The 88,474-nt window shown below is 51.5% G+C and carries 78 protein-coding genes (1 of these 78 only partly in view); 36 read left to right on the top strand and 42 right to left on the bottom strand.

Annotated elements, in window-relative coordinates; genetic code table 11:
• Window positions 1-674: 674 nt before the first annotated feature.
• The 9 genes from AC812_RS14555 (at window position 675) to AC812_RS14510 (ending at window position 8,674) form a co-directional block, all read left to right on the top strand.
• The gene (locus AC812_RS14555; RefSeq protein WP_061917926.1) at window positions 675-1,292 is read left to right on the top strand and encodes an Lrp/AsnC family transcriptional regulator; all 618 of its coding nucleotides are present in this window, start codon (window positions 675-677) and stop codon (window positions 1,290-1,292) included.
• A gap of 616 nt (window positions 1,293-1,908) precedes the next feature.
• Window positions 1,909-3,624 carry a DUF3854 domain-containing protein gene (locus tag AC812_RS14545; RefSeq protein ID WP_061917920.1) on the top strand — a complete coding sequence of 572 codons (1,716 nt, stop codon included), beginning with the start codon at window positions 1,909-1,911 and terminating at the stop codon, window positions 3,622-3,624.
• Window positions 3,625-3,634: 10 nt separating this feature from the next.
• Window positions 3,635-4,567, top strand: a complete 933-nt coding sequence (locus AC812_RS14540; RefSeq protein ID WP_061917917.1) for a hypothetical protein — start codon at window positions 3,635-3,637, stop codon at window positions 4,565-4,567.
• Entirely contained in the window at window positions 4,560-4,787 is a 228-nt protein-coding gene (locus AC812_RS14535; protein WP_061917914.1) for a hypothetical protein, read from the top strand. The genes AC812_RS14540 and AC812_RS14535 overlap by 8 nt, the downstream gene beginning before the upstream one ends.
• Before the next feature lie 272 nt (window positions 4,788-5,059).
• Complete coding sequence (locus tag AC812_RS14530) at window positions 5,060-5,269, top strand: hypothetical protein (RefSeq protein ID WP_061917910.1); 210 nt, start codon at window positions 5,060-5,062, stop codon at window positions 5,267-5,269.
• Between the two features lie 69 nt (window positions 5,270-5,338).
• Window positions 5,339-5,842, top strand: coding sequence for a winged helix-turn-helix transcriptional regulator (locus AC812_RS14525; protein WP_061917906.1), 504 nt, complete (start codon window positions 5,339-5,341; stop codon window positions 5,840-5,842).
• Between the two features lie 9 nt (window positions 5,843-5,851).
• Window positions 5,852-7,450, top strand: coding sequence for a recombinase family protein (locus AC812_RS14520; RefSeq protein ID WP_061917902.1), 1,599 nt, complete (start codon window positions 5,852-5,854; stop codon window positions 7,448-7,450).
• Window positions 7,451-7,625: 175 nt separating this feature from the next.
• Window positions 7,626-8,159: a PH domain-containing protein gene (locus AC812_RS14515; RefSeq protein WP_061917899.1), complete on the top strand. Its 534-nt coding sequence runs from the start codon at window positions 7,626-7,628 to the stop codon at window positions 8,157-8,159.
• Between the two features lie 158 nt (window positions 8,160-8,317).
• On the top strand, window positions 8,318-8,674 hold the full coding sequence (locus AC812_RS14510) for an RNA-binding regulator (RefSeq protein WP_061917896.1): 357 nt from the start codon (window positions 8,318-8,320) through the stop codon (window positions 8,672-8,674).
• A gap of 59 nt (window positions 8,675-8,733) precedes the next feature.
• Here AC812_RS14510 and AC812_RS14505 read toward each other — a convergent pair whose 3' ends face one another.
• Together AC812_RS14505 and AC812_RS14500 are read right to left on the bottom strand one after the other, a co-directional pair.
• Complete coding sequence (locus tag AC812_RS14505) at window positions 8,734-9,264, bottom strand: GrpB family protein (RefSeq protein ID WP_061917893.1); 531 nt, start codon at window positions 9,262-9,264, stop codon at window positions 8,734-8,736.
• A 32-nt stretch (window positions 9,265-9,296) separates the two neighbouring features.
• Window positions 9,297-9,932: a deoxynucleoside kinase gene (locus AC812_RS14500; RefSeq protein ID WP_061917890.1), complete on the bottom strand. Its 636-nt coding sequence runs from the start codon at window positions 9,930-9,932 to the stop codon at window positions 9,297-9,299.
• Between the two features lie 308 nt (window positions 9,933-10,240).
• Between AC812_RS14500 and AC812_RS14495 the strand changes: the two genes are divergently transcribed.
• Window positions 10,241-11,593, top strand: a complete 1,353-nt coding sequence (locus tag AC812_RS14495; protein ID WP_061917887.1) for an MFS transporter — start codon at window positions 10,241-10,243, stop codon at window positions 11,591-11,593.
• A gap of 14 nt (window positions 11,594-11,607) precedes the next feature.
• On the top strand, window positions 11,608-12,342 hold the full coding sequence (locus AC812_RS14490; RefSeq protein ID WP_169787318.1) for a lysophospholipid acyltransferase family protein: 735 nt from the start codon (window positions 11,608-11,610) through the stop codon (window positions 12,340-12,342).
• A 7-nt stretch (window positions 12,343-12,349) separates the two neighbouring features.
• Here the strand turns inward: AC812_RS14490 and AC812_RS14485 are convergent, their stop codons facing one another.
• The 7 genes from AC812_RS14485 to AC812_RS14455 form a co-directional block, all read right to left on the bottom strand.
• Entirely contained in the window at window positions 12,350-12,649 is a 300-nt protein-coding gene (locus AC812_RS14485; RefSeq protein ID WP_061917960.1) for an acylphosphatase, read from the bottom strand.
• Entirely contained in the window at window positions 12,636-13,838 is a 1,203-nt protein-coding gene (locus tag AC812_RS14480; RefSeq protein WP_061917881.1) for a peptidase MA family metallohydrolase, read from the bottom strand. The genes AC812_RS14485 and AC812_RS14480 overlap by 14 nt, the downstream gene beginning before the upstream one ends.
• A gap of 19 nt (window positions 13,839-13,857) precedes the next feature.
• Window positions 13,858-14,913 (bottom strand): HEAT repeat domain-containing protein, encoded by a 1,056-nt coding sequence (locus AC812_RS14475; RefSeq protein WP_061917878.1) that lies wholly within the window; start codon window positions 14,911-14,913, stop codon window positions 13,858-13,860.
• 24 nt (window positions 14,914-14,937) lie between these two features.
• The gene (locus AC812_RS14470; protein WP_061917875.1) at window positions 14,938-16,011 is read right to left on the bottom strand and encodes a M50 family metallopeptidase; all 1,074 of its coding nucleotides are present in this window, start codon (window positions 16,009-16,011) and stop codon (window positions 14,938-14,940) included.
• A 98-nt stretch (window positions 16,012-16,109) separates the two neighbouring features.
• The gene (gene mvaD, locus AC812_RS14465) at window positions 16,110-17,102 is read right to left on the bottom strand and encodes a diphosphomevalonate decarboxylase (RefSeq protein ID WP_061917873.1); all 993 of its coding nucleotides are present in this window, start codon (window positions 17,100-17,102) and stop codon (window positions 16,110-16,112) included.
• A 119-nt stretch (window positions 17,103-17,221) separates the two neighbouring features.
• Entirely contained in the window at window positions 17,222-17,467 is a 246-nt protein-coding gene (locus AC812_RS14460) for a hypothetical protein (RefSeq protein ID WP_061917870.1), read from the bottom strand.
• A gap of 129 nt (window positions 17,468-17,596) precedes the next feature.
• A complete protein-coding gene (locus AC812_RS14455) occupies window positions 17,597-18,235 on the bottom strand; it encodes a hypothetical protein (RefSeq protein WP_201797720.1) in 639 nt (212 codons plus the stop codon).
• A 355-nt stretch (window positions 18,236-18,590) separates the two neighbouring features.
• Between AC812_RS14455 and AC812_RS14450 the strand changes: the two genes are divergently transcribed.
• Window positions 18,591-27,146, top strand: coding sequence for a type I polyketide synthase (locus AC812_RS14450; protein ID WP_061917867.1), 8,556 nt, complete (start codon window positions 18,591-18,593; stop codon window positions 27,144-27,146).
• Window positions 27,133-27,891, top strand: a complete 759-nt coding sequence (locus tag AC812_RS14445; protein WP_169787317.1) for a 4'-phosphopantetheinyl transferase family protein — start codon at window positions 27,133-27,135, stop codon at window positions 27,889-27,891. Before AC812_RS14450 ends, AC812_RS14445 begins: the two co-directional genes overlap by 14 nt.
• A gap of 39 nt (window positions 27,892-27,930) precedes the next feature.
• On the opposite strand, the gene AC812_RS14440 is transcribed toward AC812_RS14445, so the two are convergent.
• From AC812_RS14440 to hpt (AC812_RS14425), 4 genes are all read right to left on the bottom strand, one after another.
• Entirely contained in the window at window positions 27,931-29,592 is a 1,662-nt protein-coding gene (locus AC812_RS14440) for a PfaD family polyunsaturated fatty acid/polyketide biosynthesis protein (protein ID WP_061917861.1), read from the bottom strand.
• Window positions 29,593-29,680: 88 nt separating this feature from the next.
• Window positions 29,681-30,463 carry a carbon-nitrogen hydrolase family protein gene (locus tag AC812_RS14435; protein ID WP_061917857.1) on the bottom strand — a complete coding sequence of 261 codons (783 nt, stop codon included), beginning with the start codon at window positions 30,461-30,463 and terminating at the stop codon, window positions 29,681-29,683.
• 57 nt (window positions 30,464-30,520) lie between these two features.
• Complete coding sequence (locus AC812_RS14430; protein WP_061917853.1) at window positions 30,521-31,642, bottom strand: 6-phosphofructokinase; 1,122 nt, start codon at window positions 31,640-31,642, stop codon at window positions 30,521-30,523.
• A gap of 6 nt (window positions 31,643-31,648) precedes the next feature.
• Window positions 31,649-32,236: a hypoxanthine phosphoribosyltransferase gene (hpt, locus tag AC812_RS14425; RefSeq protein ID WP_061917850.1), complete on the bottom strand. Its 588-nt coding sequence runs from the start codon at window positions 32,234-32,236 to the stop codon at window positions 31,649-31,651.
• A gap of 85 nt (window positions 32,237-32,321) precedes the next feature.
• Between hpt (AC812_RS14425) and AC812_RS14420 the strand changes: the two genes are divergently transcribed.
• Genes AC812_RS14420 through hpt (AC812_RS14410) form a run of 3 tightly spaced genes read left to right on the top strand, consistent with a single transcriptional unit; the run spans window position 32,322 to window position 33,883 of the window.
• Entirely contained in the window at window positions 32,322-32,897 is a 576-nt protein-coding gene (locus AC812_RS14420; protein ID WP_062158955.1) for a cytidylate kinase-like family protein, read from the top strand.
• 25 nt (window positions 32,898-32,922) lie between these two features.
• On the top strand, window positions 32,923-33,312 hold the full coding sequence (locus AC812_RS14415) for a PDDEXK family nuclease (RefSeq protein ID WP_061917844.1): 390 nt from the start codon (window positions 32,923-32,925) through the stop codon (window positions 33,310-33,312).
• Window positions 33,302-33,883: a hypoxanthine phosphoribosyltransferase gene (gene hpt / locus AC812_RS14410; protein WP_061917841.1), complete on the top strand. Its 582-nt coding sequence runs from the start codon at window positions 33,302-33,304 to the stop codon at window positions 33,881-33,883. Before AC812_RS14415 ends, hpt (AC812_RS14410) begins: the two co-directional genes overlap by 11 nt.
• Before the next feature lie 414 nt (window positions 33,884-34,297).
• Here hpt (AC812_RS14410) and AC812_RS14405 read toward each other — a convergent pair whose 3' ends face one another.
• On the bottom strand, window positions 34,298-34,639 hold the full coding sequence (locus AC812_RS14405) for a (2Fe-2S) ferredoxin domain-containing protein (protein WP_061917838.1): 342 nt from the start codon (window positions 34,637-34,639) through the stop codon (window positions 34,298-34,300).
• Between the two features lie 3 nt (window positions 34,640-34,642).
• A complete protein-coding gene (locus AC812_RS14400) occupies window positions 34,643-35,698 on the bottom strand; it encodes an alpha/beta hydrolase-fold protein (RefSeq protein ID WP_061917836.1) in 1,056 nt (351 codons plus the stop codon).
• Window positions 35,699-35,898: 200 nt separating this feature from the next.
• On the opposite strand from AC812_RS14400, the gene AC812_RS14395 reads away from it, so the two are divergent.
• Entirely contained in the window at window positions 35,899-36,900 is a 1,002-nt protein-coding gene (locus AC812_RS14395; protein ID WP_061917832.1) for a D-alanine--D-alanine ligase family protein, read from the top strand.
• A gap of 71 nt (window positions 36,901-36,971) precedes the next feature.
• On the opposite strand, the gene AC812_RS14390 is transcribed toward AC812_RS14395, so the two are convergent.
• From AC812_RS14390 to AC812_RS14360, 7 genes are all read right to left on the bottom strand, one after another.
• Window positions 36,972-37,508 carry an FKBP-type peptidyl-prolyl cis-trans isomerase gene (locus AC812_RS14390; protein WP_061917829.1) on the bottom strand — a complete coding sequence of 179 codons (537 nt, stop codon included), beginning with the start codon at window positions 37,506-37,508 and terminating at the stop codon, window positions 36,972-36,974.
• Between the two features lie 73 nt (window positions 37,509-37,581).
• Complete coding sequence (locus AC812_RS14385) at window positions 37,582-38,256, bottom strand: hypothetical protein (RefSeq protein WP_061917826.1); 675 nt, start codon at window positions 38,254-38,256, stop codon at window positions 37,582-37,584.
• 5 nt (window positions 38,257-38,261) lie between these two features.
• Complete coding sequence (locus AC812_RS14380) at window positions 38,262-39,380, bottom strand: hypothetical protein (RefSeq protein ID WP_061917823.1); 1,119 nt, start codon at window positions 39,378-39,380, stop codon at window positions 38,262-38,264.
• A gap of 5 nt (window positions 39,381-39,385) precedes the next feature.
• Complete coding sequence (locus AC812_RS14375) at window positions 39,386-39,604, bottom strand: hypothetical protein (protein WP_061917820.1); 219 nt, start codon at window positions 39,602-39,604, stop codon at window positions 39,386-39,388.
• Window positions 39,605-39,618: 14 nt separating this feature from the next.
• The gene (locus AC812_RS14370; protein ID WP_061917817.1) at window positions 39,619-39,837 is read right to left on the bottom strand and encodes a hypothetical protein; all 219 of its coding nucleotides are present in this window, start codon (window positions 39,835-39,837) and stop codon (window positions 39,619-39,621) included.
• 20 nt (window positions 39,838-39,857) lie between these two features.
• Window positions 39,858-41,024: a cell division protein FtsZ gene (gene ftsZ, locus AC812_RS14365; protein ID WP_062158953.1), complete on the bottom strand. Its 1,167-nt coding sequence runs from the start codon at window positions 41,022-41,024 to the stop codon at window positions 39,858-39,860.
• A gap of 46 nt (window positions 41,025-41,070) precedes the next feature.
• Window positions 41,071-42,384, bottom strand: coding sequence for a hypothetical protein (locus AC812_RS14360; protein WP_061917811.1), 1,314 nt, complete (start codon window positions 42,382-42,384; stop codon window positions 41,071-41,073).
• Window positions 42,385-42,520: 136 nt separating this feature from the next.
• Between AC812_RS14360 and AC812_RS14355 the strand changes: the two genes are divergently transcribed.
• Together AC812_RS14355 and AC812_RS14350 are read left to right on the top strand one after the other, a co-directional pair.
• Window positions 42,521-43,447, top strand: a complete 927-nt coding sequence (locus AC812_RS14355; RefSeq protein WP_061917806.1) for an SDR family oxidoreductase — start codon at window positions 42,521-42,523, stop codon at window positions 43,445-43,447.
• On the top strand, window positions 43,448-44,899 hold the full coding sequence (locus AC812_RS14350; RefSeq protein WP_061917803.1) for a DUF3536 domain-containing protein: 1,452 nt from the start codon (window positions 43,448-43,450) through the stop codon (window positions 44,897-44,899).
• A 1-nt stretch (window position 44,900) separates the two neighbouring features.
• Here the strand turns inward: AC812_RS14350 and mutS are convergent, their stop codons facing one another.
• Window positions 44,901-47,474: a DNA mismatch repair protein MutS gene (gene mutS, locus AC812_RS14345; RefSeq protein ID WP_061917800.1), complete on the bottom strand. Its 2,574-nt coding sequence runs from the start codon at window positions 47,472-47,474 to the stop codon at window positions 44,901-44,903.
• A gap of 173 nt (window positions 47,475-47,647) precedes the next feature.
• Between mutS and AC812_RS14340 the strand changes: the two genes are divergently transcribed.
• The 3 genes from AC812_RS14340 to AC812_RS14330 are packed head-to-tail and all read left to right on the top strand — an operon-like array spanning window position 47,648 to window position 51,408.
• On the top strand, window positions 47,648-49,846 hold the full coding sequence (locus AC812_RS14340) for a choice-of-anchor X domain-containing protein (RefSeq protein WP_061917797.1): 2,199 nt from the start codon (window positions 47,648-47,650) through the stop codon (window positions 49,844-49,846).
• 26 nt (window positions 49,847-49,872) lie between these two features.
• A complete protein-coding gene (locus AC812_RS14335) occupies window positions 49,873-50,820 on the top strand; it encodes an aldo/keto reductase (protein WP_201797719.1) in 948 nt (315 codons plus the stop codon).
• A 30-nt stretch (window positions 50,821-50,850) separates the two neighbouring features.
• Window positions 50,851-51,408, top strand: a complete 558-nt coding sequence (locus AC812_RS14330; protein WP_061917794.1) for a hypothetical protein — start codon at window positions 50,851-50,853, stop codon at window positions 51,406-51,408.
• 10 nt (window positions 51,409-51,418) lie between these two features.
• Here AC812_RS14330 and AC812_RS14325 read toward each other — a convergent pair whose 3' ends face one another.
• The gene (locus AC812_RS14325; RefSeq protein WP_061917791.1) at window positions 51,419-52,225 is read right to left on the bottom strand and encodes a segregation and condensation protein A; all 807 of its coding nucleotides are present in this window, start codon (window positions 52,223-52,225) and stop codon (window positions 51,419-51,421) included.
• A gap of 67 nt (window positions 52,226-52,292) precedes the next feature.
• On the opposite strand from AC812_RS14325, the gene moaC reads away from it, so the two are divergent.
• The 5 genes from moaC (at window position 52,293) to smc (ending at window position 59,041) form a co-directional block, all read left to right on the top strand.
• Complete coding sequence (gene moaC, locus AC812_RS14320; protein WP_061917953.1) at window positions 52,293-52,775, top strand: cyclic pyranopterin monophosphate synthase MoaC; 483 nt, start codon at window positions 52,293-52,295, stop codon at window positions 52,773-52,775.
• A complete protein-coding gene (moaD, locus tag AC812_RS14315; protein WP_061917788.1) occupies window positions 52,768-53,478 on the top strand; it encodes a molybdopterin converting factor subunit 1 in 711 nt (236 codons plus the stop codon). The genes moaC and moaD overlap by 8 nt, the downstream gene beginning before the upstream one ends.
• 2 nt (window positions 53,479-53,480) lie before the next feature.
• Entirely contained in the window at window positions 53,481-54,593 is a 1,113-nt protein-coding gene (locus tag AC812_RS14310) for a threonine synthase (protein ID WP_061917785.1), read from the top strand.
• An 87-nt stretch (window positions 54,594-54,680) separates the two neighbouring features.
• Complete coding sequence (gene rnc, locus AC812_RS14305; RefSeq protein WP_082149135.1) at window positions 54,681-55,400, top strand: ribonuclease III; 720 nt, start codon at window positions 54,681-54,683, stop codon at window positions 55,398-55,400.
• 35 nt (window positions 55,401-55,435) lie between these two features.
• Window positions 55,436-59,041, top strand: a complete 3,606-nt coding sequence (gene smc, locus AC812_RS14300) for a chromosome segregation protein SMC (protein ID WP_061917782.1) — start codon at window positions 55,436-55,438, stop codon at window positions 59,039-59,041.
• 52 nt (window positions 59,042-59,093) lie between these two features.
• Here smc and AC812_RS18190 read toward each other — a convergent pair whose 3' ends face one another.
• The 4 genes from AC812_RS18190 to rpsF all read right to left on the bottom strand — a co-directional run bounded on the left by AC812_RS18190 (window position 59,094) and on the right by rpsF (window position 61,509).
• Complete coding sequence (locus AC812_RS18190; RefSeq protein WP_061917780.1) at window positions 59,094-60,398, bottom strand: peptidylprolyl isomerase; 1,305 nt, start codon at window positions 60,396-60,398, stop codon at window positions 59,094-59,096.
• An 87-nt stretch (window positions 60,399-60,485) separates the two neighbouring features.
• On the bottom strand, window positions 60,486-60,770 hold the full coding sequence (gene rpsR / locus AC812_RS14290) for a 30S ribosomal protein S18 (protein WP_061917779.1): 285 nt from the start codon (window positions 60,768-60,770) through the stop codon (window positions 60,486-60,488).
• A gap of 12 nt (window positions 60,771-60,782) precedes the next feature.
• On the bottom strand, window positions 60,783-61,196 hold the full coding sequence (locus AC812_RS14285) for a single-stranded DNA-binding protein (protein ID WP_061917777.1): 414 nt from the start codon (window positions 61,194-61,196) through the stop codon (window positions 60,783-60,785).
• Between the two features lie 28 nt (window positions 61,197-61,224).
• The gene (rpsF, locus tag AC812_RS14280; protein WP_061917775.1) at window positions 61,225-61,509 is read right to left on the bottom strand and encodes a 30S ribosomal protein S6; all 285 of its coding nucleotides are present in this window, start codon (window positions 61,507-61,509) and stop codon (window positions 61,225-61,227) included.
• A 226-nt stretch (window positions 61,510-61,735) separates the two neighbouring features.
• Between rpsF and AC812_RS14275 the strand changes: the two genes are divergently transcribed.
• Window positions 61,736-62,416, top strand: a complete 681-nt coding sequence (locus AC812_RS14275; RefSeq protein ID WP_061917772.1) for a TIGR00266 family protein — start codon at window positions 61,736-61,738, stop codon at window positions 62,414-62,416.
• Here the strand turns inward: AC812_RS14275 and recJ are convergent.
• The 6 genes from recJ to AC812_RS14245 are packed head-to-tail and all read right to left on the bottom strand — an operon-like array spanning window position 62,413 to window position 71,392.
• Entirely contained in the window at window positions 62,413-64,749 is a 2,337-nt protein-coding gene (recJ, locus tag AC812_RS14270; RefSeq protein WP_061917769.1) for a single-stranded-DNA-specific exonuclease RecJ, read from the bottom strand. The two genes, AC812_RS14275 and recJ, sit on opposite strands and share 4 nt — an antisense overlap.
• Window positions 64,750-65,574, bottom strand: a complete 825-nt coding sequence (locus tag AC812_RS14265) for a PD-(D/E)XK nuclease family protein (protein ID WP_061917766.1) — start codon at window positions 65,572-65,574, stop codon at window positions 64,750-64,752. It abuts the gene before it with no gap.
• Window positions 65,558-67,825 carry an ATP-dependent helicase gene (locus AC812_RS14260; RefSeq protein ID WP_061917763.1) on the bottom strand — a complete coding sequence of 756 codons (2,268 nt, stop codon included), beginning with the start codon at window positions 67,823-67,825 and terminating at the stop codon, window positions 65,558-65,560. The genes AC812_RS14265 and AC812_RS14260 overlap by 17 nt, the downstream gene beginning before the upstream one ends.
• A complete protein-coding gene (locus AC812_RS17715) occupies window positions 67,818-69,938 on the bottom strand; it encodes a DEAD/DEAH box helicase family protein (RefSeq protein ID WP_061917761.1) in 2,121 nt (706 codons plus the stop codon). The genes AC812_RS14260 and AC812_RS17715 overlap by 8 nt, the downstream gene beginning before the upstream one ends.
• Before the next feature lie 14 nt (window positions 69,939-69,952).
• On the bottom strand, window positions 69,953-70,525 hold the full coding sequence (locus tag AC812_RS14250; protein WP_061917758.1) for a 3'-5' exonuclease: 573 nt from the start codon (window positions 70,523-70,525) through the stop codon (window positions 69,953-69,955).
• Window positions 70,526-70,534: 9 nt separating this feature from the next.
• On the bottom strand, window positions 70,535-71,392 hold the full coding sequence (locus tag AC812_RS14245) for a family 16 glycoside hydrolase (protein ID WP_114676113.1): 858 nt from the start codon (window positions 71,390-71,392) through the stop codon (window positions 70,535-70,537).
• 102 nt (window positions 71,393-71,494) lie between these two features.
• On the opposite strand from AC812_RS14245, the gene AC812_RS14240 reads away from it, so the two are divergent.
• Genes AC812_RS14240 through ppgK form a run of 5 tightly spaced genes read left to right on the top strand, consistent with a single transcriptional unit; the run spans window position 71,495 to window position 75,960 of the window.
• On the top strand, window positions 71,495-72,073 hold the full coding sequence (locus AC812_RS14240; protein WP_061917752.1) for a pseudouridine synthase: 579 nt from the start codon (window positions 71,495-71,497) through the stop codon (window positions 72,071-72,073).
• A 36-nt stretch (window positions 72,074-72,109) separates the two neighbouring features.
• Entirely contained in the window at window positions 72,110-73,606 is a 1,497-nt protein-coding gene (locus AC812_RS14235; RefSeq protein ID WP_062158950.1) for a baseplate J/gp47 family protein, read from the top strand.
• Complete coding sequence (ruvX, locus tag AC812_RS14230) at window positions 73,603-74,052, top strand: Holliday junction resolvase RuvX (RefSeq protein ID WP_061917747.1); 450 nt, start codon at window positions 73,603-73,605, stop codon at window positions 74,050-74,052. Before AC812_RS14235 ends, ruvX begins: the two co-directional genes overlap by 4 nt.
• Before the next feature lie 2 nt (window positions 74,053-74,054).
• The gene (mltG, locus tag AC812_RS14225) at window positions 74,055-75,197 is read left to right on the top strand and encodes an endolytic transglycosylase MltG (protein WP_061917743.1); all 1,143 of its coding nucleotides are present in this window, start codon (window positions 74,055-74,057) and stop codon (window positions 75,195-75,197) included.
• 22 nt (window positions 75,198-75,219) lie between these two features.
• Window positions 75,220-75,960 carry a polyphosphate--glucose phosphotransferase gene (gene ppgK / locus AC812_RS14220; RefSeq protein WP_061917740.1) on the top strand — a complete coding sequence of 247 codons (741 nt, stop codon included), beginning with the start codon at window positions 75,220-75,222 and terminating at the stop codon, window positions 75,958-75,960.
• Between the two features lies 1 nt (window position 75,961).
• Here ppgK and AC812_RS14215 read toward each other — a convergent pair whose 3' ends face one another.
• Window positions 75,962-77,416: an aspartate ammonia-lyase gene (locus AC812_RS14215; RefSeq protein ID WP_061917738.1), complete on the bottom strand. Its 1,455-nt coding sequence runs from the start codon at window positions 77,414-77,416 to the stop codon at window positions 75,962-75,964.
• 161 nt (window positions 77,417-77,577) lie between these two features.
• The gene (locus AC812_RS18475; RefSeq protein WP_082149129.1) at window positions 77,578-77,988 is read right to left on the bottom strand and encodes a 4Fe-4S dicluster domain-containing protein; all 411 of its coding nucleotides are present in this window, start codon (window positions 77,986-77,988) and stop codon (window positions 77,578-77,580) included.
• 236 nt (window positions 77,989-78,224) lie between these two features.
• Between AC812_RS18475 and AC812_RS14205 the strand changes: the two genes are divergently transcribed.
• Window positions 78,225-79,163: a DMT family transporter gene (locus tag AC812_RS14205; RefSeq protein ID WP_061917735.1), complete on the top strand. Its 939-nt coding sequence runs from the start codon at window positions 78,225-78,227 to the stop codon at window positions 79,161-79,163.
• A 4-nt stretch (window positions 79,164-79,167) separates the two neighbouring features.
• Here AC812_RS14205 and malQ read toward each other — a convergent pair whose 3' ends face one another.
• Genes malQ through AC812_RS14180 form a run of 5 tightly spaced genes read right to left on the bottom strand, consistent with a single transcriptional unit; the run spans window position 79,168 to window position 86,612 of the window.
• Window positions 79,168-80,706, bottom strand: a complete 1,539-nt coding sequence (malQ, locus tag AC812_RS14200; protein ID WP_061917732.1) for a 4-alpha-glucanotransferase — start codon at window positions 80,704-80,706, stop codon at window positions 79,168-79,170.
• On the bottom strand, window positions 80,696-81,952 hold the full coding sequence (glgC, locus tag AC812_RS14195) for a glucose-1-phosphate adenylyltransferase (protein WP_061917729.1): 1,257 nt from the start codon (window positions 81,950-81,952) through the stop codon (window positions 80,696-80,698). The genes malQ and glgC overlap by 11 nt, the downstream gene beginning before the upstream one ends.
• The gene (locus AC812_RS14190) at window positions 81,949-83,430 is read right to left on the bottom strand and encodes a glycogen synthase (RefSeq protein WP_061917726.1); all 1,482 of its coding nucleotides are present in this window, start codon (window positions 83,428-83,430) and stop codon (window positions 81,949-81,951) included. The genes glgC and AC812_RS14190 overlap by 4 nt, the downstream gene beginning before the upstream one ends.
• A 33-nt stretch (window positions 83,431-83,463) precedes the next feature.
• The gene (locus AC812_RS14185) at window positions 83,464-85,443 is read right to left on the bottom strand and encodes an amidohydrolase family protein (protein WP_061917723.1); all 1,980 of its coding nucleotides are present in this window, start codon (window positions 85,441-85,443) and stop codon (window positions 83,464-83,466) included.
• Window positions 85,440-86,612 carry a competence/damage-inducible protein A gene (locus AC812_RS14180; RefSeq protein WP_061917721.1) on the bottom strand — a complete coding sequence of 391 codons (1,173 nt, stop codon included), beginning with the start codon at window positions 86,610-86,612 and terminating at the stop codon, window positions 85,440-85,442. The genes AC812_RS14185 and AC812_RS14180 overlap by 4 nt, the downstream gene beginning before the upstream one ends.
• Window positions 86,613-86,753: 141 nt before the next feature.
• Between AC812_RS14180 and AC812_RS14175 the strand changes: the two genes are divergently transcribed.
• Window positions 86,754-87,119 (top strand): YraN family protein, encoded by a 366-nt coding sequence (locus AC812_RS14175; RefSeq protein WP_061917718.1) that lies wholly within the window; start codon window positions 86,754-86,756, stop codon window positions 87,117-87,119.
• A complete protein-coding gene (gene miaA, locus AC812_RS14170; RefSeq protein ID WP_061917715.1) occupies window positions 87,106-88,044 on the top strand; it encodes a tRNA (adenosine(37)-N6)-dimethylallyltransferase MiaA in 939 nt (312 codons plus the stop codon). Before AC812_RS14175 ends, miaA begins: the two co-directional genes overlap by 14 nt.
• 6 nt (window positions 88,045-88,050) lie before the next feature.
• Here miaA and ftsH read toward each other — a convergent pair whose 3' ends face one another.
• Window positions 88,051-88,474 carry the 3' end of an ATP-dependent zinc metalloprotease FtsH gene (gene ftsH, locus AC812_RS14165; RefSeq protein WP_061917712.1) on the bottom strand. Its footprint extends 1,436 nt past the window's final position, so only the last 424 of its 1,860 coding nucleotides appear in the window; its start codon lies beyond the right edge, outside the window; the stop codon is at window positions 88,051-88,053.

The following is an 88,474-nucleotide window of genomic DNA, read 5'->3' as shown; positions in this document are numbered from 1 at the left end:
AGCCCTCTTGATGGAGATCTCAGAAGAGTGGCAGATCGGCAAACATTATTGCTCTGGCAAGTCATTTGATTGTTAAAGAACGATGGATATTTCTGACTCGAATTTACAGAAAAAAGGTTGCGTAATCCCAATTAGGTACATAGAAAAACTGAAATTCAGAACGTTCGTGTTTTCTGTCTTATAATATTGAGATATCGTAATTCTTTTATCAAAGGTTAAATAAAATTCGTTCGTTTATGGTGCCTGTTCATTATACAAACGCACATCCTTCGCGTGTGATGTCAACCGTCCTGGCCTGCTTTCAACCAATCTTCATACAGGAAGTATATTCTTGTGCGTTGTCAGATGGCCACATGTTAGAAATCCAATGTCAGAAATGGGGAGATATTGGGAAGATAAGCTGTCTTGAAAAGTCGTCAGGTCGAACAGAGTTACGTTTTGACCCACCACAACCCATCACCCCGAATGAGCTTCCAAAGTATGAAAACCTGCTCAGTGTAGAGGTCCTTGGCCTCAGAGGACGACTTGCCGATTTGTATGGCCAGAAAGATGTTTTCCGGGCCATTCTCTCTGATTAACTTTATGAGAAGCGCGTCCAGCGACAGCAGGAATTCAAAGTCTGGCTTTCCAGCAGATTACAAATCTTTGGTTATCACGATCTGCCTTTTGGAGCTGTGGGAAACGGCTCAGAGAAAATCGATGAGCAGTTCGATTTCTCCATCAAAGGCACGCCGGCGCAGTTCGGGGTCATGCTGCGTCAATTCGCCCTGGCCTTACGGAGCAAAGCAAACTACCAATGGCTAGCGTGCCAAATTCTACTTCCGGGCGGACGCAAAGATGCTGGCAGCATTCCACAGGATGCCAACCCAATTGAAGTAAAGTTGTCAATCGGAAGGAATCTCCTGTCCATTCACGCTCATGTTCTACCCCTAGACGGGACCCTTTTACGAATTCGCATGACTGGTGAAAGAACCCTCTGGGACCTGTGGGATGCGATCCGCGACGAACTGGAAAAGTTGGGCTGGTTTTCCTTGCCAGAAATCCCCGAAGTCACTGCTTCTACTACTCCACAATCTGTAACCAGTACCGAAGCGCAATCTCAACCAGCAAATCCAACTGCGGAGATCTGGATGACCCTTCCGAATGTCGGACCCAACCGCGAGATCTTGCGCCACTGGCACAGAGGCCTGACCTGTGAGCAAATCGCGGTTCGGGTAAGCCTTTCGAGAAAAACAGTCCTCAACCGGATCAATAAGCTGCGAAAAGATTATGGGGCTGAAGTAGTACCCTAAGGAAAGTCGAATTACATCAAGGATTCCAAGAAGAAGCCCTCTTGAACCAATAACCTTCGAAAAAAGGATATGGAAGGGATAAAGAGGGATATTGCGGGTACTTGAGCAAGGGATATCCCTGGCGGCAGAATGGCGGCCTTGAACGATAACGCCGTCATTTTATTTTGCCGAAAGGAGATCTATGCTCAACCGTTTGAAAATCTTCTTAGAACAGCCTTAATACTCTGCCCTGATCCATCTGGCGGAGCAGGAACTGCGTACGCCGGCGGACCAGGCCAGACTCATCGTTCGCCTCGACTTGATCCGGCGCGGTATGTTATTACCCTCAGAAAGCCCATCCGCAGAACCACAGGAGAATTGTGTTCGCCATGATTCAACCTGCTGAAACCCTCCAACTTTCACCGGAGGAGCAGGAGAGGTTGTTGGTGCGCGTCTACGCATACATCCTCAGTGATCAATTTACAGGTACGAAACCCGAAGGCCCCCGCACGCAGTGCAGGGGGAGAGAGCCAGGCAAGAAATCGGACCAACCCTCCACAAAGAAACGCAAGGTATGAACCACAGGAGACACAGCTGTTTTAGACGCAGAAACCACCAATAGCCAGGAGCCCAAAGTATGAGCCTCACCGACCTGTCCCTTTCAGACAAACACTTGAAGATGCTTACCGAAGAATCGGGCATCTCGGAACAGGTGATTCGAGAGCGTGGCTACCGCACGATTACCAGCGAGGGCGACCTGGTTCAATATGGCTTTTCGCCCGCCCAGCGGCGTGTGCCCGGGCTGCTGATCCCCTTACACCCCACGGACGGCAAGGTTGGCTTGCATGTCTACCGTCCGGACGACCCACGCACCTATGAAAATCGCGGCAAACGTGATTCGGACAGATTACGACCGGTCAAGGTCCTCAAGTACGAGATTCCCAAGGATACCGGTGTGCGGGTGGACTGCCCATCCTCCTGCATGAAGAAGCTCAAAAATCCGAGCATTCCGCTGTACATCACCGAGGGGCAGAAGAAAGCCGATTCTTTAACCACGGCAGGAGCTTGCACCATTGATTTACTCGGCGTCTGGAACTTCAAAGGACGCAATGAATTTGGCGCGACAACCATCCTGGCGGATTTCGACTTCGTTGCCTGGGAGAACCGCTCGGTGCGCATCGTTTTCGACTCGGACGTAATGTACAAACCTTCGGTGCGCCAGGCAATGGAACGCCGAACGGAAATCCTCCAGCGCAAGAGAGCCACGGTTTCGGCGATCTATCTACCCAACCATCCCAGCGGGGCCAAATGGGGTGTGGATGACTGGTTGGCCAGCGGGCATGATCTGAAGGACCTGGAAGTGCTGGCACAATTCCCCCGCCCCATCCCCCATGTTGCCCTGCCGACCATCAAGTTGTTGGATGAACCTTCGCCCAATATCAAGCGTCCCCTCTGCCTGATTGGGAAATATGCATTCGCTGCGACCTGGCTGCCGGTGCGCACCACCCAGCGCGAAGTGTTGGACAAGGATGGCAACCTGATCGTCCACAACCCGCCCCTGGTCGAAGAAAAGACCTGTTTGTTTATCGTTCGCAGCGACCGGCGTGTTTTCACTGAAGTCAGCGACGGCCAAAGCACACGCCCTCTGAGTGAACTGGGGATGAAAGCCATCCTCCCCGAAATCATCCCAATTGAGAAACGCTGGTCTACGCGCGGCGTACGCGCCTTCGTTCAGGGCAAGATCCCCGACCCGATCTACACCTTCCAGCAAGTCGTGGATGTGGTCAATCGCTTCCTGGATTTCGACCATTCGTTGGGTGACCAGCAGGCCATGGCGGAACTGGTTGCCTGCTTCATCATGGCAACCAACTTGCTGGATGCATTCAATGTGATCGGGTTTCTCTGGCCAAACGGGGGAGCCGGATCAGGAAAGACTAACCTGCTAATCGTGGTGACCGAAATGGCTTATCTAGGGCAGCTCATCCTGGCCGGCGGCAGCTTTGCCAGCCTGCGCGACCTGGCGGATTATAGCGCGACCCTGGCTTTCGACGACGCCGAGAACCTGGCTGACCCGAAAAAGACCGACCCGGATAAACGCGCATTGCTGCTGGCCGGCAACCGGCGCGGTTTGACCATACCATTGAAAGAACCGGACGGACCTGGAAAATGGAAGCTGCGCCACGTGAACGCCTACAGCCCGCGCTTGTTTTCCGGGATCAACATACCCGATCCCGTTCTGGCATCGCGCACCATCGTCATTCCCCTCATCCGCACCGCCGACCGTGACAAGGCCAATTTCGATCCCCTAGATCACACCTTCTGGCCACACGACCCCCCGCGCACTGGTCGATGATCTGTGGGCCGTGGGTCTGGCAAATTTGCCCTTGCTGCATGATTTTGAAACTCATGTCGCCCAAAATGCCCGCTTGAGTGGGCGCAACCTTCAGCCGTGGAAAGCGATCCTATCCGTCGCCGCCTGGTGGGACAGTCTTGATCAGCAGCACCGATTGCAGCACTCTTACACAGTTCGCAATCAAGGTCAGGACCAGGTGGTAATAGGCGGCCTCTGGCAGCGATTGGAGGAGATGTCCTGGCGCTACCAGCAGGAGGAGAGCGCCGACCAGCAATCGGGAGACATCTTTTTACTGGTGCTGGAGGGGCTGTGTAAGCTGGCAGATGAAAAGAGTGACATTAAAGACAACAGTGACATCCATTCAGCCGGATGGACATTTACGACATCTCAGATCAGCGAAGCCGCCCAGCACATCGCCGAGCAAACCGAAGCCGATATCGACCCGGAGAAAATAACTTCACGGAAGGTGGGACGGCTGCTGGGAAAACTCAGGCTGCGCAAGGCGTGTGAAGCCGGCAAAGGTACGCGCATGTGGCAGATCACCCTCGCAGATCTGACACGCTGGGCAGCCGTTTATAACATCCAACTGCCGAACGAGCTGGGGCAAGAAAATAATGTCACTCATGTCACTGATGGCCAAATGTCACAAGAGACTGAAGCACTCTGGTTGAATTGTGAAATCGTCATCCGCCTGCCCGCGGACAGTAAAATGCCCACGATTGGCGGCTGCTGGCGCCGGCTGCCGGATGGCAGGATCGAGGCCGGTTACAACCCAGAGCTGCTGGCTATGGCACTGTCGATCTTCCTGGATAAGGATGTGGAGGCCGAGAAAATCAGCGGCTCGCCCATACCACAGTTGAGAGAACGATTGACGGCGGTTACAGATGGGGAGGTCATCCATATCTATCTTCCGGAGAAATCCGAGGAAAGCAAAGATGGATGACGTGATTATCCATGACCCGTATATAGACCTGGCCCTGGCCATGATCTACCATCCCGTGCTGGATCTGGAGAGCGATAACCCGGCCTGCGTGACCGAGGCTCGAACATGGTTTCAGTTTGTCGGGCTGAATTGGTGCGAACTGCTGGGCGTTTCCGAGGAGGAGTTAGAGGCATGGGTGGCTGGCGGTTTTACGCTGCCGCCCAGCACCCATCGTAACTAGCGCTATTGACTTTTGTTCCGGTTGGCTCGCTACTTCCGGATAGCCCGAATTCGATTACTCGCATATTTGTTCTATGAGATATAATAGATAGAACAAAACCATAGGATGGTTCGTGCAGGTGTAGCGAGCACCTACACGAACCTGACCCCAACCACCGGTACTAGCGGAGGTAGGGGCTGATCTCATTATAGCTGATCAGCCAGGATTCGCCCTCGGTGGGGACCATTTACCGGGGGCTTTTTGTTGCCCCCTACATGTATAGGAGGCTCATCTTGGCTGATCAATCTTTTCTTTTTCGATTCCGGGAGACTCTCTCGGAAATTGAGACCAACCTGACCGATGGCATTGCCGCCATCGGTCTCTGGATCATGCCCATTCCCAGTGCGGTTTTGGTGGCCAATCCCACAGTCAAAGACTTGCATTGGAGCGCTGAGTTAGCTTGGGTCGCCGCTGAGATCATCGAGAGCCTGGGCCTACCGTAAGTACCAGCCTGCTGCTTTGGGAGTACAACGCCGGCAAAAGGAAAAACGAATCCAGACGCACCGTTTTTATTGGCAGCTTCTTTAGTCGGCGTTTACCTGGTTTCCACCATTGGTTTGACCGTGCTGCTGGATATTTACCCAGATCTGGCCCGTTACGCGCCGGCGCTCTTTCCAATTCTGGCGCTGGTCGGTGCCGTCAATCTGGCCTTGTGTTCTGGTCATCGCCGGCGTCTGGCAGGTATTGCCCAGGATCGTGCTGAGCGTAAAGCGGAACGTCAAGCTGTTCGTCCAACAACGGGGAGTCTGACTGAACTGTTAGCGTCCAATGCAGCGTCTAATACTGTCACTCCAGACAGCTCGTTAGTCAAAGCGCGTCAAGCCAGGGCGGTCATTCAAGGTAACCGAATGGACAATCTTTTGACACTGTTCCGTGACAATCCAACGATTGGGGTGACAGATGCTGCGCGTACACTGAACATGTCCAGGCAGATGGTTTACTCCTACCTGGAACGTCTCGAAACTGAAGGGCGCATTCGGCGCAATGGACATGGCGTTAAGATCATTAAGGGTTAGGTGATAATTATGGCTACCAAACGTGCGATTATTTACTCTCGGGTTTCTACGAACGATCAGCGATCCAACTTCAGAATTCCCACCCAAATTGCGGAATGCGTCAAGTATTGTCAAAATAACGGTTATACCCTAGTGGGCAATGCGTTCGTGGACAAACAAAGCGGCCTGGATGTTGAGAAAAATCCCAATTCAATTCCCGCTTACGTTGATGATTATTCCTCCCGTGAAATGAACCGTCCCAGTCTGGATGCTGCGCTGACCAATCTCGAAGATTATGGCTTTGATGTTGTTGTGGTCCATTCGATCGATCGGTTAGCCCGCGACCCATACATCCGCCAAACCTTGGAGAAGGAATTCTTCCGGCGCGGAGCTAAAGTCGAATTTGCGCTCGGAAATTATGACGACTTCCCTGAAGGAGAGGTGCGCAAAGATATGGACGCCACGTTTGCCAAGTGGGAGAACGCCAAACGGGTTGAGCGTTGTAATCGTGGGAAACGTGGTAAAGCCGAAAAGGGTCTGTATGTTGGTGGACGGACACCGTATGGTTACATATTGGATGCGAAGGGAATGGGGGGACTGCCTATTCATCCTGAGCAAGCCGAGGTCGTTCGATTGATCTTCTCGCTTTATGGCGAGGAGAACTACTCTATGCACAGGATTCGTGTTGAGCTAGAAAACTGTAGTATTCCTTCCTACACGGGTAAACCAAACTGGCACTTATCCGCCATTCGAAACATCCTGACCAATACCACTTATAAAGGGTATGTCCATTACAACAAATCGGTATGCCGGAGTAATTCGGATCTAAAACCACGTGAAAAACGTGAATGGATTAAGATTGAAATTGCCCCTCTGATAGACGTGCAATTATTTAACCTCGTTCAAATGAGGATAAAGGACCATCGTGAAGCGCTCCGCCGCCAACCTCAACACTTTTATCTATTATCCGGGATGATCCGTTGTATGGAATGTGAGAAACCTTACAGAGCCAATTTCCAAAAGGATCGTCCAAAGGAGCATCGAAAAGCCCATCGATCCTATCGCCATCGCAGAATTGAAGGCCAGTGTATGGATCGGGAAATAACAGCAGTAAGTCTGGAAGAACGTGTTTGGGAAGCCGTAAAGGAAATGCTGGTCGATACAGAGGTTTTGAGACAGGCTTATTACCAGGCTCAACAATTGGATGTGGAAAATCGCTCGCGTTCGCGCATCCTACTGGAAGGGTATTATCGGTCAGCCGGCAAACTAGAGCAAAAGTTAACCAATTTGACCCGCGCTTACACCGATCCAGACATCCAGATGACAAAAACCGAATATCTCGCCCAAAGGGTGCAGTTAGACCGGGATCTTACCGAAGTCCGCGCGAGAATAGAGGAGATTGAGTCCGTACCCACAGCAGTACCAACTCAGAGGCAGTTTGAAGATTTAGAAGGTTTTGCCCAGAAAGTAAGGGAACGGATTGCAAATGAGGATTGGGACCCTACACCAGAGAGCAAGCGTCAGGTGCTGGAGCTGTTGCACGCCAAGGTTATTCTCTCAAAAGACGGCTCCGGGAAGGTGACCGGGTGGTTTGGGGAGACGTCAGGGTTTTCGTACACACGCCGTTGACATTCTGTCCACCGGGGCCGGAAGCACGGATAAAATCGAACTCGATTTCATCTTTGGGGATTTCAATTCGAGGTAATTGATTGGGCATACAATATAAGTATAACAGGATGAATTTGCTTTCAGATATAATTTCATCAGAAAGTCAAAATTGAATTGTAAAATGAGGAGGCTGGCGATGGAATTGGAACAGGTACGCAGTAAAATTAAAGCGGCTGCCTGGCAGGCAATTGCCCAAAGCGGGGTCAATCTGGCTGCCCTTTCGAGCGATGATCAAAATAAACTGGTGGATGCAGTTACCGCACAGATGCTGGTGGTGATGGATGAAGTGATTGGGTCGGATGCGGATGATCAACTTACCCGACTTGCTGAATCTGGTGACGGAGAGCAAGTATTGTGGAAGGGCAGACCGCTGCTTTCGCTGGTTGAATATTATGTGATCACCAACGAGAGGATTAAAGTGGTCAAAGGGCTGTTGGGAAAGGACTACGAAAATTACGAGTTGATCCGGGTTCAGGATATTGACTTTGCTCAATCGGTCGGTGAACGGCTTCTGGACATTGGAGATATCCGCATCAAAGGCGCCGATCCTTCTCATGCGGAAATTGTTCTGAGAAATATCAAAAACCCGCATGAGGTTTATGAGCTACTGCGAAAAGCATGGCTGGCAGCCCGCAAGAAGTATGGGTTAATCTTTCGAGAAGAAATGTGACTGTAATGCTGAAAACGTGGTAAAATAAATGCGTTCGTCATTCATCATCTGACATCCTGAGGCTCTCTGGTATTGTTTTCGGTCGCATTGGTTTTCTATCAGCACCACAATAACAAAACTGCACTTGGGATTGTCAAACAGAAAAGAAAAGGAAAAAAATGAATATCTATGTAGGTAATTTGTCGTTTGATGCGACCGAAGATGGGGTTCGCGAGTTGTTTTCTGCCTTTGGTACGGTTACTTCTGTTAACCTGATCAAGGATAAGTTTTCGGGTCAGCCGCGCGGTTTTGGTTTTGTGGAAATGGCCAACGAAAGCGAAGCGCAAAATGCGATTCAAAACCTGAACGGCAAAGCGTTCATGAACCGCAATTTGACAGTCAATGCTGCCCGCCCTCGGGAAGAACGCGGTCCGCGCAATTTCGACAGCGGGTTTGACCGCAGAAGTAATTATGGCAATGACCGACGGGGTGGAAAGTCTGGTAACCGTGGTGGCGGTGGCCGTCGCGGCTGGTAATTTCTTTTTGAACAATTGCTGTGCTTTGGTGTGGTCTGCAAAGGCCACACCATTGTTTTTTAACTCAAAGCCCTCTGAATAAATTCACTCTTTACCCGGGTGTATTCCGAAGGGCTGAGACTACCTCTGGCGAAGAATGAACGTTTGAGGTCTTGATAGGCAGAGCGAAAAGCGGGGTCAAGGCGCAGCCGATCGCGAAAAGTGCGGAATTGATTTACCCTGGGTGAATCCTTGTCAACGATATAGAGGTTAATTAAATACGATTTACCTTCATAAGGCATGGATGCCACCCTCACCAGTGGTGTTGAGGAAAGCGGATCGTTGGGGTGTGGTTGCTGAAAGCCAAGCCGATCCAGGGCTTTCTGAACCGGTTCGATCTGATCGGGCGAACTGATCAGCATCAGATCAATAATGCCGCTGCCCGCTAAACCGGGAACGGCCGTGCTACCGATATGTTCGATCCATACCTCGGTTAACTCCTCCAGAATAATCCCGATTGCCGCATCGGCAACCAGGATTGTAACCGGATCGGCTGGTTTAAGTTGGGGAGGTGGCGGTTCGTAACTTTGAAATGGTTTGGAAACTTCCATTAAATTCTTTCACCCTTGAGGATCAGAGTCTTTCAAAAAACAATTTCTTCTTTTCCGGTCAGTTTTTCCTGAATGCGTTGAACAACGGTATCCAGATGTTGGGTTTGATGAACGAAGTCGAGGTCGTCTGTGCGGATGGTTAGGACCGGACAGAGATCGAAGGTACGCATCCAATCATCATAAAACGTTTCGAGCAATTGCAGGTATTGAGGGGTGATGCTGCTTTCAATTTCCCTGCCGCGCTGGCGAATACGTTCAATTAGTACCTCAACGGGAGCTTTTAAGTAAATGAGAAGCGATGGCGGCGGTAGAGTTCGAACGACAAGATCGAACACTTTTCGATACGTCTGGTAGTCGCGCTCATTCAGGTTGCCCAAATGATGGAGGGCGCGGGCAAAAATGGCGGCATCTTCGTAGATACTGCGATCAATGATCGCCGAGCGGGGATCGTTCCACATATCCAGATGCTGCTGAGCGCGATGACCCAGAAAATAAATCTGTAAATGAAATGACCAGGCTCGCATATCACGGTAAAAATCGGGCAGGTAGGGATTATCGCTCACCGATTCGTAGGCAGTTCGCCATCCCAATCTCGCTCCGATGCGTTCGGTCAGTGAGGTTTTGCCCGATCCGATATTCCCCGCCACCAGAATCAGCCGCTTGACCATGTGGAAATCTCCCTTTTTCTGTGATGAATGGTGTTTGTGATGAGATTATTATACAGGATGAGGAGAATTCAGTTTCCGCAGGAAAGCCGCAGTTTGTTTTTATTATAAATGCGGGCTCACCGCAACTTTTCCATGCTCAGGTGGTTTAATAGAATGATAGCGGTCATTTCCGAAATAGATTGTAAATAACCATACTGCTAAGTTCAGGCCTGTGATAAACTAGCCGAGGGCACCTGAGGGGTAAGACACGGGGTTGCTCTCCGACACCTGACAGTCAAAAAAATTCCAAAATTTGAGGTGATTAATTAATGGCAATTGCACTGGAACAAACCAAAACGCGGGCTGTACGCAAAAGAATTCCAACAACCCGGCGGGAACGTTGGGCATGGTATTTTTATGATTTCGGTAATTCTGCATACGCTGCGGTGGTCTTGTTAGCCGTTTATTCGGCTTATTTTCAGGGACAGGTTGTCGGGGGTTCGCAAGGAACCCGGCTGTGGGGTATTTCGGTCGGTATCGCCATGTTGATTGTGGCTGTTCTCTCACCGATTTTGGGGACACTGGCCGATTTTTCTGCATCCAAAAAAAGGTTCTTGTTGTTTTTCACAACCTTATCGGTGATTTTCACGGCAGCTTTATTTTTTGTCATGCCAGGGGATATTTTCGCGGGTATGTTGTTTTTTATTCTGGCTGAGACCGGATACCGGGCAGCGCAAGTTTTTTATAACGCGCTGTTGCCAGAAATTGCCGCACCCGAAGAAATGGGTAAGGTTTCCGGGAATGGCTGGGCGTTTGGTTCTCTGGGAGGGATTGTTTGCTTGCTGATTGTCCTGGCTTTGATTATGAGTATCGGCGGAACGACAATCGTGCGCTTTTCTTTCTTAATCACCGCGGTTTTTTACCTGATTTCATCTATTCCCTTGTTTTTATGGCTGCGAGAACGGGCTGAGCCGCAGCCTTTGAGACAAGGCGAGGGATATATTGGAGTGGCTTTTCGCCGTTTAAGCGACACATTTCGAGCGGTACGCCAGTACCGTGAGTTCATCAAGTTCATCATCGCCTTTCTAATTTACAATGACGGCATCATGATGGCGTTGAATTTTGCCGCCATCATTGGGGCGGTTTTGTTTGGTATGACCCAGCAGCAACTGATCGTTTTTATGATTATCATCCAGATCACCAGTGTGGCAGGAGCTTACGTGTTTGGGATTTTAGCCGACCGCTGGTCAAGCAAGCGTTCATTGATCGTATCACTGGCCATAATGATTGGGGCGGTGGTGTGGATGGTGTTTGTGCAGAATGTAACGGTATTCTTTGTGATTGGCGCCATTGCCGGTTTTGCGCTGACGGGAGTTCAATCGGTGAGCCGCACGCTGGTGGGGCAATTTGCTCCAGAAGAAAAAAGTGCCGAGTTTTACGGGTTTTTTGAAGTCGGCGGGCGGACTTCGTCTTTTATCGGGCCGGCGGTCTATGGTTTTATTGCGGCAGAGGCAGCCTTGATTTTGGGGGGGCGCGGGATGGATACAATAAACGCCGAACAGACTGGAATTCGCATAGCCATTGGCTCGATTGTGGCGTTTCTCCTTTTCGGGCTGGTTCTTTTATTGAAAATTCGTCAACCGGAGACCGAAGAAATCGGCCAATCTTCAGCCTCCCTTTGAATCGAGTGATGTGCATGAACGATATGACGATTACTTACCCCCGTCGGAAAGTGATCCGAACAATCCTGCGTCAATTAATCCGGGTTGCCTTTCAGGTTCTTTCTGATTTTTCCATTGAGGGAAGAGAAAATCTTCCAAAAGAGGGACCGTTACTGGTCATCGGCAATCATTTTAGTTTTCTGGATCCGGTGGCGGTCATTGGCTCAGTCCCATATCCAATCGAGTACCTTGGTGGACTGAGGATGCCGAACGCCCCTCAAAGCGTAATCTGGCTGGCAAAATTGTATGGGTTTTTACCAGTCCGGCGAGGCTCAATCTCGCGGGATACGCTTTATGCATCGCGCGCAGTCTTACAATCGAAAGGCGTTCTGGGCATTTTCCCCGAGGCGGGCAATTGGACAAGTGTATTACGGCCTGCTCGACCGGGGGCAGCTTACCTGGCTTCTTCTACCCGGGCAAAAATCCTACCAGTAGGTCTGGATGGTTTGACCGACCTGTTCCCCACGCTCAAACGCGGGAAGAGAGCCCGAATCACCGTGCGGTTTGGTAAACCGTTCGGGCCGTTTTTTGTCTCAGAGCGGGGTGAAACCGACCGCAATCGTTTAGAAGAAATCGGACACGAGATGATGCGCGAGATCGCGTTGCTGCTTCCTTCTGAAAAAAGAGGATTCTACTCTGATGATCCGGCGGTGCGTGAGTTTGCTGCAATGCAGGCTGTTTATCCGTGGGATGGGAAGCCAGAGGAGTGATATTTTCTCAATAACTGGTTGCACGGACATCGAAACGCTTAAACTCTCCAGTAGGCTGCTGCCATTCGAAGTGAACACCGGTCACGTGTGCAGCGGGTGGACCGACTCGGAGTTTGCTGAGGAGATTTTCCAAGGCCGAACGCGGCCCTTCAGCCAGCACTTCTACATCTCCGTTCCATCGGTTGCGCACCCACCCAGTCAGGTTCAGGTTTCGGGCGGTTTCGAGGACGAACATGCGAAACCCGACTCCTTGAACGCGGCCCTCGACGATGGCATGTAATCTGGAAGGGGTGTCATTGGGGAGCATTTCCAGCAATACCCTTTCTCCCTGAGGAAAATATTGTCCAGAAAATTGGCAATGAAACCAGAAGTAAAATGAGCAGATAAGGTTGTAGATTATTCCAGGCCAGTGAAGCCAGATCCATGCCAAGCACCTCCTGCCGCCAGCGTGTTTCGAGTTCCGCAATGGACTGACCGTAGACCTTCCGCACACCCTCCTCGCAGCCTAATCCGTCTTTATACGAAAAAATCAGATCACGTAAAGAAGAAGCACCGTAAGTTTGATAGAGAAATCGGATGAAGGAAGCCGACTGAGCATACGAGAGAATTGCGCCAGATAAATCAGCAGGAAATGCAGAACACAGGTTCACAAATGGTAATAGGTTGTCGTTTTCACTGGCCTTTTGGAGGACGCGTTGATATTCGGGGTTGGGATAAAGTTCGGCAATTGAGGCCAGACCTTCAATCAGCCAAACGGGCAAGCGGGTGTAGGCTTCGCCGGCGAGCTGGTATTGGAGAATGTGCATCAGCTCATGGGGAATTTGCCGTTCCATTTCTGCGCGCTGATCGGGGCCGGGTGGGATGGAGACGAGGATAACGCCAAGATCGGGGCTGGTATGACCGGCTACCCAACTATTTGGATTGAGGTTGAGTACGGACTGTAAATCTCTAGCGCTTGGGTAGATGTAAATGGAAACGGTTTCCCGGAGGGGGCTATCCAATATCGCAAGATTGCTTTGGAGGCTTTGAACGGTTACATCCAATGCTTGTTGACCAAAGACCAGATCCCCTTGTTGCCAGGCGAGGTTGATCTGCTGAGCGGAGAGCCGCTGCCATGTCACACGGTTGTCCTCGTAAAAAAAGGCGGCTTTTTCACCGGTCAGGTTATCGCCATTTTTCATTTCAAGCCGGTACCAGTATTCGACCGTGGTAAAAGGCCGCAGGCTATGGGTGGTCAGGTCAATGACGATCGGATTGGTTTCTCCCAACGGTGAAGGGAAAGGAATGATTTGAGTTTCTTCTCCGTTGGATTTGAGCAGCAGGAAAGCGGCCTGTACTTCATCGGGTTGTTTCAATTGCAAATTAAAGCTTATGGATCTGCCAAACTCAATTTGCGGGGGCAGGAGCTGTACACCGATTGACTGTTGTGGCAGAAAAGTCCAACCGCCAATCAGAATGCTCATCATCCAAAACAGGAAGAAAATATTTTTGTTCAAATTTCCCCCTTTGAAGAACTTAATTGTTTCGGTAATACCGATGATCTTCTGGGTTGTCGTCCTCTTCTTCCTCTTCTTCGAGGTTGATGATGGAGCTCAGATCATCTTCATCCTGCGGCTCGAAATCAAACATCTCAAAGGAGACCAGTCCTTCCGTCAGGAAGAGATTATCCAGTGCATCTTGCAAGAAGTCGGCTTCCTCGGCATCTTCGGATTGATCGAGAAGGTTTTCCAATACATTGCGGACTTGCTCGCCGCCAATTTCGGAAAGAGACCAGATGACTGCCATGCGTAATTCATCATCCTCGATTCCGGATTCCAGCATTTCCAAAAGGATTTCACGGGCAGCTCCGGCGCTCAACTGACCAGCGGCGCGCACGGCTTCAAATACCACTTCGGGATCCGGATGGTCCAACTGATCAATGACGGCGGGAATGTATTCCTGGCTTGCCGATCGTCCCATGGCAAACAGAGCCGAACACAGCCACTCCGGGTCGTCATTATTATAGGCGGCAAGAATTAATGGTTTGACTTCGGGGCGGCTGGAGTAACCCAATGCTTCAACAGCTCGCCGACGGACGAGAGGCACTTCCGAGCTTTGCGCAACCGCAAGCAGATGATCCTCAACCCGCTTTAAAATTTTGGGGGAAATTTCTTCCAGCTCTCCCAGAAAGACGTATCTTCCTAATGTGCTGGCGGCGGTGGCACGCACCAATGGATCGGGGTCTTCTTCCATCATGGAAATGAATTTGGGGACGAGTTTTTCGTTATCCGTTTCCCAAAGGATTTCTAAAGCGGCAGAGCGGACGCGCGGCTCTTCGTCATCCAGTGCAAAAATGCTTAGATCATCAAAGGAAACCAGGGTGTCAATTTCTGCATATTCTTCAAGGTCTTCCATCAGCGCAATTCGGCGCTGAGGCGAAATTTGCGGCCAAATGGTTTTTAATTTGGTCAAATCGGTTGGAGTGAGGTCTGAAAAGCGGTGCAAAAATACGGGCGGAAACGGCCGGCTGTCATCTAAAAGGGCGGCCAGGATTTCATCAAAGGGAACAATTCGTTTTGTTGAGGAGGTCATTTTCGATCTTCCATTCGTTCAAGCCTAAGGTAGTTGAATAGGGTTAAGAATGTCTTGAGCCGTTATGTAAAACATCAATAAAATCAATGCTACAAAGCCAATCAAGTGAACAAGGTTTTCATACTGAGGCGGGATACGCCGGCGGGTAATTACCTCAGGGAGGATGAATAAAATTCGTCCGCCGTCCAAAGCAGGGATGGGGAAGAGGTTGGTCAACCCCAGCGCAATGGTAATCACCGTCATCAGACGCAGAGTGAGGGTGCGTTCAAAGGGATCGGTCGAGGCGGCGTTTTCTTCATCCATCTCGCGAGCCTGAGAAAACATGGAGTAGATGCCTACCGGTCCGACAACTCGTGCCTGTTCGCCGGAAACTTCGCCGCGGATCAGTCGCCCCGGCATTTCCAAAATCATGCGCGCTTGCTCGAAGGTCGCCCTGAAGGACACCGGTACAGTTTCAAACCAGGATACGCTGGTAATTGGATTGGTCATGGAGATGCCCAACGCTCCCTCGCCCGGCGGGGGTTGAACGCGGGGAACAGCCTGGACGGAAATTTCCTGATCCCCCCTGAGAAGAGTGATGGTTACTTCTTTTCCTTTGTTTTCCTGAACAGTGGCAATCAATTGCTCCATGCTGGTGACGGGGGTTTGATTGACGCGGATAATTAAGTCCCCAACGGCCATTCCAGCCTGCGCGGCAGGAGATCCCTCCGCAACCGAGGCAATCATGACTTTGCGCGTATCCGGCATACCGGTCTGAGTAAACATGACTGAGAAAAGAACAACACCCAGGAGCAGGTTCATTACCGGACCGCCAAGCAGAACGGCGATTCGGGCAAGGGGATTGGCGCTGCCAAAGCCACCCGGCACGGAAGGATCGTTTTCGCCGGAGAGCCGTACAAAAGCCCCAAAGGGAATTAAGTTCAGGGTAAAGTCGGTTTCTCCGATTTTAAATAATTTGACAAGGCGGGGAGGAAAGCCAAAACCGAATTCCTCAACCCGAATCTTGAAAAGCTTGGCAACCAGGTAGTGACCAAATTCGTGCACAAATAACATCACCCCAAAAAACAGGATGAATTCCAGTAAAGTCAGTAAATTCACCGTATAACATCCTTTCCGGACGGTTGATTGTGTTTTCTAAAACAGATTATATCCGTTTTGTGTCCGGTGTGCAAAAAGAGTTAAAAGCAAGCATTTGCCTATTCTAATACGGTTGCAGCTCCTCCAGGCCGGCAGACGAGAACCTGCTCCACGGCCGGGATTTGCTGAAGCCGGAATTTTACCTCGTTCAGGGCTTCGTTGAGACAAATCATATGCACGTTGGGGCCGGCATCCAGGGTGTAACATACCGGTAAACCCGCATCTCGCCAATCGCGTACTTTTTTCATCAAGTCAATTGAGGCAGGATTCCAATAGAATAATGGTGGTGTAGAGGTCATCATTACAGCGTGCATAAGATTGCTGTCTAATTCAACAATTTGAGCCAAGGCCTCAAAATCTTTTTGCAGGATGGCTCGCCGACAGATATCCAGACGGCGGGGGGCATCCTCGACCCGTGCCGCTTGAAGGGGGCTGGTGGCAGCCAGCTGATGTCCTTCGGTCGAACCGATGGATTTGTGATCGGATTCTACGATGGCGATGCAGTCAATCAATTCCCAGTGATTGGGTGGTGCAATGGAAATGGCATAGGAATCTTCATCTTCACTGCCCGGCAGCCATTCAACGAAGCCGGCTGGGATCGAACGACAGGCAGAGCCCGATCCACGCCGGGCAAGGGCCGAAAGTTCCTGGCGATTAAGATTGAGCCCCGCCGCCTTAGTGGCAGCCAGGCTGAGTGCGGCAAAGGCTGCCGCGGAGGAGGCCAGTCCGCTGCCGGTGGGGAAATTGTTCTCGGAGACGACTTCGGCAAAGTAATTGAAATTTGCCTTTTTTCGGACAATATCCAGAAAGGCGCTGACACGTTGAAGTGCTTTTCCGCCCTGAATTTTTTGATTGAGGATAAAAGTATCGTTCTTAAGTCTGGTTTCGAATCGAACGGTTGTGCGGGTTGTCAACCCATCCAGATTCATTGAAATTGAACCATTTGCCGGAAGGCGCAATTCATTGTCCCGATTTCCCCAGTATTTAATGAAGGCGATATTGGGGTGGGCAATTGCTGTGGCGACACCAACCGTCGAGGTTTTCTTGAACATTCTCTATTCAGTTTACCATAATAAAAATTAAACAAATATTTTTTGTGGAAGATTTCAATGCACGTTTATCAACATGAGATCCAAAACCATCAATCCAATCTCTATCATATCCTGTAATTTCAGCGAATTTCACCGATGAAAACCGTGAAGAGCGTGCCTCCGGTGACCATCAGCCCGAAAGAGAGCAAAACCAGCCATAGACTGGCGGATAGCACGCCGATGGTTATTAGAAGAGGTAGAAGTATACCAACCGTGATCATTGCTGCGCTGATGATCAGATCCAATCTGGGCAGGAAAATAAGCAGAACTGGAACGCGAACCGGCTCAATTCGAGTTTGAGGTAAAGTCCTGGTAGCAGAAGCCATAGCACACCTCCTGTGCAGTTTACTGAAAGTTTTGTCCTTAAATTATTATATAAACCCTGCAAGAGGGTGACATCCGCCAGGTGGATAGGCTTTCAACTGTACTCAGGCAGGATTTTCCCTGTAAAAATATTAAATGCCTGGCCGGTAGAGACCTTCAAAATTGGTGCCAAACATCCCGGCTTCGTAAGAACGGCGGTCAATCGGGGAGAGGAGCGCAATGCTCTCTGCGGTAAGCAAAGGGATGCTTTTGAGGGAGTAAAAGTGGTCAACTACGATGGCGACATGTTCTTCATTCACCGCCCAATCCAGATGCTGAAAACGGTTCAGGTTCAGCGGCCGGGTGTACCCGCGGAGAGTTTTTTCTCCGTTGATGTTGTAAAAAGCCTCAAAATAGGACATGGCTAATTCCCGCAGCGAGCGGTATACCGGCTCGCGAAACCTCAAACCCACGAAATTGGATTTGGCAATTGCTCCATAAAAACCATTGATCCGATAAACTGCGAGAACATGATCATCATCTTTTCCGGGTTCAGGTACGAGATCCATTAGCAACGGGGGAAATCCGAGGCGGCTGAGGGCTAATGCAGCCAATAAACCCCCATCCAGGCAGTGGCATTGGCGGTCACGCAGAACATTCAAGGGGGAACGGTTCCGCTCTTCACCGATATAGGGTAAGCTGTCCAAAAAGTTTTGAATGGCAAGAGGGGAATTCAGCGATTCCCATTCCAATTGTTCGGGAGGGGTCAAGTGTTGAATAAACTCCATCATGGTTATTTGCATCCGTTTGTGAGAAAATCAGACAGATTGAGTATACCACGTGTAAATTTCTTGATACCACCTGTTTGATATGTTGGAAAAACCGTTCTTTTTACGTAACTCCCTGTCTGTAAAGGGGTTATTACGTTCAGAGTTTATCAACCAGAAAAGGCGATTTTTGGAGGGCTGTCTTGATAGGGTTTGTTCGATCGGAGAAATTGGAAGGTTGTGTACCTGTACTCTCATCCTTCTCATCCTTCTGAATAGCAATCCAGTCTGTTAGTAAATTTGCCGTGTCTCTCTAAGACATGGTTTATCCATTTTAGCGATACCTGAAAAAAAACACCTTCTTTCAAAGGAGAGAAAAATGTTTGATCCTAGAGCCGTTGCAATTGTCGGAGTGGGGGCAATTTTACCGGATGCTGAAGATGCGCCTGCATTCTGGAACAATATCAAGCAAGGGCGATATTCAGTGACCGAGGTTCCGCCCGATCGATGGCGGGTGGATTTGTATTATGATCCTGATCCAAAAGCACCGGATAAAACTTATACCAAAATTGGGGCGTGGGTACGATCTTATCCCTTCGAGCCGCTGAAATGGGGGATCCCCATTCCACCAAACGTTCTGGCGGTGATGGATGAAAGCCAAAAGTGGGGCATCAGTGTAGCGCGGCAGGCTCTTTTAGATTACGGTTACCCGCAGAAACCCCTTGATGGAACACGTACGGCGGTGATTATTGGCAATGCGCTGGCGGGTGAAAACCATTACATAACCAGCCTACGAATTCGTCTGCCGGATTATATGGAAGCCCTTAAAGAAGTGGAAGCATTTGCCCAACTACCACCAGAAGTGCAGAAGGCGCTGCTGGAGGGAATGACGCAAAATATCCGCAAAAGGGTGAGCAATATTACCGAAGATACCATGCCGGGTGAACTGGGCAACGTGATTGCCGGCCGAATTGCCAATGTGTTCAATTTTTCTGGCCCAAATTTCATCACAGACGCTGCCTGTGCTTCTTCTCATGCAGCGGTTCAAGCCGCTATTGACGGGCTGGTCAATCACCAGTTTGATGCGGTTTTGACGGGCGGTGTGGACCGCAATATGGGGGTTGAGGGGTTCGTAAAATTCTGTAAGATTGGGGCGCTTTCGCCGGACGGTTCACGGCCGTTCGCTGAAGGGGCGAATGGATTCGTCATGGGCGAAGGGGCTGTGCTCTTTTTGTTAAAGCGGCTGGCCGATGCTGAACGGGACGGGGATAAAATTTATGCGGTTATCCGCGGGGTTGGCGCCAGCAGCGATGGCAAAGGTAAAGGGATTACGGCTCCCAATCCTCTTGGTCAGCAGCGTGCGATTGAACGGGCCTGGAAGAATGCCGGCGTAAACCCTGCCAGTGTGGGTTTGATTGAAGCCCATGGCACCTCCACGCGGGTTGGGGATGTGGTGGAGACACAATCTCTCAACGAGGTTTTTGGAAAGTTTGGTCTGCCACCGCGCAGCATTGCGATGGGATCGGTCAAGTCCAATATTGGTCATTTGAAGAGTGCGGCCGGGGCGGCGGGTGTCCTGAAAGCCATGTACGCCTTGTACGAAAAAGTTTTGCCGCCCTCTGTGAATTTCCATAAACCCAACCCAAATATTGATTTCGACCGCATTCCCTTTTACGTCAATACCGAAACCCGACCGTGGGAAAATGCCCCTGGAGAAATCCGCCGGGCTGGAGTCAGTTCGTTTGGTTTTGGCGGCACCAACTTTCACATGGTGCTGGAAGAATGGGTGCCGGGGCTGCTGACTTCTGAAACAAAGGTGTTTGCGGTGCCGGAAAGAAAAGCGGCGCAGGTGGAAAGTCCTGCTCCGCAAGTCGTGGCGGAAGCGGTTTCTTCGACCTTGCCCGTGCCTTATCGCGGAATCGCCTTCCTGAGTGGGGAAAACAGCCAGCAGTTAAAGGAACAACTGGCTCAAATTTTAGAAAATGCCCGCCAGGGTCAATTACCACCTTCCCAATTGCCAGATGCGGCGATGGTAACCAAGCCCGAGCGATTGGTGATTGACTACTCATCGGTTGAGGAGTTGATTTCACGGGGAGAAAAAGCGCTTAAAACGCTCGACAATGAAGCCCCAAATGCCTGGCAGGCGCTGACTGCCCAGGGGGTTTATCGGGGCAGCGGGAAGGCTGGTAAAGTTGCCTTTATGTTCCCCGGGCAGGGATCTCAATATGTCAACATGCTCAAAGACCTGTGCGAAGCCGAACCACTTGTAGCGGATACCTTCAAAGAGGCTGATGCGATCATGACACCCATTTTGGGGCGTCCCTTAACCAGTTACATTTATGTAGAGGGGGACGAAGAATCGTTAAAACAAGCCGAAGCCGCATTACGGGATACGGCGATCACTCAGCCAGCGATGTTGACGGCCAATGTCGCATTGCTGCGGTTGATGGAGAAATTCGGGTTTTCCCCCGATTTTGTGATTGGTCACAGCCTTGGGGAATATGCCGCACTGGTGGCATCCGGCGTATTGACTTTTGCGGAGGCTTTGGAAGTCGTTTCGGCACGCGGCCGTGAGATGAAAAAAGTCTCGGTGGCGGATAATGGTGGTATGGTGGCAGTTTCTGCTCCCATTCAAGAGGTTGAACGGATCTTACAGGAAATCTCGGAATATGTGGTCATCGCCAACATCAATAGCCCCATGCAATCGGTCGTGGGTGGCAGCACGGCAGGTATTCAGGCTGCCTTAGAGGCTTTTGAAAAAGCCGGTTACCAGGCCACCCGCATCTCTGTCTCTCATGCGTTCCACACAAAAATTGTTGCCCCGGCAAGCGAGCCCCTCAAACAGGTTATTGCGCGTATGAACCTGCAATCCCCCAAGATTCCGGTGGCAGCCAATGTGACCGGCGAGTTTTACCCCACCAGCCGGGAACAGATTCTGGATATTTTGGGAAAGCAGGTTGCCTCGCCAGTGCAATTTATTAAAGGCATGGAAACGCTCTATAATGCCGGAGCAAGAGTCTTTGTCGAGATTGGGCCGAAACGGGTATTGAACGCTCTGGCAAATGATATTTTCAAAGACCGCTCGGGTGTCATGCTGCTGGCAACCAATCATCCCCGAAAAGGTGCAGTGGTCAGTTTTAACGAAGCAGTTTGTGGTCTGCTGGCAGCGGGAATTGCGCCCGGTCGAGAACAGAAACTTGAAACGCCAGCACAAGTGTCCACTCAAAAATCCGCTATTGATGAGGTAAGTGTGAAATCAGTCCCCCCGGTTGCGATTAGCGCGTCTGTAAAACCGATGGTTGAAGTACAGACACCGGTCAACGACGGTCGCCTGCCATTGACGGGTTCGGTCGTGATCAGCGGTGCAGGCTTGGGGCTGCCGGGCAGATCAAAACCCGTTTTCAATGATGAGAATATCCTGAGTATTTTAAAAGGCGAAATCCGCATTGAACCTTTGCCGGAAGAATTGCGCAAGCGAATGGTGGAAAAGCGGCCAACCCGTTTGGAAAAAAGCGAAGCCGGCGCCCAGATGATCCCGATTGAAAGCGTGGATTTGACCGTAAAGTTGGGTGGACAGCGCGGGCAATTTGATCCGGTGGAAGAGTTCGGCATTCCGGTAGAGCGTGCGGATGCCTGGGATATTACCACCCAACTCGCAGTGGCTGCCGGCATTGAAGCTTTGAGGGATGCCGGAATTCCCCTGGTAATGGCCTATCGTAAGACCAGTAAAGGCACTTATCTCCCCGACCGCTGGCGCTTGCCAGAAGCGCTGGCTGATGAAACCGGTGTGATCTTTGCTTCTGCCTTCCCGGGGCTGGATGAAATGGCGGAAGAGATGTCGCGTTATTCCGAATACAAGCAAGTTGAGAAGCAGTTAGAAGAAGTGCGCAACATTCTCAGTCTGGTCGCAGTGGATCAGACGGGGGTGAGAAACCTGCTGCGCGAGCGAATCAAAGCACTGGAAACAAGGCTCAAAGAGATGGATTACCATTTTGATCGCCGTTTTGTCTTCCGGGTGCTTTCAATGGGGCATTCGCAATTTGCTGAATATATTGGCGCACGCGGCCCGAATACGCATGTCAACGCTGCCTGTGCCACCACAACCCATGCGATTGCGGTTGCTGAAGACTGGATTCGCGCCGGACGTTGCCGCCGAGTCGTCATCATTGCGGGTGACGATGTGACCGGCGGTCCGCTGGCGGAGTGGATTGGAACCGGCTTGTTCGTTTCTGGTGCGGCTACCACAGAAGGTAATCTGCGTATGGCTGCTTTGCCGTTTGACCGCCGGCGGAATGGGATGATCATGGGAATGGGGGCGGCCGCACTGGTAGTTGAGTCCGAAGATGCGGTGCGAGAACGCGGCATGCGGGCGATTTGTGAGGTGTTGGCGACGGATATCGCCAATAGCGCTTATCATGGAACCCGCCTGGATGTTCCCCATGTGCGGGAAATCATGAATCGCCTGATCAGCACGGCCGAGCAGCGTTTTGGTATTCGCCGGGAAGAAATTGCCGCTCAAACCATGTTCATGTCTCACGAAACCTACACCCCCGCCAGAGGCGGTTCGGCTTCCGCGGAGATTCAGGCACTCCGATACACCTTTGGCGATAAAGCCAATCAGGTGATCATCGCAAATACCAAAGGGTACACCGGTCATGCAATGGGCGTGGGGATTGAAGATGTTGTGGCGATCAAAGCCCTGGAACATGGAATTGTGCCGCCGATTGCCAATTATGATGAGAATTTTGAACCCGACCCGGATCTGGGTGATTTGAACCTATCAAAAGGCGGTGAATACCCGGTCAGTTATGCTCTGCGGTTGGGGGCCGGTTTTGGCTCGCAAATTGCCATGGCGTTATTCCGGGTGGTTGCCCATGTAAAGGAAAGGATCAATCAACCAGTCTATCAGCAATGGCTGGCGGAAATTGCGGGTTACGAAAAAGCCGAATTGGAGGTGGAAAAACGCACTCTCCGGATCCGCCACATGGGACCGCCGGTTAAACCGCCGGCTAAATCCCGCTGGCAGTATGGGCAGGGACCTACCCGCTGGGCAGAGCAGCCGGATCAATTGCCGCAATCTCAACCGGTCGGTGTGCCGAGTCCGCAGCCTGCCGCTCATCCTGTTGAAGCGGTTGAAGAAAAGGAAAAACTCCAGCCTGTTGTCTTGGGAACTTCCTCGCCCGCCGGCAGATCACCGGTCAAGGTAGATGAGATCAAAGAATTTGTTCTCAATCTGGTCAGTGAAAAAACGGGTTACCCGGTCGAGATGCTGGATTTGGATCTGGATCTGGAAGCCGATTTGGGCATTGATACGGTGAAACAAGCTGAAATCTTTGCTGCAATTCGAACGCATTACAACATCCCCAGACGGGAAGATTTGCGGCTGGTTGATTACAACACCCTCAACAAAGTGATTTCCTTCATGGCGGAAAATGCGGCTGCGATAGCTGCTCAGGCTCAACCGGCTGAAGATGTAGCCATGCCTGCTTCGGATAAGTCTGAACCTCAGCCGATACCTATGCAGGTGGCTCAATCAGTCCCGTCTCTTTCTGCAGCCCCGGCCGTTGACCGGGCAGCCATTCAAGAATATGTGCTTTCAGTGGTCAGTGAAAAGACCGGTTACCCGGTTGAAATGCTCGACCTGGGGCTTGACCTGGAAGCCGATTTAGGGATTGATACCGTCAAACAGGCTGAATTGTTTGCTACCATCCGCACCCACTACAACATCCCGCGGCGGGAAGACCTGCGGCTGGTGGATTACAACACCCTGGAGAAGGTGATTGACTTCATGGTGGACGCTTTGAGCAGCGGGGTTGTCAGTCAGTCTCAACCGGCTGCTACAACGGTTGCCCAGCCGGTCAGCAAGGCGGTTGAACCTGCCGAAGTATCGGCACCAGTCCAGGCTGAGAGCGAACAGCCTTCTTCAACACCAACACGGACTTCCATCTCCGGTGTGGATGAAGAGGAAATTAAAACCTACGTGCTGTCGGTTGTCAGTGAAAAGACGGGCTATCCGGTTGAAATGCTGGATTTGGATTTGGACCTGGAAGCCGATTTAGGAATTGACACGGTAAAACAGGCGGAACTGTTTGCGACTATCCGCACCCACTACAACATCCCGCGGCGGGAAGACCTCAGGTTGGTGGATTACAACACCTTGAAAAAAGTCATCGGCTTCATGGTTGAGGCGTTATCAACGAATGGGAAGGCGACCAGCACCGAGGAACTGCCCGTTTCCGAAGAAAAACCTGTCACCGCTACCCCTGTTGTTGAGTCCGTTTCAACAAAAGAGCCGACGGCGCAGGCGCTGTCAACCAAAGAGGTGCAAGCTCCGGTTGCCATGGAGACCGTTGAAGAGCCTAAACCAACCGAAGAGCCGGCAGAGACGCAAATTCTCATCCGCCGAAGGGTTCCAAAACCGGTGCTGCTGCCGAAATTGGATTTGTGTCTGCCGAGCGGAGTCACTCTAGATGAAAACAGCAGGGTGATTCTGGTGAGTGATGAAGGCAAAACAGCCGATTCCCTTGCCCGCAGGTTGCGCGCCCGCAAAGTCCAAATTTTGACTCTGGATTCCTCCCAGACGCCCGAGGAATGGCAGGAAAAAGTTGCCTCCTTCCAAAGCACTGGCAGGGTTCAGGGTTTGTATTACCTGGTCGGTTTGAACCATGAGCCATCACTGGCGGAACAGGATGTTCGTGTCTGGCAATCTCTGGTAGATAATCGCCTGGTACGCCTCTATCACTTGCTCCGGATGGTGGAAGGTGAGCCTTTCTTGATCTGTGCAACCCGCATGGGCGGCCTGCATGGAACCTGCGTAACTGCGGCTAAGAATGTTTCGGGCGGTTTGATTTCCGGCTTTGCCAAAGCTATTAGCCGTGAACGGCCAAACGCGTTGGTCAAGGTGGTAGATTTTGAAGCAGGCGCAAATGATAGCCAGATTGCTGCCCGCCTGGTCGGAGAGACGCTCGGCGATGCCTCTGTGGTTGAAGTCGGCTGGGAGGGCGATCAGCGCTTTAGCATTGCCCTCTTTGAAGAAGAAGGAAACAATCCGGTCCAATCAACTCTACCTGAGAAACCGGTAATGATTATCAGCGGCGGGGCTGGCGGTATTGTTGCGCCAATCCTTACGGATCTGGCACAGCGAACGCAGGGCATCTTCTACCTGCTGGGACGCAGTCCGTTAGCCGATCCTCAGGATGCAGCCCTCCAGCGATTAAAAGCGGATCGGGATGGCTTGAAAAAAGACCTGCTCAGAGAAATGAGCGCCAACGGACAAAAACCTTCCCCTGCGCAGGTGGAAGAGAAACTGGCTGCATTGGAGCGTATGGCTGGCATTCTGGATGCCATTCAGACTGCCCGTTCACTTGGAGCCAGCGTGGTCTACCGGTTATGTGATGTTACCGATCCTCATCAGGTAGGGGAGACCATTGGTCAGATTGTCGAGGAGAATGGTCGCGTGGATGTCCTGATTCATGCAGCCGGCATTGAACGCAGCCGAAAGCTGCATCTCAAACCGGAGGAAGAATTCCGTACGACTATTCAGGTTAAAGCCGGAGGTTTCTTCAATCTTTACAAAGCCCTTCAAACAGCGGATAGATTGCCAAAGCAGGTGTTGCTGTTTGGTTCGGTTGCCGGCAGGTTTGGCAATTCCGGTCAGACCGATTACAGTGCTGCCAATGACTGGCTGGCAAAGGCTGCTTCTCACCTGCGTGGTCTGCACCCGGAAATGCGGGTGGTCACCATTGATTGGAGCGCCTGGGCGCAGGTGGGGATGGCGAGTCGCGGATATATTCCTCAATTAATGGAAATGGGCGGGATTGACCAGATGCCTCCGAAGCAGGCAGCCCGCTTTGTTTATGAAGAACTGGTAGGGAATGAGCCGGTCAGTGAGGTGGTAGTTTCCGGTTCGTTGGGTGTTCTGGAAAAACCGCTCCGCAAGGAGAGCGGTTTGAACCTGGAAGCCGCTAATCAGGCTTTACGCGAAGGTAGCCCGGCGCATGTCATGCTCAGCGCAGTGAACGGCTTTGACCTGCAAACCGGTGTGCTGCTGGAAGCCGAATTGAATCCGAATGACCAGCCGTTTCTCAAAGACCATGCTTTGAACGGAATCCCCTTGCTGCCGGGGGTGATGGGAATTGAAGGATTTTCAGCGGCGGCGAAGCATGTTGCTTCAGTGTTGGGTGCTGAAAAAGTCGGCTTTGCAGTTGAACGTCTGGAAGATGTTCAATTCCTGGCTCCCTTCAAGTTCTACCGCAACGAACCGCGCCGGGTAACCTGGAAAGCCAGAGTAATCCGCGAGGCGAGTGGTTTGGTGGCTTATGTCAGCCTTGAATCGACCCTGGTTGCTAAAACTCGTCCGAATGAAGTCATCCAGCACTTTGCCGGAAAAGTTTATTTGACCCCAAAGACGGAAAAATCTGCATCGGTTAAAGTTCAACCGCCCGGTTGGAACGGCGCTTACACCGTTGCCAGCGATGAGATCTATCGTCTCTACTTCCACGGCCCTTCTTTCCAAGTCCTGGAAGGCGTCCAACGGGTGGAGGGGAAGGTGTTGGGCAAAGTCCGTGAATCCCTGCCGGCTATCACCGAGCAGCCGGTCTCGTTGGTAACCATGCCGATTTTGCTGGAAGCGATTTTGCAGACTGCTGGCATCTGGGAAGCGGGAGCGACCGGCACATTGGCATTACCGCGCTCAATTGGCGAACTGGTGCTGCATCGCAGTGTGCCGCAGGAGGACAAGCCATTGTTTGCCGAGGTCATTCCCAGCCGATCGAGTGATGGCAGTCTGGCATTTGATGCCAGGCTGGTGGATCAGAACGGCATGGTCTACCTGGAAGTGAAGGATTACCGGACTGTGGCATTGCCCTACACCGTAGATGCGGCACTGCTTAAACCGATGAAATTACTGGTCAATGGGACAGATGCCACTCTCTAAAAGGCAGCGCCAGATCAATTTAGATTGGTGCATCGGTGAGGTTTTCCCGCAGAGGGGAGACCTCACCATTTTTGATACCAGCTGGTTGTCTCACGAGGAACAGCGTTTCCTGGAAACAATTCGATTCCCCAAGCGGCGCAGCGAATGGTTGAGCGGCCGCTGGACGGCCAAACGGATGCTGCTGAGTGTTGTTCCGGCTCTTGCCGGAAAGACGATGGCTGAAATCTCGGTTGAAAATCACCATCACGGCTATCCGCTGGTTAAAGTGGGTGGTGAACCGCTGGCTGGTTGTCTGAGCATCTCTCACCGCAGCGAACGAGCGGCGGCAGCCTATACCGCAAATGAGGGTATCTGGATTGGGATTGACCTGGAATGGATTGAGGAACGGCATCCTGCGTTCTTGCAGGATTACTTCACCGGTGAAGAAATCGAATGGGTAATTTCAGCCCCCACAGAGGCACAGGCGGGACGTACCACATTATTGTGGAGCGCCAAAGAGGCCGCCCTGAAGGCTTTGCGGCTCGGGTTGGCTGTGGATACTCACCTGATTCAGGTGTTTCCCGGCATGGCAACGAATTTGGGAGACTGGCGGATTTTGGAATACCGCAGCAATTTGCCGGAAGAAGGCCATCGGTTAATTGGCTGGTGGCAGCAACGCGGCAACTACATGGTCACGCTGGCGGTTCAACTACAAACCGGTGAAATTCCATCTATTCGCTTGCGGGAAATTCAACTGAGCGAATGAAATGGACCCGGGGCTTGTCGTCCTGTTGAGGCAAGCCTTTCAAGCCTTTTCGAGGATAGACTCTGTCAATGGCTGGAGTGGTTGGTAACGCTCCAGATCAGGGCTTGTTTGGACGCCGTAGGCGTTCAGCAAACGGACACGCTGCAAATATGCCGCCCCGGTCAGGATGTGGAGAGCAATATCTACGACAGAACGATTTTCAGGCTTTTCAAGATAGGTCCCCCGCACCCATTCGTTGAAAGCTCCCATTGCCGGCCCGCACCAGATCTGGTAGTCCATCTCGCGGCCCTTTTCACCGCTGTTTGACCAGCGGGAAGACAGTCCCAGGTACCAGCGAAAGACCAGCGCCATTTTATGACGCGGATCTTTCTCGGCTCTTTCTAACTGACGCGGATCGCGCTGCTGGAAGAATCGCACCGTATCCTGCCAGATTTCTTCGACTGGGCGCTTGAAAACGGTCTTTTCCAGTTTTTGAAGTTCCTCAACGGGGATGGCTTCAAGGGATGGATAGCGGGAATACAATTCGTAGAGCTTGGAAGCCCGCATGGCAAACATGGTGCCGCGTTTCAAAACCTGGACTTTGACGCCCATTTCGAACATGTCGGCGGCAGGTGCCATGGTAACATCCGCCATGTCGGCCTGGGCGAGCAGGCGGCGGGTGTGTTCGGATGCCCCGGCCTCAATACAGGCCTGATTGACCGAACCGGTGACAATATAAGCAGCCCCCATCATTAACGCTGCCAGGGCTGCCTGAGGTGTGCTGATTCCCCCGGCTGCGCCAATTCGAATCGGAACGGGGTACTGCATTTGATCTTGAATCTCATCCCTCAGGGTCAGAATAGATGGGAGCAGTCCCACTAATGGGCGGTTATCGGTGTGTCCTCCCGAATCAGCCTCAACGGTGATGTCGTCGGCCATTGGAACACGGCGGGCGAGATTTGCCTGAGTTTCGGTCAATCGGTTCTCCTGCACCAATTGATTGAGGATCTCATCAGGGGCCGGGAGCATGAACTGACGGGCGACTTCTTTACGGGATAATTTTGCAATCAGCCGGTTTTGAATGCGGATTGTACCGTCCGGCTGACTGATTAATCCGTTGGCGCGGTAGTACACCAGGGCAGGGGTAATTTCCAGATAAGCGGAAGCCTCCACGCTGCGAATGCCGTGTTGGACATACAACTCGGCCGCGCGACGTTCCAGGGCGGGTTCATTTGGGCTGTTGATCAGGTTGAAGGCATACGGCCCTTGCGGCAGGGCAGTTTGAACTTCGTGGATAGCCGCCTCGATCCGTTCGGGGGAAAGACCTGCCGCACCAAAGGATGCCAGAAAACCGGCTTTGCCCATGGCAATGACCAGGCGGGTGGAGGCAATCCCGTTGGCCATGGCGCCGCTGTAATAAGCGTAACGGCAGCCGTACCATTCCTGAAAAGATGAATCACCAAGCGATTCGATTGGTGAAGGAGGCAGGGTTGCCAGCCAGCGGTAGGAGGTGGTGGAGTTTTTCTCCCCTGGCAGGATGGTTCCCTCATCCGTGAGCCAGACATTCTGACCGTCAGTTACCACCAACAAGGGTGAGTCTAAGGATAACAGTCTTTGGCGAATGATTTCAACATCCGTGGAAAGTGCGGCTGTGTCACCGGACCAGAAAAGATTTTGAGGGGAATTAAAGCGAGTATGAGAGCCTATTTTTAATGGATCCATGGTAGGTTTATACCTCTCAGGGTTAAACCCAGAAATAATCTTCAAGTTGCGCTGACATGCGGTATGAATATTCGATCAAGTGCCGGATTTATTCTTTAACGTAGCGCGGATACCCCTGTTTGGCTTGGTCAGCTTTGGAGAGGTCAATTTCAATCGTGATGAAGGGATGAGTATCACTGGTGGTGGCGAGTAAGTCGCCTTGATCCGGTTCGGCGATCCAGCCGCTGCCGCCCCAATCAAACCCGGCCCCCGAAGGGCCGCAGCGGTTCGAGGAAAGGCAGTACGCGCCGCTCATCACGGCCGCAACACGCCCACCCATCACCCATTTGGCAGTAGTGGCCTTTTCGGTTGCGCGAGGGGAAAGTAAAATCCGTACCCCCTGACGGGCAAAATTACGGGCGTGTTCGGTGAACCAGATTTCGGTGCAAACCAGAAATCCCACCTTTCCAAAGCAGGTGTTTGTGGGAATGAACTGAACTGGCCCGCGGTCGTACCAGGTGGCTTCCCAAAAACCGGGTTCATCGGGGAGATAAGTTTTGTGATGGACGGCGCGGTAGCCACTTTGAGCATCCCACAAGAATGCCTCGTTCAACCAGCGCCCGTTGAGAATCGCGGGGCGAGTTGCGAACACCACCGCCGGGCTTAATTCAGGCAGCCGTTGCATCCATTCATCATGCTGACGGACGAATTCCATCCAGCGCTGGGTGGACACCTGATTGTCGAGCATCACCCATGGGGCAAAAGGCATTTCCGGCAGCAGAACCAGATCGCTTTTGTGTTGTTGAACATGATTGACCAGAACCGTCCAGTCTTCAGACAGGCCTTGAGGATCATCGCGCATTTGACAAACGGTCACTCGGATCGGTTTCATTTCGCTTCTCTGATGAAAGGTTGTCGTCAGTCTTATTCTAAACTGGTATGGGACTGGCTAGTCCCCCAGATTGACTCCTACCAACCGCGCTCCCTGAATCCAGGCATGATCAAGGGGGACGGTTTTGGTCTGATGGGCTACCTGATCCAGCGGTGTCGTGACCACTGTTCCGGAGCGCGTGCCAACCATCACGCCGAAAACACCTTCCTGAATGAGCGCAGCACAGGCGGTTCCTAGTTGAGTGGCGAGAACCCGGTCAGTGGCCGAGGGCGTACCGCCACGCTGTAAGTAGCCCAAAATGGTGATTCGGGTTTCCAGTTTGGTGAAATCTTCCAATCGGTTTGCCAGATGAAGGGTATCTCCGGCGGCGTGTTTTTCAATCTCTTCCAACCGCTGTTCCACTTCGGATTGTTCTGTGCCCTGGCGCAGACGACGGTTGGCAAGACGTGCTTTTTCAAAGAAGCGCACGCTTTCCTGAGAGATGGCACCTTCCGAAACGGCAACGAGGGAAAAGCGCTTGCCACTGTGGCTGCGCTTTAGGATGGCTTCGGCGACTTTTTCAGTGTGATAAGGAATTTCCGGGATGAGAATTACATCTGCGCCGCCGGCAATTCCTGCCGCCAGAGTTAACCAGCCGGTTTCGCGTCCCATCATTTCCACGATGATGATGCGGTGATGGCTGATGGCGGTGCTATGCAGACGATCAATCGCTTCGGCGGCAACCTCGACGGCTGTGTCGAATCCAATCGAAGTGTCGGTGCCGGGTAAATCGTTGTCAATGGTAACCGGCAGGGTGATTACATTCAAACCGCGCTGCATAAGATAGTACGCACTGTCCTGGGCGTCACTGCCGCCAATGCAAACCAGCGCATGAAGGTTGAATTTGTCAAAGTTCTGCAGGATTTGGGAAGTGGCATCCTGCGGAACTCCATCAATGATCACCCGATCGGGGCGGTCCCGGTTGGTACCCAGAATTGTGCCGCCGGTGGTGAGAATACCCGAAAAAGCCGAACCTTCCAATTCGACGGTCAATCCCTGTGCCATTCCGCTGAAACCGTCTTGAAAGCCGATGATTTCCATGCCGTACACACCGGTGGCGGCCTTCCCCAATCCCCTCAAGGCAGCGTTGATCCCGGGACTATCGCCCCCGGTGGTCAATACTCCGATTCTCTTTTTCATAACTCCTCACTTTTTCCCTTCATCTGGCGGATAGAGTTTTTTGTACTTTTCCAGATCAACCGAAGCGATATAAGGCAAATTGCGCCCCTTCTCGTCAATATCCAGACCATAGCCCACCACAAAATAATCCGGGATTTCAAAACCGAGATAGTCAATGTGGATGTCCACTTTATGACGGGCTTTTTTGTCGAGCAGTGCGCAAATTTTCAGGCTACGGGGCTGTCGTTCCAGTAACAATTTGCGCACGGTATAAAGCGTGTAACCCGTGTCCACAATGTCATCAATCAGGATGACATCCCAGCCGTAGATATTGGTTTTATGGTCGGCGTCAATTCGCACAAACCCGCTGGACTCTGTACCCGCGTAAGAGGATACCAACATGAAATCCATCGTCATTGGGCGGCGGATATGCCGCATCAAGTCGGTCATGAACATCACACTGCCGCGTAACAAGCCCAGTAAGAGCAGTTTATCGCTATGCTGATAATCCTGGGTGATTTGTTCGCCCAAATCGGCAACGCGCTGCTGGATTTGTTCCTGAGTGATGAGGATTTCTCCAATAAATTCATAGGGGAATTTTAACCGCGGGTTCATGGTGCTCACCTCACTGACGATGGGGATGAATATTGACCAATGAATCATACCACGAACTTAAACGGGGACATGCTATAATTTTGTTATGGATGTTGTCACAATCTCGCGCCAGATGGGTAGTTGGGGCTCGGTGATTGGTAAACTGGTTGCCGAGCGGATGGGGTTTCAGCTTGTCTGGCGAGATCTGATTAATCAGGCGGCTTTACGGGCGGGCGCACCTGAAGTAGCGCTGGCGATGATTGACGAACTGGGGTTGCTGGGAGTAAATCCTACCGGCCAACAACAACAAGATTATTTAAATGCCGTCAGCCAGGTGCTGCACGAACTGGCCGATGCGGGTAAGGTGGTTATTATTGGCAGGGCAGGACAGGTTGTCCTGAGAGGACACCCACGAGTGTTTCATGTGCGCGTAGTCGCAGATGAAGAAGTCCGCGTTCAGCGGATTGTGGAGGAAAAGAAGGTTTATCCCAAGGCTGCCCGAGCACAAATATTGGCAAGTGATCGGGCACGAAAACTGTATCTTTCGCGATATTATCAGGTAGATTGGAATGATCCTTGTTTGTATCATCTGGTGATCAACACGGGGAGAATCAGTTGCGAAGTGGCTGCTGAAATGATCTGTCATGCATTGAATCGCTTACCGGAACAAATCATCCGCTAACCCTTAGAACAGAGGTGTCCCTTCATTGTCGCAGGATGAACAAAAGAAACCCGTTTTCGCACACCCGGCAGAGGAAATTTTTGCCCGTATTTTGGATTTTTACGGAATCCGCTGGGAATATGAACCGCATACCTTTCCTCTGGAATGGGACGAGAAAGGGAATGTAACCCTTGCCTTTTCCCCCGATTTTTACCTGCCGGAACAGGATTTGTACATCGAGCTGACCACGCTCAGACCCCAATTGTCCACCCGTAAAAACAAGAAAATACGGTTGATGAATCAACTCTACCCGCATATTAAGATCAAGCTGCTTAAGCGGCGTGAGATGCGTGACTTAATGGTGAAATACGGCCTGTTTGATGAGGCTAACCAGTTAAAGGGTACGGAGGCTCAAAAACGAAGTGATGACGAATGATGCGATTCTGGCAAAGTATGGCGAACTCGGTCGTGATATTCGCGAAATTTTGATCACGGAAGATCAGATTCGTCAGAAAGTCCTTGAATTGGGAGAACGGATTTCGCAAGATTATGCCGATAAAAATCCGGTACTGGTGGGGGTGCTTAAGGGAGTGCTATTTCTGATGGCGGATTTGCTGCGGGTGATCACTATACCCAGTGAGGTGGATTTCCTGGCAGTTGCCAGTTACTCTGCCGAAGCACGTCAACGGGGGATGGTACGGTTGATCAAGGACCTTGAAATACCGATTGATGGGCGACATGTGCTGTTTGTGGAGGATGTGATTGATACCGGCTTGACTTTGGGTTATCTGCTGCGCAGTCTGCGGGATCGCAATCCTGCCAGTCTTGAGGTGTGTGTGTTGTTCAACAAACCAGCTCACCGCTTGATTGATATTCCCCTCAAGTATAAGGGGTTTGACCTGCCCGATCGTTTTGTTGTCGGGTACGGCTTAGACTACAATGAAAAATACCGCAATCTTCCATTTATAGGGGTGCTCAAGCCAGATGTGTTGAAAGGTAAAACCTGATAAACACACAAAAAAACACCCCCGGTAATTTCAACCGGGGGTGGAATGAGCAGGGGCTCAAAGTAACCTACTTGCTTTCCTCGTCGTTTTCCTTGGGCATCCTTCTCTGGCTTTTACTTCCCGTTTTTCAGGGGAAGGGGTTTTCCGCAACCCACCAGGAAGCGAATGCACCTTCCGGGGTGACTGTACACAGTCTTTTTAGGTAATCTGTTTTTAAGGTTTGACCCTCAATTCTCAGTTTTACCAAAAACTCCCGGTTTCCCGTCGAGGAGCCATCAATTCCTTTGAGCTCCCTGCACTTTTATTATAGAAAGGTTGGCGCCGAGAGTCAAGTGTTTTAAGGATGTCTGGACAAATTCCCGGTGAATTTTAAGATTCTTAATCCATCTCAGGATATTTACACGAAATTCGGCATCAATGTTCTGGCTTATATCTGAATTCTTCAACCGGATGATCCTTCATGAGATGCTGAAAGAAAATTTTTTCAACTTTTACGTCATCAATGTTCCAGTAATAAATACCATCCGGTTGGACGACGAGGGTAGCGCCATTTTCGCAAATATCCAGGCAGCCGGCCAGTTGACACTTGACCCGGTATGGGGCCTCAAAATCATCCAGTTGGTAAGCACGGATCAACGATTGAAGGCGATCAAACACCCGCTCTGCAATGGCGCGGTGAGCGCATTTCCCATTGCCACAAATATACACCCGCCTGACCGGAAAGGAAGAGTTTGACCCAGGATTTTCTGGCGGCATGGGTTAACGACCAAACAAAGTAATCAGGGCATCGGGCAGCAGGCGACGCCAGGCTGGATAATTGTGTCCGCTTAAGCTCTCCTTATAAGTGAAGATATATCCTTTCTGCTCTAGCAAGGCGGCCATTTCTCGGTTGGTCTCGATAAGCGGCTCATAAATTCCGCAATCCAGCCATAGATGGATTGGCAGGGTTTGCTGGTGCTCCAGTAAACTCCACACCACCAGTTTTTGGTCTCCGATTGTGAATGCACCTGATTGGGAAAGCACTTTACCGAACCAGTGCGGTAGCCGCAATGCAGCATATAACGCCATCAATCCCCCTAAAGAAGCTCCCCCAATGGCCAGACTGCCTTGTTTTTCCTGAGGAGGGATAATGTTAAGATGTTGTAACGCCGCAGGTAACACTGAAAATTGCATAAATCCAAGGGTTGCCTCAGAACAAAAGTATTCCATGGTACGATAACGCCCGCCGTTTTCGATCATGGCAAGCGCTATCGGCTCAATTTTGCCCTGTTCGACGAGATTTTCCACAAGGTGAGGGAGCATTGTCCGTTCCAGACATTCCTTGCCGTCCCACATAACCAGTAAGGGTACGGGGCCTTGGGTAGGGGGTTGGTATAAATGGATGCTGCGTTTTTTGCCTGCCAAAAGTTGATGAGTGGGAAGGCGAAGGCTGATCAATTTGCCTTTTAGCGGAGGCGTGTCCTTGGGGAGGAAGAATGCCAAATCGGAAGCCGGAAAGGTGAAGTAGTGATTATACTTCCCCATGCCGTTGGGGGTGCGATGAGAATTGTTGGGATCGGGGATACGCCGTTTATGGCGGATGAAAGCGTATTCGATGTATGTGCCAGCCGCCAATTCCAGCGGGTAAACCCACAAATCTTCCGCGAGATGATCAAATTGAAGGGGATGCTCTTCATCCCAGTGATTGAGGTCGCTGATGATGGATGGCGGATGATCCCCCAGCCAGCAGAGATAAATTCTGTCATCCAAAATAACCGGATTACCCGATTTCAACAATTGGGAGCGGATTAAGCCAGAAATATCTGAATTTTCCATAATTGCTCCAAATCACCTCTTTTCTTATGGCTAATGTTGAGTATACTTGGAATTGTGAATTGGAATGGCTTTTATCGTTGGGTAAATTCCATGCCGGGCAAGGCATGGATATTCTTTTTGAAATATAAGCGAGCGCACAAATGAAGAAAAGAATTGCTGTTTTGGCTAATTTAAAGAAAAATGCTCCTCATTGGGAGGGAATGCCAGCCGACCAGTGGGATGATCTGGATTCTGAAGCGACCGTCGAGGCAATTGTGAACGCCATCCGCTCCGGCGGATATGAGGCGGAATTTTTTGAAGGGGACATTCGTCTGGTGGAGGAATTGGGGCGGTATCAACCGGATATTTGTTTCAATATCTGTGAGAGCCGTTTTGGGGATGCGCGTGAGGCGCAGATACCGGCTTTGCTGGAGATGATGGGGATACCCTACACCGGTTCCAAAGTGCTGACATTAGCCTTAGCGCTGGATAAACCGATGACCAAGCGGGTGCTGACTTATCACGATCTTCCCACCCCTGATTTCCAATCCTTTGAAAGGGCGGATGAACCCCTGGCAGAGGGGATGCGCTTCCCCTTGTTTGTCAAACCCAGCCGGGAAGGCACCGGCATGGGAGTCAGTGCCAATTCCATTGTGTATAACGAAAAAGAATTACGCCAGCAGGTTGCTTACATTTTGGAAAAATACCGCCAAACGGCGCTGGTGGAGCGTTATATTGAAGGGCGGGAAGTGACCGTGGGCATGGTCGGCAACCTGATTGGGCCAGTTGCCCGTCGTTTACCGCACAATTTGAATGCCCCCCGCATTCAGGCTGGTTTAAGGTTTTTCCCGCCAATGGAAGTGGATTTGAAACCGTTTGCAGATAGCGATGTGGTTTATTCAAACCGGTTGAAAGTGCAATTAGCCGAGGATTTGAACTATCTTTGCCCGGCGCCGCTAGATGAGGAGATGGTGGATGAGCTGAATTGGCTAGCCGCTGCCGTGTTTCGCGTTTGCGGATGTCTGGATGTGGCGCGGGTGGATTTTCGATTGGACGCGCATGATAACTGGAAACCCTATATCCTTGAAGTAAACCCGCTGCCGGGTTTGTCCCCCGGTATTTCGGATATTGTGATAGAAGCCGCTGCGGATGGTGTCAGCCATAGCGAATTGGTGTTGATGATTTTACACACTGCCATGAAGCGTTATGGAATGCTCGATTGAGCCCTTGCTTTTTTTGTGAAAAATAAAAAAATGACCACGACCGGTTTTTGAGGCCGGTCGTGGTCTTTAGCCTAGTTTTCTTCTTCGTCCTCGAAATCAAATTCGTCGAAATCTTCTTCTTCACCACCGTGGGCGTGGCCGTGTTCTAATTCTTCTTCTGTGGCGGCGCGCAAGTCCAGAATTTTGACATCAAATTCGAGGGTTTTGCCAGCCAGAGGATGATTGAAATTCAGACGAACCGAATCCTTCGTCACCCGATCAATGGTTGCCAGCAAAGTTTCATCATCTTCATCCCGAATTTCCAATTCAGTTCCAATTTCGAGCGGAATTTCTTTCGGAAAATCGCTGCGCGGTACTTCCATAAAAGCTTCGGGGTCTTCATCACCATAGCCGTCTTCCGGCTTGACGATCACTTTCTTGGAATCGCCAATATTCAGTCCATATAACTCTCTTTCCAAACCCGGAATAATGTTCCGGTAACCCTGCAAGAAGATCAAGGGGTCTGATTCTTCTGAGGTATCAATTACTTCGCCGTTGACGGTTAAAGTGTAGGCCATGGTGACAACTACATCATCGGCAACCACTGTGGGAGCGGCTTTTTGATTCATGTTTTTCTCCAATCTTTCTGGACTTACCCAGAGCAAAATATTTTAACTTTTAAATTATAACATCAAAACTATCTTATTCTCCAAACACTTCACATTTTATAGGGCTTTGTGGGGAAGTTAATTTTTCCCAGTGAAGAATTGCCTGATCGAATGGAAGATTGGAACGCCAGTGTTCGGGAATGATGTGACTCCATTCGATTTGTTGAAAAGCGGTTTGTTCCATTTCCACAAAGCGATCACAAAGACGGGCTAGGTAAGCGCTCTCCACCGGGATTACCCCGTTGGTTTGATTTTCGGGAGAAAAAACTTCGTTCGCAGTTAATCCGGCAGCAAAAAAGGAAAGTCCCTGATGATCTATGAGGATGTAATTATCCCAGGCCATTTGGGTCTGAAGTGAAACCTGTTGAATGAAAGGGGGATTGAGGTTTTTTGTTTTGGTCAGTTTAAAGGTCGCCAGCGGGAAATTTTCCCGCCCTATTGGAGAGGGATAAATGGACTGCAAGATAATTTTTGGCTCTGGAAAATAAAGGATTAGACCCCAAACCGAGATCACATCCGGTTGATTTTTCTCCAGCTGATCCACATGGATTAATAAAATATTTTGCTGATGGGCTGATGCCGGCCGGGCTATTTCCTGAACAGGTTCTTGTGGGTTCACGCTTCCCAGTGATTTTTGTGCAATTGCGATGCCTGCCACCAGGCAGGTAAGGAAAGCAAGGATGGACAGGACGAGGAAGGGTTTGCGCATCAGAGTTATTTTTTATGCAAGCATTTCGGGATGGGAATTGTCTTGGGCCGCCCTGGGCGATTGCTGGTTGAAGAAGGGTTGGTCTGTTGAACGATGGCCTGTAAGGTGGAGTAAAAGGGATGGAGGGTTTTGTGCTCGGTCAGCAAAGCCGTCTGATTCCCGAAGACACTGCCGGCAGGGGGGGGATTCAGGCTGGGTAAAAACACCACCCCCATATAGAGTTGAGAGCGCATCTGAATCAATGCTTGCTTGAGCCACTCCGCCTGTTGAACCGATTGAGTATATTTTTGGTCGTTCGAATCTATTGTACCATTGGGTGGAGTAAGCAGCGTCACCCAGAGGATGCCATCTGCGTGATCGTTTGCCAGCATAATCTGGCGGGTTTGTTCGTAGCGGCGCAGAGCAAAATGATCCTGAGCGGAGGCAGGACGGGCAGGATCGCCGCTGAGCATCGGCATCTGGATGCTCAAAATTGGCATCCATTGTTTGGCTCCTTGGGCGTATAAAGCCTGCAGGAAGGCAAGGTCATCCCAATCTTCGGGGTCTGAATGGGAATTGAGCGGTTGGAGTCCGCCCGCGACTAGCAAGAGGTCGTTCCCGCGGGCTTGCAGGGAAGCTTTTACTTCCTGAAAAAAGAGAGCATATTGAAAGGGATCCGGAGTATTTCCCCATCCCTGGCGGGTATTGGCAGCCGGAAGCAACTCGACTGCTCGAAGCAGGGATGGGTAGCGCTGGCTGAGCCAGACAAGCCATTGAGCAGTGATGTCGGAATTGATGCCGGTTTCGCTCCTCGCCCAGTCGGGCGGGTTGTAGAGACGTAACATCACCACTGCCCCCCGCCCGTTGAGTTCGTTCATCACCACATCCACAGTGTCCAGAGCAGGTGCACTCGAAATTTCGGGCATGACTTCTGCCCAATTTAGCGGAATGGCAACCCAATCCAGGGGGATTTCACCCACTATCTGGGCGCTTTCGGCGCTGAGGTTGGATTGGGGATGAATCCATGCTCCATAACCAAAATCCGGTGAACCGGGTACACCGCGGACGGCCTGTATGGTCTGCAACGGAACAAGCAATAAACCCAGGAAAAATAGAACAATTCCTGATTGCAATGAGCGTTTCATGAAGTTCACCAGAGGAATTGGATTAAGTGGGGAATGGCAAAACCAACAAAGAATCCAAACAAACCACTCAGCACAACAATGGAGAAATAGAGTTTGAGGTCAGATGAATTTTTGAGCAAAACTGCTTGCCGAATCAGGTTGCGCAGCCAAACCGAGCGGGTGAGAAGATCAATGGCTACATCCCAGAAAAGCAACTCGCATTTGTGATAAAGTGACCCATTCATCAGTAATCTCCGTATTAGCGCGATGATGTGAGTTTGGTGATTTTCCCATCAGCCGTAACAATGGCGCGAATGGTATGCCGAATCGTTTGACCGTTGGCGGTTGTGCCTTTGCCCTCGAAGATCAACAAAAAAGTGCTCCTGGTTTGAGGTTTAACTTTGGGAGTTGCTCCGCGCACTTCGGGGTGTTTTTGATACACCTGGCGGCAAACACTTTGAAGGACTTTGGCATCCATGGGGTGTTCCTTAGGGGGATTTATCGAATCCGCCGGCGCAGGAATGCGGGAATATCCAGATCGGCTTGAATGGTGGCAGGTTCCTGGGTTGGACTTGCTTCAGCTCGCTCCATGACCGGGAGGGAACGGGGCGAGGGGGCGGCAGCAGTCACCGTTTCGGGTTGTTGGGCTGGCCGGGTTGTAATTTTGGGTACTTCGATTGGGGTTGCCCCAATTCCCGTCAAAACCATTATTACCTGAACCCGATCTCCCATTCGCTCGTCGGTAATCACACCGGGGATAATTTCCGCCTGATTGCTGGTCTTTTCCTGTAAATCGGTCAGGGCTTCCATGACTTCCATAAAGGTCAGGTCAGAGCCGGCGGTGAAATTGACAATGATGCCGGACACATTTTCAAGGTGGATGTCATCAATGAGGGGATGGTGAAGGGCCTGTTCAATAGCTTTTTGAGCCTTGCGTTCCCCCTGACCAAAACCAATCGAGAGCAGCGAACCGCCGCCCGATTGCATCACCGTTCGGATATGGGCAAAATCCACATTGATCAAGCCGGGTTCCGTGATTAATTCGGATATCCCTTGAATACCCTGACGCAATACGTCATCTGCCAGACGGAAGGCCATTTCAAGCGTCAAATCGCGCGAGGCGATTTTGAGCAGCCGGTCATTGGGGATGGTGATGAGGGTATCGGTGTAGGGGCGTAAGCGTGCCAATCCTTCGCGGGCATTGACCTGGCGGCGACCAATTTCAAAGCCAAACGGTGTGGTTACCACTGCTACGGTCACTGCACCCAAAGCCCGGGCTACCCGCGCAGCAATTGAAATTGCGCCGGTGCCGGTTCCTCCGCCCATGCCGGCGGTTAGAAAGACCATATCCGCTCCAGCCAGGGCAGCGTTCAACTCTTTGTAACTTTCTTCGGCTGCGGCTTCCCCAATCTTCCAGTCCCCACCAGCACCCAGTCCTCTGGTCAGGCGTGGACCAAGTTGAATTTTGGTGGGGGCAAGGCTGTTTTTGAGGGCCTGGGCGTCGGTATTGGCTGCAATGAATTCAACGCCATTGATTCCTAATTCAATCATGCGGTTAATGGCATTGGAACCGCCGCCGCCTAAGCCGATGACTTTCAAAATAGGCTTGTGCAATCCGCTAGGAGATGATGATTGAGATGTGGGGGTATGAATGGTCATGTTCATGGTTTTCCGCTCCTTCTCTGCTGATGATGCAATAGTCGTGCCAGCCTCATTCCAACCAGTCAATCTGGCAGCCTTGTTTTTGCAAGGCAACCAAAATATCCTCGGGCACCTGATCGGGTGTCACTGCCAGGGTAATGCGATTTGCCAACCGGGCTTCATCCAGTGAAAAACCGATGGTGGGATGGTATTGCGAGATGAAACCGGCGTGTTTTTGGAAAACTGACACAAGGTGGGCTTCTTTGTTCTCCCCAAGGTAAAGATAATGCTGAAGGGGACGAATCGCTTTTCGAAGAGAGTCTTCATCAAGGATTCCATGAATGTTCGGGCGAATGATTGGAACATTTTTCAGCTGACAAAGATGAGAGGCTGCTTTGGAAACCGGTTGAGATTCTTCAAACCATGCAAAGGCGTAAGATGGGGTACCTTGATCAGCGCTCAACAACCAGAAGTTAACGCTGATGATTTCTTCTGGCAAATGAAGGGATGCGGGTTTGTTTTCCAATGGTGTTTTTGAAGATGTATTCAGGCTGTTGATGATTTCCAAAAGGTTTTGCTGAACTTCTGGTGTATTTTGAAGACCTGAAAGAAGTTTTTCAGGAGAAGCTGGCAAACCTGCCTGAAGAAGAATCATCGGACAGCGTTTTTGAAGAACAGCCTCGCTGATCGCACTGTACCAATCGAAAGCCCGGAAACCGCGCTGGTCTTGTGAGTGTGGCGGGGTAAAGTAAGGGCGTGCTTCTGGCCAATTTTCCGGGCCGCCTTCCCCCCAGTTCAAAGGATGTTGAAAAGTCCAGCCATAAACGGCAAGGATCAAGCGATCGAGTAGGGCAGATTCCTTTCGGCGCTCGATTGCCTGTAAAGAAGCTCGCAGGAAGGTCGTATCCCAAAAGTTACCGCCCGGTTCCAGAGGAGGAAAAATTGGAAAAGCACCGGCTTCCATGCTCAAAGCCGCCAGCGGCAGGTAGCGATCCAAAAATCGTTCGACCAGATCTTGCTGAGCCCATTGGTTGGCCGGCCAGGATTGATGAATGTTGGGACGGTCAAAATATTGATGAAAGACGGCGCCCCAAGCGGAATAGGCTTCCACCAACGGCGAAACGGCCCTCAAATCGGGCGGGCTTTGCAGGCTGACCGGGAATTGAATCACCGGCTGGATACCGGCTTTAAGCAGACCACTGATGAAATACTCTGGAATAGCGCGGTTGATTTCCGTACGGAGGACCATCCAGCCCACACCCAAATCCATTAACAACGGCAACCATTGCTGTAAGTCTTTTTCTGTGTAATGGAGGGTATCCGGGAAATAATGAAAACCGAGTTTCTGGCGGGAGGTTTGGGGAGATTGGGTATTTGAGTTCATGGTTCTATTTTCCGGTCATCCATCAAAACAGGTGGGATTGATGGCATAAAATGCAAGTTCCATGCCACTTGAAGCCTGAACTTGAACAGGGTTTGCACCGATAAAAATGGACAATTCTGCTATAATTCAACCAGTCATGATCCTTGTAACCGGTGGTACCGGTTTTGTTGGTAAAGCTCTTGTCCAACACCTGATTGCCTCCGGCAAAACAGTGCGGATTTTGTTGCGTCCTTCCAGGGTTTCTCCCCAACTTCCGCGTGGAGTTTCAGTAGATGCGGCTGTGTGCAGCCTGCGGGATGAACGTGGTTTACGCGCAGCCATGCGCGGCGTGGATACGGTCATTCATCTGGCGGGCGGTGAACGGCAGAGTGGGCGGGCAAACCTGACCGAAGTTGATGTACTTGGCACGCAGGGGTTGGTCAACGCTGCCAAACAGGCCGGCATCCAACGCATTCTTTATCTCAGCCATCTGGGAGCTGATCAGGTATCGGCTTATCCGCTTTTGCGTGCCAAAGGACTGGCGGAGAACATCTTGATCCGCTCTGGGTTGAATTACACCATTGTCCGTTCGGCCGTTATTTTTGGGCCGGGTGATCAATTTACCACTGCCTTTTCGCGGTTGCTGCGCTTATCGCCGGCTTTTGTGATGATTCCGGGAGGAGGCAGTTCCCTGCTTCAACCGGTTTGGATTGAGGATCTGGTCAATTGTCTGGCGTTAGCCATTGAGCGAGAGGATTTGATCGGTCAAACGATTTCGATTGGCGGGTTAGAGGCACTTACCTTCCGTCAGATTCTGGTTTACCTCATGGAAGCGATGGGAATCCAGAGACGGTTTTGGAGTGTTTCACCACCAACATTACGTCTGCTGGCTTTGCTTGCCGATCAAATTCCCGGTTTTCCGGTTTCAATTTACTGGCTGGATTACCTTGCCGTTGACCGGACAACTTTACTGGATTCGATCCCACGTACTTTTGGAATACTGCCAGCCCGTTTTTACCGTCAGCTGGATTACCTGACACCATCAAGTAAACAATCAAGCCGAAGAAGAGGTTTTGTTTTATAGATGAGCGAAAAAGCAGTGTGTATCCATGGTCATTATTATCAACCGGCGCGAGAAGATCCGCTGACCGGTGAGGTTCCCGTTGAAGCGGGAGCGCATCCTTATCGAAACTGGAATGAACGCATCCATGACCAGTGCTATCGCCCCAATGCGGAATTAGGCAACTTTGAAAAAATCAGTTTTGATCTCGGCCCAACCCTGATTAACTGGATGATTTCGTATGACCCGGCCACTTTTGCCCGCATTGTTGAACAGGAAAGGCGGAATTATCTGCGGTTTGGGGTTGGAAACGGCATGGCCCAGCCTTATCACCACACCATTTTACCGCTGGCAAAACGACATGATAAGATTACCCAGATTCGTTGGGGGATCGCCGATTTTCAGCATCGTTTTGGTCATTCGCCAGCCGGTTTGTGGTTACCCGAAGCAGCCGTGGACCGGGAAACCCTGCAAATACTGGCCGATCAGGGGATTGAGTTCACCATTCTTGCCCCCTGGCAGGCCGAAGATGCCCAAATTGATGTGGGGTTGCCGTACTGGGTGGAATTGGATGAAGGACGCCGTCTTACCGTCTTTTTCTACGAAGCCGAATTGAGTATGCGGGTCAGTTTCGACCCGGCTGCAACCTCTAACGGGGATCGGTTTATGACGGACTTTATCGTGCCGCGCCTTTCTGCCAATGGCCATCCAACGGATGAGGCTAAGTTATACATCATTGCGTCAGATGGCGAATTGTACGGCCATCACCAGCCGTTTCGAGATAAGTTTTTGTATTACCTGACTCACCGGGATTTCACTCACCCGCGGTTGATACAATTTACCTATCCGGGGTTGTGGTTGAGACAGTATTCCCCCAACCGCTCCGTTCGAATTCGCGAAAACACATCCTGGAGCTGTCATCATGGGGTTGCCCGCTGGAAAGAGGCCTGTCCGTGCGCTCCGAACGGGGATTGGAAGATGAAACTGCGTCAAGGGTTAGATTGGATTGCCGATCAGGTTGATAAGGAATTTGTTAAGGCGGTTTCCCCTTACGCAAAAGAAGTCTGGGAACTGCTGTATGCCTACATTGAGGTTTTGCACGGTAAAGTTTCGGTACGGGAATTAATTCAACGCGAGTTAAAGAATGATCTGGAAGAATCAGAGATCCGGCGGATTGACTTGCTATTAAGAGCGCAGCTTTATAAACAACGAATGTTCACTTCTTGCGGCTGGTTCTTTGAAGATTTTGACCGGATTGAACCGCGGATCGTCGTCACCAGCGCGGCGCAGGCGGTTTGGTGGTTGCGTGAAGCGGGTGGTATTGACCTGATTCAGGCCGCAAAAGAACGCCTTTCAGAAGTGCGATCCTGGCGCTCCAACCTGCGCGGCGATCAGGTATTCATGAAACATATCGAAAGGCTGCGTTACGAGCAGTTATCCTTCCCATTTGTTCAAACAGATATTGAGCGTTTTTGAATTAACCGTCTTTTTCCAAAAATTTACGCTGCCATTCGTAAAGCTTATTGAGCGCCTCGATGGGCGAGAGATTGTTGATGTCCAGTTTTTTCAATTCATCGAGCAGGGGATTGGTCTCTGGGAAAAGGGCAATTTGCCGGGCGGCCAGGGGGTCAATCCGAACGGCTTTACCGGCCGAGGCTTCTAATTGACGCAAAATCTCTGCAGCGCGTTGGACAACCGCCTGTGGCAGTCCGGCCAGTTGTGCGACATGAATGCCGTAAGACCGGTCAGCGCCGCCTGGGACGATTTTATGCAGGAAAATTACTTTTCCCTCGGACTCACTGACTGCAACATTGTAATTGCGGACGCCGGGCAGCAAGTCGCCTAACTGAGTTAATTCATGATAGTGGGTGGCAAACAACGTGCGTGCCCGCAGACGCGGGTGATTATGGATGTACTCCACCACAGACCATGCGATGGAAAGCCCATCGTAGGTGCTGGTACCGCGCCCAATTTCATCCAAAATCAGCAGACTGCGGTGGGTGGCGTGATGCAGAATATTGGCAGTTTCGACCATTTCGACCATGAAGGTGGACTGACCGGCGTGGATCTCATCCTGGGCACCGATTCGGGTAAAAATGCGATCCACCAACCCAATCGTAGCCTGACGGGCTGGTACAAAACTGCCAATCTGCGCCATGAGAACGATCAAGGCAACCTGCCGCAAGAAAGTGGACTTGCCGCTCATGTTCGGGCCGGTGATGATACGAACGATTTCACCGGTTTCAAAGACGGCGTCATTGGGCACAAATCGTTCACCAATCAGTGTTCGCTCAACGACGGGGTGGCGTCCATCGCGAATATCGAGCGTATGATCCTCGGTCAATTGTGGGCGGCAATACTCCCCAACGGCAGCCGCTTCGGCCAGTGAGGTGAGGGTATCCAGTTCGGCAAGGGTGGCGGCGCTGGTGAGTAGTTGGGGAGCGGCTTTGGCAATTTGCTGACAGATTTGTTGAAAAAGGCGGTTTTCAATTTCACGGATACGATCCTCCGCATTCAGTACCAGCGCTTCATATTCCTTCATTTCAGGGGTGATAAACCGTTCGGCGTTCACCAGCGTTTGTTTACGAATGTACTCGGCCGGTGCAAGATGGGCCGCTCCACGAGAAATTTCAATGTAATAGCCAAAGACTTTGTTGTAACCCACCTTAAGGGTTTTTATTCCCGTTCGTTGGCGTTCCACCTCTTCCAGCTGCGAAATCCACTCACGGGCATGAGCGGAAGAGTCAATGACCGAATCCAGTTCAGCCGAATAACCGCGGCGGATGACTCCGCTATTCTGTAACGTCGCCGGTGGGTCATCGCTGATGGCCGCTTCCAGAAGTTGGAGGACTTCCGGACAGTCGTACAGATTTTGCAGCAGGGCGGAGAGGTGCGGCAGATGTGAGGGAATCAATTGACGGATGTGGGGCAATAATCGCAGAGTAGCACGCAGGCTGACCAGATCGCGGGGGGTGGCGTGGCCGGAAACCACCCGATTGGTCAAACGTTCGAGGTCAACCAGCGGGCGCAAGGCTGCACGCAACTCGCTGCGCAGCATGCCATCTTCCAACAACTCGGCAATCCGCTCCTGACGGCGTTGAATGGCGCGAATGTCCAGAAGGGGTTTGCTGACCCACTGACGAATCATGCGTTTTCCCATGGGGGTTACAGTGTGATCCAGAACGCTCAATAATGAGCCCTCCGTACTCCCGCTGCGGATGGTCTCGGTTAATTCAAGGTTGCGGCGAGTGGCTGCATCCAGCACCATGAAATCGTTGAGAGTGTAGGTGGCAATTCGATTGAGCAAGCGCAGGGCAGCCGGTTGGGTTTCCTGAAGATATTGGAGAATTGCGCCGGCGGCACGGATGGCAAGCGGCTTGCCGCGCAGGCCAAATCCGTCCAGAGAAGCCACTTCAAAGTGGCGCAAGAGAGTTTCCTGACAACGGCCGCTTTCAAAGCGCCATGCCTGCCAGCGGGTGATGTGCCCCGGCAGGTTGTGGTTGAGATCAATCCCTTCCGGGAGGATGATTTCGGCGGGTTGTAAACGGATTAGTTCGGCGCGCAGTGCACTTTCGGCATCGCCGTCGGTCAATTCGGTTGCCAGAAATTCACCGGTGGTGATATCCACGTAGGCAATTCCGGCATGGTTATCCTGGATGACGAGCCCCGCCAGATAATTGTTGCGATCGCCTTTGAGTAAGGTTGGCTCAATGATTGTACCGGGCGTAACCACGCGGACAACCTCGCGAGGGAACAAACCGCGCGTAGGTTGATCTCCGACCTGCTCGCAGATGGCCACATGGTAACCTTTTTCGATCAGGCGTGCCAGATAGTTTTCAACGGCGTGATAGGGAATACCAGCCATCGGCACGCGGCTGCCTTTTGCGACATTGCGCGAGGTGAGGACGATGTCCAGCTCGCGGGCGGTGATTTCGGCATCCTGATCGAAAGTTTCGTAAAAATCCCCCAGGCGGAAGAAGAGAATAGCATGGGGGTACTGGCGCTTGATTTCGAGGTACTGTTGACGGATGGGAGTAACGTCTTCGCTCATTTGAACTTTCTGAATGGGAGGTGTTGTACACAGCCCTGCATGTTCTATCTGCGGGAAAAACTGCCTGATGAAGGTAATTCTACCAAAAGAACAGACATAAGACGAAGATACCTACACGCTTTTCAATTTTGTGGCTTGAAATGGGTGGATGGACAATCTAAAATAACCTTGTAATGAAATGGATGAGGATTGTTGCCATTTTTGCTATTCTCACGGCGGTTTTCCCTTCTAGCGCGCTTGCACAGGGGAGTGTGGATGAATTGATCGTATATGACGATCAACTGGCGGAGAACTGGTTGAACTGGTCGTGGGGCGGTAGCGTAGAATTGAACTCTACGGCGGCAGTTTTTGCCGGCAGCCGCAGTATTCAAGTAATCTATGAGGGCTGGGGAGGACTTTCTTTCTACAAGGCTTACGTTCCTCTTTTGGGAAAAACCTATCTTCAGTTCTTTGTTCACGGTGGTGCAGGAGCGGATAAACCGCTGTGGTTCTTTGTCAATTTCGAGGACGGTAATGAAGGGCCACGCGTACCGTTCACGGCGAAAGCCAATCAATGGCAAAAGGTTGAGATACGGCTGAGCGATCTTAACCCGGACAACCGCAAAATTAGCCGGCTCAACTGGCAAAATGCCAGTGATCAAACTGGAGTTACGGTTTATTTCGATGAGATCAAGTTTGTGGGAAGTGTTTCGGCGAATGCCCCGCAGATTTTGAACGCGGAATATCGTTCTCATTCCATCAGGGCTGGTTCCAGTCTGCTGGTGGTTCGGGCTGAGGTGAATGACCCGCAAGGAAGTGATACGATTGGGCAGGTGAGTCTGGAAAGCGATTGGGAGAACTGGCAATCTGTACCGTTGCTGGACGACGGCCTGAACAATGATGAGGAGGCAAATGACGGCGTTTTTGGGGCGGCGTTTGTTCTTCCGGCTCAACTGGCGGGACGTGAAATCGGTCTTTTTATTCGAGCGACGGACCGCGATGAGAATGTTTCCACCCGTTATTTGGGGGTATTATCCGCGCTGGGAGATTTCAGCAGTCCACTGCCGGCTGCATTGCCGCAAAAACTGGGATGGGGGAGCAATGCGTGGAGCGAGAACCCGGCGGATGACTGGCAGAAAAATACCGGTCTGCCGTGGAGTTATGTTTATCAGTATATCACCTGGGGATGGGAAGGGTGGGGCGGCAACTTCGTGAAACGGTTTGTACAACATTCATGGAATAATGGATTTGTCCCGGTTGTTACGGTCTATATGATGCTGGGGGCAACAGGCGGTAACGAAAACGCTGCGGCCTATGCCGAAAGATTGAAAAATCCGCAAGTTGTGGAGAATTATCTCCAAAGCCTCGAAAGAGCGCTTGATGAAGCAAATGGTCAGCAGCCGGTAATTTTTGTCATTGAACCGGATTTTTACGGTTTTATGCAGCAACTCAGTAACTCTGACAGTCCACCGGAAGGGGTGCGACCGGATGACCCCGATTCATTCATAGTGGCTTTAAATAAAACCGGTTATAGCAATACGCTTTCTGGCTTCGGACAGTATATCATTGACCTGATCCACAGCCGTGCGCCGAATGCACTGGTTGCCCCAATGGTCTCCATGTGGGGTGTAAACCGCGATCCGATGCTGGCAAGCCTGCCTGACCTGACGGAGTATGTCCGACGCACCGCTGGTTTTATGCGCAAAATGGGCGCCGAGCGTGCCGATTTGATTACGGTGGAATGGTCTGATCGGGACGCCGGGCGCGGCATCCGCCCATGGTGGGATGACCGTGATGCCGAACTGCCCCGACCAAACCGGGCTATCTTGTGGGGGCATTTACTCGCTCAGCAGTTGAACAAACGGCTGCTCTTGTGGCAGGTGCCGGTCGGCAACATGGATTTGAACGACACCTGTCAAAATTACCGGGATAATCGGGCGGCATACCTTTTTCATCATCCACAAGATCTGTGGCAGGCTGGCTATGTCGGTATCCTGTTTGGTGGGGGAGATGACTGCTCAACACAGGTTTGGACGGACGGCGGGTTTGTGGAAAATCAGGCGCAATTGTATTACCAACCGCCCTCCGCTCCGCTTGACCTGCAAGTGGTGATGGTGAGCGGTGCAATCGCCCGCCTGCGCTGGAAAGAAAATCCCGAAAACGATGTGGTTGGTTACCGTTTGTACTATCAACCGGAGGAGGGCGGACCAATCGGCTGGGTGGATGTGAGCATGCGCAACTCGGCCGTGCTGATCCTCCCAATCAAGGGACGCTGGCGAATATGGGCAAGGGCTTATGATTTGCATGAGGGGGAAAGCCCACCGTCTAACACGGTAATTGTGGAAACCGATCAGTCCGCTGAACGCCTTTACCTGCCGGTGATTCGTAGATAAAATCTAAAAAAACACGGAAAAAAACGATGAGCGAACATTCAGTCCAACTGAACACAATGCCGGTCTTTGAAAATGTCGAAATCGGAATTGGTACGTGGGCGTGGGGTGACCGTATCTTTTGGGGGTACGGAAGTGGATACGGTGATCAGGATTTGAAAGAAGTCTTTGAGTTCTGCTGCCAGAGAGGTTTCACCTTTTTTGATACTGCAGAAGTATACGGGCAGGGGCGGTCGGAAAGATTGTTGGGTAAGTTCATGCAGGAAACGAATTTTTCGGTTCGCATAGCCACAAAATTTATGCCGTTCCCCTGGCGGTTGAGTAAAAATTCATTGCGCCGTGCCTTGCAGGGCAGTCTCAAACGGCTGGAACGCAGCAAGGTGGAGTTGTATCAGATTCACTGGCCTTTTCCGCCGGTGCGGATTGAAACATGGATGGAAGCACTGGCTGAAGCGGTGCAGGATGGTCTGGCAGAAGCCGTGGGGGTTTCTAACTATGACCGTGCTCAAACCCAGCGGGCTTTTGAAAGTCTATCTCGGCTGGGGGTGCGGTTGGCGTCCAATCAGGTGGAATATCATCTTTTGAATCGGAAAGTGGAGAAGGATGGGTTGTTGCGCCAGTGTCAGGAATTGGGCGTGCGCCTGATTGCTTACAGTCCACTAGCGCAGGGGGCTTTGACCGGCAAGTACTCTCCTCAGAGTCCGATGCGCGGTTTTCGTGAAAGGCGTTACAACCGCCGCCTGCTGGAGCGGATTCAGCCGCTTATCCAAAAAATGCGCCAGATCGGGCAGGATCATGGGGGAAAGACCCCCTCTCAGGTGGCCATCAATTGGGTAATTTGCAAAGGCGCGCTGCCAATCCCGGGAATCAAAAATGTGCGTCAGGCAGAGGATAATCTGGGGGCGACTGGCTGGCGTTTGACCGATGAAGAAGTGGCCATGCTGGATGAATTGAGCGATCGGGTTACAACTGCCTGAATCGGCGTGCATTCGATTATAATTGCGCCCATGAGTAAAGAAAAACAAGTCCGCTTCATCCCTTTTCACGCAATCAATGAATTTATGCTGCCGGAATACCGCCTGAAATTGCTTCAGGAGGTCTTTGGCAATTTCGACCGTCTGTCCGAGGAGCGCCAAGCCGCAATCAACCGGCTGGTGAAGAAACTGGTGAAAGTGGCCGGTTTTCGCAACAGCACCCTGGCGCCGGCAGCGCTCAAAAGTCGTGCGTCTGTTTCGGCCTTTGAGCGTTCTCCGGAGATGGTGGCACAAATCTGTCAGGCGTGGTTTGAACTGCACACCGATTTAGCCGCCAAAGTGGTGGCGTTTTTACAATCCAGGGGCTGGGAAGTGTTGCCGGTGGAAGCCGACCGTGCCGTCCTGCCCGGATTTTTAACCCGTTGGCCGGAAAAGGATAATTTTGTAACGCTGGATGATGCTTTTGCTGAGGCCTATCCGGAGGATACCACGCATGAGTATGACCTGAATATGATGATCGTCTGGGTCAGCGGACGGTTGCCGGTGGAGCTGGTGGCTGAAGAGAGCGAAAATCTGCCATCAGAGGAATGACGCTTCTCTTTCACGGTTGCTCTTCTTCATCTTCGTCCCAGTTGATATTTTCCATGTCCCGGCTCAAATCAGCTGCGGGTTGGACTTCGATGTCAGAAAACAAGCCGTTTTGCTGGGCGGCAACGATGCGCCGTTTGACCAGTTCCAGCAGCGCCAGAAAGGTAACCACTACCTCAACGCGGCTGGTATCTGGTCGCAAGAGAGAGCGGAAAGTGGTCATTCCGCCAGTGCGTAAGCGGTGGATGATGGTTTGAATTTTCTCGCGGATGGTGATGCGAGGCATACTAACCACCCGATCCAAGGCGGTAAGTGTCGGTTTATTGAAAAACACACTCCTTGCGGCGTTAACCAGATCCTTCAAAGTCAAGCCGCTCAAATCAAGACGAGCCGGCGGTAATGGATGAGGGGGAGGGGCTAGGCGCAGGTAGGTGCGCAGCTGACTTTCCTCGCGTTGCTGAAGATAGCCAGCCAGTTCTTTGAAGCGCTTGTAAATGATCAACTGACGGGCGAGGGCTTCTCCGGGGTCTTCTTCGGTTATGCTGGTTTCAATGACGGCTGGGCGAGGCAGCAGGGCGGCCGATTTTATCTGAACCAGCCGTGCAGCGATGACCAGGAAAGCGGATACCTCGGCCGGATTGTGTTGCTGCAACCGATGCATGTATTCCAGATATTGATCGGTGACCTGTGCCAGCGCCAGACGGGTGATATCCAGTTCAGCCCGTTCAATCAATTCCAGCAATAGATCCAGAGGGCCGTTGAATACCTCCGTGTTGACCTGATAATGCTCGGTCTGGTGAGCGGCGATTTGAAGACTCATGCGGCTGATTATAACATTGTGCGGAGTGGCCAAGGTGTGTAAGCCGGTTTGGCATTATAATTTTGCTATGACCGATTCGAAACTATCTCACATTGATGAAGAAGGCCGGGCGCGTATGGTGGACGTCGGCTCAAAGCCGGAAACGGAACGAACAGCCGTCGCAAAAGGCGAAGTCCACCTAAAACCCGAAACCATCTCATTAATACGTGCGGGTCTGATGAAAAAGGGCGACGTGCTGACGGTAGCCCAGATTGCCGGTATTCAAGCTGCCAAGCGCACCGCCGAGTTAATTCCCCTGTGCCATCCGATTCCCATCCATCAGGTTCAGGTTGATTTACAAATTCGGGATGAATTACCGGGCGTCGAAATCACCGCGCGCTTGAAGAGCAGTGGCAAAACCGGGGTTGAGATGGAAGCCCTGACCGCGGTAGCGGTGGCAGCCCTGACCGTTTACGACATGGTCAAAGCAGTTGAAAAAACAGCCCGCATTCAAAACATTCGTCTGGTAGAAAAACGCGGCGGTGTAAGTGGAGATGTGATCAATGAGTGAAATGGGAGCGATAAAAGTCTTGTTCTTTGCTCATCTTAAAGAATTATGCGGGGTGGATAAAGAAATGATTGTCTTGCCCCAGCCTCTTCGGGTAGCGGATTTGAAGCGCTTGCTGGGGGAGCGTTTTCCCCTAATCAACGAGCGGCTGGCGAATGTACTGGTGGCAGTAAACCAGCAGTACGCCGCTGATGAGGACTGGATTCAAGCCGGGGATGAGGTGGCTTTCTTTCCGCCGGTCAGCGGGGGCAGCCCGCCGACGATTTTCCGAATCACCTCGGAGGAATTGGACTTGAACGAACTACTAGATGAGATTACCTTGCCGACAACCGGTGCCGCCTGCATCTTTACCGGCATGGTGCGGGGGGAAACGTGGCGCGGCGAAGTCCACCAGACCATTGCGCTGGAATACGAGGCCTATGTACCGATGGCAGAAGCCAAAATGGCACAGGTCGCCGCAGAAATCCGCGCCCGCTGGCCGGCAGTCGAAGGCATTGCAATTGTGCAACGCGTCGGTCATCTCAAACCGCGCACACCTACCGTCATGATTGCCTGCACGGCAGCTCATCGGGATACAGGGGTATTTGAAGCCGCCCGCTACGGAATTGACCGATTGAAGGAAATCGTCCCAATCTGGAAAAAAGAAATCATGCCGAATGGCGAAGAATGGATTGAAGGAAGTTATCATCCTCAGAAGGGTGAATAAACATGGCAAGAATCCAATGTGTGGTGTGCGGCAAACCATATCCGGATGAGGGTGTACCGTTTCGCTGCCCGGAGTGCGGCGGAGTTTATGATTATGACGATGTCCCTCACTTTTCGCTCGATGAGCTCCAACATCACCTGCCGGGTTACTGGCGGTACCGGGCTTTTTTTGATCTGGTCGAAGGCGCACCGGTGGTGACGCTTGGAGAAGGGAACACGCCATTATTGTGGGAAGTCATAGCGGATCAACCGGTGGGGCTCAAAATGGAAAGCCTCAACCCGAGCGGGTCCTACAAAGACCGCGGCAGCGCTGTGCTGGTCAGTCAATTACTGGGACGAGGGGTGAATGAAGCCGTCGAGGATTCTTCCGGGAATGCCGGGGCATCATTTGCGGCGTACGCTGCCCGTGCCGGTTTGAAGTGCCGCATTTATGTTCCAGAGAGCGCTTCTGGCCCGAAGCGACGGCAAATTGAATGGTACGGCGCACAGCTGATTCCTGTGCCCGGCCCGCGTTCGGAGGCTGCCCGGGCTGTTTTACGGGAAGCAGAAAAAGGCGTGCCTTACGCCAGCCATGCTTACCTGCCGTTTGGCCTGATGGGAATTGCCACCATCGCTTATGAAATTTGGGAACAGATGGGCAGAAGTGTACCCGCCAGTTTGATTGCACCAGTTGGGCATGGCGGCTTGTTGTTGGGGATTGTACGGGGATTTTCTGCCTTGAAAAAGGCAGGATGGATTGAACGAGTACCTTACTACGTGGGTGTGCAGGCAGCTGCTTGTGACCCGGTGGTACGGGCTTTTCAAAGCGGATTGGATGCAATGGATGCCACAGGGGAAGGGGATACCCTCGCGGAAGGTGTGCGTGTTCGTCAGCCGGTCAGGGGTAAGGTCTTGATTGAGGAAATTCAAGCCAGCGGAGGGGATTTTATAGCCATTGAAGAAGAAGAAATTTACCAGTCTTATATTGAATTGGGAAAGCGCGGCTATTATGTAGAACCCACCTCCGCTCTGGTTTGGGCGGCTGCAAAAAAAAGCTTATCGAAAATACCCCAGCCAGTAGTTGCCGTAATCAGCGGAAATGGGTTAAAATATTATCCTTCAAATCAAACTCATTGAACTAAAGGAACGCGAGCTACTTGAGCGGTAATGGATTGGATAATCCGGCTGGGTGGCTTGCGCCCCTTGAGTTCCGCGGAGGAATCTATGGAAAATGGTGATCTGCATTTTGTGCAGGAATCGCCTGAGGAACTGGCAGCCCGTTTGGGGCTGGAATTCAATGATCCGTTGCTGCTGTACCGATGTTTAACTCACCGTTCTTACCTGAACGAGCATCCAGAAGCGCTGGAAGATAACGAGCGGTTGGAATTCCTGGGGGATGCTGTGTTGGATTTTGTGGTAGGGGCATGGCTTTATCATCATTACCCCGAAATGCCCGAAGGTGATTTAACCCGTATGCGCTCGGCTCTGGTACATACCGAGCAGCTGGCCGATTTTGCCCGCCAAATTAAACTGGGGAATGCCATGCGTTTGGGAAGAGGCGAGTCGCAGGCTGGGGGGCGGGATCGTTCGGCGTTATTGTGCGATACCTTCGAGGCTTTAATCGGCGCTATTTATCTGGATGGTGGTATTGAAAAAGTGGAACAATTTCTATTTCCTTTTCTGGAAACAGCAGCGGAAGATATCCTGATCAACCGAAAAAACGAAGACCCAAAAAGCCTCCTTCAGGAATGGGCTCAGTCGCAGGGCTTTCACGCTCCACAGTACGTCACCCGCTCAGAACAGGGGCCAGACCATTCCAAACTATTTGAGGTGGCGGTGGTGATAGGCGGCGAAGTTTATGCCGAAGGTGTTGGACCCAGCAAACAGGCAGCCGCCAAAAACGCAGCCCGCAAGGCGCTTGAGAAATTGGGACTGGTGTTCTAAAACCCAGCCGGAAAGAAGAAAAGATTGAGTCCTTCATGACCAGCCGATTAAAAACCCTTGAACTGCAAGGTTACAAAACTTTTGCCAGCCGGACAGTTTTTGAATTCCCGGGCCGAATTACCGCAATTGTTGGGCCAAATGGCTCTGGTAAATCCAATATTGCGGATGCCATCCGGTGGGTGCTGGGTGAACAATCGTATACCCTCCTGCGCGGCCGAAAGACTGAGGACATGATTTTTGCCGGTTCGGAATTGCGCCCGCGCGCCAGCATGGCATCGGCAATGATTACCTTTGAAAATGAGGATGGCTGGCTGCCGATTGATTATGCGGAGGTTTCCATCGCACGGCGTGCCTATCGGGATGGGCAAAATGAATACCTGCTCAATGGTCAACGGGTGAGATTGAAAGAAATCTCCGAGATCCTGGCACAATCGGGCCTGGCGGAACGAACTTATACCATCATCGGTCAGGGTTTGGTAGATGCTGCGCTTTCTCTACGCCCAGAAGAACGCCGAAAATTTTTTGAAGAGGCAGCCGGTATCGGTTTGTACCGCTCAAGGCGGGAAGAAGCGCTCAATCGCCTGGAACAAACCCGCCGCAATCTGGAACGGGTTCAGGATATTCTGAGCGAACTAGAACCACGATTGAAGAGCCTGGAAAAACAGGCTGCCCGGGTGATCGAATACGAGCGGATCAAAGCCGATTTGCGACTGCTCCTGCGAGAATGGTACGGTTACCAATGGCAGCGCTTACAGGGAGAGCTGACCCACGCCCGTGAAGTGCTGACCGTACAGGAAAATCGGCTGCATCAAGCCCGTCTGCAAAGCCAACAGGTGGAAAAATGGGTGCAGGAAATTCGGCTTCAAGTTCAACGATTGAGAGAGGTGTTGAATGAGTGGCACACCCAATCGGCGGTGGTGCATCGGCAGCGGGAGGAAATCAACCGCACTCTGGCAGTGTTAGATGAACGTCAGCGTTCCCTAAACGAACAAAAGACGACTACTCAACACGACTTAACCCGTTTGGAAGAAGAACATCAGCAACATTCCAGGCGATTGCAAGAAGTAAAGGAAGAACTTGACGCTCAACAAACCGCGCTTCGTGATGCCGGACAGCAGGCGGAAGCGGCTCAAACTGCTTTTGCTGCAAAGAAAGCCCAGCGGGATCAGGTGGAAGGAGAGGTTCGTGATTTGCGTCGAAAATTAACCCGTCTGGAAACGCAGCAGGTTGAAATCAATGCACGCCAGCGGGAGTTGTTTCATCGGTTGGAACGATTAGAAAGTGAAGAAAACCGTCTGGCGCAGCAGATTCCGCAATTGGCAGATGCGCTTCACCAGTCAGAAATTGAGCTACATGGGGTTCAAAAAGCGCTGGATGATCTGGTGGGTAGAAGGCAGCAAGTGGAAGTTGGGCTATTGGATTTGCAAGAGAAACAGCGTCTGCTCGAGGAAAGCCGCAGTCAACTGTACGAACAAAACAACGCAATCCGTGCCGAGTTGGCCCGTAAACAAGCCGAGCGTAAAGTACTGGAACAGGCCGAAAAAAAACTCAGCGGGTTAGGTCAGGGTGTCAAACTGATTATGATGGCAGCCGAACAACGCAAAATTGGGGGCGAAATTCACCCGATAAGCCGTCTGATTGAGGTGCCTGCTGAACTGACGACTGCGTTAGCGGCTGTGTTAGGGGATCGTTTGGAAGGTCTGGCGGTCGAATCGGGAGTAGAACCCGAAGAGGTCTTTCAAGTTTTGGAAAATGCCGAAAATGGACGGGCTGTGTTATTTCCGCTGGAATGGTTGAGAGGCGAGAGCCATTATCCCGCACCGCAGGAGGAGAACGTCATTGGAAATGCCGCTGAGCTGGTTTCGTATCCTCCGGCGATGAATCAGCTGGTCAGGCTATTGTTGGGAAAGGTTTGGGTTGTCCGTGACCGGAAAACAGCCCGGAAACTTTTCCCCAATCAGCCTCCTGATTTGCGCATTGTGACGTTGCGCGGCGAGGTTTTTTTTGGCAGTGGTGAGGTGCGTGCCGGTAAGGAAACCCGCGCCGAAATCATCTCCCGCCCGCGTCAATTGAGGGAGCTGAGCGCAGAAATCCGCAATTTGGAGAAACAACTGGCGGATGGAGAAGCATTCTTGCTCGAAAACCAGAAACAACGCGAAGCGCTGGAAAACCAGCGGCGGGCGACCGAGAAGGAATTGGAAGAGGCGCGGGAGCAGGAAAAGCAGCAACAGCGCCAATTGCAAAAAATTACCATGCAGGTAGAACAATCCCGTCAAAAATTGAACTGGCAGCAGAGTCAGGTGGAACAACTCACTCAACAAATCCAGAGCAGTCAAAAAGAATTAAAGGAACTGACGGGGCAATTGGATGTCCTGAGACGCGAATCTCAAGTGGTGGAGTCCAATGTGCGAGAAAAGCAGCGATTGCTGAACGCTCTTGTACTGGACGAGCTTCAAGCCCAGGTTGTTCACTGGAATACGCAGGTAAGCGTGATGGAACGCGCCATGCAGGACACTCAGCGGCGGATGAAGGACTTTCAGCAGACACTTGAAAGGAATGAGCAGCAACAACACACATACCGGGAACGCTTGAATCAACTCGACCGGTTTTTGGCTGAGATAGAAGAGGAAAAGAACCGGTGCAAGGGCGAAGCAGCACGGTTGAATCAAGCCATTGATGAGGTGCAGTCCAGGATTCAACCTGCCGAAGAAGAACTGAACGAACTGGAAAATAAATACGAGGAGTTACAAAAAGAATTGAGCGCCGCCCAGCAGAATACGGCGGTTGCCGAACGGCATACCACCCAGGCTCAACTGGAATTTGGGCGGTTGCGCGAAAATCTGGAAAGTTTGCGACAGCGCATTGAGGAAGACTTTGGGCTGGTGGCATTTGAGTACCAGAGTGAAGTTTCTGGTCCAACGCCGTTGCCGTTGGAGGGGATGGTCGAGCAATTGCCGGCGGTCAAAGAAATTCCGCCCGATTTGGAGGAAAATATCAACCGCCAGCGCAGCCAGTTGCGGCGGATCGGAGCGATCAACCCGGATGCTCATGCGGAGTACCTGTCGGTTAAAGAGCGTTATGAGTTCCTCATTCAGCAGGTTGCGGACTTGAAGAAGGCCGATCAGGACTTGCGGGAAATTATTGCTGAGCTGGACGGGCTGATGAAGACGGAATTCCGCAAGACATTCGATGCGGTGGCGGCGGAATTCAAGGAAAATTTTGCTCGATTATTTGGGGGTGGCACAGCCCGGCTTGTACTGGAGAATGAAGAAAATCCCACAGAGGGAGGCATTGATATTGAAGCGCGCTTGCCGGGCCGGCGCGAGCAGGGATTATCGTTGCTTTCGGGCGGGGAACGCAGCCTGACGGCCGTTGCCTTGATCTTTTCCCTTCTGAAAGTATCCCCAACGCCTTTTTGCGTGCTGGATGAAGTGGATGCCATGCTGGATGAAGCTAATGTGGGTCGCTTTTGTGAACTGCTGCAGGAGTTGAGTCACAATACCCAATTCATTGTAATCACGCATAACCGCAACACGGTTCAGGTAGCGGATGTAATTTATGGGGTGACCATGGGAAAAGATACCGCCAGTCAGGTTATCTCTCTGCGTTTGGACGAGGTGGGGGAAGAAATGGTGCGTTGAGAAAAAAGACCGGGGAATAACCACGGTCTTTTTTATGGATGAAAAGTTGAGATTAGAATCCCAGACCGGGCGGGAGAGTCGGTACGGTTGGTACTTTGGCGATCCAATTCTCGTTCCGTTCGATCTTAAGACTGGCTTTGGTTTCCTCCAGCCACGAGTCGAATTTTTGCTGTTTGAGGGTGCTGAGACGGTTTTCGCTGACCGGCCGGCGTTCTTTCCCCAGCAGCTGGATGATGTGATAGCCAAATTGACTTTGTACCGGATCGCTAATTTGTCCGATTTCCGTCATGGAAAACACAGCATTTTCGAACTCGCTGACCATTTGTCCTCGTTCGAACCATCCCAAATCTCCTCCACGCTCCTTGGTGGATGTGTCGGTTGAAAATTGAGCGGCCAGCTGAGCGAAGTCGGCACCGTTTTTGAGTGATTCAGCCACCACGGCGGCTTCCTCAGGCGTTGCGACCAGGATATGGCGAGCCCATACCCAGTCCTCTTCGGTCGGCACATCTCTGGTAATTTCATCGAAGACCTTTTGGTAGAGCAATGATGAGCGCACAATTTCTCGGAAGGTCTTTTCATCAATTTGTGCTTCGGTTTTTAAGGTCGCCAGATAATTTTCCAATCCGCTTTTGAAGCCTTCCTCGGTCATGGGGGTGGGGGTTGGGAAGGGTGTGCTGGTCGGACCGAGTGTGACGGTTGCCTGAGGAGTTTCCACCGCTGTCTCGGTCGTTTCAGGGGATTGGGTGGGGGTCGGAGCCTCGGTGGGGGTTGCCGTATAGGGCGCCAGCGTTAACTGCTGAGGTGAATAGGTGGCGGTGCTAAAGGGGGTGGCGGTTGGGATCGCGGTCGGCGTGCCGTCCGGGAAAAATCCAAAGGCTTCCTGGAATGCTTTTTCCACTTCCTCATCGGTCACCGTGATACCTAATTTTTGGGCCTCGCGCCGGATGATGGCTTCATTGATCAACTCATCAATAACCTGATTGCCCAATTGAGTTGGATCATTGAGTTTAGAAACGTTCAATTGAATTTGGGAAGTGAAGTAATTGGCAGAATTTGGGTCGGCTTGAAAGAGTTGCTGATACTGGGCAAGTTGAATGGTGTTCTGGATGAGCTGAAAACGGTCAAAACGGGCGCGGTTCTGAAATTGCTCCAACGTAATTTTCTCACCATCCACTGTAGCCACGGGACGCATGTTTTGCAGGTAGAGTGTGTCTACCACCCCGTAGCCCAAAATGAGGACTACCGCAACGGCAATGGTGATGGTCACCATCAAAACGATGCGGCGTTGCTGCCGTTCTTTTTCAACCCGGCTTTGTTGTTTGCGGGAAACTACAGCAGGTCGGGATGTCTTTGCCATCTGAAAAGCCTTTCCAAATCAAAAAATAGAAAAGGGCATTGGGCGTGTTTTTGCCCATGCCCTGAACGTTTGCCACAGGAAAAAGAATTAGCGGATTGCCTCACTCCAGTCTTCGGCAACAAAGGGGAGCAGGGCAATGTGGCGGGCACGTTTGATTTCGCGCGCCAAAACCCGTTGATGTCGTGCGCAAGTACCGGTCTGGCGACGCGGCCGGATTTTACCTTCTTCGGTAATGTACCGGCGCAAGAGATCCACATTTTTGTAATCAATGGCCAGGTCTTTATCAGCGCAGAACTGACAAATCTTAGGTCGGGCGACGAATCGCCGTGGACCGGTAACCTGTTCGTTCTCGCCTGGAATTTGGTCGGTCATACTATCTTACTCCTAGAACGGATATTCGTCTTCAATTTCTTCTTCCTCACCTTCTTCAAGAGAGGGGGAGGTTTGATTTTGGGCATTATCACGGCGGTCACCGAGTATCATCATTTCACTGGCGACAATTTCGACGGAAGTATGCTTAACCCCTTCAGAATCTTCCCAACGGCGGGTTTGAAGCCGACCTTCGACATAGACTTGCTGTCCTTTGGTCAGGTATTGTTTACAAATTTCTGCCAGATTGCCCCAGGTCACCACATTAAACCATTCGGTTTCCGTATGGCGTTCACCGTCTGCGGTGTTCCATGTGCGGCTGGTAGCCACGCTGAAAGTGGTAACCGGTCGTCCGGAAGGGGTGTAACGCATTTCCGGATCGCGTCCCAAATGGCCGATGATCATGACTTTGTTAAGACCGCGGCTCATGATATTCTCCCTCAAAAAAATTGGTTTCTCAATCGCGGTTGACGATTAAGAAGCGCATTACCTGTTCCTGAAAGCGCAAATTGCGTTCCAGTTCATTGCTGAAGGCGGGTGGCATGTTCATGTCGAACAAAATGTACTGGCCTTCGCGGCGTTTATTGATCGGATATGCCAAACGCCGTTTTCCCCAGCGATCAATTTTGCTGACAGTCCCACCGGCTTCCGTGATCCAACCTTTTACTTTTTCGACCAGTCCTTCAACGGCTGTATCGTCCAGTTCCGGTTGGAGGATGAAAACCAACTCGTAGCTGCGCATGTAGGGATTCCTCCTTTCCTTGGGATTGCCCTTTGTCCCTGCCGTGAGCCGGTCAAAGAGCGGAAAGCAACCGTGTTGTGCTGCGTTGCAAGCCGATGTAGTTTACTACAAAAAAGATTTTTTGGGTAGGTACAAATTTAACCACACTTTAATAGTCGCAATCAGCATAAAACTTCAAAAATCTGATACAGTATACTCACATTTTAACAATCAGGAGGTTGATTCCATGAAAGTAGAAATCCTATTCCGCCCTTCTTATTCGATCGCGAAGGTGTTGCTTGATCCGAATGAAGGAATTATCGCCGAAAGCGGCGCAATGGTTGGCATGTCCACCGACCTTCAAGTCGAAACGAAAATGCGCGGCGGACTGCTGCAATCCCTGGCGCGATCGGTGTTGGGAGGGGAGTCGTTCTTTGTCAACACCTATCGGGCTTCGGCTCGTGGCGGTGAGCTTTTGCTCGCTCCCACATTACCCGGAGATGTTTTTACAACCGAATTAAGCGGGGAAACCTACCTTGTCCAATCTGGTTCCTTCCTTGCTTCGGCGGAAGGAGTGGTGACCGACACCAAATGGTCAGGAGCGCGTACCTTCTTCGGCGGCGAAGGATTGATTATGCTGCGGTGCAGTGGAACGGGAACTTTGATCCTTTCCAGCTATGGGGCGATTCACGAATTATCACTGTCCGCCGGTGAAACCTATACCGTAGATACCGGGCATCTGGTGGCTTTTAGTGAGAAAATGGGTTTTAAGGTGCGGGCAATTGGCGGGCTGAAAACCACCGTGCTGGGTGGTGAGGGTCTGGTGGTTGACCTGACCGGCCCGGGGCGAGTTCTGCTTCAGACCCGCAGCGAAGGGGCTTTCCTCAACTGGCTGCTTCCAAAAATCCCTAAACGCTCCAGCGATTAGGCATTTTCCCTCATCAGGCTGGTAGGGGATGCCTGCCGATAGAATTCGCGGAAGGCGCGGCTTTCTTCCAGTAAGGAACGCAGCCGCGCTTCTTTCTCATTTGTGAGTGCAGGGTCTGGAACGCCTCCCTCGGCAAGGGTGAGGGATTGGTCATCTCGTTCAATGATGCGGATGAAGCCCTTGCCAGCCAGCCATTCAATGCCGGTGAGGATGGTTTCTTCGCGCTGATTCAATGCGGCAGCCATTCGGAGTAAGGACGCTTTTCCGCCGTTTTTCTTGAGTATATACCTGATCATGCCGGTTAGAGCCTGTAAAAAGGGCTGGGGTTTGTCAACGGGCGGTTCAAGGCAGCCCAAAACGAGTCGTTTGGCTTGAACCTGTTGGAGCGCTTCGGATAATACCTTTTGGGAAGGAGGAGGTGTGCAGATGACCAGTGTCTTCGCCGGGGTCAGTTGCCAACGCTGTTTTACTGGTATGTCGAGGGAGACTGCTCCGTCCGCCCAGAAAAGCATCTGCTCGGAGGGAATGTTTTTTCCGGCAAGTTCCTCCAAAAGGGATTCGGAGGTGCGTAAATCAATGACTTCCAGCGGCGTGGTGTCGGATATTGAAATGGAATCCATCTCTAATGGTCGGGCAACGATCCACTCCAATTGAACTTCTAAATCACCGCCAAAATTGACCGGCCGGGCATGGTAAGCCAGGTCAAAGCGTCCTTCTGGAAGCATGGAACGAGCACCCTGCCACCAGATCACCCGGCGGGTATTTCCTTCCTCATCCTCAACAATCGTCATCAAATGTTCTTGCGTTTTACCAATCGGGGTTGAATTCAGCAGGGTGAGATTGCGGCTGGCAAAGACCAGTGGTGGGTTACCCGCTCCAAAAGGTGCCAATTTTTCCAATTCCTCGATCCATGACAAGTCCAGATCGCTGAGTTTCATCCACGCGTCAACCAGGAGAAGCGGTTTTTGCTGATTTTGGGTTCGCTGGTACTCCACATGAGCCGATACCAGACGGCGAAATTCGTGAAAATTTTCGGGCGGCAATGCCAGCCCAGCCGCCATGGGATGTCCGCCAAAGCCGCTGAGAAGGTGTTGAGCACTGGCAATGGCATCAGTAATGTTGATACCCTCAACCGAACGAGCCGAGCCGCGCATAGGCTGGCCGGGTGGTGAACTTAGCAAAATCACTGGACGCTGAAAGATTTCAACCAGCCGACTGGCGACGATGCCATTGATGCCGCCGGGCCATTCCGGGTGGTGCAACACCAGAACAGCATAATCCAGGACACGCGAGTCTTGATCAATTTGCTGTAAAGCGGAGAGGAACACCTGATCGGTGAGAAAACGGCGCTGACTGTTGTAACCCTCTAATTGCGCTGCAAAAAGGGCAATAGCTTGCGTATCGGATGAGGAGAGGAACTCAACTACCGGGTTTGCATCACCCAGACGTCCAATGGCATTCAGGCGGGGGGCAAGGCTGAAACCAATATGTTGTTCGTTCAGGTGAGCCGGGTTGATTTCAGCATTTTGCATGAGCTGCAGAAGTGCCGGGCGGTGGGGATTTCGCATCAATTCCAAACCACGCTGTACCCAGTAGCGGGTGTCCCCCCGCAGAATAGCCACATCGGCCACACATCCTAATGCAACCAGATCGAGGTGTTCTTCGGCAACTTCAGGTTTGTCCATCCTTTGACACAGGGCTTGAGCAAATACAAAAGCCGTCCCAACCCCAGCCAGTGTTCGCATGGGATGATCTTCGGATAATCTTTGGGGGTTGATTACCGCGTCAGCGGTGGGGAGAATGCCGGGCAGTGTGTGGTGATCGGTGATCACAAACCCAATCCCGCGCTGGCGCAAAAAGTCCGCGGCCGGCTGAGCAGTGATTCCCGTGTCGCAGGTGAGAATCACCTCCACACCCTTGGCAAGCATCCGTTCTAATCCATCCAGGTGAACGCCGTGTGATTCGCGTTCGCGTACGGGAATATAGTATTCCACTTGTGCACCGAGGGATTTGAGAATTGAAACCAGCAGGGTAGTGGCGGTTTGTCCATCTACATCAAAATCACCCCACACGCCAATTTTCTTGCCATCGAGGATGGCATTGTGGATCAGATTCACCCCTTTTTCCACATCCGGCATTTCAAAGGGCTCCGCGGGGCGGTAAAAGCGGTGATCCAAAAAGGCACGGGCTTCCTCAAAGGTCTTCAACCCACGCCGGGCAAGAGTTCGGGCCAGCAATGTATTCTCCCCCGCCAATTGCCGTAATCCCGATGGGATAGGGGTGTCCTCGGCATCCAGCCAGATACGTTCAATGCCTGCAAACGATCGTTTCATTTAAAATTCGGTCTCGCCAATTTGATCGAAGGCTATATCCAGCCGTTCATCATCCACTTCCTCATCCATCTCGTCTTCTGCGCTGCCAGCGGTAATTCCTCGATTGCAAAGCGAACGATAGACACAAAGCGAACAACGTTGCTCTTGTGAAGTGAGCGGAAAGAAAGTTCGGGCATCCTGTTCAATCTCCTGAACCAGTTTGAGCAGGTACTCACCATCGCGCTCTGCCTGTTTTTGGGAATACGGGAAGTGTTCCGGGCTCAGCGGATCGGCCGTGAACCAGTAAATCATTTCGATTTGTTCGGGCGAATAGGGGATGGTTTTATCCAATGCTGCGGAGCACTTCCACAGGAGAAACGGATACAGGCGGGTTTGAATGCGGCGGGAGAGGATACTGCGCGGGGGTTTGCGCCGTCCGGTTTTCCAATCCACGATGATCATTTTCTCGCCAGGTTGAATGGCGATTAGATCAAATTTGGCAAGAAAGCGGTAGTTGCCAAATGTGGTCTGAAGGATATGTTCGACAAAGCGTCGCTCCGGTAAGGGATGCGGTTGGCTGCCAAGGTAATCTTCCCACCAGGCAAGCAGGGTTTGATCGTAAGCCTGCGCGCTGATTCTTTCGACCGGCAAGCCGATTTGATGCTGCTGGATCATCTGGTGGAAAATTTCCCCGCGGCGCAGGTGCTGTTCGTGTTCAAGTACCGGTTGGGACTGAATTGCCGGCCAGGGTTGCCGCAGCAGGTAACGCAGTTCAAAACGACGTGGACACTCGATAAAATCCTGTAAATTGTTCTGGCTAAATGTAAATTCAGGCGGAAGTTTCACGGCGGTATTCCTCCCAGAACTTCTGAAGATGGACAAAAGGCAAAGCCGGGGAGTTCTCGCTGCCTTGGGTATCTTTGCCGGTATTCCAGGTGATTATCAAAGAACGGCGAGCTCGAGTGATGCCCACATAGAATAAGCGCAATCGTTCGGCGCAGTATTCCAGCCGGGCTTGTTGGGTGGCAATACCTTCCTCCAGATACAGGGATGTCAATTCTCGGTTGGCGAGGGCTTTCAATCGGCTGAGAGCCTCGGCTTCAAGATTAAGTTGATTGCGGACAAAGTATTTTTCGGAATAATAACGGTCAAACCCTTGCGCGGAAGGAAAGTCGTAATTGTTGACCGACATCAAGTAAACCCGGTCCCATTCCAACCCTTTGGCTTTGTGAATCGTGGCCACCACCACCTTACCCGGATGTTCATCCGGGTCAAATCCTGGCTCTTCGTCACTGAAACCGAGGATACGCCGTTCGTTACGGGCAATTAGTCCCAATTCTTCCGTAAATTGCGGCAGTTGCCATTCCGGGTGACGCTGAGCTGTGCGTCCCAACAAGAGGGCGAGGCTGTGCGCCAGGGCTAATTGGGTTGGTTCGCGGAATAAATCCTGAGCAATGGTCAAAATCAACTGGTCAATGGGCAGCAGAATTGCTTGCTGCCAGCGGCGCATGAGCAGAGCAAAATCTTTCAATATGGCTGTGGTCTGGTCGAATAAATCGTCCCTGCGGTGTAACTCATCCAGCCAGTTGTTTTCCGCGCGGGGATACAGATAATTTTCGGGTTCGGAATTTGCCCACAATAATTGTGTTGCCTGCTGCACAACCCCGTTATCAGGGGCGTTTTCCGGGAAAAGTAGCCGGATGACCTCCTTGAACACATCCACCAGCAATCGGTTATCGGCGGCTTTATTAAGACTTTTGAGGATCTTTTCCAGAACGGCAGCGGTTTGCCGGGTGGTCTGGCTGGATTGAAGCAATTCAATGACGGGGATGCCGGCACCTTTCAGCGCAGTGACGACTTTGCCACCGCGTTCATTGCGTGGCACCAGCACGGCTACGGTTTGGTGCGGGTGCTGCGGCAGCCAGCGTTTGAGCGAGTCAACCACGGCCTTTATTTCCCCCTCGGGAGAAAATTTTTTCATCACAAGGAAGATTTCATTGGGCTCATCCGGCGGATTGGGCTGCGGGTCTCCGGGCGGTGTGGGGCGGACATAGGGTGGTGTCAGTGCATTTCTCAGGGCTTCGACGGGGTGATCCTGAATCGTCCAGCGGATCAGTTCATTTGCCAGACGGATGATGCTGGCTGTTGAGCGCCCCGAATCGGGCAGGTCATATGCCTGGACGCTTTGCAGTTTGAGAAAATTACGCAAATATTCCGGGCTGGCGGTTGTAAAGGTTTCGTAAATGGCTTGATTGGGGTCACCTACCCGCACCCAGTTGCCGTCTTCTCCAGCCAGCCGGCGTAAAATTTCTTCCTGAAGGCGCGAACTGTCCTGGGCTTCGTCTTCTAAAATATACGGAAAGCGATAGCGAAGCCGCCGCAAATAATCTGAATCGGTATTCAGCACATTGAGCGCCAGCCGGATCAGGTCATCAAAATCAATCAAACTACGCAGCATCAGACCGCGCTGGTAGCTTTCATACACATCCAACCCCAACTGAATCAACGAATGATTGTAATGGGTGCTGCTCAATTGATCACGAATTTGTTGAGGTGAAAGCTGCAAATCTTTGGCCTGACGGATAAATGCCCGTGCTACCTTAACCAGTAAGTCCTCCCATTTTTTTTGCAGGTCGGAATTTCGCTGGGGGTTGAGATTGGGGTTTGTCCATTCCAGGATGAATTCCGGGTGAGAACGCACCCACCCCGATACGGCTGCCTTGACGATTTCATCGCTGTCACGCTCATCTGCGATGCTGAAACGGTCTGAAAGACCGGCCAGGTCGGGGCGTTCGCGCACAATGTCATGGGCCAGGCCATGAAGGGTGCGGACGCGGTAGTTCATGTCGCGCATCAAGCCGAATTGTTCTACAAACGAACCAATCCGGGTGGCAAAGTTATCCACTGCGGAATTGACCAGGGTGACAATTAAGACTTCCTGTTCCTCATTGATCTTACCGCTGGTGATGATTTGAGCTGCCAGTAAGGAAAGCGTGTAGGTTTTTCCACTGCCCGGAACTGCAGATACGCCCATCCATCCGCCGGAATAATTCAGGATTTGGGTTTGGTGGGGGCGAGGTTGATGGCGGTTATTCATGGGCTGCCTCTTGCTGATGTAACCGGCGCAGTAAACCCTGGAAAGCCAGCAATAAAGCGCCACGTTCCTCGGCACCGCGCTCATTAATTCGGCTGGTGCAAAGGAACACATGCTCGCTGCAACGGTAGGTTAAACCCCGAATGATTCGTATCAGGGATTGCTGATTGGTTTCGTATTCTTCTACGTCCGTCCACAACCTTCCTGGCTGCCAGTTGCGGCTGAGAACGTAGGGGTGGGTGAGTGGTTGAAACAGGCGTTCCCACCAGCCGAAATTGCCACAATCCAACCAGAACTGAAAGCGCACCGGGCGATTATTGATGATGAACGAATATGCCGGTGATATTAAAACGGCATTTTCTTCTTCTACAGGGGTCAGATAAAGAGCGGAAATTACTCCCTGTTGAACCATTTTCAAATATTCAAACCCCACCGAAAAACCGGGTTGCTGGCTACGTACCGGTTCGATGACTTGCCGAAATTTCTGAATAGACTCAATCAAACGAGCGGTAACTGAAGCATCATCCAGATGATCGTGAAATCCGTAACCGGGCTGGGATAATACTTCCCCAAACAAGAAGGCGAAAAAGACATCCAGCTCCTCTTCTTCTCCCCGCTCGATATAATTCAACAGCCATTCACGTAAGCGGGAGTAACGCAAACCAGCTGAATAAGTGATTCTTTCGCGTCCCCCCGCACCGATTTCCTCAAAAGGACGCAGAGGGAAGGATTGCTTTTTGGCAGCGAAGCCCATTTGCATTAACAAATCCGCACGGACTAAATCGAGATCTGCGATGCAGTGGACCAGCATGGAGCGGATTTCCTCGCGGGTGGGCGGCATTTCCCAATGGGGATGGGCTAATTTTGCCAGTGTGATCAGGGTGCGTACAGCCGGTTCATCATACAGACTGCGGGAAGGGCGGTGGGAGCGGGCGGGGATCTGGTACTCTTCCAAACGGTTCATCAACGAAAAACGCAGCGAATCAGACATAAATGGCGCCAGTACGGCAATTTCACACGGGGCTACCTGCTTTTGGTGGACTAATTCATCAATGGTTTTACAAACCCGATCCACCATCTCCGGGTAAAAACGAGCCGGTAAATGGGTAAATGCGGTTTTGATTTGCGGAGTCAGTTCTTCAATGGTCAATTGGCGCTGAACGGACTTTACCAGGGCGGATTGAAACTGGCGTATTGGTGGAGGGCAGATCAAGCTGGGGGGAAATTCCACAACTTCATCGCAAAAATTGGCCAGCAAAGCCGCCGATTGTGGATCGGCGCCCAAAAAAATGCGGTGGCCGCCGTGCAAATCAAAAATGAGTACGGCTGAATCAAAAATCGGCAGCCATTCACCGATGACATCATGAGCAGCCGGCGCATCTTCTTCGATATTATCGTAAATCAGGTGGCGGTATTGGGTTTGTAAATAGTTGCGTACCAAAAAAGAACGCCACAAGTGATGGATGAACAATTCAATTTGCAGGGAAAAATCCAGCAAGTTATTTGCCAGGCAATATTCCCGAAACGCCTTGATGCATTCCTGGGCCTGATCAAACACGATCAGGTGCTGGGATTGACCATTCCAGGCCTGTTTCAGCCGTTCACCAAGTGTGGTGTGAGCAAAGCCAACCAACGCCGCTTTGTTGAGGTTATCCAATAACTGTGAGTAGAGCCGGTTACGGTCAATCACCAGTTGTTCGAAATAGCCCTGATCGAGAAACGGTTCGACGACTTTTGCCATGTAATACTGAGCCGTTTCGAGGGTGAGAAACAATGGGGGTTGATGAGGTTGGGCAAATCCTGCTTCAGCGCTGATTGCTGGCCAAAACAATTGAATAGTACGCTGGCTGAGGCCGCCCAAGGTGACAATGGTTGGTAATCCGCCGGGAGGGAGCGGGTTTTGAGCCAGATAGTCGTAATAAGGTTGGGCTAAGGTGCGCTGAGGTAATAAAATCAAAATCTGCTCCGCCGGAATACCACTTTCTAGAAGAAAAACCAGCCGTGCCAAACCGGCTGTAGTTTTACCGCTGCCCGGTTCGCCATGTAAAAATATTTTCCGGTTCAGGGGAGATTCGGCAATTTGACGTTGGGTGGAGAAAAATTCTGGCAGGCTCATCAGGGTTAACAGGGTTAATAATTCAGCCCGGCAATTTTGTAGAGTAATGCGCGGGTTAGACGGGCGTCATCGGCTGCACGATGAGAATTGGGAAGCGGAATATTCATGCTTTGGCCGGCTTCTTCCAGTTTGAAGAAACGATAGGCGCGACGCGCCTGATCCCATTGGCCACGGTAAGCAGCGTACAACTTCATGACATCGAAGGTGGACAGCCGTTCTTTCCATGGCAATTTGTAGACTTCATAGGACTGACGCATCATGCGCAGGTCGAATTCTGCGTTGTAAACCGCAACCTTGCGGTCGAGAATCAGGCTGCGTAATGAAGCCCAAACGACCGGAAAAGTGGGGGCATTTTTTACCATGGAGTTTTCAATTTGGTGGATGGCAGTCAAATCCGGGGGAATCGGTCGGTAGGGCCGGACAAAAGACTCAAATAGCGTTGAGCCATCCTGGTCAATGACCGCAATTTCGATGATCTCGGCATTTTTATCCAGTCCGGTGGTTTCGGTATCCAGAAAAACTGGCTTTTCATTGATCCATTGGAGGGCTTGTTCAACGACTTGTTGACGGCGGGGATCAAAACTCATAGCGATTACTTAATCCAATTTCCAGATGGCAAACTCTTCGGCATAAACGGTGAAATTGGGGGTATTCCGTGCAGCAATCACGATGCCATATGAACCGGGTTCGGTGAAGGTGTTATCGCTGATCTCGCGGATTTTAACTCCGTTAACGTAGAGGGTGTAATTGCTGCCGACGGCGTAAACCCCAATTCGGTTGGTCTGGTTGGAACCGGTGCGAATGGCATCATTGACATTACCGCCTTCCGCCAGGTTGACATATTGTTGTCCATCCCAGTAGCCAAATGCCCATTTACCATCACAGGTCAATTGGAACCAGTAACCATTGACGAAATCCGATGAGCGAAAAACCAAACCGTAGGTATCCAGCCCATTGCATTCACCAGTACGAACAAGGGTTTCCAGGTAGGCATTTCCGATTTTGGCGCCACCGGTGCGCCAGCCCCGGTAACCAATGGCGTATCGGCTGGTCAGTACCAGAGCGCCGTTTTCAACACGGATGAAGGTGTAATCATCGTCGTAGGATTTGTCCTGTAAGCCAAACGATCGGCCATTGTCCAGCGTATCCACGAAAGTGGGATTACCCAACACCTGGCGAGGGTCATCGCTGAGAGTAGTGGGGGTGAATGAAGGTTCGGGGGAGGATGTTGGAGTTGTGCCGGGGGTTTCGGCTGGGAGGGTCGGTTGAGCCGGCTGGTCGGTGGGGACAGGGGTGTCGCTTGGCAGCGGTGGAACGGTCGGCTGGCTGGTCAGGATTGCGGCCACCTGAGTTGCTACCAGATCCATGGTTGGTGTGGGGTTGCCGCCAGCTGGTAAATTGCAACTGCTCAAGAAGAACAAGAGAATGGTAAAAGAGAGAATCCGTTTCGGCATGGGTGATCCTTTGATTAAACAAACCGCTGATCAAACAATTTTTCAATGATATTGATTATAATCGAAATCACCCGCCGGAAAGAAAAGTAGAATAAATTTTCGATGAAAGTCATTGCATTTTACAAACCTTATGGGGTTCTTACCGCCTTCCGCGACTTGGAAGGTCGTCCAACGCTGAAAGAATACATCCCGCTTCCCGGCATCTATCCGGCTGGCCGGCTCGATCTGGATAGTGAAGGGTTGTTGATTTTGAGTGATGACGGCCGCTTGATTCACCTTTTGACCGATCCGCGCCATCGCATTCCAAAAACTTACTTCGTGCAGGTAGAAGGCAAAATCACCCCGGAAGCGCTGGCAGCCCTGCAAAGGGGAGTGGAAGTGAAAGGCAAAAAAACACGGCGCTGCGAAGCGTTGATCATCCCACAACCCGACCTTCCGCCGCGCAGCAAGCCGGTTACTCCCCATGACGAAACGACCTGGTTGAGGCTGGTACTGCAGGAGGGGCGCAAACGGCAGATCCGGCACATGACGGCCGCAATTGGCTTTCCCACCCTTCGTCTGGTGAGGGTGGCTATTGGACCGATTACGCTGGAAGGTTTGCAGCCGGGGGAATGGCGTGAGTTGAAGGATGAGGAAGTCCGGCGGTTGTGGGAATACGGTCAATCCAACCGACGTGTATAATTACGTTTAAGTCTTCCCGCTGCACGCATCTTTTCAATGAAAACCCAAATTATTCGTCTGGAAAGCCATGATGATTACATCTCGATTCGCGACAAGATGTCTTGGAGCAAAGCGAGACGAATTCTACTCGTGTTGCCGCGCCGCCGTCCGCCGGTGTTGCAGCGTTTGGACTTACTTCTTCTTCAGCGGCAAGCCCAAGCCCTCGGCGGTCAGGTTGGTCTGGTCACGCAGGATAAAGATCTGATTGCAGAAGCACAGGAAGTGGGTATGCCGGTTTTCCCGTCTATCCCGGCTGCTCAACGAATCGGCTGGCAGTCAAGTTCCCGACGGCGGAAATTGCTTCGATTTCGGAAAACCCGAAAAATCGATTCTCAAACATTGAGAAATCTGCTCAGTCAGACGCATCCCAAATCGGAAAATGTCTGGCTCCGATTGCTTTCTTTTTTATTAGGTGTGATCAGTTTCAGTGGATTGATGTTGTTTTTCCTTCCCTCTGCAAGGATTGTAGTGAAACCTTTTCAGGAAGAACAAATTTTTGAAATGCGCATCCGCGCCAGTCCGCAAATCGAAGTGGTTTCCCCTTCAGGATCGATTCCGGCTGAAATTTTCAAAGTGACCGTGCGTGGTTCTCTGTGGGGAGATGCCACAGGATCTCAGCCTATTGGCGAAAAAAAAGCGAGCGGCACGGTCAATTTAATAAACCTGACCGAGGAGGCGGTTTTCGTTCCGCAGGGAACGATCCTGCGAACACTCTCCGAGCCGTTTGTTCGCTTCGAAACGACTCAGAATGTGACTCTACCGGCCGGTAACGGACAAACCCGTGAAGTCAATGTGCGAGCCCTGGTAGCAGGAAGTCATGGCAATGTACCGGCGCAGGCTTTAGGAGCGGTGGAGGGAAGTCTTGGTCTGGTTGTAGCAGCAGAGAATCCCCAGGCGATTTTTGGAGGTAGCGACCGGCAAGGTAGAGTAGTCAGTGAACGGGATGCGGCGCGGGTTTATGACAGCTTGATTACTTCTCTGGCAGAGGATGCCCGCCAGGAATTGCAAAAAATTCTCCCGCCGGGAAAGATCCTTTTGCCGGAAACGCTGGTGATTGACAGGGTGGTCGAAAAGGTTTATCAGCCGGCCCCCGGTGAATTGGCCGACCGGTTTGTGCTGAACTTGCAGGTGGAGTTTGAAGCGTGGGCTTATGATCAGGCTCACCTGGAACGGATTTTGAACGATGCGATGAACGCCAATCTTCCGGAGCGGATGACTGTCCTAGAAGACACTTTTCAATATCGCCATAAAGGACAAAGCAGTTTTCAAGAAGGGGAATCGGTTGAATTCACCATCGAGGCAAGGCGGCTGGTAAAAACAAAAATTGAAGCGGCTCTGATTACCTCATCCGTACGGGGGTTAGCGCTGGAAAGCGCTTCTGAACGGGTCAGCCAGCAGTACCAACTTGTAAGCCCGCCGGAAATCTTCGTTCAACCCGTGTGGTGGAAGCGTCTGCCGTTTCTCACCTTCCGTATTGGAGTGGAAGAACGATGAGCAGCGAACGCGGACGGGTTTTGGCGGTGGATCCGGGTGAAAAGCGGATCGGGCTGGCAATTTCGGATCCAACCGGTACGATTGCCAACCCCCTGCAGGTGCTTAAACATGTTTCGCGTTTGATTGATGCGGCAACTATTGTACAAATTGCGCAGGAATGGGGGGTTGTTGAAATCGTAATTGGTCAGGCAATCGAACTGGATGGAACGCCGGGTGTGATGGGAAGAAAAGCCCAACGGCTGGCTGAGGCTATTCGTGCTCAAACTGAAATCCCGGTTGTCCTGTGGGACGAGAGCGGCAGCACCCAAACAGCCCGCAGCGCAAGACAGAAAATGGGTGTAAAACGAAGTCAGCGGCGCGGCCACATGGATGACCTGGCCGCGGTGGTCATTTTGCAGTCTTACTTGAACAGCCGCGATTCAGTCTTTCCAATTGAGGAAGAGTGAGAATGGAAAAATCGAATAAACAACGTCTTTCATCTGGTTGTTTTTTGTTTCTGCTGATAGGTTTAATCGTTTTGATTGCTTTGGGTTGGTTTCTGGTTCAAATCCCTTCCCTGGCAGAGGTGCAGTTCGGTTATGCCAGTTCACGATTGGATCTTCTAGACCGGTACTGGTATTCCATCCGGCTAATCTTAAACCATGATAAATTAACTACCCCCTTGGATGCGCAGGGATCGCCGCGCCTGTTCATCATTCAAAGCGGAGAAACAGCCGAGCAAGTTGCCGTTCGATTACAACGCGAAGGTTTAATTCGCGATTCCGAATCTTTTCGCGATTACATGGTCTATTCGGGTCTGGATACGGCGATTCAGGCGGGAGAGTATGAGATCAGCCCGGCGTGGAACGCCATTGAGATCGGACATCATTTGCTGGATGCCACACCTGACCAAATCACGTTTGTTATTCTGGCTGGGTGGCGGGTTGAGGAAATTGCTGCTTCACTACCGACTTCCGGTTTGCAAATCACACCGGATGAATTTCTTCAATTTGTGCGCAATCCACCAGCCGAATGGCATCCGGCGGGCAGAACTTCAGCCGGATTCAGCCTGGAGGGTTATCTTTTTCCGGGTGAATATCGCTTCAGAAGGGATGCCAGTGTGCGCGAGGTGGTTGCCGCTTTTTTGGAACGCTTCAATCAGCAGGTGGATTCCAATTTGCGGGAAGCTTTTTCCCGTCAGGGACTGACTCTGCATGAAGCAGTTACCCTGGCTTCGATTGTTCACCGCGAAGGGATTGTCGAAGAAGAAAGACCGATGATTGCTTCTGTGTTCTACAATCGTTTGAGGGCCGGCATGAAACTGGATGCCGACCCCACCGTTCAATACGCATTGGGATATAATTCATTGCAGCAGACGTGGTGGACGAATCCATTAAGCCACAATGACTTGATGATTAATTCCCCTTATAATACCTATCAAAATACCGGATTACCGCCCACCCCCATTTGTAATCCATCCTTAAGCGCTTTACAGGCTGTGGCTTACCCGGCGGATTCCCCTTATTTTTATTTCCGGGCGCGCTGCGATGGATCGGGCAGGCATTCCTTTGCAAAAACGTTTGAAGAGCATTTACAAAATGCATGTCCATAATCGAACGGTAAGGAGAGAAAAAATGGAAGTTCTCGGAATTGATATCGGCGGATCCGGAATTAAAGGAGCGGTGGTTGACCCGGTTACCGGTTCGTTGCTGACTGAACGCCGGCGATTGCCCACTCCTGAAGGCGCAAAACCAGAAGATGTTGCCGAAACCTGCGCCGAATTAGTCCACCAATTTGGTTATGAAGGAGTGATTGGCTGCGGCTTTCCCGCCCCGATTTTGCAAGGAGTGGCTATGATGGCAGCAAACATTCACCCGACCTGGATCGGTACGAATGTCAACGATTTGTTGACCCGATTTACAGGCTGCCGTACTTTTACCCTGAATGATGCGGATGCTGCAGGGATTGCCGAAATGAAATTTGGGGCCGGCAAGGACGTGAAAGGGGTGGTGCTGGTCATCACACTCGGCACGGGTATTGGGACAGCAATATTTACCGACGGGGTTTTAGTGCCGAACGCAGAGTTTGGGCATCTAAAAATTCGCGGTAAAGATGCCGAATGGCGGGCATCCGATGCGGCGCGGCAGAGGAAAGACCTTTCCTGGAAAAAATATGCCAAACGCTTGCAGGAATTCTTAAGCGAGATGGAGAAACTGTTTTGGCCGGAGTTGATCATCATAGGCGGCGGGCTGAGTAAAAATGTGGAAAAATTCTTACCCTATCTTTCTACCCGAGCAAAAATAACACCGGCATTGTTCTTGAACAATGCCGGCATTGTCGGCGCAGCAGTATACGCCAGCCAAAGGACCGAATAATTTATCCGCCGCCTCCACCGCCGAATAATCCGCCTTCGGTCAGTTTGCGCATATCACTGAATACGGCGCGAATATCGTCTTCGGTCAGTGGCTGACCGGTGTCTTTATGCTTGAGAGCGCCTTCGCGTACCTTTTCCAGCGCAACTTCCTGAACGGTTAAATCACGGCTGAGGGCTTCTTTAACCAGAGCCGCTCCTGCCAGATAACCGATGATCGGATTCAGCGCAGTTACCACGATGGTGTTGCGCGCCAGCCAGCCCTCGGCTTTGGCACGGTTGGCTTTGATACCGACCACGCATTTATCGGTAAAGGCGCTGATTGCCCCAATCATCACGTGCATCATCTCAAAGAGATCATGAGCGATGATCGGCATCATCACATTTAATTCCAACTGACCGGCTTGAGAGGCCATGGCAACGGCGGTATCCAGCCCAATCACATGATACATGGCCATGTTCAGCATTTCTGCCAAAACCGGGTTGACCTTTCCCGGCATAATGGACGAACCCGGCTGTACCGGCGGCAGGCGAATCTCATCCAGCCCGGTTGCCGGCCCCGAAGAAAGCAGGCGTAGATCGTTGGCGATGCGCGTCAGAGTCAGGGCCAAGGTGCGCAGGGAAGCCGAAAAATCTGCCATGTCTGCCATGGATTGCATGGACTCGAATAAATTATCAGAGGTGTAGAGTTTCAATCCCGAAACTCGCGAAAGGACTTCCACCATGCGGGGGTGATATTCCGGGTGAGCGTTCAAACCGGTCCCAGTGGCCGTACCGCCAATTCCCAACCGGCGCAGGCCTTCGGCAGCCCGCTCAATGCGTTCTCGGTCGCGGTCTACAGCGCGCGCATAAGCGCCAAATTCCTGCCCTAATCGCACTGGGACGGCATCTTGCAAATGGGTGCGGCCTGATTTGACAATGTCATCAAACTCGATGGCTTTCTCTTTGAGAGCCTCAATTAGTTTTTGAATGGTGAAGGTTAACTCGTCCAATCGCCACAAACATCCCAGTCGAATGGCTGTGGGAATGGTATCGTTGGTGGATTGGGACATATTGACGTGATCGTTGGGGTGTACAAGATACTCGCCGATTTGTCCACCTAAGATTTGAGTAGCCCGATTGGCAATGACCTCGTTGGTGTTCATATTGTGGCTGGTACCGGCACCAGCCTGAAAAGGATCCACCACAAAGTGATCATTCCACTGGCCAGCCATAACTTCTTCCCCGGCTTGAATGATGGCTTTGGCGCGTTGTTCATCCAGCAATCCAACTGCATGGTTGACTTCGGCGGCGGCGCGTTTGATCAATGCCATAGACCAGATGAAAGCCCGGTAAGGGCGCATGCCCGAAATGGGGAAATTGAGGACCGCGCGCTGGGTTTGAGCGCCGTAAAGAGCGTTTGCCGGTACCATGACTTCGCCCAATGAGTCTCTTTCCACCCGTAGATTATTTTCAGTCATTGACTTTATTTACCTCCTTTGGCGAATTTTATTGAAAAAAAAACAGGGTTGTTCACCAGTGGCACGGATAATTGACCTCGCTCCCGGCGCTCACCAGTCCATTTTCACCGGGATTTTTCCATCTTCCACCGATAACAACCCTGTAAAAGGGGCTGAAAAGTTTAACCGGCTGCGCTGTAACCGGGTCCTTCCTTGAAGTACTCGTAATTTTTGGCAATGTCGGGAGTCAAATCCACAACTTCACCGGCCTTGAGTGTGCGGGTGGCCTCTAGGTGAACCGGTTCGCCGTCATGATTCACACCATCATAAATCTCGGTAAAGCCGGGGGTGCCGACTGGCATGGATTGGCGTTCTCCACCGCGCGCCACATAGGCGGAGGGAACTTCATCTTCCGGGAAAATGGCAGCATAGGGACATTCCGGCACACAGGCACCGCAGTCAATGCAGGTATCCGGGTCAATGTAGAACCACGGATATTTATCCTGTGGTTTACCGGGAACAATGCATTCTACCGGGCAGACGGTAACACAACCGCCATCACGCAGACACAGGCTTGTAATAATATGGGTCATCGTAACCTCCGTTTGGATGAAATGGACAGAATTTGAATGCAGAGGGAAAGTAAGCGAATACCGGAGAAAAATTGAATCAAAATGATGTGGGTAAATTCATGGGATTTCTTGACTCCAGACACCTCCCCTCGGCCATTATTTGATTTTCCGACCAGTTTTGTAATATTGGGATAAAGTTATTCTAGCCAGCCGATACCTGTTTGTCAAGCATTCCTCCGCGATATAATAGGGTGATTATGATCTCACCGCAGAAATCATCCCGTTTTTCCCCATTCATCTTAATAACTGGCATCCTGGCGGTTTCCACGGCGGCCATTTTCATCCGTTATGCACAACAGCAAGCGCCATCTTTGATTATTGCGGCTTATCGTTTGGGACTGGCCAGTTTGATTTTAATGCCATTTTCTCTCCGACAGGCACAACGCGAAGTGAGCACTTTACCGATAAACGGCAAACTTCAAGCACTGCTGGCAGGGGTTTTTCTGGCGGTTCATTTTGCAACGTGGATTATCTCGCTCGAGCTCACTTCGGTCGCCAGTTCGGTTGTGCTGGTTACCACCACCCCCTTGTGGGTTGCGATTTTCTCACCATTGTTTTTAAGAGAAAGGATGAAGAAAGAAGTATGGTGGGGTTTGGGGCTGGCTCTCAGCGGGGGTGTGGTAGTGGCTGCCAGTCAGGCTTGTGTGTGGCAACAAAGCCGCTTGGTGTGTACCTCGCTGGGTTCTTTTTTCCAGGGAAAGGCTCTCTTAGGTAATCTACTGGCGCTGATGGGGGCATGGATGGCAGCCGGCTACCTGTTGGTTGGGCGGAAAATTCGCCCAATGATCTCTTTGAGGTCATACATCCTGATGGTGTATTCAACGGCCGCGGTTATCCTGATCGGCATGGCAGCGGTAATGGGGTATTCCTTTACGGCTTACCCATTGCCCGTATTCGGGTGGTTTTTACTGCTGGCCATCATCCCGCAGGTGATCGGTCATTCATCTTTCAATTGGGCACTGCGTTATTTGCCGGCCACTTTCGTCTCTCTGGCTTTGTTGGGGGAACCGGTGGGAGCAACTATTCTGGCGATGATCTTCTTGCGAGAAACTCCGCTTTTAAATGAGGTCATTGGCGGGGGAATGATTTTGGGCGGTATTTACCTTGCTTCCCTCGCCAATCGAGAATCATCATAAGGTTTTACAGCGGATAATTGGGGGGTAATTCGGTTTGGGCAGTTCGCTCAATGTCGGTGCGGGCATACAGGTAATTGACTTCTTTAAGCCGTTTCAAAATCACGGGGTTGAAGGCTTCAGGGTGAAGCCTCCAGCACCAGTTACCACTGGCTCGCCCCGGCAGGTTCATACGGGCTTCATTCCCAAGTCCAAGTACATCCTGCATGGGCGCAAGGGCAAAGACGGCTACCGAAGACCAGACAGCCCGAATCATGTCCCAGGAGATATCCTCCCCGGATCGTGCGAGATAGCGGCGGATAAAATCCCGTTCTTTTTCGGGTGCACTTTGATACCAGCCAAGGGCAGTATCGTTGTCGTGGGTACCCGTGTAAGCAACGCAATTGGTTTCGTAGTTGTGCGGCAGGAAGGGATCCAGCGGGTCGGTGGTGAAGGCAAATTGAAAGACCTTCATGCCGGGAAGATTGAACGAATCGCGTAATTCGACGACGTCCGGGGTGATTACCCCCAAATCCTCAGCGATGATGGGAAGATCGCCGAGGGCTTCGCGAATAGCGTTGAACAGTTCTTTACCAGGCCCCTTCACCCAGCGGCCAATTTCCGCTGTGGGCATGCCAAAAGGAACCTCCCAGTAACCGGCAAATCCGCGGAAATGATCCAATCGGACAATATCCACGAGACGCAGCGTGGCCTGCATCCTCCGAATCCACCAGCGGAAGTTTTGCTGGCGATGGATTTCCCATTTATAGAGAGGATTTCCCCATAATTGGCCGGTTGGTGAGAAGTAATCCGGCGGAACACCCGCTACGACGGTGGGTTTGCCTTCTTCATCCAGATAGAACAACTCCGGGTTAGACCAGGCGTCCGCGCTGTCATAGGCAACAAATATTGGAATATCGCCGATGATCAGGATATTTTTTTGATTGGCGTATGCCTTCAGGTCAAGCCACTGGCGGAAAAACAAAAACTGTCGGAAGGCGTGGCGTTGAATGCGGTCGGCCTCGCTTTGTTTAAATTGGTCAATGGCCTGCGGCTGGCGGGTTCGTAGTTCTTTTGGCCAATGATCCCACGAAACACCGCCATTGGCTTCTTTGATTGCCATGAAGAGGGCAAAATCATTCAGCCAATCCGCTTCCTCTTCGACAAATCGGCGATATGCATTGTTCAGGGTGGGGTTTTTCTGGTGCTTGAAGTTCTCGTAGGCCCTGTCAAGAATCTTTAACTTCCAGTTGATGGCCAGACCGTAATCAATCCGAATGGGATTGAATTCTGGGCGGTCGGTCAGGTCACTCCGTCGTAAAAGACCATCTTCCAGAAGCAGTGCCGGACTAATCAGATAGGGATTTCCGGCAAATGCCGAAAAACACTGGTAAGGAGAATCGCCATAACCGGTTGGACCAAGCGGCAAAACTTGCCACAACTTACATCCAGACTCGGCCAGGAAGTTGATCCAACGGTATGCCTCCGGCCCTAGGTCGCCAATCCCATCTGGGCCGGGTAAACTGGTCGGGTGAAGGATGATTCCCGCGGCGCGTTTAAATTTCATTGGGTAATCTCCGTGTTTGAACGTATTCACCGGGTTTCACCTCATTACCCGGATAGTCTGATGATACCACATCCGTTCCAACCGTACCACCGGCGTGCACGATTGTGCCATCCGGTACAATGCTGTTTCTCCCAATCATGGCAAATTCGAGCCGGCCGTCCAATAATTCGCCGATTTGACAATTTTTTCCGACCTGAATACGTTTATCCAAAATGGAACGCTGGATACGGGTGTTTTGATCTACAACCGTATTCGTGAGGATGATCGAGTCCTCCACATGACAGCCTGAACGGATGACAACACCCGGTGATAATACCGAACGAATCACACTGGCACCTTCTTCGATCAGACAGCCGTGGCAAATCAGACTATCCTCGACTGTCGAACCCTTTTGGAGCAAGGCCGGTGGTCGTTCTTCTGTTCGGGTATGAATGATCCAATCGGGTCGGTACAGGTTGAAAGCCGGTGGATCGCACAATAGGTCCATGTGTGCCTGCCAGTACGATTGCACGGTTCCAACATCCATCCAGTACCCTTCATACTGGTAGGCAAACACTCTCCGGCCGGTTTCAACCAGACGCGGAAGGATGTTCTTGCCAAAGTCATGCTGGGAATCCTGCATGAGGTGATCTTCCCACAGTGCTTCGTTGAGGATATCCAGATTGAACAAATAAATCCCCATGTTTGCCAGAGTGGATGGGGGATTTTCCGGTTTTTCCACGAAGGAGGTGATTCGGTGATTTTCATCAATGCCGACAATGCCAAAGCGCGAGGCTTCCTCGATGGGGACATTGATCACAGCCACGGTAACTTCAGCCTGATTTTTTTGATGAAATTCGATCATTGGGTTGTAATCCATGGCGTAGATGTGATCGCCAGAAAGAATCAAAATCGTATCAATGTTGCCGCGTTTGATGAAGGTAAAGTTTTGCTGAACGGCATCTGCTGTACCGACAAACCAGGTTGACCCACGTGCCCGGTAGGGGGTGAGAATCCGCACCCCGCCGGTGAAATCGCGGTTCAAATCCCACGGGCCGCCGGCGCCGATGTGCTCAATCAGCGAATGGGGGCGATATTGAGCAACCAACATGACATCGAAAATGCGTGAATTGACACAGTTAGATAAGGGGAAATCAATGATCCGATACTTTCCGGCAAAGGGTACGGCTGGTTTGGTGCGTTTGGCGGTCAGGATACTGAGACGAGTACCTTCACCGCCAGCGAGTATCAGACTTCGGATTTTCATTTGGTCTGCTCCGCAAGTTCGAGATAAATTTTGGCGTACTCAATGGCTGATTTTTCCCAGGAGAAATCCTGCTGCATGCCGTTGCGTTGTATCATACGCCAGATTTCGGTATTGGGATACAGGATCAAGGCGCGTTCCAACGCTTGTGCAAATGCCTGAGGAGAAGCCTCCTCAAACAGAAAGCCGGTGGATTGGGCTGGATCATCCTGATCTTGAATAGTATCCCTCAGCCCTCCGGTGGCGCGTGCCAATGGTACACAACCGTACCGCATGGCGATCATTTGTGCCAGCCCGCACGGTTCGTAGCGGGAGGGCATCAGGAGGACATCGCCAGAAGCATACATCCGCCGGGCAAAACCCGCATCAAAGCGGATGATGGCGCGTACCCGGTCGGGAAATTCGGCTTCCAGACTGCGGCAATCGCTTTCCAACAACGGGTCACCGGTTCCGAGAAGGACGAGTTGCCAGTTGCGATTGGCCATCTGGCGCAGGCCAGCGATGGCAATATCAATTCCTTTTTGTTGATCCAGCCGGCTGATGATGATGAGCAGTGGTGTATCTGATTCGACCGGCAGGCTTAAATCTTCCTGAAGGGTTTTCTTGTTCAGGGAACGCTTTTCCAGGGTTTCTATGGAATATCGTTCAATCAAGGCCGGGTCGGTTTGTGGGTTCCAGGAGTCTTGATCGAGACCATTCAAAATTCCTGTGATTGAGGAACGGCGGGTTTTGAGAAAGTCCTGTAAACCACAGCCAAATTCGGGTGTCAAAATTTCTCTGGCATACCCCGGCGAAACCGCAATAATTCGATCCGCTGCCAGTAATCCTAAGGGCAGGGGAAACAGGGTCGCCCATTTGGGCAGCCGCTTATCTTTTGAACGAGGTATGCCGTACTTGATCATGGCCTCTTCGGCGTCTTTTCCCATGAAGGGCAGGTTGTGAATGCTGAGAACCTTTCGGATTTTTTGAAATTCGGGCTGGTCTTTTTGCCGGATTTGTAAAGCATACAGGCTTGCGGCGGTGTGCCAGTCGTTGGCATGAAGGATATCCGGTTGCCAATCCAGATGTTTCAACATTTCCAATACGGCCAGAGAAAAGAATACATATTTTTCTCCGTCCAATGCAGCATCGCTACTGTAAACAGGCATGTCCGGTAAAATGGGAGGGCCTTCGATAAGGTAAACCGGCAATCCATTCACTTCGGTTAGAAAGGCTTTGGCAGGCAGGTCTTCTCCGGGGTGGTCAACCAGAAAAGAAGCCACAAAACGTGGTTCGCGAACTTTGAGTTTGATTTCCTCATGGAAGGGCAGCACCAGGCGGACATCCAGCTGCGGCCCTGACCAGAGGGGAGGCTGCAACCGGCGTAAAGCGGGCGGCAGGGAACCGGCTACATCTCCCAGTCCACCCACCTTAACCAAGGGGGCGGCTTCTGATGCCAGAAACAGCACATTCAATGTGGGTTTTTGAGTGGAATTCGTCATCCTGGCTCGTTCTCCTTGGGGTGACATGAATGATCAGGTGTTAACCAGTTCAATATAATCCTGGGAGATGGTTTGTTGGGGTGATGCTCCTAATTTTTCTAAAATTTCCACCACCAGCCGGGATTTCAACTCGGCGTCTTTGCGACTCCACGTGCGGCTTTTGATTTCCAGAAAATTACCCAGGTCGGGTTTGTGCAGATGATCAAGGTTGATGAAGAATTCGGTTTCCTGGTAGCGTACCAGATAGCGCAATCGTTCTTTTTCAATTTCCGTTTCGCTGACGGGTTTGAAGTACTCGCGGTAGAAACGTAAACTCTGTGTAGCAGTGGCTAAATAACGGCTGCGGGAAAGTAGCACTTTTTGCGGGAAAGAATATTCACGGGTTGGGCCGAGGAGGGTCAAACGGGTGCGCACCCGGCTGACTTCACCGCTAGGGGTGATAAAATGGTCTTCGCGGTAGCGCAGCCGGGATTCTTCTGGAGGCGGGAAATTGAAATATACATCATACTCACGATAGTGACGGGTGCGTAAAATTTCGAAGGCGGGATCCAGGAGCCGTTCCTGAATTCCGGCGATACTTTCCACGGGTACTTTGACTTGAACTTCAAAGGATTCTTCCTCTTCGGTTGCTTCTCCCAGGGCAAGCAATTTGGAAAGCAGCGATTTTTCGCGTTGGATGAGGAATATGTCAATCCGACGGGCGTAATCCTCGGCTTCGCGCAGCATTTCTTCTTCGTTGAGGGTCAGCAGCCTGCGGTCACGCATCAACCATTGACCGTTGACCATTACATCAGTCACATCCATTGCCTTGGCGGCATAAACAATCTGAGAATAAATACCCTGCGGGTCTCGTTGAAAACGAGGAGAGTTGTGTACTGGTGTCAGATCGAGCAAAATTAAGTCAGCTCGTTTGCCCGCCTCAATCGAACCGGTCAGATGACCCACATGCAGGGCTTTTGCGCCGATGCTGGTTGCCATGGCTAAAGTTTCCAAAGCCGGCAAAGCCGTTGGGTCGCCGCTGGAACCCTTTGCCAGAAAAGATGCCAGGCGCATTTCTTCGAACATATCAAGGTCGTTGTTGGATGCCGGCCCGTCTGTGCCGATGCCTACGTTCAGCCCCAATTCGAGCATCTTCTTTACCGGAGCAATGCCGGAGGCTAATTTCAGGTTTGAGGATGGGTTGTGGGCAATACCGGTGTTGTAGTGTTGAAATGTGCGCATTTCGCCTTCGTCAACATGGACGCAGTGGGCTGCAATGACTTTGGCATCCAGTAAACCCAGTTTCTTGACAAAGGGAATCACCGGCATACCCTGTTCGCGGCGCATATTTTCTACTTCTTGAGCAGTTTCGGAAAGGTGGATGTGAAGGGGGACATCCATCTCAATGGCCAGTTGTGCGCAGGCTCGTAGGATTTCGTCTGTACAGGTGTAAGGGGCGTGCGGGGCAACTGCCGGGATGATCAGGGGGTGATTCTTCCAACGTTGAATGTAGTCGCGGGCATAAGCAAGTGACTCTTCGTAGGATTGAGCATCCGGAGTTGGAAATTTCAGTACCGTTTGACCACAAATCCCGCGTAAACCTGCCTGAGCGGTAGCCACGGCAATGTCTTCCTCAAAGTAATACATGTCTGCAAAGGTAGTTACTCCACCGCGAATCATCTCTGCACATGCCAAACCGGTTCCGAGGCGGACAAAATCGGGTGAGACAAACTCCCTTTCAACCGGCATCATATAACCTAACAGCCATACATCCAACCGCAGGTCATCCGCCAGACCGCGCAGCAAGGTCATCGGTACATGGGTGTGAGCATTGACCATTCCCGGCATGAGGATTTTACCGTCACAATCCATGATCTGCTCTGCTGAGTATTGCTGTAAAATCTCATTTTGCCGCCCGGCAGCCACAATGTTTTGTTGCCGAATCACCACTGCACCGGGTTCGTATAGATTAAATTGAGGATCCATTGAAACAACAATGGCGTTCTTAAGGATGAGGTCGGCTGAAAATGTCATAAATGATTTTCTCCAGATAAGTTTGAAGGTAGACGACGGCGAACAAATTCAAGCATGGTGCGCAGTGCCCACATTCCGGCCAGCGAGGGCGGCCCTCCATATGAGCGGCTTATCTCATCCACATCCTGTGGCGTCCGCAGAAAAATCGTTAATTGCTGTTGATGTTCCCCACGCTGGAGGCTGGCCAGCAAGGCGATCGAACTTTGCCGGAAAGCCGGGTTTTGGCGGTAATTTTCCACAAGAGTATGCAAGTCGGTGTACGGTAAGAAGAACAGGTTTTGAGGGTTGGTTACAACCGTTTCGAGCCGTTTTCTTAACTCTTCCGGGAAACCGGCAACGGAAATGAATATATCCCAGTTTAAATCGCGGAGTTTTTCGGCAACGACCTGTTCTAATTTTTGTTGATTGACCCCAAAAATGGCAAATCCCATTCGTTCGTAGATTTGACGGACGGTTTCTTGAATCATCTGATCGGCCTCCTCGATGGAGGCGGCTTTGGCAGTAATTCGAATATCCACCTGCCCCGGATGAGCAAGCAGCCCCACAGTTGGATTGGATTGCTTTTCTAAGTCGGCAATCCATTCATCTACCTGCGATTCGCCTACTCCAGCGGCGTGGAGTACATAAGCACGAATAACTTCGCGCAAATCAAACTTTGAGCGAAGAAGAGGAATTACTGACTGCAAGAGAATGGTCTCCATCTCGCTGGGAACACCCGGCAGGCAAACGATCACTTTTTCCTCAAGGGGATAATAAAACGCCGGTGCCGTTCCTACCGGATTGGGAATGGCAACCGCCCCCCTGGGTAGAAAAGCCTGCCGACGGTTATTCTCGGTCGGCAGGCGGTTGTAACGACGAAAGCGCTCTTGAATTTGATCCCACAATTCCGGGTGAAAGACCAGTTCGCTGTGAGTGGCCATGGCAACTGCTTCGCGAGTGGGATCATCAATAGTGGGGCCTAAACCTCCGGTTGTTATCACAATCTGGGCGCGGGAGAGTGATTCGCGTATGGCATCGGCAATCCGCCCGGCGTTATCGCCGACGATCATGGTTCGGTAAATATCCACCCCATAATCGCGCAGGGTTCGGGCAATGAAAGCCGTGTTGGTATCGAACGATTCTCCCAACAGCAATTCGGTTCCGATGGCAATGATTTCAGCAGCAGGCATAGGATTGGTTTTTTGGTTAAAATAAAGAGAGTGATTAAACCTTTCTCAAAGTTTAGCACAAAACCGCCTTCTGGCAAAACCGGATAAGGTGCTGAGAACAATTCGGCAGGAAAAAGCACCGGAAGAATCGCTGAGGAATGCGTGAAAACTTATCGTCAACAAATTGGAGCGTGGGGTGAGTCTGTGGCTGCCAACCTCATCAGCGCCGCAGGCTATACCCTGATTGCTCAAAATGTTCGCACTCCCTACGGGGAAATTGATTTGATAGCCCAACAAGGACAGACTATGGTGTTCTTTGAGGTTAAGACGCGAAGCACGGATGATTTTGGGAATCCGGAGGAAGCCGTGGATGCCAGAAAAGTCGAGCATTTGATCGGTGCTGCTTTGTATTTTATCCAACAACAGCCCAATTTCGTGGGGGATTGGCGGATTGACCTGATTGCCATTCGTGGAAGGTTGGGGCAGAAAGACCCGGAAATTGAGTGGTTTGAAAATGTCACCAATTGAACCTTCCAATCGTTTGATCGTTATTGTGGGGCCAACCGCGGTTGGAAAGACAGAAACAGCCATTCAATTAGCTGAACAATTTGATGGGGAGATTGTTTCGGGAGATTCGCGGCTCTTTTACCGGGGAATGGACATTGGCACGGCCAAACCTACGCTGGAAGAACGCCAGCGCGTGCCGCATCATTTGATTGATGTTGCGGATCCGACCGAAGTGTGGAGTCTGGGTGTGTTCAAGAACGCTGCAAAACGGGCGATTGCTGGAATTCATGCCCGCAACAGGTTGCCATTTCTGGTTGGGGGGACGGGTCAGTATATTACAGCCCTGATCGAAGATTGGTCTGTGCCGCCTCAACAACCGGACACAAAGTTAAGGGAGGTGTTGGAAGGTTGGGCGCAAATCATCGGGAACGATGCCATTTATCATAAACTGGCAATTTTAGACCCGCAGGCTGCCAAAAACATTGATCCCCGCAATCTCCGCCGCACGATCCGTGCCTTGGAGGTTATCCTGAAAACCGGTAAGCGGTTTTCGGAACAGCGCCTAAAAGGGGAGTCTCCTTATCGGGTATTGAAAATTGGCCTAAAGAGACCGCGTCAGGCGTTGTATCAACGAATTGACCAGCGGATTGATCAGATGCTGAAAGCTGGTTTGGTAGATGAAGTCAAAAATCTACTCGAACGAGGTCTGGATGCCACCTCGCCGGTGTTTTCAACTATTGGATATCGAGAGATTGCGGCATACCTTCAGGGCAAGATCACGCTGGATGAGGCGATTGGTTTAATCAAGAAAAATACCCGGCAGTTTGTGCGCCGACAGGCAAACTGGTTCAAAGAACACGACCCGCAAATTCACTGGTTTGATATGAATGAAAAAACCACCCGCGAAATTGCCGATTTGATTCACGGGTGGTTGAAAGAGGCTTGAGATGGGTCAGTTATTGGCTGCCATCGCGGGTACTCCGCTTCGCTTGGGAACGGGGGGCGGGAAGATTCGCTCAAATTCCTCGCGGGAGATGGTTTCCACTTCCAGCAAGCGCTGGGCAACCGCATCCAGTTTGTCGCGATATTCAATGAGGATCTGGCGGGCTTGTTGATAGGCTTCATTGACCAGACGGCGAACTTCGGCATCAATCTGTTCAGCCACCGCTTCGGAATAATCGCGCTGTTCGGAGATTTCCCGACCCAGAAAGATTAATTCTTCTTTTTGCCCATACACCATCGGCCCCATTTCGCGGCTCATGCCCAGACGGGTGACCATCGTGCGGGCAATTTGGGTAACTCGCTCGATGTCGTTGCCGGCGCCAGAGGTAATATCGTCAAAGACAATTTCCTCGGCAGCACGCCCGCCCAGCAAA

This window comes from Bellilinea caldifistulae, from assembly GCF_001306055.1.
Classification (GTDB): Bacteria; Chloroflexota; Anaerolineae; order Anaerolineales; family Anaerolineaceae; genus Bellilinea; species Bellilinea caldifistulae.
This window is presented reverse-complemented; position numbering and strand designations above follow the sequence as displayed.

Excerpts from the sequence above, each read along its gene's own strand:
- AC812_RS14245 (WP_114676113.1), bottom strand. The coding sequence starts at position 71,392 with ATGCCGAAACGGATTCTCTCTTTTACCATTCTCTTGTTCTTCTTGAGC.
- AC812_RS14360 (WP_061917811.1), bottom strand. The coding sequence starts at position 42,384 with ATGAACTCAAATACCCAATCTCCCCAAACCTCCCGCCAGAAACTCGGT.
- rpsR (WP_061917779.1), bottom strand. The coding sequence starts at position 60,770 with ATGACCGACCAAATTCCAGGCGAGAACGAACAGGTTACCGGTCCACGG.
- AC812_RS14240 (WP_061917752.1), top strand. The coding sequence starts at position 71,495 with ATGAAAGTCATTGCATTTTACAAACCTTATGGGGTTCTTACCGCCTTC.
- AC812_RS14490 (WP_169787318.1), top strand. The coding sequence starts at position 11,608 with ATGAACGATATGACGATTACTTACCCCCGTCGGAAAGTGATCCGAACA.
- AC812_RS14435 (WP_061917857.1), bottom strand. The coding sequence starts at position 30,463 with ATGAAACCGATCCGAGTGACCGTTTGTCAAATGCGCGATGATCCTCAA.
- AC812_RS14505 (WP_061917893.1), bottom strand. The coding sequence starts at position 9,264 with ATGGAAGTTTCCAAACCATTTCAAAGTTACGAACCGCCACCTCCCCAA.
- AC812_RS18475 (WP_082149129.1), bottom strand. The coding sequence starts at position 77,988 with ATGACCCATATTATTACAAGCCTGTGTCTGCGTGATGGCGGTTGTGTT.
- mutS (WP_061917800.1), bottom strand. The coding sequence starts at position 47,474 with ATGAGCGAAGACGTTACTCCCATCCGTCAACAGTACCTCGAAATCAAG.
- glgC (WP_061917729.1), bottom strand. The coding sequence starts at position 81,952 with ATGAAAATCCGAAGTCTGATACTCGCTGGCGGTGAAGGTACTCGTCTC.
- AC812_RS14250 (WP_061917758.1), bottom strand. The coding sequence starts at position 70,525 with ATGAGTTTTGATCCCCGCCGTCAACAAGTCGTTGAACAAGCCCTCCAA.
- malQ (WP_061917732.1), bottom strand. The coding sequence starts at position 80,706 with ATGAAATTTAAACGCGCCGCGGGAATCATCCTTCACCCGACCAGTTTA.
- AC812_RS14440 (WP_061917861.1), bottom strand. The coding sequence starts at position 29,592 with ATGGATCCATTAAAAATAGGCTCTCATACTCGCTTTAATTCCCCTCAA.
- AC812_RS14285 (WP_061917777.1), bottom strand. The coding sequence starts at position 61,196 with ATGAGCCGCGGTCTTAACAAAGTCATGATCATCGGCCATTTGGGACGC.
- AC812_RS14205 (WP_061917735.1), top strand. The coding sequence starts at position 78,225 with ATGATCTCACCGCAGAAATCATCCCGTTTTTCCCCATTCATCTTAATA.
- moaC (WP_061917953.1), top strand. The coding sequence starts at position 52,293 with ATGACCGATTCGAAACTATCTCACATTGATGAAGAAGGCCGGGCGCGT.
- moaD (WP_061917788.1), top strand. The coding sequence starts at position 52,768 with ATGAGTGAAATGGGAGCGATAAAAGTCTTGTTCTTTGCTCATCTTAAA.
- AC812_RS14450 (WP_061917867.1), top strand. The coding sequence starts at position 18,591 with ATGTTTGATCCTAGAGCCGTTGCAATTGTCGGAGTGGGGGCAATTTTA.
- AC812_RS14460 (WP_061917870.1), bottom strand. The coding sequence starts at position 17,467 with ATGGCTTCTGCTACCAGGACTTTACCTCAAACTCGAATTGAGCCGGTT.
- AC812_RS14350 (WP_061917803.1), top strand. The coding sequence starts at position 43,448 with ATGAGCGAAAAAGCAGTGTGTATCCATGGTCATTATTATCAACCGGCG.
- AC812_RS14390 (WP_061917829.1), bottom strand. The coding sequence starts at position 37,508 with ATGAATCAAAAAGCCGCTCCCACAGTGGTTGCCGATGATGTAGTTGTC.
- AC812_RS14335 (WP_201797719.1), top strand. The coding sequence starts at position 49,873 with ATGAGCGAACATTCAGTCCAACTGAACACAATGCCGGTCTTTGAAAAT.
- mvaD (WP_061917873.1), bottom strand. The coding sequence starts at position 17,102 with ATGTTCAAGAAAACCTCGACGGTTGGTGTCGCCACAGCAATTGCCCAC.
- hpt (WP_061917850.1), bottom strand. The coding sequence starts at position 32,236 with ATGAACCCGCGGTTAAAATTCCCCTATGAATTTATTGGAGAAATCCTC.
- AC812_RS14420 (WP_062158955.1), top strand. The coding sequence starts at position 32,322 with ATGGATGTTGTCACAATCTCGCGCCAGATGGGTAGTTGGGGCTCGGTG.
- ruvX (WP_061917747.1), top strand. The coding sequence starts at position 73,603 with ATGAGCAGCGAACGCGGACGGGTTTTGGCGGTGGATCCGGGTGAAAAG.
- AC812_RS14395 (WP_061917832.1), top strand. The coding sequence starts at position 35,899 with ATGCCAGCCGACCAGTGGGATGATCTGGATTCTGAAGCGACCGTCGAG.
- mltG (WP_061917743.1), top strand. The coding sequence starts at position 74,055 with ATGGAAAAATCGAATAAACAACGTCTTTCATCTGGTTGTTTTTTGTTT.
- AC812_RS14330 (WP_061917794.1), top strand. The coding sequence starts at position 50,851 with ATGAGTAAAGAAAAACAAGTCCGCTTCATCCCTTTTCACGCAATCAAT.
- AC812_RS14520 (WP_061917902.1), top strand. The coding sequence starts at position 5,852 with ATGGCTACCAAACGTGCGATTATTTACTCTCGGGTTTCTACGAACGAT.
- AC812_RS14370 (WP_061917817.1), bottom strand. The coding sequence starts at position 39,837 with ATGGATGCCAAAGTCCTTCAAAGTGTTTGCCGCCAGGTGTATCAAAAA.
- AC812_RS14430 (WP_061917853.1), bottom strand. The coding sequence starts at position 31,642 with ATGAAAAAGAGAATCGGAGTATTGACCACCGGGGGCGATAGTCCCGGG.
- AC812_RS14260 (WP_061917763.1), bottom strand. The coding sequence starts at position 67,825 with ATGAATAACCGCCATCAACCTCGCCCCCACCAAACCCAAATCCTGAAT.
- AC812_RS14380 (WP_061917823.1), bottom strand. The coding sequence starts at position 39,380 with ATGAAACGCTCATTGCAATCAGGAATTGTTCTATTTTTCCTGGGTTTA.
- AC812_RS14375 (WP_061917820.1), bottom strand. The coding sequence starts at position 39,604 with ATGAATGGGTCACTTTATCACAAATGCGAGTTGCTTTTCTGGGATGTA.
- AC812_RS14455 (WP_201797720.1), bottom strand. The coding sequence starts at position 18,235 with ATGATGGAGTTTATTCAACACTTGACCCCTCCCGAACAATTGGAATGG.
- smc (WP_061917782.1), top strand. The coding sequence starts at position 55,436 with ATGACCAGCCGATTAAAAACCCTTGAACTGCAAGGTTACAAAACTTTT.
- recJ (WP_061917769.1), bottom strand. The coding sequence starts at position 64,749 with ATGAAACGATCGTTTGCAGGCATTGAACGTATCTGGCTGGATGCCGAG.
- AC812_RS14485 (WP_061917960.1), bottom strand. The coding sequence starts at position 12,649 with ATGCTCCCCAATGACACCCCTTCCAGATTACATGCCATCGTCGAGGGC.
- AC812_RS14180 (WP_061917721.1), bottom strand. The coding sequence starts at position 86,612 with ATGCCTGCTGCTGAAATCATTGCCATCGGAACCGAATTGCTGTTGGGA.
- AC812_RS14385 (WP_061917826.1), bottom strand. The coding sequence starts at position 38,256 with ATGCGCAAACCCTTCCTCGTCCTGTCCATCCTTGCTTTCCTTACCTGC.
- AC812_RS14445 (WP_169787317.1), top strand. The coding sequence starts at position 27,133 with ATGCCACTCTCTAAAAGGCAGCGCCAGATCAATTTAGATTGGTGCATC.
- AC812_RS14515 (WP_061917899.1), top strand. The coding sequence starts at position 7,626 with ATGGAATTGGAACAGGTACGCAGTAAAATTAAAGCGGCTGCCTGGCAG.
- ftsZ (WP_062158953.1), bottom strand. The coding sequence starts at position 41,024 with ATGAACATGACCATTCATACCCCCACATCTCAATCATCATCTCCTAGC.
- AC812_RS14475 (WP_061917878.1), bottom strand. The coding sequence starts at position 14,913 with ATGACCTCCTCAACAAAACGAATTGTTCCCTTTGATGAAATCCTGGCC.
- rnc (WP_082149135.1), top strand. The coding sequence starts at position 54,681 with ATGGAAAATGGTGATCTGCATTTTGTGCAGGAATCGCCTGAGGAACTG.
- AC812_RS18190 (WP_061917780.1), bottom strand. The coding sequence starts at position 60,398 with ATGGCAAAGACATCCCGACCTGCTGTAGTTTCCCGCAAACAACAAAGC.
- AC812_RS14500 (WP_061917890.1), bottom strand. The coding sequence starts at position 9,932 with ATGGTCAAGCGGCTGATTCTGGTGGCGGGGAATATCGGATCGGGCAAA.
- AC812_RS14235 (WP_062158950.1), top strand. The coding sequence starts at position 72,110 with ATGAAAACCCAAATTATTCGTCTGGAAAGCCATGATGATTACATCTCG.
- AC812_RS14310 (WP_061917785.1), top strand. The coding sequence starts at position 53,481 with ATGGCAAGAATCCAATGTGTGGTGTGCGGCAAACCATATCCGGATGAG.
- AC812_RS14325 (WP_061917791.1), bottom strand. The coding sequence starts at position 52,225 with ATGAGTCTTCAAATCGCCGCTCACCAGACCGAGCATTATCAGGTCAAC.
- AC812_RS14495 (WP_061917887.1), top strand. The coding sequence starts at position 10,241 with ATGGCAATTGCACTGGAACAAACCAAAACGCGGGCTGTACGCAAAAGA.
- rpsF (WP_061917775.1), bottom strand. The coding sequence starts at position 61,509 with ATGCGCAGCTACGAGTTGGTTTTCATCCTCCAACCGGAACTGGACGAT.
- AC812_RS14340 (WP_061917797.1), top strand. The coding sequence starts at position 47,648 with ATGAAATGGATGAGGATTGTTGCCATTTTTGCTATTCTCACGGCGGTT.
- AC812_RS14190 (WP_061917726.1), bottom strand. The coding sequence starts at position 83,430 with ATGACGAATTCCACTCAAAAACCCACATTGAATGTGCTGTTTCTGGCA.
- AC812_RS14545 (WP_061917920.1), top strand. The coding sequence starts at position 1,909 with ATGAGCCTCACCGACCTGTCCCTTTCAGACAAACACTTGAAGATGCTT.
- AC812_RS14535 (WP_061917914.1), top strand. The coding sequence starts at position 4,560 with ATGGATGACGTGATTATCCATGACCCGTATATAGACCTGGCCCTGGCC.
- AC812_RS14215 (WP_061917738.1), bottom strand. The coding sequence starts at position 77,416 with ATGACTGAAAATAATCTACGGGTGGAAAGAGACTCATTGGGCGAAGTC.
- AC812_RS14185 (WP_061917723.1), bottom strand. The coding sequence starts at position 85,443 with ATGACATTTTCAGCCGACCTCATCCTTAAGAACGCCATTGTTGTTTCA.
- ppgK (WP_061917740.1), top strand. The coding sequence starts at position 75,220 with ATGGAAGTTCTCGGAATTGATATCGGCGGATCCGGAATTAAAGGAGCG.
- AC812_RS14510 (WP_061917896.1), top strand. The coding sequence starts at position 8,318 with ATGAATATCTATGTAGGTAATTTGTCGTTTGATGCGACCGAAGATGGG.
- AC812_RS14275 (WP_061917772.1), top strand. The coding sequence starts at position 61,736 with ATGAAAGTAGAAATCCTATTCCGCCCTTCTTATTCGATCGCGAAGGTG.
- miaA (WP_061917715.1), top strand. The coding sequence starts at position 87,106 with ATGTCACCAATTGAACCTTCCAATCGTTTGATCGTTATTGTGGGGCCA.
- AC812_RS14355 (WP_061917806.1), top strand. The coding sequence starts at position 42,521 with ATGATCCTTGTAACCGGTGGTACCGGTTTTGTTGGTAAAGCTCTTGTC.
- hpt (WP_061917841.1), top strand. The coding sequence starts at position 33,302 with ATGACGAATGATGCGATTCTGGCAAAGTATGGCGAACTCGGTCGTGAT.
- AC812_RS14405 (WP_061917838.1), bottom strand. The coding sequence starts at position 34,639 with ATGCCGCCAGAAAATCCTGGGTCAAACTCTTCCTTTCCGGTCAGGCGG.
- AC812_RS14400 (WP_061917836.1), bottom strand. The coding sequence starts at position 35,698 with ATGGAAAATTCAGATATTTCTGGCTTAATCCGCTCCCAATTGTTGAAA.
- AC812_RS17715 (WP_061917761.1), bottom strand. The coding sequence starts at position 69,938 with ATGAGCCTGCCAGAATTTTTCTCCACCCAACGTCAAATTGCCGAATCT.